Raw genomic sequence first — 111,543 nt, 5'->3', positions numbered from 1 at the left:
AAGCTCTCGACATTCGCGGATGAGATCCTGAACCAATTCGAGAGCCGGGAATTCGAAGTCGCGGTCGGCGGGGTCGACAACGACATGCGCATGGCGATGTCCCTTCAGCGTGATCTGCCCGCACTCGCGGCAAGGGACCTGTCCGAGCCTGCGAAATGGTACACGATTATCGGATCGCCCGCTTTGAGCCGGGTCTTCCAGACCGCGCTCAACCTGCCGCCGAGTGTCGGCGCTTTGGATGTCGAGCAGCAGCGCGACATCTACATGTCCAAGGCGCAACGCGTCTACGGCACCTCCGATCCGGCTGAACTCGCCGCGCCGGAGAAGCTGGCTGCCCTGACGCGGGACTATCTACTGCGCGCGCAGCTTTCGAACATGGCCAGCGTCTCTCCGCAGAATGTCGCGCTCAGCCTGTTGCGGAACACAGGGACGCAGGGCCTGTCCCTTCGACTCTAGGCTTTAGGGGAACTGCGCTGCACGGCGCAGCTCGCCCGTTTTCAGGCCGCGCCAATTGGTGATGGGCCCGGTCAATCTGCGATGCACCACGGGCGCGTTGGCATCGAGCGCACCAAGGCGGATCAGCAGCGCGATTATCGCCGCTTCCGAGGCCCGGGTTGCGCCATCAGTGATTTTCAGGGCGACGCCGCGCTTCTGATCCGGAAGCATGGCGACGTAGACGCCTTCCGCACCGGTTTTGACGGCGACACGCCCGTTCGCCTCGCGCATGATTTCGGTGCAGGCGCGCCCTTCGCCCGCGACCATTTCAGGATACTCCATCATCGCGTCGACCAGTCGGGCGGCAGCGCGCGCCCGCAGATCGCCGTCCGGTTTCGCCGACGCGAAGAATTGCATCGCACGCGCGAGGCCAGCGAGGCTGGTCGCGAAATTCGGGGCCGAGCATCCGTCGATCCCATAGCGCGGAGAGCTCTCTTCGGTGACCTCTTCAAAGGCGGATTTCACGGCGCGCTGCACCGGGTGATCGATATCGATATAGTCCGGCCCGCCGCCCAGATGCCGGTTCAGCGTCAGGAAGCCGGCATGTTTGCCCGAGCAATTGTTATGTTCTTGGCAAGGCGCACCGTCCGCGCAGATCAGATGTTTCTTCTCGGCCTTGTCGCGCGGCAGATGGGCCCCGCAGCGCAGATCATCGTCCTTCATCCCGAGCGTCGCGAGCCAGTCTTCGACTGCGGCGCGGTGCATGCGAGCGCCGGAATGGCTCGCGCAGGACAGGGCCAACTGGGAAGTGGTCAGTCCAGCCGCCTCCGCCGCCCCGCTTTCCAGCAGTGGCAAAGCCTGAATCATCTTCACGGACGATCTCGGAAAAATTACTGTTTCGGGATCGCCCCAAGCCGCTTCGATGCCCTCGGGGCCGAAGATCACTGCATGGCCATGATGGACGGATTCACACATCCCTCCGCGCCATAGCTCAATCATTGCCTCGGGTGCCGTCATCGCCTGCCTCCTATGCGCGAAATCTCGCCGTCGCGGGGTTTTCCCCCTAGGCTTTTTAGGGTTAAATGAGTGTTATCGAGAGGAAAACGCATCCGCCACCGAAAACAGGGTGACCAGCCCGGGCGATGCAGAGGCAACGTGACAGCTGGAGGCTGTAAGCATGATGATGAAGGGTCTGCGGATCGCGGCGGTCGCCGCGCTCATGATCGGGGCGGGGCACGGCGCAATTGCGCAGGAAAGCACCAACCGCGTCGCTGCGAATACCGATTGGAGCGTCTTCGTCGATAACGATCCGAAAGAATGTTGGGGCGTGTCGAAGCCGAAGAAAACGGTCAACACCAAGGGTGGGAAGGTCGTACAGGTGAACCGCGGGGATATCCTGCTCTTCGTGACCTATCGTCCGGGTAAGGCGCCCGAGATTTCCTTCATGGGCGGCTATCCTTTCGCGGATGGCTCGACCGTCGATCTGGAAGTCGGGGGGCAGAAATACACCCTCTTCACCGACGGTGGCGGCGCTTGGGCCGGATCGCCGGAAGAGGACGCGAAGATCATCGCCGCCCTCAAGGCTGGCGCAGACGTGAAACTGACCGGTCGTTCGAGCCGTGGCACCCAGACCGAGGACACGTTCTCGCTGATGGGCTTCACCGCCGCGACCGACGAGGCCGAGCAGCGCTGCAAGTAAGCGACCCTCGCGCCTGACATTCGAGCCCCGGCCATGCGCCGGGGTTTTCGCGTTCGAGCCAAAAGCGCGACGCCCCCTGTTAATGCAGGGGCGAATCCCCTATATGAGGCGCCTCATTTCAAGGAAACATGCGATGACCCAGTCTCAGGCTCCGATCACGCAAGACGTGCACACGATCCCGCGCAAGCTGCCCGAAGGCGGCAAGGTGAATCTCATCGGCCTCACCCGTGACCAGCTGCGCGCGGCGCTGATCGAGGCGGGCACGCCCGAGAAGCAGGCGAAGATGCGCGTCGGCCAGATCTGGCAGTGGATCTATTACTGGGGTGTGCGCGATTTCGCGGCGATGACCAACCTCGCCAAGGATTACCGGGCGATGCTGGCCGAGACGTTCGAGATTACCCTGCCCGAGATCGTCTCGAAGCAGGTCTCCGAGGACGGCACGCGGAAATACCTTCTGAAGATCGCGGGCGGCCACGAAGTCGAGGCGGTCTACATCCCCGAGGAAAGCCGCGGCACGCTGTGCATCTCGAGCCAGGTGGGCTGCACGCTGACCTGTTCGTTCTGCCACACCGGCACGCAGAAACTCGTGCGCAACCTGACGCCCGGCGAGATCGTCGGCCAGGTCATGCTCGCACGCGACGATCTGGGCGAATGGCCCGAGAAGAACAGCCCGAAGAACGAGACCCGTCTGGTGTCGAACGTCGTTCTGATGGGCATGGGCGAGCCGCTTTACAACTTCGAGAATGTCCGCGACGCGATGAAGGTCGTGATGGATGGCGAGGGGCTGAGCCTCAGCCGCCGCCGGATCACGCTCTCGACTTCGGGCGTGGTGCCGGAGATCGCGAAGACCGCCGAGGAGATCGGCTGTCTGTTGGCGGTGTCCTTCCACGCCACGACCGACGAAGTGCGCGACAAGCTGGTGCCGATCAACAAGCGCTGGAATATCGAGACGCTGCTGAACGCGCTGCGGGAATATCCGCGCCTGTCGAACTCCGAGCGGATCACGTTCGAATACGTGATGCTCAAGGGGGTGAACGATAGCGACGAGGACGCGCGGCGCCTGGTGAAGCTGATCCGCGGCATCCCCGCGAAGATCAACCTGATCCCGTTCAACGAATGGCCGGGCGCGCCCTACGAGCGCAGCGACTGGGAGCGGATCGAGAGCTTCGCCGACATCATCTACAAGGCGGGCTATGCCTCGCCGATCCGTACGCCGCGCGGCGAGGACATCATGGCCGCCTGCGGTCAGCTGAAATCGGCGACCGAGCGGGCGCGCAAGTCGCGGGCGCAAATTCAGGCGGAGGCGGGTCTTTAAGGAACCCGCTTCGCCGGGTCCGCATTGACGCTGGGTGTGGCTAGTTTCCGGAGACGTCATGACGCGAGAGGCCATCGCCCCGCTGCCAAAGCCCTGCAATGCCGAGGGAAAACCGCGCCGCACCGGCGTGGAGATCGAGTTCGCGGGGCTGACCGAGGCGCGCATAGCGCAGATCGCTGCGCGGGCCTTGGGGGGCGAGGCGCAGCGCAGCGACGGTCAGGACTGGGAAGTCACCGGTACGAAGCTCGGCGATCTGCAGGTCTATCTCGATATCTCGCTGCGCAAACAAGCCGGTGGGACGCTTAAAGAGCTTGGTCTACGCATCGGGCGCGAGGTCATTCCGGTCGAGATCGTGACCGATCCGCTGGACCGCGAAGGGCTCCTGCAGCTATCTGATTTCCTTGACTTGCTGCGCAGCGAGGGCGCGCAAGGAACCGGTCGGTCGCTGCTTTATGGTTTCGGGCTTCACCTAAACCCGGAGATCGCGTCCAGCAACGCAGAGGACATCGTCCGCCCTCTACTGGCCTTCGCGCTGATCGAGGAGTGGATGCGGGAGACATGGCCGATCGAGGCGACCCGCGAAGTGCTGCCCTTCACCGCCCCTTACCCCAAGAAGCTGATCGAAGATTTGGCGCGGCTCGGCCCGGATGCCGCGCTCGACGCGGTGATCCTGGCTTATCGCAAGCACACGCTGTCGCGGAACCACGGGCTCGACATGCTTCCGATCTTCTGCGAACTGCGACCCGACCTGATCGCGCCGGAAGAAGGGAAGGGTGGCACCGTTTCGCCGCGTCCCGCCTTCCATTTCCGGCTGCCCGATTGCCGCATCGACGATGAGACATGGTCGCTCGATAACGAATGGAAGCGGTGGTGGTTCGTGGAGACGCTCGCGGCAGACCCTGAACTGCTGGGTCTGATGTGTCGCGAATGGTTGACGGCGAAAACCGAATTTCATCTGCTGGGTGGGAAATGGCTCGAAACCTGCGAGAAAATTCTGAGGCTTGCCGGGCATAAATGAAGCCTCTGATCGGCATATCGACCTCGCGTCGCACCGGGTGGCGGGTCTATCCTTTCATCGCCTTCGGCGTCTGGCTTGCGGGCGGGCGTTCGGTGCGCTGGGTCGCGGGCAAACGCGCCGAGGTGCGCCATGTCGATGGCGTCATCGTGGGCGGGGGCGACGACATCTCTCCAGAGCTGTATGGCGGCGATCTGATCGCGAGCGCGGTCCTCGATCCGGCGCGCGACGAGTTGGAGAAATGTCTGGTCGAGGAGGCGATGGCGCAGGGAAAGCCGGTGCTGGGGATCTGCCGCGGCGCACAGATGATCAACGTGGCGCTCGGCGGTGATCTGCATCAGGACGCCTACGACCATTACAACGCGCGCAAACACACGACGCTCTTGCCGAAAAAGGATGTGCGGATCGAACCCGGCACCCGCCTCGGTGCGCTGGCCGGCCTGGAGCCGATGCGGGTCAACGCGCTCCACAGTCAGGCGGTGGATCGGTTGGGCGATGGCCTACGGGTCGCGGCGCGCGACGGCTCGGGCATGGTGCAGGCGGTGGAGCGGATCGAGGAACCTTTCGCCCTCGGCGTTCAGTGGCACCCGGAATACCTCACCTATGCACACCGGCAACGGGCGCTGTTTCGGGCGCTGGTGGCGGCCGCGCGCGCCGGTGTCGAACATCGCGCGCAGCTTCCCGAGGTCAGCGCCGAGGCGAAGGCCTGAGCCCACGCCTCAGCAGTTGTCGTAATCCCAGCCGTCGATGATCGCGACTGCGTCTTTTGCGGTCTCTACGAAGCTGACGAGCTCGAGATCTTCGGGCGAGATCGTCCCGGCCTCGGCCAGCCGATCCCAGTTGATGATCTCTTCCCAGAATTTTCGCCCGAACAGGATGAAGGGGATCTTCGACATCCGCCCCGTCTGGATCAGCGTCAGCGCCTCGAACATCTCGTCGAGCGTGCCGAAGCCGCCGGGGAAAACGCAGACGGCGCGGGCGCGCATCAGGAAATGCATCTTCCGGATCGCGAAATAGTGGAAGTTGAACGTCAGATCGGGCGTCACGAATTCGTTGGGCGCCTGCTCGTGCGGCAGCACGATATTGAGGCCGATGGACTGTCCGCCCGCTTCATGCGCGCCGCGGTTGCCTGCCTCCATCACGCCGGGGCCACCGCCGGTGCAGATCACGTTCTCCCGGCCATATTCCTGCATCGAACGCTCCGTCATCGCGCGGGCGAAGCTGCGGGCCTCCTCGTAGTAACCCGACAGTTCCGCGAGATATTCGGTCTTGGCGCTCGCCTTGTTTTCGGGGGCAGGGATGCGTGCGCCGCCGAACATGACGATGGTCGACTCGATCCCGCGCTCGTCCATGATCAGCTGCGGCTTGAGCAATTCGAGCTGCAGCCGAACCGGGCGCAGCTCGTCGCGCAGCATGAAATCCACGTCCGTATAGGCCAGCCGATAGGCGGGCGCGCGGGTCTGTGGCGTGTCGGGAATGTTCTTTGCGGTCTGCGCGTCTTCCCGCGAGTGGCGGAACGAATGCGTCGTGTCGTCCTTCATAGGGGCACCTGCTCATTGCGCGATTGGCTCTGACCAACTATAGGCTGAACGCTGTAAAGGCCACCTGAAAGAGGATTTGCCCATGTCGAACGCCGCGCTCGAAACTGCAATCGAAGCCGCTTGGGAAGCCCGCGACACGATCACCCCGTCAACCGGCGGTGAGACCCGCGAGGCGATCGAGGACACGCTCAACGCGCTGGATCGCGGCGAGCTGCGTGTGGCCGAAAAGCGCGAGAACGGCGATTGGCATGTGAACCAATGGGCCAAGAAGGCGGTTCTGTTGGGCTTCCGCCTGAAGGACATGGAGCAGCAGGATGGCGGCCCGCAGGGCGGTCACTGGTGGGACAAGGTCGACAGCAAGTTCAAGGGCTGGGGCGACAACGAGTGGAAAGCCGGAGGTTTCCGCGCCGTGCCGAACTGCATCGTGCGTAAATCGGCCTACATCGCACCGGGCGTGGTGCTGATGCCCTCTTTCGTGAACCTCGGCGCCTATGTCGACGAGGGCACGATGGTCGACACCTGGGCCACCGTCGGCAGCTGCGCGCAGATCGGCAAGGGCGTTCACCTCTCGGGCGGCGTCGGCATCGGCGGGGTGCTGGAGCCGATGCAGGCCGGCCCGACCATCATCGAAGACAACTGCTTCATCGGCGCGCGCTCGGAAGTCGTCGAAGGCTGCATCGTGCGCGAAGGCTCGGTTCTGGGCATGGGCGTCTATATCGGCAAGTCGACCAAGATCGTTGATCGGGAGACCGGCGACGTGATGTATGGCGAAGTGCCACCCTATTCGGTCGTCGTGTCGGGCTCGATGCCGTCCAAGAACGGCATCAACCTCTACTGCGCGGTGATCGTGAAGCGCGTCGACGCACAAACCCGGTCGAAGACCGGCATCAACGAGCTGCTGCGTGACTGACAAGCCGGAAAAGCCGAAGAAGAAACCCTCGCGCCAGCAGGTCTTCACCCTGCTGGTCGAGGTCGGTCGCTCGCCCAATGACGGTCTGCCGAAAGGCGCGTCCGGCGCGGGGCTGCTCTGCTACGCATCGGGGGTGGACGAGGCAGAGGCCGTGCGCGAGACCGTGGCGATCCTCAAGCAGGCCGAGATGGCGCCGCTTGACGTTACGGGTTACGGCACGCTCGCGGAACGCGAAAAACAGGGGCACGAGATCGACGACGCTGAACGTGAATTGATGCAACGGGCGCTCGACGAGAACTCCGTGATAATCGCCCAGATGGAGCCGTTTTTCGGCAACGACAAGAAGCCGCTGCAGTAAGCCATAGAGTGTCTTTTGACGCCCGTTGAAACCTCACGAACCGTTGATACAGTGGTTCAAAGGGCAAAACAGCGAGCAGGCAACATGGCAATTCCGGGCAAGATTATCCCACTGACATTCATGGCGTTTTCCGCGCTCTCGGCCTGTGCGGGGCCTCCCGAATCCTCGCCTCGGCCGCTGGCGCGGGGCAGCGCGCCCGTGGCGGATCCGATCCCGCCGACGGACGCCGCAACGGAAGCGCGTTTCGAGTCCTGGCTCGCAGGCTTCAAATCACGCGCGCTGGCGAACGGCATCACCGAGTACACCTGGAACCGCGCGATGGCCGACGTGCGCTACAATCCCAAGGTGATCGAACGCGACCGCTACCAATCGGAATTCACCAAGTCGATCTGGGACTACCTCGACAGCGCGGTCTCGGATGAGCGCGTCGCCACCGGCAAGCAGATGCTGCGCCAATATGGCCCGCAGCTGGATGCGATCGAACGCAAATACGGGGTCGACAAGGAAGTCGTCGTCGCGATCTGGGGCATGGAGAGCCGTTACGGCGCCTATCGTGGGAAGACGGCGATCATCCCGGCGCTCGCGACGCTGGCCTATGACGGGCGACGCGGCGAGTTCTTCGCCAAGCAGCTGATCGCCGCGCTCAAGATCATCCAGTCCGGCGACGTGGATGCGCGGCACATGACCGGCTCCTGGGCCGGGGCAATGGGCCACACGCAGTTCATCCCGACCTCCTATCTGTCCTATGCGGTTGATTTCACCGGCGATGGTCGGCGCGATATCTGGTCGGAAGATCCAACCGATGCCCTGGCCTCGACGGCGGCCTATCTGGCGCGCTCGGGCTGGTCGAAGGGGCAGCCCTGGGGCGTCGAGGTCATCCTGCCCTCTGGCTTCAACTACGGCCTCACCGGCAAGGGCACGAAGAAGAGCCCTGCCGATTGGGCGGCGCTTGGCGTGCGCTCGGCCACGGGCGGCACGGTGCCGAATTATGGCTCGGCGTCGATCCTCGTGCCCGCAGGCGCGAAGGGACCGGCCTTCATGATCTTCGGAAACTTCCGCGCCATCTCGCGCTACAACTCCGCCGACAGCTACGTGATCGGCGTCGGGCATCTGTCGGATCGTCTGAAAGGGAAGGGGCCCTTCGTGCAGGATTGGCCCCGCACGGGCAAGCCGCTCAATTCGAAGCAGAAGGTCGAGCTGCAGGAGAGGTTGACCGCGGCGGGCTTCGATACGGACGGGACCGACGGCAAAATCGGCGCGAATACGTCGAAGGCGATCGTGGCCTTCCAGAAATCGCGCGGTCTGCCGCCCGATGGCTACGCTACGCTGGAGTTGCTGCAGGTGCTGCGCGGCTCGTGAATTGCTAGGCGTAAAGTTCAGGGGCGCGGGGGGTTACCTCCGCGCCTCTTGCTTTGAGATCTGCACCGCTAGAATGCCGCCTGCGATCACCAGCACGCCAAGCGCGTCGTGCCAGTCGACATGCTCGCCCAACACCGCCCAGGCGATCGCAACGCCGAAGACCGGCGTGAGGAAGTGGAACGTCGCCGCGCGCACCGCGCCGATGCGGCCCACGAGGCGGAACCACACCCAGGTCGCCATCAGGCCTGGCACGATTACCGTATAGGTGAAGGCCAGCGCCAGTTTCGGCGTGACGGTCACGTCCAGATGCTCGGTGAAGGCGGAGACCACGGCGAGGCTCACGGAACCCACCAGCATCTGCAGCCCGACGATCATCAAGACGCCGCCGCCGCCGCCGCCGCTCGCGCCGCGCACGGTCAGCGTGGCCACTGCCAGTGCCAAGGCGCCCGCGACGCAAAGACCCAGCCCGAACGGATCGATCCCGCCTTGCAGCCGCGCCCCCATGATGATGCCAACGCCCGCGAAACCCGCGATCAGCCCGGCGATACCGAGGAGCGGAATCCGGTCGCGGAAGACGATCCATCCGAGCGCGCCGACGATCAGCGGCATGGTCGAGGCGATGATCGCGGCGACCGAGGCTTCGACCGTCGTCATCGCGACCCAGTTAAACCCCAGGTAGAGCGCGTTTTGACAAATACCGAAAATGATCGTGGCGCGCCATTGGGCCCGGCTCAGCCGCCAGCTTTGCCCGAAGGCCAGCGCAAGCGCGATGCCGATCCCGCCGGACAGGGCGAACCGCAACGCCAGCGCCGCAAGGGGCGGCGCCTCCGCCACGATGATATGCGTGGACGTGAAAGCCGAAGACCACATCAGGGCAAAGGCGAGCCCCATTCCGATCGCGCGCAGATCCATCTTTCCTCCGGGCCTGAAAAAGGGCGCCCCGATTGCTCGCGGGCGCCCTAAAAACTTGGCTGTCCCTCTCTAGAGAGAGTCCTGCGATCAGGAGTTCACGCTGTCCTTGAGCGCTTTCGCCACGGTCACTTTGACCTGCTTGTCAGCCGGCTTTTGCATCTGCTCGCCGGTGGCCGGGTTGCGGACCATGCGCTCGGGGCGCTCGCGGCAGTAGACTTTGCCAATGCCCGGCAGGGTAACGGCGCCGCCGTTCGACACTTCTTTGGTGACGACGTCGGTGATTGCGTCGAGCGCGGCCGAAGCCGTCTTCTTGTCGGCGTCCATCGCCTCGGCGAGGGCTGCCACCAGCTGGGTCTTGGTCATCGGTTTCGACATGTTCGTTCCTCTCTCCGCCCCGGTAATCCAGGGTCAATTTCGTCCGCGTTGCACGGTTGGTGGGCCATGTTCCACACGTTTTTATTGAGCATGGCAAGCCCTTTTCCCAGAATGCGCGGGTTTTTCCCACGTCACAGAAAAGCTGTTTCCTCGAAGCTACGCAATTTCCGGCTGTGAATACGATCCAGAGGCATCTCGCGAAGTTTCTCCATCGCGAGGATGCCGATCAGCAAATGGCTCGCCACCTGCGTGCGGTAGAATTCGGTCGCCATGCCGGGCAGCTTCAGCTCGCCATGCAGCGGTTTGTCCGAGACGCAGAGAAGCGTGCCGTAGGGCACCCGGAAGCGGAAGCCGTTCGCCGCGATCGTCGCGCTTTCCATATCGAGCGCAACTGCGCGCGACTGGCTCAGCCGATGGACCGGGCCTGACTGGTCTCTCAACTCCCAGTTGCGGTTGTCGATCGTCGCTACCGTACCGGTGCGCATGATCCGCTTCAGCTCGTAGCCTTCGAGTTTCGTCACCTCTGCCACCGCTTCCTGCAGCGCGATCTGGATCTCGGCCAGCGCCGGGATCGGTACCCAGACGGGCAGGTCGTCGTCGAGCACGTGGTCCTCGCGCAGATAGGCATGGGCTAGCACGAAATCGCCCAGCTGCTGCGAATTGCGAAGCCCCGCGCAGTGACCGACCATCAGCCACGCATGCGGGCGCAGCACGGCGATATGGTCCGTCGCGGTCTTCGCATTGGACGGGCCGACGCCGATATTGACCAGCGTGATCCCGCCGCCATCGGCGCGCTTGAGGTGATAGGCGGGCATCTGCGGCAGTTTGGCGAGGCCCGGGATATCGTCCTGCGGATCGGTGATCTCCTGATTGCCCGGCGCGACGAAGCTTGTGTAGCCCGAGTTCTTGTCGCCCAGCAGGCGGCGCGCAACGGCCTCGAACTCGTCGACATAGAACTGGTAGTTCGTGAACAGCACGTGGTTCTGGAAATGCTCGGCCTTGGTCGCGGTGTAATGCGACAGGCGCGCCAGCGAGTAATCCACCCGCTGCGCGGTGAAGGGCGCGAGATGGCCCGAGCCATCCGGGTTCGGCCCCGCCATGCCGTTGACGATGTCGTCGTTCATTCCCGCAAGGTCCGGCACGTCGAACACGTCGCGCAGCGAGAAGTCGAGAACGCCTTCCTGCGGCACCGTCACTTCCGGATGCGCGGCGACGGCGAAATGCACCGGGATCGGGGTTTCCGACGGGCCGACCGTGACCGGAATGTTGTGGTTCTTGATAAGCAGGCCCAGTTGCTGCGTCAGGTAGTTGCGGAACAGGTCGGGGCGCGTGATCGTCGCCATGTAGGTACCCGGCAGCGCCACATGGCCAAAACTCAGCCGGCTGTCGGCCTTGATATGCGATGGCACAGAGATGCGCACTTCCGGGTAGAAGGCGCGAAAGCGGTTCCGCGCGGTCTTGCTCTCCAGTGTCTCGTTGAATTTCTCGAGCAGGAAGGCGGTCGCCTCGTCATAGAGCGCCTCGAGCCGGGCCACGGCCTCGGCGGCATCGGTGAAGCTCTCCGCAGGGGCTGCGTCAGGGGTGATGAGGTCTAGCGTTTCATTCATTCAAAAAGATCCGTCAGTTCAAAACGCGTCACGTCGACAAGGCCAAGATCCGAAATGCGGATCTCGGGAATGACGACGAGCGCGAGCAGCGAATGCTGCATGTAAGCGTTGTTCAAAGTGCAGCCGCAGGCGCCCATCGCCTCGACCATCTTGGCGGCGCGCGCGGCGACCGTTTGTGCCGGATCGTCCGACATCAGCCCTGCGATCGGCAGCGGGACGGCGGCGATTTCTGCGCCGTCCTTCCAGACAGAGACGCCGCCGCCCATTTTTCCAAGCGCATTGGCGCAGGCGGCCATCATCTCGCGGTCGGTGCCGACCACGATCATGTGGTGGCTGTCATGGGCCACGGTCGAGCCCATGGCCATGCGCCCTTTGTAGCCGAAGCCCGAGACGAAGCCGTTGGTGACGCCGCCCGTGCCCTGATGGCGCTCCACCAGCGCGATCTGGGCGATGTCCTTGGGGGTGTCGGGCTGGGCGAGCCCGTCGGTCACGTCCAGCTCTGCGGTCAGCGCCTTGGTCGGGGCCTGGTTCTCGACCACGCCGATCACCTTGGCGGTCACTGTGTTAGCGCCCTCCGGTGCCGCGATCTCAAAATCCGCGGCGGTAAGGGTCTTGCCCAGATGCACCGTGTTGCGAGCGCTCTCGGGCCAGTCGTAATGCGGGCAGTCCGCCACCAGCTTTCCATCCTTCGCCACCGTGCGCCCACGTGCGATGACCTGCTCGACCGGCAGGGTCGCCAGATCCGAGGTCAGGATCACATCGGCCCGGCGGCCCGGCGTGATCGAGCCCAGCTCGCGCTCCAGCCCGAAATGGGTCGCGGTGTTGAGCGTGCACATCTGCAGCGCGACCAGCGGATCGGCCCCGCATTCCACCGCATGGCGGAAGACGCGGTTCATATGCCCGTCATTCACCAGCGTGCCGGAATGGCAGTCGTCGGTGCAAAGAATGAAATTGCGCGGGTCGAGACCCTTCTCGGTGACGGCAGTGATCTGCGTCTCCACGTCATACCAAGCCGAGCCCAGCCGCATCATCGAGCGCATCCCGTTGCGTACCCGCGCGATCGCGTCGGCCTCGCAGGTGCCTTCGTGATCGTCGGCGGGCCCGCCCGCGACATAGGCCCGGAACGGCGCGCCCAGATCGGGGGAGGCGTAATGTCCGCCCACGGTCTTATGCGCGTTCTGCGTCGCTGCGATCTCGGCGAGCATCTTCGGGTCGGCATTGATCACGCCGGGGAAGTTCATCATCTCGCCCAGACCGATGATGCCGGGCCATGTCATCGCCTCGGCCACATCTTCGGGGGTGATCTCGAAGCCCGTCGTTTCCAGCCCGGGCGCAGAGGGCGCGCAGGAAGGCATCTGGGTGAAGATGTTGACGGGCTGCATCAGCGCCTCGTCATGCATCATCCGCACGCCGTCGAGCCCCAGCACATTCGCGATCTCATGCGGATCGGTGAACATGCTCGTCGTGCCGTGGGGGATCACGGCGGCGGCGAATTCGGCGGGCGTGAGCATCCCGCTCTCGATATGCATATGCGCGTCGCACAGGCCCGGCACCATATAGCGCCCTCCGGCCTCGATCACTTCGGTATCGGGTCCGATGCTGTCCGAGAGATCGGGGGCCACGGCCGCAAATCTCCCCTCGGCCACGGAAATATCGTAGCCGTCGAGAACCTCTCGTGTGTGGACATTGACCCATTTGCCACCCCGGATCACGAGGTCGGCAGGTTCGCGCCCGGCAGCCACGGCAATCAATCGCGGTGCGGCTTCGGGCCAGGATTTGATCTTGTTCTTCTGTTCCATGTCCAAGCCTGTCATTGCGTGCGGGAAGGTTCAAGAGACGTTGTTATGCCTTCACACAGCCTCTACCTATGACGGATGACAGAAACGCAAAGGAGGCCGTGATGCCGACGCTTCTTTCCATCGGGCACGGCTATTCCGCCCGTGCACTCGCACCGCTTCTTCTGGCGCGTGGCTGGCGCGTGATCGGCACCACGCGCAGCGACGAGAAGGCCGAAATGCTGCGCAGCGAAGGCGTGGAGCCGCTGGTCTGGGAAGGTGGGCCTCTGCCGCTCGATCAAGCGACGCATCTGCTGTCTTCGGTGGCCCCGGGACAGGAGGGTGATCCGGCTCTCGCTGCGCAGCATTCCGAAATTGCTGCATCGCGGCATCTGGAGTGGATCGGCTATCTTTCGACCGTCGGCGTCTATGGCGATCACGCGGGCGGCTGGGTAGATGAGGCAACGCCGCTGACCCCCTCGACCAAGCGCGGGCAGGCGCGGGTGGAGGCCGAGGCGGCTTGGGGTGCGCTGGCCGCAGCCCATGACCTGCCGCTGCATATCTTCCGGCTCGCGGGCATCTACGGCCCCGGGCGCGGGCCCTTCGAGAAGGTGCGGCAGGGCAAGGCCCGGCGGATTATCAAGGAGGGGCAGGTCTTCTCGCGCATTCATGTCGAGGACATCGCGCAGGTGCTGCTCGCCTCGATCGACCGTCCCGATCCGGGCGCGGTCTATAATGTCTGCGACGACGATCCCGCGCCGCCGCAGGACGTGATCGCCTATGCTGCGGAACTGCTCGACCTGCCGCTACCGCCCGAGGTGCCGTTTGAGGAGGCCGATCTTAGCCCGATGGCGCGCAGCTTCTATGCGGAGAGCAAGCGAGTGCGAAACGACAAGATCAAACACGACCTCGGAGTCACGCTGCGCTATCCGGATTACCGCGCAGGGCTGCGCGCGCTTCTCGATCAGGCGGGCTGAAGCTCCACCCGCTTCTCGCGCACGGGCAGGTGTACGATGGCGGAGAAGGCACCCACGCCCACGCCAACCCACCAGACCAGCGTATAATCCCCGTAGATGTCGTAGAGCTTGCCGCCCAGCCAGACGCCGAGGAAGGCGCCCACCTGGTGCGAGAAGAAGACTATCCCGTAAAGCGTGCCCATGTAGCGCAGCCCGTAGATATGCGCGACCAGCCCCGAGGTCAGCGGCACGGTCGCGAGCCACAGCGCCCCCATCGCGAGCGAGAACATCAGCACCGTCGCGGGCGTCATCGGCGTCAGGATGAATGCGGCGGCGACGAATGTGCGCAGCAGGTAAACTCCCGCCAGCAGGTATTTCTTCGACCATCGCTTGCCCGCCCAACCCGCATAGATCGTGCCAGCGATATTGGCGAGGCCGATCACCGAGATCGCGGCGGCGCCGAGCGCCGAGGTGGTCTCGATCCCGATCCCGGCCAGCAACGATCCGGGCGGCACCGCGCCGCACATCTCGGTCACCATCGCGGGGAAATGCGCCGTGATGAAGCCCAGCTGATAACCACAGGAGAAGAAGCCGAGGAAGATCAGCGTGTAGGACGGATCGCGGAAGGCGCGCATCAGAACGGTGCCCATGCTCTCGGCCATCTCTTCGCGGCTGGCGCGCTCAGGCGCGCGGATCAGCGGCAGGAAGGCCAGCGAGGCGAGGATCACGGCGGCGAAGATCACGAAGACGGTCTGCCACGGGAAATGGCCTAGCAGCAGCTCCGCCATCGGCGCGCCGAAGACCTGACCGGCCGAGCCTGCCGCCGTCGCGATGCCAAGCGCAAGCGAGCGGTTCTCGTCCGAGGTCGCTCGGCCTACCACGGCGAGGATCACGCCGAAGCCGGTACCCGCGATGCCGAAACCCACGAGGATTTCCAGAAGCTGATGCTGTCCAGGCTCCACCGCGAAGGCCGAGAGCACGAGGCCGAGCGCATAGACCAGCGCACCGAGGATGATCGCCAGCCGGTCGCCCCAGCGCTCGGCAATCGCGCCGAAAATCGGCTGACCGATGCCCCAAGCGAGGTTCTGCACCGCGATGGCGAGCGAGAATTCGGCGCGTGGCCAGTTGAACTCGCTGGCGATCGGAATCTGGAAAACGCCGAAGCTCGCCCGGATGGCGAAGCTCAGCATCAGGATCACGGCCCCTCCGATCAGAACCGGCGTGAACAGTCTGCCTTGTGTCATTCTACGTCTCCCGGCGGATCTCCCTTCCGCGCGGGCGGCATATCGCCATGGATGCTGCAGCGCGTCAATCGCGAGCTTGTCTCGGTCACAATCGCGCGGGAATGCCCCAGAGCCGCTCTTGAACCTCCCCCGCAGCCATGGCCCAATGGCGTGACTTTCGAGGGGAGGTAGGATGTATACGGTTATCGGAACGGTCGGCTCGCGGACGCTGCGCGTGTTGTGGATGCTGGAGGAGCTGGGCGCGGAGTATCAGCACGTGCGGGCCGCGCCGCGCTCGGAGGATGTCGTGGCCTTCAACCCGGCAGGCAAGGTGCCGGTGCTCGTTGTCGACGGCACGCCGATCACCGATTCCACCGCGATCCTCACTTATCTTGCTGATGCGCATGGGAAGTTCACCCATGAGGCGGGTACGCTGGAGCGCGCGCGGCAGGACAGCCTGACGCAATTCCTGCTCGACGAGTTCGATGCGAATCTCTGGACCGCCGCGCGCCACAGTTTCGTCCTGCCCGAAGAACTGCGGCTGTCGGGCATCAAGAATTCCCTGCGCTGGGAGTTCGAGCGTTCGCAGCGCACGCTGATCCACCGAATGGGGGATGGGGAGTTCGTGATGGGCGAGGAAATGACCGTGCCCGATATCATCCTGACGCATTGCCTCGACTGGGCGCTGATGGCGAAATTCCCGATCGTCGAGCATCGGCTGAGCGAATATCACGACCGGATGCGGGCGCGCCCCGCCTATAAGCGCGCGGTCGCGAAGCGGGACGAGTAAGGGGCTCTTCCCCCGGTGCTACGGACCTCCCCCGGGATTTTCTATCAAGAAGAAGCGAGCCGTTGGACCGCGGCGCGTCCGGCATGGCGGCCGGAGGCGAGGCAGGCGGTCAGCAGATAGCCGCCCGTCGGGGCCTCCCAGTCGAGCATTTCGCCCGCTGCGTAGAGGCCGGGCAGGGCGGTCAGTTCCAGATCGTCGGTGAGGCTGTCCCACGCGATGCCGCCCGCGCTGGAGATCGCCTCGGCGATCGGGCGCGGCGCGCCGAGAGGCACGGGCAAGGATTTGAGCGTTGTCGCAAGTTGCGTCGGGTCCTTGGGTAGCGGGCGTCCCCATTCCAGAGCGAGCGCGAGTTTCACCGGGTCCAGCTTCGCGCCTTTGCGCAGGCGGTTCGTAAGGCTCTGTTTGGGCGGGATCTTCGCAAGCCGTGCGGCAAGGTCTTCGGCGCTTTGATCCGGGGCGAGATCGAGGCTCAGCGGCGCGCCTTCGCGCAATTCGGCGGAAAGTTCATAGATGCCGCCGCCCTCAAGGCCACGCTCCGAGATCACGAATTCCCCGCGCGTGCGCTGGGTCGGCGTGATCAGCGCGGCACCTTTCACGGGCTGGCCGAGCTGGTTTGCCATATGCGCTGACCAGTCGATCTCGAACCCCATGTTGGCGGGGGCAAAGGGGGCGATCTTTACGCCTTTCGCGCTCAGCCAAGGCGCCCATGCCGCATCCGAGCCAAGCCGCGGCCAGCTTGCGCCGCCAAGCGCGAGAATCGTGGCATCGGGGCTCAGGCTCTGGCGCCCCTCGGGCGTGTCGAAGATCAGCGCGTCGCCGTCGAAGCCCTGCCAGCGCCAGCGGGTGTGGATCGTGACGCCGAGAGATTCGAGCCGCGCGATCCAGGCGCGCAGCATCGGCGAGGCTTTCATCACTGTCGGGAAGACCCGACCGGTGGAGCCGGTGAACAGCTCGATACCCAGATCGCGGGCGAAACTCTGCGTCGCCTCGGGGCCGAACGCGCGCGTGATCGCGGCGATCTGCGGGTGGGAATAATGGGACAGGAAGACGTCGAGCGGCTCATCCTTGGTCAGGTTCAGCCCGGACTTTCCCGCCATCAGGAATTTGCGCGCGAGCGTCGGCTTGGCCTCTGCCAATGTCACGGCGACACCGGCCCGCGCCAGTTCCTCGGCTGCCATCAGTCCCGCCGGGCCGCCACCGATGACGAGCGCGGATTTCGCCGCCGCGCTCACCGCCGGGCCAGCATCGCGAGCCGCATCAGCGCGCGCTCCATCACCGCCATCTGCGGCGCGCGGCTGGCGGAGCGCAGGGTCAGGTCGGTCTCGACCAGTTCCTTCAGCGCGGTCTCCAGCTTGAACATGCCCCAGCTTTGCGCCTGCCGCTGCATCCGGTCGCGGCGCGGGCCGAAGATCGGCGGACGCATCCGGGCGATGCCTGCACCGGGGCCTTGCGGGTCGGAGGCCGCGGCATGCAGCGCGCGGAAATGGCGCATCGCGGCGATGGCGAGCTGCACGGGTTGCACCCCTTGGCTTTCCAGCCGCCGCATAACCGGACCAAGCTCGGGCGCGCGGCCCTCGGCCACGATGGAGAGCACGTCATCGACGCCTGCCTCGACCGAAGACGGCGCGCAGGCAGCCACATCGGCAGGGGCAAGCGGCGTAGTGTCACCGAATTTGTAGAGCGCGATCTTCTCGACGGTCTGGCGGAAATCGCCCGGATCGAGCGCGCGAGACAGCGCCACGAGATCGGTCATCGCGTCGTTCGAGATGTCGCGCAGCCCGGCGCGGCGCAGGATATCCTCGATTTCCTCGCGGCTCGGCGGGTCGTCGTAAATCCCTACAGAATAGGCGTTGTTGTGACCCTCGAAAGCTTTGCGCAGCTTCGATTTCGCGGCGAGCGAGCCTGCGGTGATCACGATCTGCGCATCGCCTTCGCGCCATGCGTCGAGCGCGTTTTTCACTGCATCGGCTACTGCGTCGGTCGCGTCTTCGACGAAGGCCACGCGCGGGCCAGGGAAGAAGCCGACCTCCTTGATCGCATCGAGCAGCAGCGAGGGTTGCTTGCGCAGATCGCCGCCCGCGATCCGGCTCAGGCGCATCTCCTCTTCGCCCTTTGCGCCAATCAATGCGGCGATGACTTCCTGACGGCGGAGGGCCACGCGCATCGCATCGCCCCCGAAGATCAGCAGGCCGGTGCGCTCTGGCTCGGGTTTGGCGAAATAGCGGGTCGCTGCTACGCCGGTCAGTTTCATTCCGGAAGGCTCGGTGCTTGGGACAGCAGGCGCGTCACGATCTGATCGGCAAGGATCACCATCAGACGGCGATGCGCGTCTTCCTGCGCGGCCTGTGAGGCGACCACGGTGCCGGTCGCGGACCACGAGGTGAAGGAGGTGACGCGTCCGGTCAGCAGTACGGCGTTATCGGCCGCATCGCGCAGCGTGTAATCCACAGTGCCGTTCAACTGGTAGCGCGTGGTCGCGTTGTCGGGCGAGATGCCCTGACCGACCGCCTCGGTGTCGATCTTGTAATCGAGCCGGTAGCGGGTGGCCTGCGACGGGCCGAGCCGGGCATTCAGCTGCTGAACGAGGGCGAAGGCGTCGCGCGTCGTGGGCGCAGCCGGTTCGACCCCTTCGAGCAGTTTCGCAGCCCCGCCCTGAGGCCCGTAGGCCGGGGTGAAGCCGCAGCCCGCGAGCAGGCCAGCGGCCCCCGCGAGCCCCAGAAATCCGCGTCTGTCAGATGACCACATTGACGATCCGCCCCGGCACAACGATCAGCTTCTTGGGCTGGCCACCGGCCAGCGCCTTGACCACAGCTTCGTCGGCCAGAACCAGCTTTTCAACCTCTTCCTTCGGCATGTCCTTGGGCACCGAAATCTCGGCGCGGCGCTTGCCGTTGATCTGGATCGGCAGCGTCACCGAATCCTCGACTAGCAGGGCCGGGTCCGCCTCTGGCCAAGGGGCTGCGATCACGAAACCTTCGCCGCCCAGCATCGACCAGACCTCTTCGGCGAGGTGCGGGACCATCGGCGCCATCAGCTGCGCCATCAGCTTCATCGCTTCGCGCTTGGTCTCGGCCCCGGCCTTCGATTTCGACATCGTGTTGGTCAGGCCGTAGAGCGTCGCGACCGCCTTGTTGAAGGTGAAGCCCTCGATCGATTTGGTGACCTCGTCGATCGCCTTGTGGGTGGCCTTAAGCAGCGCCGTATCCTCGGCCTCGTTCGCGGGCGCATCCGAATTGGCGATATCGTCGGCAATGCGGTGCACGCGGGCGAGGAATTTCGACGTGGCTTCGGCGCCAGCGGCGGTCCACTCTACGTCCCGCTCGGGCGGGCTGTCGGACATCACGAAGAAGCGGGCGGTATCGGCCCCGAACTCGGCGATGATGTTCATCGGATCGACGACGTTCTTCTTCGATTTCGACATCTTGGCCGAGGGGATCGTCTCGACCGCTTCGCCGGTCGCCTTCAGCTTGCCGTCCTCGACCTCTTCGGGGAGGTGGTAGACGGGGCGATTCTTGGCGTCGCGCGTGAGGTAGATCTCGTGCGTCACCATGCCTTGTGTGAAGAGCGCATCGAACGGCTCGATCGCTTTCGCTGGCAGGTGGCCGGTCTTGTGCATCGCGCGGGCATAGAAGCGCGAATAGAGCAGGTGCAGAATCGCATGCTCGATGCCGCCGATATATTGATCGACGTTCATCCAATACTCGGCCTCGGCCGGATCGGTCGGCGTGGCGGCACCGGGCGAGGTGAAGCGCGCGTAATACCAGCTCGAATCGACGAAGGTATCCATCGTATCGGTCTCGCGCTGACCCGGCCCGCCGCAATTCGGGCAGGTGCAGTCGCGCCAGCTGGGATGACGGTCGAGCGGGTTGCCAGGGATCGAGAAGTCGATCTTCTGGCCGTCCTCGTCGTAAGGCAGCTCGACGGGCAGGTTTTCCTTCTTCTCCGGCACCACGCCGCAGGTCTCGCAATGCACGACCGGAATCGGGCAGCCCCAGTAGCGCTGGCGGCTCAGGCCCCAGTCGCGCAGGCGGAACTTGGTCACGCCCTGACCGATGCCGTTTTCCTCGCAGAAGGCGATCGCGGCTGCTACGCCCTCTTCGCCGGTCTGCACTTCGTCGCCTGCGAAGCCTCGGATATAGCGGACTTTTTCCGATTTCAGCGGGACGTATTCGGCGTCGGAATAGTCGCCCTCGAGCGGCTCGAAAACGGGCGTGATCGGCAGCTTGTATTTCGTCGCGAATTCGAAGTCGCGCGCGTCATGCGCCGGGCAGCCGAAGATCGCGCCGGTGCCGTAATCCATCAGGATGAAGTTCGCGATATAGACCGGCAGTTCCCAGCTCGTGTCGAGCGGGTGGCGGACCTTGATGCCGGTATCCATCCCGAGCTTCTCGGCAGTCTCGATGGCTTCTTCCGTCGTGCCGCCTGCACGGCATTTCGCGACGAATTCCGCGACCTTGGGATCGTGGCGTTCCAGATGCTTGGCGAGCGGGTGATCGGGCGAGATCGCCGCAAAGCTAGCACCGCGCAGCGTGTCGGGGCGGGTCGTGTAGACCTCCAGCCGGTCGAAACCTTCCGGCGCATCGACGGTCGAGAAGGCGAATTGCAGGCCGCGCGATTTCCCGATCCAGTTTGCCTGCATCAGGCGCACCTTCTCGGGCCAGTCTTTCAGGTTGTCGAGCGCGTCGAGCAGTTCTTCGGCATAGTCGGAAATCTTGAAGAACCACTGCGTCAGCTCGCGGCGTTCGACCTCGGCGCCAGAGCGCCAGCCCTTGCCGTCGATCACCTGTTCATTGGCAAGCACGGTCATGTCGACCGGGTCCCAGTTCACCACCGCGTTCTTGCGATAGACGAGACCGGCCTCGAGCATGTCGATGAACATCGCCTGCTGTTGGCCGTAATAGTCCGGGTCGCAGGTCGCGAATTCGCGCGACCAGTCGATCGAGAGGCCCAGCGGCTTCATCTGGTCCTTCATTACGGCGATATTGCCGTAGGTCCAGTCCTTCGGGTGACCGCCATTGTCCATCGCGGCGTTCTCGGCGGGCATCCCGAAAGCATCCCAGCCCATCGGATGCAGCACGGAAAAGCCCTTCGCCATCTTGTAGCGCGCGACGACGTCGCCCATCGTGTAGTTGCGCACATGGCCCATATGGATGCGGCCCGACGGGTAGGGGAACATCTCGAGGACGTAATATTTCGGCTTGGCCGGATCACGGCGCGCGGCGAAGAGATCCGCCTTGTTCCAGGCCTCTTGCCATTTCGTCTCGCTCTGGCTCGGTTCGTAGCGTGCCATGTCGGGCCCCTCATCACGTCGAATTCTGCGCGAGCTTGCTACACTGGCCTTGGGGGCGAGGTCCAGCCGCCGCGCTCATTTGGACAGAAATATCCCCGCCGGAGGCTGGCTCGGGCGGGGATCTGAATGCGTCCTGCGGTCGACTTTCGGGATCAGAGTTGTGAGTCGCGGACCCGCAGCTGACGTGCGCGGGTGAGAATCGCGTTCTCCACGGCGCGCTGCGTATCGGCGGAAACTGCTCCGCCCCGGGTGCGGATCGACACTTTCAGCGAGCGCGCATCGAGCGCCGGATCGGTGACGTAAACAGTGGCTTTGTAGGCGCGACCGCCGCCCGGCGGGGTGCCGTAGCCGGTCACGATGACGCCGGAGAAGGGGTCAACCTCTTGAATCGGCAGGAAGTCGAGCACTTCGAGCGAAGCCTGCCAGAGATACTTGTTCACCTCGACGGTGATGTTCGGATCGCCCTTGCCGCTGAAGAGGTCCCAAACGGTGGATTTTTTCTGAACCCGGCGCGAGGGCCCGTCGATTACGGCCTCGTTGGAGCCGGACAGGTGGTCGAGCTGATTGGCATCGCGCTGCGCGGGGGTGCCACCGCTACCCGAGAAGATGTTGCCGCTCGAGATACCCTTGCCGCAGCCTGCGAGCGCGAGGCACAGGCCCAGAATTGCCGTGCGTTTCAAAAGGGTTCTGGAAGTCATGCGAAGCTGTCCCCGTCGGCCTGCGTCATTGGTTGCCTTTTCTCTAGCCCATGGCCCCAAGCCCGACAAGGTTTTTCCCTTTTCGCCCCGGAATTCGCCCGATCGGCCCGCTGCCATTCGCGGGTCTTGTGCCGCTATACACGCACATGAGGGCTCTCGCGAGGCGATGGCAAGGAAAGGCTGCAAGGGCGGGCTGACGTTACTGTGACATGTCTGCACCATCAAACGCCCTATTCGACCGGGGCGGGCGCTTTGAGTTGCAATAAAAGGGGTGGGGAGAGAAAACACCGTCATACCCAACTTCGGATTCCCCAGGTTGGGGGTTACCTGTAAGACAATGAGGGAAAACGATGAAAAAGGTTCTCTTCGCGACGACCGCGCTCGTGTTCTCGGCTGGCATCGCTGCCGCTGAGGTCTCGGTTGGCGGCGACGGCCGCATGGGTGTCGTGTACAACGGCTCCGACTGGAACTTCTCGAGCCGTGTCCGCGTCTCGTTCACCGCTTCGGGCACCACCGACGGTGGTCTGGAATTCGGTGGCTCGATCCGGGCTGACAACGCTGGCGGCGGCGCTGCTGGCACCGCTGGCTCCGTCTACATCTCCGGCGCATTCGGCAAGCTCTCGATGGGCGACGTTGTCGGCGCTTCGGAAGCTCTGTTCGGCGACTTCTACGAAGTTGGCTACACCGACCTGTCCTCGCAAAACACCATCCCCGGTTCGGGCACTGGTTTCTCGAACGACATCCTGTACCTGACCGGTGACAACGGCGGCAATGTTGGTTCGTCGATCACTCCGATCACCGGTACCGGCACCACGGCAACCGGGATCGCTGTTGCGAACACCGGCCCGAACCTGCTGTACACTGGTACCTTCGGTGCGTTCTCGGTCGCAGCCTCGATGTCGGACGGCAAAGCTGGCTCGGTCTCCGAGAACCAAGAGTACGCTGTCGCTGGTGCTTACACCTTCGGCAACTACACCGTTGGTCTCGGCTACGAATACCTCGACGGTACCGGTGCTACCTGGACCGCGGCGGGCTTCAGCGGCAAAGCTGACATGATCACCCTCGCTGGTGTCGCTCAGTTCGGCAACACCTCGGTCAAAGCTGGTGTTGCTCACATCGGCAAAGACCTGGACGCTGACTGGTACGGCATCGGTGCTTCGTCGGTCTTCGGCGCGACCACCGTCGGTGGCTACGTTCAGCACATCGAAGACAACAACGCCAACATGGACGTGACCTGGTACGGCCTCGGCGCTGAGTACGACCTCGGCGGCGGCGCTTCGATCAAGGGCGGCGTTGCTGACAACGACCTCTCGGGTTCGGACATGGTTGCTGACCTCGGCGTGAAGTTCTCGTTCTAATCCTTCGGGACAGAACGATGGGAAGAGCGGGCCTTGCGCCCGCTCTTTTCTTTTTGGGCCCTTCGGTGTTTCTTGGGCGCGCTGACGAGGGAGGGCCAGATGGGACTGAGCGAGATTCAGGCGCGGATTGCGAAAGCGGAAGACGAGGCAGGGCGCGACGCGGGATCGGTGAAGCTGATCGCCGTGTCGAAAGTTCAGCCCGCAGAGCGAGTCGAGGCGGTTCTGCGCGAAGGCCATCGGCTGTTCGGCGAAAACTACGTGCAGGAAGCGCAAGGCAAATGGCCCGCCTGGCGCGAGGAATTTCCCGGCTGCGAAGTCCACATGATCGGGCCGCTGCAGTCGAACAAGGCGAAGCTGGCGGTGGAGCTGTTCGAGGCGATTCACACGCTCGACCGGCCCTCGCTGGGCAAGAAGCTGGCCAATCTAGCGCAGGCGCGCGGGGCTTCTCCCGATCTTTTCATTCAGGTCAATACTGGCGAGGAGCCACAAAAAGCGGGCGTGCTGCCCGATGATGTCGACGCTTTCGTCGCGGACATGCGGGCGAAGGATCTTCCGGTCGTCGGGCTGATGTGCATCCCGCCCGAATCCGAAGACCCTGCGCCGCATTTCGCGATGCTGGCCGAGATGGCCGGGCGCAACGGGCTCGACGGTCTCTCGATGGGGATGAGCTCGGATTTCGAGAAAGCGATCGCGGCGGGCGCAACCCATGTGCGCGTGGGTTCGGCAATCTTCGGCGCGCGCGACTATTCCTAAGCTTTGTCCCGGGCGTCGAGCGCCGGGGGCTTTCCGCCCCCGGACCCCCGGAGGATATTTCCTCCAAGCCGAATTGGAATGTCGAGCGGTTCGCCCGGTGCAACATGCCGCGCGATCCAGATCAGGTGGTCCCGGCGGAAGGCGAGGCAGCCTGCGGTAGGGTAGCCCGCGCGGCGGCGCTGATGCAGGAAGATGGCCGAGCCTTTGCCCGCCTGCGCCTGCGGATAGTTCCAATCGGTGACCAGTACGATGTCGTAAAGCGGATCGGCGCGCCGCATCGCTTCATGCGAGGCGGGGTAGGGGGCGCGAACCAATTGGTTATAAGCCGAATCCCCGGAGGCGTCGCACCACAGATCGCGCGGCCCGATCGGTTCGGCCCAGTCCTGAGGCGCTAAGATTCGATCCGCGCGGTAAAACATCCGCAGGATATGCAGCCGCCCCGAGGGGGTCGCGCCGTCGCCCTCCTGCTTGCTGCCGGTGATGCCGCCGCGGCCGATCTCGACCGGGAAACGGCGGCCGCGAAACAGCAGGCCGGTGGGCGTCAGGTGCATCACAGGATATGCCCCGATTTCGCCGCCTTGGTGGCGAGGTAGTTTTCGTTATGGCGGCTCATGCCGACCTTCAGCGGCACGCGCTCGGTCACGTCGATGCCGTTGGCCTCCAGCATCGCAACCTTGGCGGGGTTGTTGGTCAGCAGCCGCACCTGCGAAAACCCGAGCTTGCGCAGCAGCGCCGCGCCGATCCGGAAATCGCGCTCGTCATCCTCGAAGCCGAGGCGGTGGTTCGCCTCCACCGTGTCGAATCCCTGATCTTGCAGCGAATAGGCGCGCATCTTGTTGGCAAGCCCGATCCCGCGCCCCTCCTGATTGAGATAGAGCAGGATGCCCGCGCCCTCATGGCCCATCAGCGTCAGCGCCGCGTCCAGCTGCGGGCCGCAATCGCATTTCAGAGAGCCCAGAACGTCGCCGGTGAAACAGGCCGAATGCAGCCGTGCGAGAACCGGTTTCGAGCGATCGGGGCGACCGATCTCGATCGCGTAATGCTCCTCGGCGCCATTGTCGGGGCGGAAGATATGCAGGCGCCCCGCTTCGGCGGCGCGCATCGGCACGCGCGCGGCAGAGACCGGGGCGAAAGCCTGCGGGATGTCGGCAGCGGCGAGCGCCTCTTCGGCGGTGATGCAGGTCAGATCCGTCGGCGTGGGGTCGGGCGCTGCGACCATCAGCGCTGCGGGCAGAAGCTGAGCGGACTTTGCCAGCCGGATAGCGGCACGGGAGAGATCCGCATCGCCGCCGCGAAGGGCCTTGAGCGGGCCTTTCATCGGCACGCGCAGATCGTCTGCCGGATCGGCGAGCGCGCGCAGCCAGAGCAGATCGGCGTCTGCAGGTACTTCGATCCGGGCGATATCGGCGTCATAGACCCGGGCTTTTAGCGTCTCGGCCCGGCGCGCGGTCAGCACCAGCGTCAACGGCCCCAGCGCGCGCAACGCCGCTAGCCGCTCGGGCGAGAGCGTTTCGACCGCCACCGCGAGGTGATCTGACAGCAAGACGGGCAGCCCCATGCGCAGATCGGCGCGGGCGCGATTCAGTCGTTCAGCCGGGCTCGGCCCGAGGGAATAGGTACCGGTCATGCGCTCTGAGATAGCCTCGACTGTAACAAATTGAAATATCTGCCGGTGATTCGACACGTCAGCGTGAGATAGGTTTCACCACCCTTGCCATCGCTGTGAAAGGGCAACAGCTATTCGTCAAACGCAAATGGAGGCTCAGGACATGGCATCATTGAAGAAGGTCCTTTTGGTTGACGATGACAACGATCTGCGCGAGGCGCTCGCCGAGCAGCTCGTCGCGACCGATGATTTCGAGGTGTTCGAGGCCAGCAATGGTCACGAAGCGGTAGATAAGGCGAAATCGACGCTTTACGACCTCGTCGTTCTGGATGTGGGCCTTCCCGACACCGATGGCCGTGAACTGTGCAAGAAGCTGCGCAAAAGCGGTGTGAAATGTCCGATCGTGATGCTCACCGGGCATGACACCGACGCCGATACGATCCTCGGCCTCGACTCCGGCGCCAACGACTACGTCACCAAGCCTTTCAAGTTCCCGGTGCTTCTGGCCCGTCTGCGCGCCCAGCTTCGCACCCATGAACAGTCCGAAGACGCCGTATTCCAGCTCGGCCCGTATACGTTCAAGCCCGCGATGAAGATGCTGGTCGACGACAAGGACCGCAAGGTGCGTCTGACCGAGAAGGAAACCAATATTCTCAAGTTCCTCTATCGCGCGACCGACGGCGTGGTGCCGCGCGACGTGCTGCTGCACGAGGTCTGGGGCTATAATGCGGGTGTCACCACCCACACGCTTGAGACGCATATCTATCGCCTGCGTCAGAAGATCGAGCCCGATCCCTCGAATGCACGCCTGCTGGTGACGGAATCGGGCGGCTACCGACTGGTGGCCTGAACTGAAGCGTTTCGCGCGGCATGGGCTGCGTGACGCGCGCCAAGGTTGGAAATGAGGAAGGCGGCTCCTGCGGGGGCCGCCTTTTCCTTGTCCGGCGCTTGGGATGCGCGGCTCAGACCGTGGGGTAGATGTCTTCCTCGGCCTCTTCGAGCGAGATACCAAGCGCATTCAGCCCGTCTTCGAGATGATCGGCCAGCATCGGATTGCCCAGCAGGTAATCTTCGGTGGGCGCGGTGGCCTCGGCCTTGGCGGTGGCGATCGCCTCATCCAGTTCCGACGCGTCATAAGTGTCGCGCCCGACCCACATCACCGCAGTCAGACCTGCTTGCTCATCCTCGTTCAGCGCGGCGATGAAGGCACGCAGCTCACGGGCTTGGCCGGAGCCGGGCACGCCCGCGTCGAACTTGCGGGCGCGGATGATGACATGGGCGATTTTGGCGGGGCTGATGGTGAGCATGTATCCCTCCTGAGGCTTGAGTTTGCGCCTCCGCCCTCTTTTGCGCAAGCGGCAATAGGTGTCAGTCTTCCTCTTGCACGAGCGCCGGGGCGGAGACCGCGCGCGGATGGCTGTCGACCAGCGCGGGCGTCTCCAGCGTGCCGCCATCGGGCACGACGCCCATCTGTTCGAAGCGGCGGGCGGAAGGCAGCACGCGGCTTTCCAGCGAGCCCACCGCCTTGTTGTAGCTCTCGACCGAGCGGGTCAGCGCCTTGCCGACGGATTCGACATGGCCGCCGAAGGTCTTGATCCGCTCGTAGAGATCCTTGGCGGTCTTCTGCACTTCAATGGCGTTGCGGGCCATCTTCTCCTGCTGCCAGCCATAGGCGATGGCTTTCACCAGCGCCATCAGCGTCGTCGGCGAGGCGATCAGCACCTTGTTCTCGAACGCGTATTCGATAAGGCCCGGATCGGCCTCGGCGGCGGCGGCCACGAAGGTCTCGCCGGGGATGAACATGACGACGAAATCGGGCGTCTCGTGCAGCTGGTCCTGATAGGATTTCGAGGACAGCAGCTTCACATGCTGACGCACCTGCTGCGCGTGGCGGGTGATGGCCGCGTTCTGCAGTTCCGGGGTCTCCGCCTCCAGCGCATCGAGATAAGCCTCGAGCGGGGTCTTGGCGTCGATCACGATGCTCTTGCCGCCGGGGATATGCACGATCGCATCGGGGCGGCGCGCGCCTGCATCGGTCTGGAAATGCTGCTCAAGGTGGAAATCCACGTTCTCGGACATCCCCGCCATCTCGAAGACCTGCCGCAGCTGCATTTCGCCCCACCGCCCCCGCGTCTTCGGCGCCCGCAGCGCCTGCACAAGCTTGCGGGTCTCCTGCCCCAGATGCGCTTGCCCTTGGGCCAGCGTCTTCACCTGCGCATGGATCGCGCCGTAAGCCTCGTTGCGGGCCTTCTCGATCGACTGAATCTGCTCGCCAAATTCGTTGAGCCGGGTGTTGAGCGGCTTCACCAGATGCTCGATCGCGTCGCGGCGGCGGTCGAGTTCCTCCTGCGCGGTCTTCTCATGGGTCTTGAACCGTTCCGAGACGAGCGACAGGAAAGCCTCGGAGTTCTTCTGCAGCACGCCGGAGGCGACCGAGGAGAACCGATCCTCGATCTCCTTCTTCATGCCGCGCAATTCTTCGAGGCGCGCCGCATGTTCGCGCTGCAGGCTCTCATAAGCCTCGGACTTGGCAACGCGCGCCCGGTATTCGTCGTTGAGCGCGTTTCGCGTACGCTCCAGCGTGGCCTCGACCTCGTGCAGACGTTCTGCCGCAGCTTCAGAGGCAGCGAGCGCCTCGCGCAGGTTCTGGGCCTCTTCGCGATAAGGTTCGGCCTCGGCCAGATCGGCATCCAGTTCCGCCGCGCGCTTGCGCGCAGACAGCCACAGCCCGGCGAAGGTCAGCGCGACGACGACTGCGCCGATCAGAGCCTGAACCACGGGATCGTTGAGGTCGAGCGTGAGGGAACCGAGCTGGATCATGTGCGGCCAAACAGTCTTTCAATATCGCTGAGCTTCAGTTCGACATATGTCGGACGTCCATGGTTGCATTGGCCGGAATGGGAGGTGGCCTCCATCTGGCGCAGCAGCGCGTTCATCTCGTCGGCGCGCATCTGGCGGCCCGAGCGGATCGAGCCGTGGCACGCCATGCGGCTGAGTACCGCTTCGATCTTGGCCTGCACCAACTGGCTGTCGCCCAGATCGGACAGCTCGTCGAGCACGTCGCGCAGCAGCCCCTCGGCATTGATTTCGCCCAGAACGGCAGGGGTCTCGCGCACCGCAATCGCGCTGCCGCCGAAGGGTTCGATGGTCAGCCCAAGGTGGGAAAGCGCGTCGGCATGTTCCAGGAGCAGCGCGGCGTCGCCTTGGGAAAGCTCCACAATCTCGGGGATCAATAGCGCCTGCGCGGGCACGCCGTTCTCGGCCATCTGGCCCTTCAGCTTCTCATAGACCAGCCGCTCATGCGCCGCGTGCTGATCGACGATGACGATGCCGCGCTCGGTCTGGGCGATGATGTAATTCTCATGCACCTGCGCGCGGGCAGCCCCCAAGGGCTTTTCGGTCAGCGCGGGCTCTGCGGGGGCCGGGGCCTCGGCCCGCGCCGAGGGCGCATAGTTGAAGCTGGGCGCAGGGACCTCCTGGAAGGATGGCTGCGGGTAGGATGGGGGCTGATAGGCCGGATCGGGCAGCGGCGCCTGCGCGGAGTAGGACGACCGCATCGCGCCAAGGCTCGGGCGATCCATCTGGTAAATGCGCGGCGGCTGATCGGCGGTCGGTTCGGGGCGCATCGCGCCGAGAGTCGCATCCGAGACGGTAGAGGACGCCCGATGCCCCGCTTGCGCCAGCGCATGGCGCAGCCCCGTCACGATCAGCCCGCGCACGGTCGCGGCCTCGCGGAAGCGGACCTCGGCCTTTGCGGGGTGGACGTTGACGTCGACGCGCTCGGGCTCGCAGGTCAGGAACAGGCAGGCGGCGGGGTGACGCTCGCGGCTGAGGAAATCCATGTAGGCCGCGCGCAGCGCCCCGGTCAGCTGCTTGTCGCGGACCGGGCGACCATTGACGAAGAGGAACTGCTCCACCGCCGCGCCGCGCGAATAGGTGGGCAGCGCGGCATAACCGGTCAGACGGATATCTTCGCGCTCGGCGTCGATCTTCACCGCGTTGTCCGAAAAGGCCCGCCCGATCACCCGGGCCAGACGCTCGGACAGCGCGTCGAACAATTCGCCCTGCTCGCCATCGGCGCGGAAAATCTCGCGCGATTTGCCGTTGGACACATCGGTGAGGGTGAAGCTGACATAGGGCTCCGCCATCGCCAGCCGTTTCATCACATCGGCGATCGCCTGCGCCTCGGCCCGGTCGGTGCGCATGAATTTCAGACGTGCGGGCGTGGCGAAGAACAGGTCGCGCAGTTCGACCACGGTGCCCCGGTTTAGCGCCGCCGGTTTCACCGGCCCGATCTGGCCGCCCGCCACGCTGATCTGGAAGGCGTCGAGACCATCGACACGCGAGGTGATCGTCAGCCGTCCGACCGCGCCGAGCGAGGGCAGCGCCTCGCCGCGAAAGCCGAAAGTGTGGATGTTCAGAAGATCCGAGCCGTCGATCTTCGAGGTGGCATGGCGCGAGAGCGCCAGCGGCAGATCCTCGGCGGTCATCCCGCAGCCGTCATCGGTCACGCGGATCAGCGTCTTGCCGCCATCGCAATATTCCACCGCGACCCGCGAGGCGCCTGCATCCAGTGCGTTCTCCACCAGCTCCTTCACCGCCGATGCCGGACGTTCGACCACTTCGCCTGCCGCGATGCGGTTTGCCGCAGCGTCATCGAGCTGCCGGATCACGGGACGCTCAGACGCGCCGATATTGCGGTTGTGCTGGTTCATTCCACTAGGGATAGCATGGCGCGGCGCTCATCTAAAGAGATTCGCGCCAGCTATCCCCAGCGAAATCAGTTCAGGCCCTGCGGGCGTCCGACGACCACGAAGGTGAGGTTGTCGGGGTTCAGGATGCGCTTGGCCACGCGCTGGATATCCTCCTTCGTGACCGCGTTCACCTTGTCGTTGCGGGTGTCGATATAGCTCGGCGCCATGTCGTTGAGCTGCATCCCCGTGAGAATGCCCGCGATCGTGCCATTGCCGTCGAAACGCAGCGGATAGGCACCGGTGAGGTAGGTCTTGGCGTCCTCCAGCTCCTTGTCGGTGACCTTGCCGGTCGCCGCTTTCTTCCACTGTTCTTTCACGACCGAGATCGCCTCTGCGACCTTCTCATTGGCGGAGGCAAAGCTGCCCTGCCAAGTCTTCGCCAGATCCTTGTCGACGATATAGGAGGCGATGCCATAGGTCAGGCCGCGTTTCTCGCGCACCTCGTCCATCAGGCGCGACGAGAACCCGCCCGCGCCGAGGATCTGGTTGAGGACATAGGCCGCGAAGAAATCGGGGTCTTTCAGCCCGATCCCCTTCTGGCCGAACATCACCACCGATTGCGGGCTGTCGAAATCGACCGTGGTCACGCCGCCCTTGAAGCTCGGATCCGCGGGGGGTGGCATGTCGGCGCCCTTGGCGGGCAGATCGCCCAGCAGCTTGTCGAGCATCGGCCCGAGTTCTTCCGGGGTGATGTCGCCCACTGCGGAGACCACCATGTGATCGCGGGTCATCACACGGTCCTTGGCCTCGAACAGGTCCTCGCGCGTCAGGCCCTTCACGCTCTCGGTGGTGCCGTTGAGCGAGCTACCATAGGGATGATCGCCATAGGTGATCTCGCGGAATTTCTCGCCCGCGATGTCGTTCGGGTCCTGTTTGCTCGACGCGATCACGGCGAGCACCTGCTGGCGCACGCGTTCGATTGCGCTTTGATCGAAACGCGGATTGACCAGCGCCTCGCGCAGAAGATCGACGGATTTGTCGCGGTTCTCGGTCAGCATCCGGGCCGAGATGTCGAGCGAGTCGTCGCCCACATCGAAGCCGAACTGTGCGGCCAGTGCTTCCTCGGCCTCGGCGAATTGCTGCGAGTTCTTCTCTCCCGCGCCTTCTTCGAGCGTGGCGGTCATCAGGTTGATCGCGCCGCGCTTGCCTTTGGCATCGAGGCTCGCCCCGCCCCGGAAGGCGATGTCGAGCGCGGTGAAGGGGATGTCGTGGTTCTCCACCAGCCACGCCTTGATGCCGCCGGGCGAGGTGACCTGCTGAATGTCGATCGCACGGGCGGGCAGCGCCAGCACGAAGGCGAAGAGCGACGCCATCACGAGGCGCGCGGTGATCGGGAAACGGGTATGGATCATTGCGTGATCTCCTGCGCGGTCACGGGCGGCGCGGCGGGGGCCGCAGTCTCGGCGGGGGCGTCATCGGGACGCTTGGCATAGCCCGTCACCGAGGACTTGTTCTGGAACAGATCGCGGGCCGCGGCCATCACGTCCTCCTCGGTCACCGACATCAGAACGTCCGGCCAGTCCTCGACATCCTTCACCGTGAAGCCCGAGGCCAGTGCTTCGCCATAGCGCCGTGCGAGGCCCTGCGTGTTGTCGCGCGAATAGATCTCGGAGGCCTTCACCTGCGTCTTGATGCGGGCAAATTGCTCCGGGTCGATGCCTTCCTTCAGAAATTGCGCCAGCGCCTTGTCGAGCGCCTTTTCGGCCTCGGGGAGGCTCACATCCTTGGCAGGCATGACCGAGAGGTTGAACGTCGTCGGGTCGATCGACATGCCGTCATAATAGCTCGACGCGTAGATCGCGGTGCCGTCGCCGTAGATCAGCTTTCGGCCAAGTACGGAGGTCGCCTGATTGCCACCGAGAATCTCCGACAGAACGGTCAGGGCGGCCGCGCGCTTCTGATCGCCCGGATTGCGCTCGGGGGCGAGATAGGTGCGGACCAGATAGGGCTGGGCGACGCGGGCGTCCTCGAAGGTCAGGTGGCGCGCGGCGCGTTGCGGCGGCTCTTGCGGGCGGGCGCGGGGCGACAGGTCCTCGGTCGGTTTCAGCTTGCCGTAATACTTCTCGGCGAGCGCCTTCACCTCGTCGGGCTTCACATCGCCCGCGACCACGAGTACCGCGTTATTGGGCGCGTAATATTCGTGATACCACTTGAGCGCGTCCTGCCGGGTCAGGCCTTCCATTTCCTTGCGCCAGCCGATGACCGGCGTGCCATAGGGCGAGTTGAGGAACTGGGCGGCGCGCTCCTGTTCGTTGAACAGCGCCTGCGGGTTGGAATCGGTACGCTGCGCACGCTCTTCCAGGATCACCTGCAGCTCGGTCTTCGCGTCGTCGGGCGAGATACGCAGATTGCGCATCCGGTCCGCTTCCATCTTCATCACCAGCGGCAGTCGGTCCGCGGCGATGCGCTGGAAATAGGCGGTGTAATCGAAGCTGGTGAAGGCGTTGTCCGAACCGCCATTGGCGGCGACCGTCTTCGACAGCTCGCCGGGGGCCATGGTGTCGGTGCCCTTGAACATCAGGTGTTCAAGGTAATGCGCGATGCCGGATTTGCCGCGCTTCTCGTCGGCCGATCCGGCTTTGTACCAGACCATATGGACCACGACGGGCGCGCGGTGATCTTCGATCACGACGCCTTTCAGGCCGTTTTCCAACTCGAAAGTAGAGACGTCACCGGCCACCGCCGGGCTCAGACCTGCCAATGTCAGCAGGGCGAACAGGAATGCACGCAATGCCCAACTCCTCACAAGACACAGTTTCGGCGAAGATAAGCACTCTCGCTTCGCGTGCAAACGCCGGTGACGTTCTCGTGATGATTTTCCGGATTACTTGACCGCTTGCTGCGCTTCACCCGAGGGCGGGGCGCCCGGGGTGACGACGCCGAGACGGCGCCAGCGCTCGAGCTCTGCCGACTGGTCGAGCTCCATCGGCTTGTAGGCTTTGTAGTAGACCGAAACCTGGAACAGACGTTCGAGCAGGCGACCGTCGTGATCCTTGCGCCACTGGTAATCTTCGGCGGCGAGGGTCTGGCGGATGCCCGCCTGGCTGCCGTAACGCGAAGCCGCGGAGACGAGCGCCCGATCCGACGTCGGCACCTGGCCGTTCCGATCGAGGCGGCGCGGATTGCCACCAAGGGCGGCGACGGCATCAGCTTCGGGCGTGGGATCGGTGATGTTCGCGCCGCCCGGCGTGGGCGGCGGCAGGGCATCCAGATTCTCCGGCATCTCCAACGGCTTCGTCGGAATTACGCCGAATTCGTCCGGGCCTTGGTGCGAAGATCGCAGATTCATCAGGCTGGGGTCGCGGGAATTGCCGCAGGCAGCCAGCGTCAGTACCGCTGTAAACGCGAGTCCGAGCGTGCCGATCTTCGCCTGCATGAACCACTCCCTTGCCAGTTCCGCCCCCGTCTTAACGCAACATTGGAGCGTCGTCACCTGCGAAAAACAGGCTAGCCTTCGTTGGGGCGATGGTCCTTGCCGGTGAACAGCACCAGACCGACAGCGCCGAGGAAAATCGCCACATCTGCCACGTTGAAAGAATAGGGGTTCTCCCAACCCGGTAGCGACATGTTGAGAAAATCCGCCACCGCGCCGTAAACGAGCCGGTCGACGACGTTTCCGAGCGCGCCACCGACCAGCAGCCCGGCCGAGATATTCACCCGGCGCGAATGCGGCTCACGCGCGATCCAGACCCAGACCCAGAGCGAAATCACCAGCGCGACGACAATCAGCACCCAGCGCATCCAGTCGGTTTCGCCGGAGAACAGGCCGAAATTGACGCCGCGATTCCATGCCATGCGAAAGTTGAGGTAGGGCGGCACCACGTCGATCGCGCCGCGCTGGTCGAGATGCATCCCCTGCACCACGATATATTTCGACACCTGGTCGAGGAGCAGGACGCCCGCTGTCACTTTCGCTGCTAGCCGCATCTGGCCCTCGTTTGTTTCTCGTCACGTCTTCATGCCAGAAGGTGCAGCCCGGCATCCACCGGGCTACGCAAAGATACGGGCGGATCAGTGGCGGAAATGGCGCATTCCGGTGAAGACCATCGCGAGACCACGCTCGTTCGCCGCGTCGATCACTTCCTGATCGCGCATCGAGCCGCCGGGCTGGATGATCGCGGTGGCGCCTGCCTCAGCCGCGGTGATCAGGCCGTCGGCGAAGGGGAAGAAGGCGTCCGAGGCCACGACTGACCCCTTGGTGGGAGTCACGCTCAGACCAGCGGCTTCCATCATGTCTTCCGCTTTGCGCGCCGCGATCCGGGTCGAGTCGACGCGGCTCATCTGGCCTGCGCCCACGCCGACGGTCGCGCCGTCCTTGACGTAGATGATCGCGTTCGACTTGACGTGTTTCGCGACTTTCCACGCGAACAGAAGGTCTTTCAGCTCCTGCTCGGAGGGCTGGCGCTCGGTCACCACTTTCAGATCGTCCAGCGAGATCACGCCGTTGTCCTTGTCCTGTACGAGGAAACCGCCCGCGACCTGACGATAGGTCGTGATCGGTGCGGTGATGTCGGGCAGGCCACCGGTTTCGAGAAGGCGCACATTCTTCTTCTTCGCGATAACCTCTTTCGCCGCCTCGTCCACCGAGGGCGCAATGATGACTTCGGAGAAAATCTTGGTGATCTCTTCGGCGGTTGCCGCGTCGAGCGTCTGGTTCAGCGCGATGATGCCGCCGAAGGCCGAGGTGCGATCGCAGTCGAAGGCTCGCTTATAGGCCTCGATCACGGTCTCGCCGGTCGCCACACCGCAGGGATTGGCATGCTTGATGATCGCGACGGCGGGCTTCTCGGTGCCGAATTCCGAGACCAGCTCGTAGGCGGCATCGGTGTCGTTGATGTTGTTGTAGCTCAGTTCCTTGCCCTGCAGCTGCTTCGCGGTCGCGACGCCGGGCCGGTTCGTACCGTCGAGGTAGAAGGCCGCCGACTGGTGCGGGTTTTCGCCATAGCGCAGCGTTTGGGCGAGCGTACCCGCGAAAGCGCGGCGGCGCGGGGTCTGCTCGCCGATGGCGCCGGCCATCCAGGTCGAGACGGCGGCATCATAGGCCGCGGTGCGCGCATAGGCGATCTGGGCGAGGCGCTGGCGGAACGGGTAGGAGGTCGCGCCATCATTCGCGTCGAGCTCTTCCAGCACGGCGGCGTAATCTTCGACATCCACGACGGTCGAGACAAACGCGTGGTTCTTCGCCGCAGCCCGGATCATCGCCGGGCCGCCGATATCAATGTTCTCGATGCAGGTGTCGTAATCGGCGCCTTTCGCCACGGTTTCCTCGAACGGGTAGAGGTTCACCACCAGCAGGTCGATCGCCTCGATCTGATGCGCTTCCATCGCGGCGAGGTGTTCTTCGTTGTCGCGCAGCGCCAGCAGGCCGCCATGCACTTTCGGGTGGAGCGTCTTAACGCGACCGTCCATCATCTCCGGGAAGCCCGTCAGATCGGCCACGTCGCGCACGCTGAGGCCAGCTTCGCGCAGGGTTTTGGCGGTGCCGCCGGTGGATAGCAGTTCCACACCGCGCGCAGCAAGCGCTTGGGCGAATTCGACCAGTCCGGTCTTGTCGGAAACGGAAATCAGCGCACGGGTCAGGGGGATCGGGCGGGTCACGGGCAGCTCCTCGCAAGGCTCAGGTCAGGGGCGCCCGGCCATCCTTGGGGGATTTGCCCCAAGGTCAGGGCGCGTCGATGGCCGAGGGGTTATCGCGTGCTTGCGAAAAGGTCCAGCCAATCTGGCAGGCCCGGTCCAGAACCTTGCTGGAAAGCACGATCTGTTGTGCAGGACGCGGGCGAATGCGCCCTTTTTCCAGGTAAACCGAGGGTTCCAATGCCAGATCGGCGACCCCGTCATGGCGGAAAATCCAGATTTCCCCGGTGCGCAGCGCGACCGAAACGGCGGTGCCACCGAGATCGAGTGCCGCGTCGCAATCGGGATGCAGGTGAAAGCGGATGTCGAAGGGAATGCCGCGCAGGCCTTCACGCTCGAAGATCTGGTCGAAGCGCTCGATATCCTGAGGCGTCATCGCGCCCAGCGTGTCGCGCCCGCGCAATTCGCGCCCGTCGACGGAGAGGTCCAGCTCGCGGATATGCGACATGCCGTGGGTCTCGGCATAGCCGTCATGGCCGAAGATCATCCCGGTCTCGGACAGGTCGTCGGGCTTGAACCAGACGTTTTTCGGCGTCTTGTCGAGAAAGGCGCGCGGTGCCCGTCCGAAGAGGCGCTCGGGGCCGAGGCGCGACGAGGAATAGCCGCGGATCGAGAGGGTCGAATGGCTGGCGGTGGCCCGGCCCGCCCGGTGCCAATCCGCGCCGAACTGCGCGCCCGAGCCGCAATTGACGATCAGCGGGCGACGACCGGAGGTCAGCTCGAAGGCCAGCGTCGACGCATGGGCATTGGCCGAGGCCTCGCCCTGCGGAGGTCGCGCCGCGTCGATGATGAGAGAGCCGCGCCCCCCCTGCATTCGCACATAGCCCATCGCGATCGGTTCGCGCCGCACGCTGCGGATGCCGGTCGCCGAAAGCGCTGCGTCGAGACGTCCTTCGGGGCCGCGTCCGCCGCCGTGAAACCGCGCCAGCGCCCCATCGGAGTGGCGCAGTGCGCGTAGGGTGGGCGCAATCCGAGCGATCGCATCGAGGAGCGGACCCGGCGGCGTGCGCCCCGCCGTTTCCAATGCCTCGGCTGCCCAGTTGAGAAGCGTCAGGATCTCGAGCAGTTCCTCGGGGTTCCGGCTGGCGATCCCGCCCTCCGCGTCGATTTCCTGCGCGCAATCGCGCGACAGCGCCTCGAGCGCGGGGGCGGCGTGCCGCTCCATCCCGGTCAGCGCAAGTCCCGCATAGACGAGACCGGTCAGCGCCTCGAACCGGGGCAGCCCCTGCACCGCGCCGGACCAGCGCTTCGAAAGGAAGATCGTCTGCTTGCCCAAGGCGTGGAAGAAGCGGTCGGCATCCACGCGCTCGCGCCCGTTCAGAAGCAGGACCGCGTGGTTGATCCAGCGGATCAGGCGGCGCCCGGTCAGATCGGGCGTCCAGCCCGGCCCTTTGCCGTCGCCGAAGCGGTCGATCCAGCCGAAGACCCAATCCTGCGCACGGATCCGGGCCTCGCGGGTGCCCAGCGCGGCGAGATCGTCCAGCCAACCGCAACCGTGAAGCGCATCCTCGAACGCGGGGTCAGGCATCGGCAGATCCCAGATGTTGACCCCCGGGCCTTCGATCAGGAAGCCGGCGAACAGGAAATTGCCCTGAACGAGTTGCCGCCCCTTGGCATAAGAGCCGATCGTGCGCGGTTCCGGCTGGCTGACGAAGCCGGTCACGGTTTGCGCACGGCCCGCGCGCGCAGCAGCGAGCCGGTTCAGCGCCATGCCGAATTTTGCCGATGATCGGGTTCTGTCCTTGCCCATTCCGTCGCCGCTTGCATGCCCTTCTGTCGGGGAATGCGGTCACGTTACTGGGAGGCAGGCGCGCTGTCACCGCCTGCGGTGCCAGTTCACGCAGAGCGTTGCAGTCGCGCCATGTAGAATCCGTCCATCCCCCCGAGATCAGGCCAGAAATCGGGCCGCAGGCGCAGCCCGCCTTCCTCGGTGATCCACGCGGGATCGACGCCGGGCAGATCGGGGCGGATCACGGTGAGGTCCGGATGCCGGGTGAGCGCCGCCTTGATCTGCGCCTCACCCTCTTCGGGCAGAAGCGAGCAGGTCGCATAGACCAGCATGCCGCCGGGTTTGAGCCATTGCAGCGCGCGGTCGAGGAGTTGTTCCTGAAGCGCGAAGAGCGGCTTGATCGAGGTGCCGTCCTTGATGAAGGGCAGGTCGGGATGGCGGCGGATCGTGCCGGTGGCCGAGCAGGGCGCATCGAGCAGGATCGCGTCGAAAGGCGCATCCGGCTCCCATTCGAGCGCGTCGGCGGCGACGATCTCGGCCTCCATCTGCGTCCGGTCGAGGTTCTCCGCGAGCCGCTCCAGCCGCGCCTCGGAAATATCGAGCGCGGTAACATCGGCCCCCATCGCGGCGAGTTGCAGCGTTTTGCCCCCGGGTGCTGCACAAAGGTCGAGGACGTGCGCACCAGATGCCGGAGCGAGCAGCTTCGCGGGCAGCGCGGCGGCGGCATCCTGCACCCACCACGCGCCGTCTTCGAAACCGGCTAGCTCGGACACTTTGCCCGGATCGGTCAGCCGCAGCGACCCAGTGGGCAGAAGCGTCGCGCCCAGTGTCTCGGCCCATCCTGCGGCATCGTCCTTCACGCTCAGGTCGAGCGGCGCACCGGCCAGATGCGCGACTTCCATCGCCTGCGCGGCCTTCTTGCCGAAGGACGACATGACGCGCCCGCGCAGCCAGCCCGGCATTTCGGGCGCAGGCGTCGTGGCCCATTTATCGCCCTCCTCGGAGACCTTGCGCAGCACGGCATTCACCAGTCCCGAGAAGCTCTGCAACTTCGGTCCGGCCGATTTCACCAGCGTCACGGCGGCATCGACGACGCCATGCGGGGCTTGCTTTTCCTCCAGCAGCTCGACCGTGGCCAGCCGCAGGATCGCCATCACGTCCGTCGGCGTGCGACGGCGCAGATGCGGTTTGAGAATCCGGTCGGCGCGGCCCAGATGGCGCAGCGTCGTCGTCGCGAGGCGCTGGGCGCGAGCGCGTTGCGCAGGCTCCAGCCCGTCGAGCGCTTCCGCGCCGATTTGCTCGGAGAGGCTTTCGCGATCCTCGAGAACGCCCACGATCAGGCCAAGGGCTGCGCGGCGCGCGGGGTCGGGTCTGGACATGGGCTGCGGCTTCCTGGCTTGTTGCGGCTTAAGCGCAGGCCTATATCATGCCCCGATCCACAGACAAGAAAGGACGCGCCATGTCCGATAAGCCCGAAGATAAGCGCGACTTGCCGCCCGCAGCCCTGCGCGCGCTCGCCGAAGCCGAGGAGCGCCGCAAGAACGCGCAGGCGGCGGAACTGCCGACCGAGCTTGGCGGTCGCGACGGACCCGAGCCCGTGCGCTACGGCGATTGGGAGAAGAAGGGCCTCGCGATCGACTTCTGATCGCGGCGCCCTTTGATGCCGGGGCAGGGGGCGTCGCCCCCTCGGCGCGTTGCGCCTCACCCCCAGGATATTTGAGCCAATCCGAAACTGCTGTGACTCAGAGCCCCAGCACGTCGAGCATGTCGTATTCGCCGGGGCGCTTGTCCTGACCCCAGAGCGCGGCCTTGAGCGCGCCGCGCGCGAAGATGGCCCGATCGGTCGCGACATGGCGCAGGATGATCCGCTCGCCCATGCCGGCAAACAGCACGTCATGCTCGCCCACGATATCGCCGCCTCGAATGGCCGAGAAGCCGATCGCGCCATGCTTGCGTGCGCCGGTGATACCGTCGCGGCCCGACTCGCGATTGTCTTCGAGCGAGACGCCACGGCCTTCCGCCGCCGCCTCGCCCAGCATCAGCGCGGTGCCAGAGGGTGCGTCGACCTTCTTGTTGTGATGGGCTTCGATCACCTCGATATCCCAGTCGGCATCGAGCGCCTGTGCGACTTTCTTCGTCAGCTGGGTGAGCAGGTTCACCCCGAGGCTCATGTTCCCCGCCCGCACGATCACGGCATGGCGCGCGCATGGCTTGAGCGCCGCGATGTCATCGTCATCCATGCCGGTCGTGCCGATCACATGGGTCAGGCGTGCCTGCGCCGCGATCTTGGCGAATTCGCGGGTGGCGGCAGGCGCGGTGAAGTCGATCACGGCCTGCGCCCCGGAAAACGCCTCCAGCGGATCGTCGGTCACGATCACGCCGTTCGGTGCGCCGCCCATCGCCTCGCCCAGATCCTGTCCGACCCAGTCGTGGCCCGTGCGTTCGACGGCGCCCACAAGGCGCGCCTTGTCGCTCTCGCTCACGGTGCGGATCAGCATCTGGCCCATCCGGCCCGACGCCCCGGTGATCACGATGCCCGGCAGGTCGCTCATGTCTTTCTCCTTCGCGGTTTCGCGCTATCTAGCTTGCGCAGGCGCGCTTGGCAAAGCCCCCGTTGCGCAAAACCCGCAGACGCCCTATGTGAGCGCCATGGCAAAGAACCGTTTCTCCTCGGGCGATGGCCCCTCGCAACGTCAGCTTCGCATGGGCGAGTTGATCCGACGCACGCTGTCGGACCTCCTGATGCGCGGCGACGTGCATGATCCCGATCTCAGCCGCTTCTCGGTGACGGTGGGCGAAGTGCGCTGCTCTCCAGACCTGAAGGTCGCGACCGCCTATGTCACGCCCTTGGGCGGGGAAGGCGGCAAAGAGCTGATCGCGGCGCTCGCGCGCAACAAGGGCGAGCTGCGGCGTCTGCTGGGCAAAGAAATGACCGCGAAATACAGCCCCGATCTGCGCTTCCGGCTGGACGAGACTTATGACCGGCTGGACGAGACGCGCCGTATGTTTTCGGACGAGACGGTGCAGCGCGATATCGCTGCGCGGGACGATGACGAAGACGATGAAGACGATCGCAACTAATGCTGCCGCGCTGATGCTGCTGGCCACGCCTGCGCTGGCCGACGCTCCTTGCGCGGATCGCAGCTTCGACGGCGTGACCTACACGGTCTGCGAAGCGCAGCTCGGGCAGGACCTGAAGCTGTTCCTCGACGATCCCGATGGCAATCTGATCGGAACGCCCGAGCGGCTTTCCGAAGTCGTCCCCAAAGGCGACCGCGTTATCTTCGCGATGAATGCGGGGATGTACCATCCCGATCGCAAGCCGGTGGGCCTGTTCATCGAGAACGGCAAGGAACTGCATTCGATCGTCACCTCCGAAGGGCCGGGCAATTTCGGCCTGCTGCCAAATGGTGTCTTCTGCATCGGCGAGACATTCTCGGTGACGGAATCGCGCGCCTTCGCCGCTGACCCGAAGGACTGCACCTATGCGACGCAATCGGGGCCGATGCTCGTGATCGACGGCGCGCTGCATCCGAAATTCCTCGCCGACGGCACCTCGAAGAACATCCGCAACGGGGTGGGTGTCTCGGCCGATGGCAAGACCGCCTATTTCGCGATCTCCGATGCGCCGGTGAGCTTTCACGAATTCGGTCGTTTCTTCCGTGACGAGATGCAGGTGCCCAACGCGCTCTATCTCGACGGAAAGATATCTCGGCTGACCATTCCCGGCCAGGGGCGCGAGGATATGGGCCTGCCGATGGGGCCGATCGTGGCGCTGATCGCACCCGCGGACCCCGCTGCTGGAGATTGACGGCTCGCGCCGCTTGGGCTAGCAGGCGGCCCCTGTTGACTACGGAGGCCTCATGGCACGCAAGAAGGGTCGCGACATTTCCGGCTGGTTGATCGTGGACAAGCCCGCGGACATCACCTCCACCTCGGTGGTGAACAAGGTGCGCTGGGCGCTGGGCGCCAAGAAGGCGGGCCACGCGGGCACGCTCGACCCGGCGGCGACCGGGGTTCTGGCGGTGGCGCTGGGCGAGGCCACGAAGACGGTGCCTTTCATCACCGATGCGCTGAAGTGCTATCGGTTTCAGGTGCGGCTGGGGGCTGCGACCAAGACCGACGATGCCGAGGGCGAGGTGATCGAGACCTCCGATCTGCGCCCCACCGATGAAGAGATCGCCGCCGCGCTGACCGCTTTCGAAGGTGATATCGAACAGGTGCCGCCGCAATTCTCCGCGGTGAAGGTCGATGGCGAGCGCGCCTATGCCCTGGCCCGGGCGGGCGAGGAAATGGAACTCGCCGCGCGGCCTCTCTATGTCGAAAGCCTCGTGATGCTGGGCCGGCCCGATGCCGATACGGTCGAGCTGGAACTGGTTTGCGGCAAGGGCGGCTATGTGCGCTCCATCGCGCGCGATCTGGGGCAGAAGCTGGGCTGTCTCGGCCACGTCCTCTGGCTGCGCCGCGAATGGTCGGGGCCTTTCGAGGCGAGCGACGGGATCACGCTGGCGGAGATCGACGAACTGGCAAAGACGCCCGAACTCGATGCGAAACTGCTGCCTGTGGAACTTGGTCTTGACGATCTGGTGCAACTGAAAGCCACGCCCGAGGGCGCGGTGCGGCTGAAGAACGGCAATCCGGGCATGGTGCTGCCGGGTGACGCCGAATGGGGCGAGGAAGTCTGGGTCAGCCATGAGGGCAAACCGCTCGCCGTCGGCATCTACAAATCCGGCGAGGTCCATCCGAGCCGCGTCTTCAATCTTTGACGCGCCCTTCCCCTTGATCCAAATATCCCCGCCGGAGGCCTCCGCCCTCTGCCACACACGCAACGGTCAGGACGAGAGATGATCACCCGCGAGCATATAAAAGGCGACGCCCCCTCCATCGCGGTCTATTCGGATTGCGAGAACTACCGCTACCTGCTGACGCGGGTCTGGGACGACAGCAAACCCCGGGCGCTTTTCATCATGCTCAACCCCTCGACCGCGACCGAAGTGCAGAACGATCCCACGGTGGAGCGCTGCGAGCGCCGCGCGCGGGCGCTGGGTTTCGGGGCGTTCCGTGTGACCAATATCTTCGCCTATCGCGCAACCGATCCGAAGGTGATGCGGGCGCAGGAAGATCCGGTCGGTCCGGAGAATGATGCGTCGATCCGCGAGAGCCTCGATTGGGCGAGCGGTCCCGAAGACCGGATCATCTGTGCCTGGGGGGCGCATGGGGCGCATCTTCAACGGGGCGCCGCAGTAGAGGACTTGCTGCGCGCCAGTGGCCGGGCGCTGCACCATCTCGGGCTGACCAAGGCAGGCGCGCCGAGGCATCCGCTCTACATCGCGTACGAACATCAGCCCGAGCTGTGGTTCGCCCCGGAAGGGTGAGCGTATCGTTAAGCATTTAACGCTTAAGTCCTAGGGATTTCTTCTCCGCGACCGTAACGTCCGCGCATCTTCACAGGGGTGCTCGAGATGTTGTTTCTGTCGGGATTTCTGGGTCTGCTGATGGCGGGTGCCACGGCGGGTCTCATGGTGGTTTCCTCCGACAATGAGGAGGATGAGCCGCCGCAGGGTGATCCGGATGGCACGTCCATGAAGAGTGACGGCAACCTTCTTACCTTGGTCAGTGCCGGAGAGGCTTCGCCGGTACCGGTCGATCCCCCAGCGCCCGGCCCGGAGGATTACATGACCTGGGGTGATGCGTCCGACGATGCGATCGCGGGGGCGGCGGGCGATGACCAGATCGATGGATATGGTGGCGATGACATCCTGCTTGGCGGCAGCGGTGATGACGAGCTTCTCGGGGCGGCCGGCAACGATACGCTGCGCGGAGAGGCGGGGGCGGACACGCTGATCGGCGGCGACGGCGCGGATGTGCTCGCAGGTGGCGCGGATCCGGATTTCCTCTCCGGTGGGTCAGGGGCGGATCGGCTCTCTGGTGAGGCGGGGGGCGACACGCTGGTCGGTGGCGTGGGAGACGATACACTCGCGGGCGGCACTGGGGACGATACGATGGTCGGAGCGGATGGCGCAGACACGCTGACCGGGGACGCCGGGCGCGACGAGTTGAATGGCAATGCAGGAAACGATCTGCTGCGCGGCGTCACGCTGCAGACGCGCGATCTGGGGGCGGCCGATGCCGATACCCTCAATGGCGGGGCAGGGGAGGATGTGCTCCTTGGCGGCTCCGGCGATTGGCTGCATGGTGGCGAAGATCCCGACAGCTTTGCGCTGAGCGACTGGATCGACCCGGCGACGCCCGCAACGATCGCCGATTACACGGCGGGCGAGGATCGGCTGGCCGTGATCTACGATCCGCGGGGCGCGGCCTCGCCGCAGATCAGTGTCGAGCCCTCGGAGGTTCATTCCGGTGCGGCGTGGATCCTGCTCGATGGGATGCGGCTGGCCGAAGTGCTCGACGCGCCGGAGTTGAGCGCGCAGGACATCGCACTCATCACGCCCGAGCAATTCGCGGCGCAACAGGCGGCAGGTGCTTTGAAATAAGGCTTTTCAACAGGCCGATTCGCGTCTATACGCGCGCATCTGTTCCGAAAGGGACAGTCTATGGACCTTGCTGGACGACATCCCGGCTTGCGCCCGAACCCTCAATGTAAGGAGATCCCGATGTCGATCACTGTGGAAGACAAGAACGCGCTTATCAAGGAATACGGCACCAAAGAAGGTGACACCGGTTCCCCCGAAGTTCAGGTCGCAGTCCTGACCAAGCGCATCGCGAACCTGACCGAGCACTTCAAAGAGCACAAGAAAGACAACCACTCGCGTCGTGGTCTTCTGATGCTCGTCGCGCAGCGCCGCAAGCTGCTCGACTACCTGAAGGCGAAAGACGTCGCACGTTACCAGTCGCTGATCGAGCGCCTCGGCCTGCGTCGCTAATCCGCCTAGGATTGGAATTCGAAACGCCCGCGCATACCGCGCGGGCGTTTTCATTTGCGTAATTCCGTGTGAATTGCCTGAAATGACATGATTGGGCTCTGTTCCCATGATTGGCGAGATTTTTGGGCGAATGGCCTTCCAATGAAAAAACTTTGGTCGGTTCGACTTCTTGTCCTCCTGTATCGTCCGCTCCAAACGGGAAAACGCGCGCATCTGCCCTAGTTTGCAGATGCGGTAACAGGGAGGATACAAAATGCAGATCGGAGTCTGGATCAGCTTGGCACTGTATTTCGTGCTGATGCTGGCCATTGGGGTCTACGCGTGGCGCAAGTCCACGTCGAGTTCCGAGGAATACATGCTGGGCGGGCGCAACCTGCCCCCCGCGGTTGCAGCTCTCTCGGCAGGCGCATCGGACATGTCGGGCTGGCTGCTTCTGGGGCTGCCGGGCGCGCTCTTCGTGTCGGGCCTGACGCAAAGCTGGATCGGGATCGGCCTTTTCGTCGGTGCGTTCGTGAACTGGATCGTCGTGGCGCCGCGCCTGCGCGAGCAGACCGAGCGTTATGACAACGCGCTGACCATCCCCGGCTTCCTCGCCAATCGCTTCCCGAGCCACGCGACCTTGCTGCGGATGGTTTCGGCGGTGATCATCGTGGTCTTCTTCGCGGTCTACACCGCGTCGGGTCTCGTCGGCGGCGGCAAGCTCTTCGCCAGCGCCTTCGGTGGCAGCTACATGACCGGGGTCATCCTCACGCTGGGTGTCGTTCTGGTCTACACGGTGATCGGCGGCTTCCTCGCCGTGTCGCTCACCGACTTCGTGCAGGGCTGCATCATGATGCTCGCGCTCGTCATCATGCCGATCGTGATCCTCACGACCGGTCAGGGCGACGGCGTGGACGCGGCTGCGAGCCGGCTGAGCGATATCGACCCGAACTTCCTGTCGATGACGAACGGGCTGACCTTCGCGGGCTGGCTCTCGGCCGTCGCCTGGGGGCTGGGCTATTTCGGCCAGCCGCACATCATCGTGCGCTTCATGGCCGTGCGCTCGGTCGCCGATGTGCCGAAAGCGCGGAATATCGGCATGGGCTGGATGGCGATCTCGCTGATCGGCGCGATCTCGGTCGGGATCTTCGGCCGCGCCTATGCGCAGCGTAACGGGCTCGACGTGCAGGATCCGGAGACGATCTTCATCATCCTGTCGAACCTGCTCTTCCATCCGCTGGTGACGGGCTTCCTGTATGCCGCGCTTCTGGCGGCGATCATGTCGACCGTATCGAGCCAGCTTCTGGTGTCGTCCTCCTCGCTGACCGAAGACTTCTACAAGATCGTCTTCAACAAGGAGGCCTCGGACCGTGCCTTGGTGAATGTCGGTCGTCTCGCGGTGCTGGCCGTGGGGATCGCGGCGATCATCATCGCCTCGAACCCGGACAGCAAAGTGCTTGGCCTCGTCTCGAATGCCTGGGCCGGGTTCGGTGCCGCCTTCGGTCCGCTGATCATCCTGTCGCTGACGTGGAAACGGATGACGGGTCTCGGCGGCGTGGCTGGCCTCGTCGTCGGCGCACTGACCGTGATCGTCTGGATTTCGCTGGGCTGGGGCTCGTTCCTCTACGAGATCATCCCGGGCTTCATCGCGGCCTTCATCGCCATCATCGTGGTGAGCCTCGCAAGCGAAGATCGGGGCGAGTTCCGCCCGATCGAATGATCCTCGCGACTTGAGATGTGAAAGACCCGTCCAATGTGGCGGGCCTTTTGCGTTACTCCTTCGCGGCGCGTCTCGCGAGCCAGCCGACGCTCAGCCCCTGCACCACGATCGAGAAGACGACGATCACGTAGGTGGCCGAGAGGATTTCATCCGTCCACTGCGAGTCCGGCAGGGACAGCGCGAGGGCGACCGAGATGCCGCCTTTCAGCCCGCCCCATGTCATCACGCGGGTCACGCCGGGGCCGAAGTTGCGGAACGGGCGCAGCGCGAGGATCGGCACCACCACCGCGACCAGCCGGCCGACCAGCGCTAGGCCGATCGAGGCGACCGACGTCGTCAGGATATCCGCGTCGAACCGGATCGCGAAAATCTCCACCCCAATCAACAGGAAAAGCACGGCGTTGAGTATCTCGTCCACCAGCATCCAGAAAGCGTCGACATACTTGCGGGTCTCCTCGGACATGCCGAACCGCGCCCCGACATCTCCGATCAGAAGCCCGGCGCAGACCGCGGCGATCGGGCCGGAGACATGCAGGAACAGCGCCAGCTCATAGCCACCGAACGCGAGGCCAAGCGTCAACAGTACTTCCAACGAGGGGTCGTCGATGAGGCGCATCACGCGAAACAGCCCCCAGCCCATCGCGAGGCCGAGCGCCGCGCCGCCCACCGCTTCGCGGAAGAACAGGGTGCCCGCCCCGGACAGGCTTGAGGCTTCGGAGTGGCCGCTGGTGAAGGCGAGGCCAGAGAGGATCAGGAAGACCGTGTAGCCGACGCCGTCGTTGAACAGGCTCTCGCCCGAGATCACGGTCTCGAGCGTGCGGCGCAGATTGGCCGAGCGCAGTACGCCGAGCACGGCGACGGGATCAGTCGGCGAAATCAGTGCCCCGAAGGTCAGCGCGACCATGATCGGCGCGCCGGTCAGCCAGTGAAAACCGAAGCCCACCACGAGGGTCGACAGCACGACGCCGATCGTCGCCATCACCAGAACCGTCGGCCAGACCGCCCGCAGGTCCGACAGCTTCACATGCAGCGCCCCCGCGAAGAGCATCAGCCCCAGCATCCCGTCGAGCAGCGCTTTCGAGAAGTCGATGCTCTTGACGTAATCTTGTACCTGCTGCGCGAGGTTCAGCCCGAAAATGCGATCGACGATCATCAGTCCGATCGAGGTCATCAGAGCGACGATCAGAATCCCGATCGTCGGCGGCAGGCGCAAAACGAAGTGATTGATGACGCCGAACAACCCAGCGAGCACGATGAGGGCGGCGGCGAATTGCAGAACGGTCATGGGGGCGGCTCTCGGCGTGATTGTCCGTTTAAGGTAGCCCGGAGCACCTCAGGGCAAGCGGCGCATGCCCTCCATAGGGGCGCCGCATTGATCCCGAGATCGCGGGGCGGGGGCTCTATTGGGCGGCGATGACAAGCTGTGCGAAGCCCTTCGCGCGGTAGCGGACGAAAGCCTCCGGGCCCTTGGGGTCGAGGTCGTAAAGATGCGGACGCCCGGCAAGATAGGGGCGCCAGCGCTTTTCCGGCGTTTCACTTATCAGCACATCGTGAGACTTCTTCATCTCGCACGCGAGGTCCTTGATCTTCATTCCCCGGCCTTCCTTGCTGTTCTGCGCGATGACCTGCCGGATCTTGTGGTCGAGTTGGCCGATTTTGCTTTCGGGCGGGGCCACCTCCTTCGGCTTGCTCTTCGGTAGGCCGATTTCGTGAAACACGGAGCAGCTTTTCCGAAACCCCGCGGGCGCCTTCTGTTCGCCGATGCCGATGACTTCAAAACCCTTCTCGCGAAGGCGGGTCGCGAGATGCGTGAAGTCTCCATCAGAACTTGCGATCACGACACGTTCGGCCAAACCTTCGAAAGCGATCTCCAGCGCGTCGAGGGCAAGCAGCAGGTCGGACGCGTTCTTGCCGGTGCCCGAATGTATGAGCCGGATCGACGGCACGTCTCCCCAGTTCTTGATCTGCATGATATCGCCATAGGCGCGCCGGATGAACGCGCCGGGTGCGAAGGATAGGATCTTCGGCGCGTGGCAGGCGGAGATGTTCTCGCCGTCGATGAAAAGGGCTGTGGGTTTGCTCATGGTCTCACAATGTTCAATCTTAATAACTACGGGCTGAGGATGGCGCGCCAATCTGGCCAGAATTGGGCGCGGGCCGTTTCCTTCGCCAAGGACTCTTTGCTTCCCAAACCCCTTCATTTCCTGTATTGGCAGGCCCATCTGAGACGTGACGCCTCGAGCCCCCGGGCGCGTGCAAGAGGATAAGGGGGCGGCGGCAATGGGGCCGCCATGCAAATCGGGAGACACGGGATACGCCTGTGAGAGCTCCCAGAAGGATACGCTGAATGTTCAACACCGTTAAAAAATCGATCCAGTGGGGCGAAGAAGAGCTCACGCTGGAGACCGGCAAGGTCGCACGTCAGGCTGACGGCTCGGTTATCGCCACGCTGGGCGAAACCTCCGTCATGGCCAACGTGACCTTCGCCAAGGAACCGAAGCCGGGTCAGGATTTCTTCCCGCTCACGGTTCACTACCAAGAGAAATACTATGCCGCCGGTAAAGTGCCGGGCGGCTTCTTCAAGCGCGAGGCCCGTCCGTCCGAAAAAGAGACGCTCACCGCGCGCCTGATCGACCGTCCGTGCCGTCCGCTCTTCGCGGAAGGCTTCAAGAACGAAGTGCTCGTGATGTGCACCGTTCTCTCGCACGACCTCGTCAACGAGCCCGACATCGTCGCGATGATCGCCGCGTCGGCCGCGCTGACGATCTCGGGCGTTCCGTTCATGGGCCCGATCGCCGCTGCGCGCGTCGGTTTCGCCGATGGCGAATACATCCTGAACCCCGAAGTCGACGACATGCAGAAGCTGCGGGAGAACCCCGAGCAGCGTCTGGACCTCGTCGTCGCGGGCACCAAGGACGCCGTGATGATGGTGGAATCGGAAGCTTACGAGCTGTCCGAAGCGGAGATGCTGGGCGCGGTCAAGTTCGGCCATGACGCGATGCAGCCGGTGATCGACCTGATCATCGACCTCGCTGAAGCCGCCGCGAAAGAGCCCTTCGACTTCCAGGCGCCCGACTACTCGGCGATGCTCGAGACCGTCAAAGCTCTGGGCGAAGAGAAGATGCGTGCTGCATATGCGATCTCCGACAAGCAGGAGCGCGTGGCCGCCGTCAACGCCGCCAAGGAAGAGATCAAGTCGCAGCTCACCGAAGAGCAGCTTGAAGATCCGACCCTCGGCACCGCGATGAAGAAGCTGGAATCGGCTGTTCTGCGTGGTGACGTCGTGAAGAACGGTCGCCGCATCGACGGTCGTGCGCTGGACGAGGTTCGCCCGATCGTGGCGGAAACCGGTCTGCTGCCGCGTACCCACGGCTCGGCGCTGTTCACCCGCGGCGAGACGCAGGCGCTGGTCGTGACCACGCTGGGCACCGGCGACGACGAGCAGATCATCGACGCGCTGCACGGCAATTCGCGCTCGAACTTCCTGCTGCACTACAACTTCCCGCCCTACTCGGTCGGCGAAGTGGGCCGCGTCGGTTCGCCCGGCCGTCGTGAGATCGGTCACGGCAAGCTCGCATGGCGCGCGCTTCAGGCGGTTCTCCCGGCTGCGACCGACTTCCCCTACACGATCCGCCTCGTCTCCGAGATCACCGAGTCGAACGGCTCGTCCTCGATGGCGTCGGTCTGCGGTGGCTCGCTGGCAATGATGGACGCGGGCGTTCCGCTGAAGTCGGCCGTGGCGGGTGTCGCGATGGGTCTGGTGCTGGAAGAGGATGGCTCCTGGGCCGTTCTGACCGACATCCTTGGCGACGAGGATCACCTCGGCGACATGGACTTCAAGGTCGCAGGTACCGAGGAAGGCATCACCTCGCTGCAGATGGACATCAAGGTCGCCGGCATCACCGCCGAGATCATGGAGAAAGCTCTGGAGCAGGCACGCGCTGGCCGCATGCACATCCTTGGCGAAATGAACAAGGCGCTCTCCGCAGGCCGTTCGGAATTCTCCGCCCATGCTCCGCGCATCGAGACGATGACCGTTCCCACCGACAAGATCCGCGAAGTGATCGGTTCGGGCGGCAAGGTCATCCGCGAGATCGTGGAAGTCTCGGGTGCCAAGGTCGACATCAACGACGACGGCGTGATCAAGATCGCTTCGGCCAATGCCGAGGCCATCAAGAAAGCGCATGACATGATCCACGCTATCGTGGCTGAGCCTGAAGAAGGCCAGATCTACACCGGCAAGGTCGTGAAGCTCGTCGATTTCGGCGCCTTCGTGAACTTCTTCGGCAAGCGTGACGGCCTCGTCCACGTCTCCCAGATCGCCAACAAGCGCCTGAACCACCCGAGCGATCTGCTCAAGGAAGGTCAGGAAGTGAAGGTAAAACTTCTGGGCTTCGACGATCGCGGCAAGGTACGCCTTGGCATGAAGATGGTCGATCAGGAAACCGGCGAAGAGATCGCGCCGGAAAAGCGTGAAGAGAAAGCCGATTGATCGGTTTGATCCGCTAGACGATTTAGAAAGGCCCCGGAGCGATCCGGGGCCTTTTGCTTTTGGTCCTTCGGGGTCGGGCGAAAATGAAAAAGCCCCGGGCGTTGCCGGGGCTTTTCCGCAATCGGACGAGACTGCTCTCAGCCCTGCGCTTTCACAGTGCGTAGGTAGGGCAGCTTGACGTCGACTTCGCCGAATTTCTCTTTCGCTTCCTCGGTCGACACTGAGAGGGCGACGATCACGTCCTGACCCGGGACCCAGTTCGCGGGGGTCGCGAAGGGTTTGCCATCGGTGGCCTGAACGGCATCGAGGGCGCGGATGATCTCGGCGAAGTTGCGGCCGACCGACATCGGGTAGGACATGGTCAGACGGACCTTCTTGTCGGGTCCGATGATGAAGACGGTGCGCACGGTCGCCGAGTCCGCCGGGGTGCGGCCGTCGGGCAGGTAGGCGTCGGCGGGCAGCATGTCATAGGCTTTCGACACGGCCAGCGAGGTGTCGTCGATGATCGGGAAATTCGCGGGCGCGCCGGCGACTTGCTCGATATCCGATTTCCACTTCACATGCTCTTCGACGCTGTCGACCGAGACGCCCATGACCTTGGTGTTGCGCTTTTCGAATTCGGGGGCGAGCTGCGCCACAGCGCCGAATTCGGTGGTGCAAACCGGGGTGAAGTCTTTCGGGTGCGAGAACAGGATGGCGTAACCGTCGCCGATCCAGTCGTGGAATTTGATCTCGCCAGCGGTCGAGTCGGCGGTGAAATCGGGAGCGGTGTCGTTGATACGCAGGCCCATGAAAAACCTCCTGTGTTTGCGTAAAATTACGTCTTTGCGGGATATAAGTCCTCGCCGGGGTCCATTCCAGCCAGTTTAGAATCTTTTCAAACTTGGGGTCTGCGACCTATCGTCAGGCCTTGCGCAGGGCCGAGAGTGGTGAAACGCTCTTTCGCAATATCTGTGTGCGGGAGGCTGAAATGATCGAGAAACGGAATTTCTACATCGACGGGGAATGGGTCGCACCCAAGGCTGCGCAGGACTACGAGGTGATTGATCCATCGACCGAAGATCCCTGTGCAGTAATCTCGCTGGGCGATCAGGCCGACACGGACGCGGCAGTCGCGGCAGCGAAGGCGGCGCTGCCCGGTTGGAAAGCAACCGACCCGGCAGAGCGGATCGCGGCGGTCGAGCGGATCGCCAAGGTCTATGCCGAGCGCGCCGAGGACATGGCGCAGGCGATTAGCCTCGAGATGGGCGCGCCGATCGATCTCGCGCGCAAGAACCAGTGGGGCGCGGGCGCCTATCACATCAAGAATTTCATCGACGCGGCGAAGGCGTTCAAGTGGGTGCATCCTTTGGGCGACGGCACGCCGGGCGCGATGATCGCCTATGAGCCGGTGGGTGTCGTCGGGCTGATCACGCCGTGGAACTGGCCGATGAATCAGGTGACGCTCAAGGTGATCCCGGCGATCCTCGCGGGCTGCACGATGGTGTTGAAGCCGTCCGAGGAAGCGCCGCTGTCTTCGCTGATCTTCGCGGAAATCCTCGATGCGGCGGGGCTGCCCAAGGGCGTGTTCAACCTCGTGAATGGCGACGGCGCGGGCGTCGGCACGCAGCTCTCGACCCATCCGGATGTCGAGATGATTTCCTTCACCGGCTCGACCCGTGCCGGGCGCGCGATCTCGAAGGCGGCGGCCGATACGCTCAAGCGCGTGACGCTGGAGCTTGGCGGCAAGGGCGCCAACCTGATCTTCGCCGATGCGGACGAAGATGCGGTGGCCCGCGGTGTGAAGCATTGCTTCCAGAACTCGGGGCAAAGCTGTAACGCGCCGACGCGGATGCTGGTCGAGCGTTCGGCCTATGACCGCGCGGTCGAGGTCGCGCGGCAGACCGCCGAAGCCACGCAGGTCGCCAGCCCTCGCGAGGAGGGCAAGCATATCGGTCCGGTCATCAACAAGGCGCAGTTCGACAAGATCCAGGGCCTGATCGAGACAGGCATCGCGGAAGGCGCGAAACTCGTCGCGGGCGGTCCCGGACGGCCCGAACATCTCAATCGCGGCTTCTATGTCCGTCCGACGGTCTTCGCCGACTGCGATCCCTCGATGACGATCATGAACGAGGAAATCTTCGGCCCAGTCCTGTCGATCATGCCCTTCGACAGCGAGGAGCAGGCGATCGAGGTGGCCAACGCCACGCCTTATGGTCTGACCAATTACCTGCAATCGGGCGACGGCGCGCGACGCAACCGGCTGGCGCGTCAGTTGCGCTCGGGCATGGTCGAGATGAACGGTCAGGACCGCGGGGCGGGGGCACCGTTCGGCGGCGTCGGTTCCTCGGGCCGGGCGCGCGAGGGTGGCCGTTGGGGCATCGAGGAATTCTGCGACGTGAAGTCGATCTCCGGCTGGGCGGAATAAGGGGCGCTGCCCCTCTTGGCCTATCGGCCATTTCACCTGCCGATATTTTTATTGAGAAGAACAGGGGCGGTTGCGCAAGCGGCCGCCCTTCGACATGATCGCGCGGCTTTTGGAACGGGAGAATGAGATGAGCTTCACGCTGGCGACCTGGAACATCAACTCGGTGCGGCTGCGCGAGGGGCTGGTGCGCAAGCTGATGGAGGAAGAGGCGCCCGACGTGCTCTGCCTTCAGGAATGCAAGAGCCCGGTCGAGAAGATCCCGGTCGAAGGTTTCAAGGAACTGGGCTACACGCACATGATCGCGCGCGGCCAGAAGGGCTATAACGGCGTCGCGATCTTCTCGAAAATTCCGATGGAAGAGAACAGCGCCCATGATTTTGCCGATCTCGGCCATGCACGCCATGTCGCGGGTACGCTCGAGAATGGCGTCACCATCCACAACTTCTATGTCCCCGCAGGCGGCGACGTGCCGGATCGCGAGGTGAACGAGAAGTTCGGCCAAAAGCTGGATTACCTCACCCAGATGCGCGATCACTTCAAAGCGGAAGGGCCGAAGAAGTCGATCCTCGTCGGCGATCTGAACATCGCCCCGCGCGAGGATGACGTCTGGAGCCACAAGCAGCTGCTGAAGATCGTCAGCCACACCCCGATCGAAGTCGAGCATCTGCATGACGCGATGGAGGCGGGCAAATGGGTGGACATCACCCGGCAGGACATTCCCGAGGGGCTTCTCTATTCGTGGTGGTCCTACCGGGCGCGCGACTGGGATGCCGCCGACAAGGGTCGCAGGCTCGATCACATCTGGGCGACGCCGGACATCTCGAACGCGGCGCATGGCAGCCGGGTGCTGCGTGCCGCGCGGGGCTGGGAGAAGCCCTCCGATCATGCGCCGGTTTTCGCGACTTTCGATCTGTAATCGCTTGCGGCAGCGCGCCGCGGTCAAACGGGTTTGCGTTCGGCCCTTCCGAGGCCATATAGGAAAGCAAATCCTCCGCAATTTCGGGAGACGGACATGCTGGAACTGGGTGGCGGCGCCAAGGCCGCAAGCAAGAGCGAATACGTCACGGACGTGACCGAAGCCAACTTCATGGCCGAGGTGGTCGAGAAATCGCAGACCGTGCCGGTCATCGTGGATTTCTGGGCGCCGTGGTGCGGCCCGTGCAAGCAGCTCGGCCCGGCACTTGAAGCCGAGGTCGAAGCCGCGAAGGGCGCGGTCGTGATGGCCAAGGTCAATGTCGACGAAAACCAGATGATCGCGGGCCAGATGCGCGTGCAGTCGATCCCCACCGTCTACGCTTTCTGGCAGGGCCAGCCAATCGACGGGTTCCAGGGCGCGCTGCCCCCCTCCGAGATCAAAAGCTTCGTGGCCAAGCTGATCGAAGCGTCCGGCGGTGAGGCGGGCAACGGTCTGGGCGATGCGGTCGCGGCGGCGGAAGCCATGCTGGCCGAAGGCGCGGCAGAAGATGCGGCGGAAACCTTCGCGGCGATCCTCGAAGAAGATGGCGAGCTGGCGGAGGCGCATGGCGGCCTGATCCGCGCACGCATCGCGCTCGATCAACTGGATGCGGCAGGTGCAGCCTTGGCCGCGGTGCCGCCGAAGCTCGCCGACAGTGCCCCGGTAGAGGCAGCGCGCGCGCAGCTCGATCTGGCGAAACAGGCGCAATCGGCCGGTCCGCTCGACGATCTGAAATCCAAGGTCGAGGCAGATCCGAACGATCATCAGGCCCGCTTCGACTATGCTCAGGCGCTCTACGCGGCCGGGAATGCCGAAGAGGCCGTGGATCAACTTCTCGAGTTGTTCCGGCGGGATCGCGAATGGGACAACGAGGCCGCGAAGACGCAGCTTTTCACCATTTTCGACGCGCTCAAGCCGAACGATCCGATCGTCGCAAAAGGTCGCCGTCGTCTGTCGTCGATGATATTTGCCTGAGGACTTGGGCGCGCTAGTTTCATCCGCATGATGAAGAAAGGCGACTTGCCCGAAATCCTTCCGCTTTTTCCGCTGCCCGGTGCGCTGCTGCTGCCCCGGGCGCGGCTTCCGCTGCACATCTTCGAGCCGCGCTATCTGCAGATGATCGAAGATTGCATGAAGACCAAGTCTCGACTGATCGGGATGATCCAGCCGATCAAGGGGCCGGAGGGGCAGAACCACCTCAACACGATTGGCTGCGCGGGCCGTCTGACCGGGTTTTCCGAGACCGAGGACGGACGCTACATGATCACGCTGTCGGGGATCTCGCGCTATCGCATCCTGCAGGAGGTCGAAGGCTTCACGCCCTATATCCGCGCCGAGGTCAGCTGGGCCGGGTTCGAGCGCGATCTGGGCCCGGCGGAGCATGACAAAGGCTTCGATCGAGACGATTTTCTCGACCTGTTGTCCAAGTTTTTCCACGCCCAAGGGCTGGATACTGATTGGCAAACGCTGAAGGATGCCGATGACGAGTTGCTGATCAACTCGCTCGGGATGCTTTTGCCGCTGGAGCCCGAGGACAAGCAGGCGCTGCTGGAGGCGCCCTGTCTGGCCACCCGGCGCGAAACCCTGGTGACCCTGATCGAATATGCGCTGCATGGCGGCGGAGAGGAGCGGTTGCAATGAGCGAAGAGACCGAGAGTGCACCGGCTGCGGAGAAACCGCTATTCGACCGGCACATGCTGGAGGCGCTCGTCTGCCCGCTGACCCATGCGGTGCTAAAATACGATGCCGAGAAGCAGGAGCTAATTTCGCAGCCCGCGAAGCTGGCCTTCCCGATCCGGGGGGGTATTCCGATCCTCTTGGAAGACGAAGCGCGCCGGATCGACGAATAAGGCGCGGTGCTTACAGTGCGCGGCCCTGCAACAGGCGGGGCAGGGGGCCCGAAAGCCCCGCCGCTTGCTGCATGAACCCGCGCCGCAGCCCCGGGATTGCCTGCACCAGACCCATTCCCAGATCGCGCCCCGCCTTCAGTAGCGGATTGTCGTTCGAGAACAGCTTGTTCACGGTATCCATGCCGAGTGCGAGCGACGTCGAGTCGAAGCGTCGCCAACCCTGATAACGCTCCAGCACGTCCTCGGCCCCGATATCCTCACCCCGGCGCATTGCTTCCACGACGATTTCTGCCAGTGCCGCCACGTCGCGCAACCCGAGATTCAGGCCCTGTCCCGCGATCGGATGCACCCCATGCGCCGCATCGCCCACCAGCGCCACGTGCGGCGCGACATAGGCTTTCGCAAGCGTCAAATTCAGCGGGTAGGAGAACCGTGGTCCGGCCAGTTTGATCTCGCCGAGGAAATCCCCGAAACGCGGGCGCAGCACAGCGAGGAAATCCTCGTCATCCAGCGCCGAAATGGTCTTTGCGTTTTCTTCGGTCTCGCTCCAGACGATGGAGGACCGATTGCCTTTCAGCGGCAGGATCGCGAGCGGTCCGGTCGGCATGAAGAACTGATGCGCGATGCCGTTATGGGGCTTCTCGTGCTCGACCGCCGCGACCAGCGCGGTCTGACCATAGCCCCAACCCTCACGGGTGATCCCGGCGCGTTCGGCCACGCCCGACCGGCGACCGTCCGCGCCGATCAGCAGTTTCGCGGTCAGGGTCTTGCCGGTGGACAGGCTCACCTCGACCCCGCCGGGCACGACCTGCTGTCCCGTGACCTGCGTCTCATGCAGCAGCGTGATCTTGTCGCTCGCCTCCATCGCATCGAGGAACGCGCGATAGAGGTAGCGATCCTCCAGCATGTACCCGACCGGTGCCTGATCCAGCTCGCGCGCGTCGAAATGCAGGAAGAAGGGCGCCGCCCCTTCGCCTGCGTGACCGTCGGCGGCTTTCACCTCCATCATCGGTTGCGCCCGATCGGCAAGCCCGTCCCAGACGCCGATCGCGCGCAGCAGTTTTTGCGACGCGATCGCCAGCGCATAGGCGCGTCCGTCGAACGTGTCGGTCGCGCGTTGGCGCGCGGGAGCGGCGTCGACGAGGGTCACGGAAAGGCCGGCGGAGGCCAATGCAAGCGCCAAGGCGGGGCCGTTGAGCCCGCCGCCTGCGATGATGACGTCTGAATCGTGTTTCATGGCGCTTACTATGGCGCTGGAAGCGGGATTGTCCATGCGCGGGACTGTCGCTAGCGTGGCGGAAAGAACGAAGGAGGTGGGGTATGGAATGGCGTCTGGCAGGGGCTGCGGAGCAAGGGCGGGCGATCGCCGCCGGGCAGCTCGATCCGGTGGAACAGACCGAGGCCTATCTCGCAGCGGCTGAAGCGTCGGAAGACATCTATGCACGCCTTACGCCGCAGCGCGCCTGCGACGAGGCGATGGCCGCGCATCAGCGCGCCAAGCAGGGCCGTCGGCGCGGGATGCTCGATGGCGTTGCGCTGTCGTGGAAGGATCTGTTCGACACCGCGGGCGTGGCGACGGAAGCGGGCACGCGGTTGCTGGCCGGGCGCGTGCCCGAGCGCGACGCCGATGTGCTGATCGAGGCCACGCTGGGCGGCTCTGTCTGTCTAGGCAAGACGCATATGACCGAACTGGCTTTCTCCGGGCTGGGCGTGAACCCGATGACGGCGACGCCGCCGAACATCCAGGATCCCGAACTCGCGCCGGGCGGGTCTTCCTCCGGAGCGGCGCTGTCGGTGGCGCGCGGCTTGGCGGCGGCGGCCGTCGGATCGGACACGGGCGGGTCGGTGCGCATTCCTGCGGCATGGAACGATCTGGTGGGGCTTAAGACCACGCATGGCCGGATCACGACCAAGGGTGTCGTGCCGCTGTGTAGGAGCTTCGACACGATCGGTCCGTTGACACGCAACGTCGAGGACGCGGCCCATGTGCTGGCGCTGCTCGAAGGGCGTGCCGCGCCGGATCTGCGCGACGCAAGCCTCAGGGGCAAACGGCTGCTGGTGCTCGAAGGGCTGCCGTTCGAGGGCACCCGCGAAAAGCCGGTGCAAGGCTTTGAGCGGGCCGTTGAGGCCTTCGCTAAGGCGGGTGCGGTGATCGAGCGGCGGGGCTTGCCGATGGTGCGCCCGGCGATGGACCTTTCCGGCGTTCTCTTCGCCCCCGAGGCCTATGGCGAATGGAAGCACGAGATCGAAGCCGCGCCCGAGAAGATGTTCGCAGCGATCCTCGAGCGGTTCCGCAGCGGGCGCGACGCTCTGGCCTCGGATTACGCCAAGGGGTGGCACGCGCTGGAGGGCTATCGCGCCGCCTATCTGGAGGCGACTGCGGAATATGACGCCGTTCTGGTGCCGACATCGCCGATCCTGCCGCCCGATGTCCGCCGCCTTCTCAGCGACAAGCGCTATTTCCAAGAGGAAAACGTGCTCGCCCTGCGCAACACCCGGATCGGCAACGTGCTGGGGCTGTGCGCGCTGAACCTTCCGACGGGAATCCCAAGCTGTGGGATTTCGCTGATGGCGCCGCCCATGACGGAGGATCGATTGCTGCGTTTGGGCATGGGCGCCGAATCGGCGCTGGCCTGAAAACCACATTTCTTGTGGTCAACCCGCTCTGGAGCTTGTCTTTTTCTGGACGAAACGGCGGAGCTTTTGTAACCTCGTCGGTAATAAGGGGCGACATAGACCCCATTCGATGAGGCACAGATGGACTTTCCCGAGCGGTTTTCGAACCTGCCCGAATACGCATTTCCGCGTTTGCGCGCGCTGCTCGATTCGCATGAACCGGGCGGCGACGTCTTGGCCATGTCCATCGGTGAGCCGCGCCATCCGATGCCCGAGTTCGTGGGTGATGTCATTGCGCAAAGCCTTGGAGAGTTTGGGAAATATCCCGCCAACGACGGCACGCCCGAATTGCTGGATGCGATCTCGGACTGGCTCAAGCGGCGCTATTCGGTCGATATCGGACCCGAGCGGATCATGGCGCTCAACGGCACCCGCGAGGGTCTTTACAACGCCGCGATGGCGCTTTCGCCCGAACAGAAACGCGGCAAGACGCCCGTGATCGCGATCCCGAACCCGTTCTATCAGGTCTACGCGGTGGCCGCGGCAGCGGTCGGCGCGGAGCCGGTTTTCGTGCCCGCAGGCGTCGAGACCGGGTTTTTGCCTAATTATTCGGCACTTCCGGCGGAGGTGCTGGACCGCGTCACCGTCGCCTATCTGTGCTCGCCCTCGAACCCGCAGGGCGCAGTCGCGAGCCGCGAATATCTGGCCGATCTGCTGCATCTGGCCGAGAAGCACGACTTCATGGTTTTCGCCGACGAGTGCTATTCCGAAATCTGGCGCGAGGCCCCGCCGCCCGGTGCGGCACAGGTCGCCGCCGAGGAAGGCATCGACCCCGAGCGCGTGGTGATCTTCCATTCGCTCTCGAAGCGGTCGAACCTGCCGGGTCTGCGCTCGGGCTTCCTCGCCGCCGGGCCGCAAAGCATTAAACATATCCGTCGCCTGCGCGCCTATGCCGGTTCACCGCTGCCGCAACCGCTGCAGCGCGTCGCAGAACGGGCTTGGGCGGACGAGGCTCATGTCACGGAAAATCGTCGCCTTTACGCCGAGAAATACGAGATCGCGGGACAGATCTTCGACGGCGTCGATGGCTTCCAGCTGCCGCAGGGCGGCTTCTTCCTCTGGCTTCCCGTCGAAGACGGGGAGGCAGCGGCGCTCAAGCTTTGGAAAGAGACCGGCATTCGCGTGCTGCCGGGCGCCTATCTCGCGCGCGAGGTGAACGGGGAAAACCCCGGCCAGAAATATATTAGGGTGGCTCTGGTCGCCCCAAAAGCAGAAACGCAGCGCGGGCTCACGCAGCTTCGCGACTGCCTATACGGTTGAGGACGGTAGGTTATGGCATCTTATCAGGTTCGACAGCGCGATCCGCTTTTCGATCAGGACACGCAAGCCGTTCTGGAACGGCGTGGCAAGGAATTGGTAGGGGGGCTGCTGGTCGTCTTCGGCCTGCTCGCCGCGATGATGCTTTTCTCCTATCATCCCGAAGATCCAAGCTGGATGGCAGCCTCGGATGAGCCGGTGCAGAACTGGCTCGGCCGGATCGGCGCCGGGATCGCCTCGCCGCTGTTCGTGATCGTGGGTCACGGCGCGTGGTTGCTGCCTGCGGCGCTGGTGGCCTGGGGCCTGCGCATGATCACCCATCGCGGCGAAGAGCGCCTCGTGTCGCGGATGATCTTCTTCCCGATCGCCGTGGCCGTCGCCTCCGTCTATGCAGCGCTTCTGGTGCCGGGCGATCAATGGGGTCAGGCCTTCGGCCTTGGTGGGCATTTCGGCGATATGATCGCGGGTGCGATGCTGGGGATCGTCCCGATTTCCGGCGTGGTCGGGCTGAAGCTTCTTTCGCTGGTCCTCGCCGCGGCGATGCTGGCGATGGCGACCTTCGTTCTCGGCTTCACCAAGCCCGAGTTGCGCGCGATCACGCGTTTCATGTGGCTGGGCACGGTCGCGGTCTATGTCGGTGTGATGAACGTTCTGGGTCGCGGGGCCTCGGCCTCGGTCATGGGGGCGCGCTCGGCGGCGGAGCGTGCGCGCCAGCGTCGCGCCGAAGCCGCCGAACGTGCCGCTGAGCAGGCGGCTTGGGAAGAGCAGCAGGCGCTCGCCGCGCAGCATTGGGCCCCGGAGGTCGAAGCCGCCCCGGCCGCGCGCCCGTCCTTCCTGTCTCGCATCCGTCGCCCGGTGGAGCCGGACTACGATCCCTATGATGCCTCGCCGGAGCTGTTCGAGACCGAGCCCTATTGGGACGACCAGCCGCCGGCCGCGCCCACCGAAGATCGGATCCGTGCGCGCATCAGCCAGGCGGTGCAGAACCGCAAGGCCGCACCGGTCGCCACCGATTACGCGCCCGAGCCTGCCGGAGCGCCGCTGCATCACGATATGCCCGAAACCTTCGCCGAGCCCGAGCCGGCGCCGCCGCGTCCTTCGGCCTCGGTGCTCGCCGCAGTCGCCAAGCGTCTCGCGCGCGGCCCGCGCCAGCCGCAGGTGGTCCATCAGGAACCGCCGCTGCGGGCCGAGCCGCAATTGCGTGCGGAGCCACCGCTTCGGGCCAAGCCGCGTTTCATGCCGGGCTTCGGCGCACCGGCCGCAACCGCCCCGGAGCGCGCGCCCGAAATGGCGACCTATGCCGAGGCCGAAGAGCCGCATATGACGGCTGCCGAGCAGGTCGCACAGGAACGCGAATACGCAGGCGAAGAGAGCCGCGACTGGACCCACCCGGATTACGAAGGCTTCGAACCCGATCTCCGCGATATGCGCACCGAGCATTTCTATGCCGGCGAGCCACATTCCTTCGACGAGACCGGCAATGCGCAATGGATCGAGGAAGACGTGGTGCCGGAAATCCCGGCCTCGGCGCGTGGCCTCGACCGTCAGGTCATCAAACAGCCCGAGCCGAAGCGCGTGGTGCAGCCCGCGGCGAAACCCGCGGCCCCGTCGCGTCGTGCGATCGAAGAGGCGCAGCCCAAGATGACTTTTGAGAAGCCGCAGACTGCGCCCTTCGAAATGCCGCCGCTGTCGCTGCTGACCAATCCCACGACGATCCAGCGTCACCAGCTCTCGGATGAGGCGCTGGAGGAGAACGCACGGATGCTCGAGACGGTGCTCGACGATTACGGCGTGAAGGGCGAGATCGTCTCGGTCCGCCCGGGCCCGGTTGTCACGATGTATGAACTCGAGCCCGCGCCGGGTCTCAAAGCCAGCCGCGTGATCGGTCTGGCCGACGATATCGCCCGCTCGATGTCGGCGCTGTCGGCACGCGTTTCGACCGTGCCGGGCCGTTCGGTGATCGGGATCGAACTGCCGAACGATCACCGTGAAAAGGTCGTGCTGCGCGAGATCCTCTCGGCGCGCGACTTCGACGACAAGAACATCAAGCTGCCGCTGGCGCTGGGTAAGACGATCGGTGGCGAGCCTATCGTGACCAACCTCGCCAAGATGCCCCACCTGCTGATCGCGGGGACGACCGGTTCGGGTAAATCCGTCGCGATCAACACGATGATCCTGTCGCTCCTCTACCGTCTGACGCCGGAAGAGTGCCGCCTGATCATGATCGACCCGAAGATGCTCGAACTCTCCGTCTATGACGGCATCCCGCATCTGCTCAGCCCCGTCGTGACCGATCCGAAGAAAGCCGTCGTCGCCCTGAAATGGGTCGTCTCCGAGATGGAAGAGCGCTATCGCAAGATGTCCAAGATGGGCGTGCGCAACATCGAGGGCTACAACGGTCGCGTGAAGGAGAGCCTTGAGAAAGGCGAGATGTTCAAGCGCACCGTGCAGACCGGCTTCGACGAGGAGACCGGCGAGCCGATCTTCGAGACGGATGAATTCCAGCCCGAACCCTTCCCCTATATCGTCGTGATCGTCGACGAGATGGCGGACCTGATGATGGTCGCAGGCAAAGAGATCGAAGCCTGCATCCAGCGTCTCGCGCAGATGGCGCGGGCCTCGGGCATCCACCTGATCATGGCGACGCAGCGCCCCTCGGTCGATGTCATCACCGGCACGATCAAGGCGAACTTCCCGACCCGGATCTCGTTCCAGGTGACGTCGAAGATCGACTCGCGCACCATTCTGGGCGAGCAGGGCGCCGAGCAGCTTCTGGGCATGGGCGACATGCTCTACATGGCGGGCGGCGGCAAGATCACCCGTTGCCACGGGCCCTTCGTGTCCGACGAGGAAGTCGAGGAAATCGTCAACCACCTCAAGAGCTTCGGTCCGCCGGCCTACATGTCGGGCGTCGTCGAGGGCCCCGATGACGAGGTGGCTTCCGACATCGATCAGGTGCTGGGCCTCAACACTGGCGGCAATACCGGCGGCGAGGATGCGCTCTATGATCAGGCGGTGGGCATCGTGATAAAGGATCGCAAATGCTCGACCTCCTACATCCAGCGCAAGCTGGGCATCGGCTACAACAAGGCCGCGCGCCTCGTGGAGCAGATGGAGGATCAGGGCGTCGTGTCCTCGGCCAACCATGTCGGCAAACGCGAAATCCTCGTGCCCGAACAGCAATAAGCCGGTCACAATCTGAAATGCAGAGCGCCCCGGGGGAGACCTCGGGGCGTTTTACATTGGGCCGCACGGGCTATCCACACCCGGTGCGCTGTCATCCGATACTGGGGGAGATGTTATTGAATGACATCCCCGGTTCGGCGCAAATGCGCTCAAGACGGACCCGCAGCGCGATTGGCGCGTTACGGCGGGACTTCCGCTTTCGCAAGGAGTGCCTAAATCTATGGTCATGAAACAGATCCGCATCCTGCTCGCCGCGATCTTCACGCTGGCGCTCGCCCTTCCGGCTTCGGCCGGGAAAGTCTCGCTGAATCAGATATCGTCCTATCTGAACTCGCTGACCTCCGCTTCGGCGGATTTCACGCAGGTCAACTCGGACGGGTCTATCTCGACCGGCAAGCTGTTCATCAAGCGGCCCGGCCGGGCGCGCTTCCAATACAATAACGACAAGACTTTGGTGCTGGCCTCGGCTAACCGCGTCGCTGTGTTCGATCCGAAATCGAACCAGCCACCGGAGCAATACCCGCTGGTGAAGACGCCGCTGAACCTGATCCTCGGGCGCAATATCGACCTGAATCGTAACGGTATGGTCGTGGGCTACACGACGGACGGGCCGAAGACGATCGTCACCGCGCAGGACCCGCAGCATCCTGAATACGGGAATATTCAGCTCATCTTCACTGACGGGCCGGTTGAGCTGCGCCAATGGGTGATCACCAACCAGTCGGGCGAGAAGACCACGACGATCCTCAACAACCTCCAAAAAGGCGGCAACTTTGCCACCTCGATGTTCTCGATCGACCAGGCGTTGGCCCAGCGGCGCTGATTGTTCAGCGCCGGCAGGCTTGAAGCTGTATCTCGTACATCTGCGCGCGGGATGCGACTCGGTCGGCCACGGCTAGAAGCCAGGATTTCGACCGGTGTGACCCGCGCGAATAGCCGCCGCGCCCTTCGTGATAGGCGAGATACTGGTTGCGCGCGTCGGCCTTGGAGATGCCGAGCTTCTTCTGCGTGCCATCCATGTACCAACCCATGAAGTCGGTGGCATCCGAGATGCGGTTGCGCCGGGCACCGAAGCGACGGGTATCTTCGCGATACTCGTCCCAGGTGCCGTCGAGGGCTTGGCTGTAGCCGTAGGCAGAGCTCTGGCGGCCCAGCGGGATGATCCCGAGCGCGAAGCGCTGCGGTGTCTTCGCGTTGCCGTCGAACTTGCTTTCCTGGTGGATCGTGGCCATCTGAACCGCGACCGGAACGCCCCATCGGGCCTCCGTCCGGCGCATGGCGTTGAAATATTGCGGACGCTCCTTGATGATCGCGCAGGCGTCATCAAGGTTGCGCGGGGGCTTGGACGGTCCGCCTCCGCAGGCGGCCACCGCAAGCAATACGCCGAGGGCGAGGTATTTCTTCATAGCTGCTCTTCTTTGCTCTGACGGCCTTGTTTTTTGTCATCCTATGCGTAATTGGCCCGTTCGAAAACCGGGAAACGCACGATGTCAGCGGACTGTCGCGACGAATCGGACAATCTGTTTCCGGCGGAAATGAGGCGAAAACGTGGACCTGAGCGGTTTCACGATTTAGGTATTAGGTATGAGGATAGACATGCATACCACGCACGCGAAATATCACATCGGCCAAGTGGTGCGACATCGCAACCACCCGTTCCGGGGGGTGGTCTTCGACGTCGATGCAATCTTCTCCAACTCGCAGGAATGGTACGACGCGATCCCCGAGGAGTCGCGCCCGTCCAAGGATCAGCCCTATTACCACCTGCTCGCGGAGAACGACGAAAGCTACTATGTGGCCTATGTGTCCGAGCAGAATCTCGTCGCGGATTTCTCCGGCGAGCCGGTGAGCCATCCCGATCTCGATGATCTGTTCGGTGAGTTCGGCAACGGCTCCTATCGGCTGCAATTCCAGATGAACTGAACGACCCTGCGGGTTCGGCGCCGGCTTATCCCTCTTGGAGTATCTCGACCGGTTCCAGCGGCATCCGGAAGGCCAGCAGATTGCGCCCGTCCTGCCGGTGATAACCAAGATCGGTCGCGAGGTCGCGGATCAGGAACCAGCCGAAGCCGCCTTCGGGCAGGCTGCTCGGGTCGGGCCGCTCCGGGTCGCGGTCCCGAAGGTCGAGGCAGGCCGGGGGCAGTGGGATCCCGTCATCGCTGACCGAACAGTTGAGCCCTTTTCGGTCGCGGACGATGGATAACGCGATCACGCCCTCCTCGCTTTCGCCGTAGCTGTGTTCGACGATATTGTTGAGGATTTCCGCGAGGATCAGTTCCAGCGTTCCGGCCTCTTCCTCGGTCATCAGACGGATGAAACGCGCCACCGCAGCCCGCAGGGCATCACGCACCGCGATCGGCGTCGCCGGAAAGCTGAGGTTGAAGACGCGCACCTCGCCCCCATCCGGGCGGGGGTCTGGGCGCGCAGTCGTGGCGGGGGCTCTTGCATTCAGACGCTCACGCATATCTCCGGTCCTTCCCCAAGGCGGTAGCGAGATCGGCATGGATCGGCAGGACCGAATTCATGCGGGTGAGGCGGAAAACTTTCACCACATTCGGTGTCAGCCCGCAAAGCTCCAGCTGTCGGTCGGGGGCGAGCGATTTCATCACCGCCACCACCGCGCCGAGGCCGGAACTGTCGAGAAACTCCACCTTCGAAAGGTCGAGCAGTACCCGCGGCGCGGGCTGCATCGTCACATCGCGCATCCGTTCCTTGAACCTGAGGGCGATCGCAGCGTCCAGCCGCGCCTCGGCCAGATGGACGACAAGCGCGCCTTCCAGCGCTTCGGCAGTAAGGTTCATGTACGCCTCCCGCGATTGATCTGACGGGAAGGCTAGACGGCAATGCTTACCATTCGGTATCCGTGGAACAGGATTTTGGAGGATATCATGGAAAACGTGGTGATCGTCGGAGCGTCGCGCACGCCGATGGGTGGGATGCAGGGCGTCTTTGCAGGTGTGTCTGCGTCCGAACTGGGCGGTGTCGCGATCAAGGCGGCGATGGACGGTGCGGGTGTCGCGCCTGCGCGCATCGAGGAAGTGCTGATGGGCTGCGTGCTGCCCGCAGGTCAGGGGCAGGCGCCCGCGCGGCAGGCGGGTTTCGCGGCGGGCCTCGGCGAAGAGGTGCCCGCGACGACGCTGAACAAGATGTGCGGCTCGGGCATGAAAGCGGCAATGGTGGCCTATGACCAGATCGCGCTTGGCCAGACCGGGGTGATGGTCGCGGGCGGCATGGAGAGCATGACCAACGCGCCTTACATGCTGCCGAAGATGCGCGCAGGGGCGCGGCTCGGCCATGCGCAGGTGCTCGATCACATGTTCCTCGACGGGCTGGAGGACGCCTATGACAAGGGTCGTCTGATGGGCACCTTTGCCGAAGATTGCGCGCAGGCGTTCCAGTTTACCCGCGAGGCGCAGGACGATTACGCGATGGCGTCGCTGAACCGTGCCGTTGCCGCGGAGAAATCCGGGGCCTTCGCGGGTGAGATCGCGCCCGTGACGGTGAAGAGCCGCAAAGGCGAGACCGTGGTCGCGATCGACGAGCAGCCGGGTAATGCGCGCCCCGACAAAATCCCCCAACTCAAGCCCGCCTTCCGCAAGGACGGCACGGTGACGGCGGCGAATTCGTCCTCGATCTCGGACGGGGCGGCGGCGCTGGTGCTGGCCTCCGAGGCCGCGGCGAAGGCCGAGGGGCTGCCGATCCGCGCACGCATTCTGGGCCATGCGAGCCATGCGCAGGCGCCGGCCGATTTCCCGACGGCTCCGGTGCCGGCGGCGGAAAAGCTGCTGAAGAAGCTGGGCTGGACGATCGAGGATGTCGATCTTTGGGAGGTCAATGAGGCCTTCGCGGTCGTGCCAATGGCCTTCATGCACAAGCTGGGCATTTCGCATGACAAGGTAAACGTGAATGGCGGCGCCTGTGCGCTTGGCCATCCGATCGGCGCGTCGGGTGCGCGGATCATCGTGACGCTGCTCAATGCGCTGGAAAAGGCCGGTCTCAAGCGCGGCGTGGCCGCGATCTGCATCGGTGGGGGCGAGGGCACGGCCATCGCGATTGAACGGGTATGAACGTGGATTACCAAGACCTGACGAAACGCATCGCGGCGCTGACCGAGGGCGAGACCGACGAGGTCGCGCTGATGGCGACGCTCGCCTGCGAAATCCACCACGCGGATGACCGCTTCGACTGGACCGGCTTCTACCGGGTCACCGAGCCGGAGCTACTGAAGATCGGCCCCTATCAGGGGGGGCATGGCTGTCTCGTGATCCCGTTCTCGCGCGGGGTCTGCGGGGCGGCGGCCCGCGAGGGGCGCACGCAACTGGTGCCGGATGTCGAGGCTTTCCCGGGCCATATCGCCTGCGCCAGCTCCACCCGTTCGGAACTGGTGATCCCGGTCTATGCGCAGCGGGGCCTCATCGCGGTGCTGGATATCGACAGCGACCAGCCCGACGCCTTCACCGAGGCGGATGCCGCGGCGCTGGAAGCGATCCTGAAAAACGTGTTCGGCCATTTGTGAGGAAGCGATGAAACATACCGGCGCGTGCCTGTGCGGGGCGGTCAGCTACGAGGTCGAGGGAGAGATGCAGCCCGTGGTGGCGTGTCATTGCTCCCAGTGCCGCAAGACCTCCGGCCATGTCTGGGCCTCGTCGCAGGTCGACGCCCATCAGCTCGTGCTGATCAACCGCGACGGGCTGCGCTGGTATCGCTCTTCGGAGACGGCGGAGCGGGGCTTTTGCGCGGTCTGCGGCAGCTCGCTGTTCTGGCGTCTGGATGGGGAGGGGCGGATCTCGATCGCGGCGGGCACGCTTGACCTGCCGACCGGGCTTTCGATGGCGGAGCATATCTTCGTGGGGAACAAGGGCGATTACTACGAAATAGAGCCGGGGCCGCCCCAATCGCCCTGAGGCTTGACCCGACAGGCGGCGCAGTGCATCTCGCAGTCCATGAGTTATGTCTATGACCCGCCACAGGAGGCCCCGCGCATCCTTCATGCCGATCACGAAATCCTCGTGGTCGACAAGCAGGCGGGGCTTCTCTCGGTGCCGGGCAAGGGGCCGGACAAGGCCGATTGCCTCATTGCGCGGCTGCGGGGGATTTACCCCGAGGTGCTGCTGGTCCATCGGCTCGATACCGATACCTCGGGTGTGATGGTCTTCGCGCTGACGCCCCATGCGCAGCGCCATCTCGGTCTGCAATTCGAGAAGCGCCAGACGAAGAAAGCCTATCAGGCGCGGCTCTGGGGGGAACTGGCCGATAAGGAAGGCCGGGTTGATCTGCCGCTTTGTGTCGACTGGCCGAACCGCCCGCGCCAGCATGTCGATCACCAGAACGGCCGTCCCGCGCAGACCGACTGGCGGGTTATCCGGCATGAGGATGGCACGACGCGGGTGCGGCTGATGCCGGTGACCGGGCGCAGCCATCAGCTGCGGGTGCATATGGCCGAACTGGGCCATCCGATCCTCGGCGATCCGCTTTATGCGGAAGGAGAGGCGCAGGAGTTCGAGCGTCTGATGCTCCACGCCGAGACGCTGCGCTTTCGCCATCCCGATGGCGGGATGCATATGACCTTCACCGCGCCGGTCCCGTTCTGAAACCGATACAATCGCAGGTCTTTTCCCCGCCTGCGCGCGCAGGCATACTCCTGCGAGACCTATTGCGGAGAGCCCGATGTCCAAACCCTTGCGCCTTGGTGTGAATATCGATCACGTCGCCACCGTGCGGAATGCCCGCGGCTCGGCCTATCCTGACCCGCTGCGCGCCGCGCGTCTGGCCGAACAGGCCGGAGCCGACGGGATCACCGCGCATCTGCGCGAAGACCGCCGCCATATCCGCGACGCCGATATCGACGCGCTGCGCGGCGGCATCGACATCCCGCTGAATTTCGAGATGGCCGCAACGCCCGAGATGCAGAAGATCGCGTTGCGCCATTTGCCCCATGCCTGCTGCATCGTGCCGGAAAAGCGCGAAGAGGTGACGACCGAAGGCGGTCTGGACGTCGCGGGCGATGTCTCGCGGCTGACCGATTACGTGGGGCCGCTCGTCGAGGCTGGCATCCGCGTGTCGATGTTCATCGGTCATGATCCGGCGCAGATCGAAGCCTCCGCCAAGATCGGCGCGCAGGTGATCGAGCTGCATACCGGCCATTTCTGCGACATGCATTACGCGGGCGATTTCGCCGCGCGTGATGCCGAACTGGAGGCGCTGAAAGCGGGCGCAGCCTATGCCGACAGTCTCGGGCTGGAGGTCCATGCGGGCCACGGTCTGACCTACGAGACGGTCGAGCCGATCGCCGAGATGAAGCAGATCCGCGAGTTGAACATCGGCCATTTCCTGATCTCCGAGGCGATCTTCGTGGGGCTCAGCCCCGCGATCGTGCATATGCGCAAGCTGATGGACGCGGCGCGGGGCTGAGGCGGCATGATCCTCGGCATCGGCACCGATCTCGCGAATATCGAGAGGATCGAGCGCACGCTCGAACGCTTCGGCGACCGTTTCCGCAGCCGCGTCTTCACCGAGATCGAGCAGCGCAAGGCCGAGCGCCGCAAGGATGTGGCGGGCACCTATGCCAAACGGTGGGCGGCGAAAGAAGCCTGTTCCAAAGCGCTTGGGACCGGGTTGCGGATGGGCATCGCGTGGAAGGATATGGCGGTCACGAATCTGCCAACGGGACAGCCGGTGATGCAGGTCACGGGCTGGGCGGCGGACCGGCTTAAGGAAATGACACCAGAGGGTTACGAGGCTGTCATCCATGTGACGCTGACGGATGACCACCCCTGGGCGCAAGCCTTTGTCGTGATAGAGGCCCGCAAGCTTTCTTGACTCGGGCGCGAGGCCGCGTATTGAGGCCAAGGAATTTTGAGGCAGGGTAAGAGATAATGGCGAAGAACAAGGCCGAGGGCGGTATCCTCGACACGATCAAGACGATTGTCTGGGCACTGGTGATCGCGGGGGTGTTCCGCACGCTGTTCTTCCAGCCCTTCTGGATTCCCTCCGGCTCGATGAAGGACACGCTGCTGATCGGCGACTTCCTCTTCGTGAACAAGATGGCCTATGGCTATTCGCGCTATTCCTGCCCGTTCTCGGCCTGTCCCTTCGACGGGCGCCTGCTGGCCCGCGACCCCAAACGCGGCGACGTGGTGGTGTTCCGCCATCCGACGAAGAACGTCGATTTCATCAAGCGTCTGATCGGCCTGCCGGGCGACAAGATCCAGATGATCAACGGCGTGCTGCAGATCAACGGCAAAGCGGTCGAGATGAAGCCCGAGCCCGATTTCGAAGAAGTCATGCAACCGCAGGGTCCGCAGGGGCTGTTGCCGCGCTGCTCGAATTCGCCGGTCGGCATGGGCGATACCTGCATCAAGAAACGCTATGCCGAGACGCTGCCCAACGGCGTCACGCATGACATTCTGCAGATCAACAATGACGGTCCCGTGGACAACACGCCCGTCTACACCGTGCCCGAGGGCATGTATTTCTTCATGGGCGACAACCGCGACAATTCCGAGGACAGCCGCTTCCCGCAATCGGTGGGCGGTCTCGGCTTCGTCCCGAAAGAGAACCTGATCGGCCGGGCCGACCGGGTGATGTTCTCCTCGGCGGGTCGCTCGCTGTTCTACTTCTGGACCTGGCGTCCGGATCGGTTCTTCAAGGCGATCAATTGAAGCTGAGCGCGGAGATCAAGGCATTCGAGAAGCGCCTCGGGCACAAGTTCAAACGGCCCGAGCTGCTCGCGCGCGCGCTGACGCATAGCTCGATCTCCACGCCGACCCGGCCCGACAACCAGCGGCTGGAATTTCTGGGCGACCGCGTTCTGGGCCTCGTGATGGCCGAGGCGCTGTTCCTGGGCGACCGTGCCGCTTCCGAGGGGCAGATGGCGCCGCGCTTCAACGCGCTCGTGCGCAAGGAAGCCTGCGCCGATATCGCCCGCAAGATCGACCTTGGCGCGGTGCTCAAGCTCGGCCGATCCGAGATGATGACCGGCGGGCGGCGCAAGCTGGCGCTGCTGGGCGACGCGATGGAGGCGGTGATCGCCGCCGTCTATCTCGATGGCGGGTTCGAAGCGGCGAAGGAGCTGATCCTGCGGCTCTGGGAAGACCGGCTCGACAGCGTCGAGGAGGACGCCCGCGACCCGAAAACCGCGCTGCAGGAATGGGCGCAGGCTCGCGGTCTGCCGCCACCGCGCTACGAGATCACCCATCGCGACGGTCCCGATCACGCCCCCAATTTTACCATCGAGGTGAGTCTGGAGAACGGCGCGCGCGAAACGGCCAAGGCCGGATCGAAGCGTCAGGGCGAGATGACGGCGGCGAAGACGCTGCTGAAACGTCTGGAAGACGACGCCGAGGGCTGAGATTTCGGTGGGACCGGGGCGACCAGCCCCGGGCCGCGCCCGACCCTCCCCATGGGAGGGCGCATTGGCGATGTCGGCGCGGGCATATCCGCCACTCAGGCTTGAAAGATAAACTGCCCGGCCACGAATGGGGCGAAGCGCCCACCCAAGGATCGGGCGCGGCCCTCGTCGCACAAGCCACATGACAAGATGACTGGCAACACGCGCCGTTATAAGCTACCCCGCGCCCCGTATCGCTTTCGCGTATCGCCAAAAAGGAATCCACATGACCACACGCGCCGGTTTCGTCGCCCTGATCGGAGAGCCCAATGCGGGCAAATCCACGCTGCTCAACGCGATGGTTGGCGCGAAGGTCTCGATCGTCACCCACAAGGTGCAGACCACCCGCGCCCGAATCCGTGGCGTCGCGATGGAAGGCCAGAGCCAGATCGTCTTCGTCGACACGCCCGGCATCTTCCGTCCGCGCCGTCGTCTGGACCGCGCAATGGTCAATGCCGCCTGGGGCGGGGCGGCCGATGCCGACATGATCGTCCTCCTGGTCGAGGCGCATCGCGGCCTCACCCCGGGTGTCGAAAGCATTCTCGAGGCGCTGCGCGGTCGCGACGGCACGCAGCCGGTGGCGCTTGCGATCAACAAGATCGACAAGGTGAAATCCGAGGAGCTTCTGGGCCTGACCGCGAAGCTCAACGAAGCGTTCGAGTTCACCAAGACCTTCATGATTTCCGCAGAGCGTGGCTACGGCGTGCAGGATCTCAAGGAATGGCTTGCGGGTGAGATGCCCGAGGGGCCGTGGCTCTATCCGGAAGACCAGATCGCCGACCTGCCGATGCGCATGATCGCAGCCGAGATCACCCGCGAGAAGCTGACCCTGCGCCTGCACGAGGAACTGCCCTACCAGCTGACGGTCGAAACCGAGAGCTGGGAGGAGCGCAAGGACGGCTCTGCGCGGATCGATCAGGTGATCTATGTCGCCCGCGACGGCCACAAGGGGATCATCCTCGGCAAGGGCGGCGAGACGATCAAGGCGATTTCCAAGGCCGCGCGCGAGGAACTGATCGAGTTTCTCGACCGGCCCGTGCATCTGTTCCTGCAGGTGAAGGTGCGTCCGAACTGGCTCGAAGAGGCCGAGCGCTATTCCGAGATGGGTCTCGATTTCAAGGACTCGAAGTGATGGCCGAGGCGCGTCTGACCACGGATTTCTGGGTCCGCGCCTATCTCAAGCGGCTGGAGCTCGCGAATATTCCGGCCTATGTCACTGCGCATGGGCAGGCATCTTCCGGTGCCGTTCTGGTGAAATGTGCCCGCCTCGACGGGACCGCGCAAAGCTACGAGCGGCGGGCGGATCTGATGACCGGAGAGAGCGCGTGGATGCTGCTGCATGACGGGCCCGAGGCCGAGGTCGATGCCAGCATCCGCAAGCAGCGCAGTTTCGACCCCGACCTCTGGGTGATCGAGATCGAGAGCCGCGACGGGCAAACGTTGTTGGAAGAGGACGGCCTCAGCGGCTGATCCCGAGCCGGTTGAGACCGCGGCCCAAGGTCACGATCACCAGCCCGCCGATCCAGAAGGCGACGAGGAACTTCACGCACCATAGTCCCAGCCCGCCCCAGCCGAGCTTGTCGAGGTTGAGGAAGAAATACGGGTAGAACCCGGTTTCCAGCCCCCGGATCACCGCATAGACCAAATAGATCAGCGGCCAGGCCAACCAGATCACTGCGTGATGGCTGGTCAGCCCACCTTTCGGCGCGAAGGCCAGCCACCAGACCGGAACGAGTATCGGGGCTGCGGTGTGATAAAGCAGGTTCGAGACGTAATCGAGCCCGTGCAACGGCGTGTCGCCAGCCAGAAGCAGGTGATAGACCACGCCGACGATCAGCATCCACAGCACCAGAGCGGCAAGGAACGGTTTGGCCAGCGCCCGCTTGCGCCATGCCATCCAGCCGAAGGCGAGCCCCGCCAGCGTATTCGTCCAGATCGTGAAATAGCGAAACATCAGCCACAGGATGCCCAGCGGCACGGCGGCCTGCGGATGTTCGGCCATGTTGTCGAGGAAGCTTGCGCCGAACGCCGTCAACTCGACGAGGGCGATCAGGGCGGCGAAAAGGGTCGAGGCGCGTGTCATGCGACAAACGCTAGTGCGGCGCGGGGCGTTTGCGCAACTCACGAAGCCGCTTGCGCCGCAACGTCACGGAAAGGATAGTCGCAGCCATGGACTGGCAAGACCTCGGCACGATCCTCTCGGCACGACCGCATGGCGAAAGCTCGATGATCGTCGAGCTGTTCACCTCGGCGCATGGGCGTCACGCGGGCGTGGTGCGCGGCGGGGCGTCGCGCAAGATGGCGGGAATTTTGCAGCCGGGAAACCGGGTGACGGCGACGTGGCGCGCGCGGCTGGAAGATCACCTTGGCAGTTATATGATCGAGCCGCTGCAAAGCCGGGCGGTGATCCTGTCGGACCGGCAGGCGCTGGCCGGGCTGAACGCGGCGACGGCGCTGCTGCGGTTCACGCTGCCCGAGCGCGAGGCGCATGACGCGCTGTTTCTGGCGTCCGAGGCGCTGTTCGACGCGATGGCCGACGGCGGCGATTGGGTGCCGACCTATCTGCGCTGGGAGTTGGGGCTACTAGAGGAGATGGGCTACGGGCTCGACCTGTCGCGCTGCGCGGTGACCGGGTCGCGCGACGATCTCGCCTATGTCAGCCCGCGCTCGGGGCGTGCGGTGAGCCGTCAGGGGGCCGGGGAATGGGCGCCGAGACTGCTGCCGCTGCCGCTCTGCCTGCTGGGGCAGGGGCCCGCGAGTCTGGGCGAGATCGTGCAGGGGCTGCGGCTGACCGGGTTCTTCCTTGGCGAGCGGATGGCGCCGGATCTGGGAGACCGGCCCTTGCCCGAGGCGCGGCAACGGTTCGTGGATTTGCTGGGGCGGAACGCGCGGTAGCTCATGGAGCGTGGCGCGGGGCGACCAGCCCCTGGCCGCGCCCGCCCCTCCCCCCGGGAGGGCGCATTGGTGATGTCATCGCGGGCACATCCGGCATGCGGGCTTGCGAGATAAAACGCCAAGCCACTGGCGGAGCACAGCGCCCACCCAAGGGTCGGGCGCGCCCCTCACCTCAAGCTCAAGGCCGCTCGCGATCGTCCAGCAACAGCGTCAGCAGCGCCAGATCCAGCCAGCGCCCGAACTTCTTGCCAACCTGCGGCATCAGGCCAACCTGAGTGAAGCCCAGCCGCTCGTGCAGCCGGATCGACCCGTCGTTTGCGGCATCGATCGCGCCGACCATGACGTGAAACCCGCCCTCTTTGGCACGCTCGATCAGTGCCGCCATCAGCTTCGCACCCTTGCCGCCCGCGCGGTGGTCGCGATGGACATATACGGAATGCTCGACGCTCAGGTGATAGCCGTCATGGGGGCGGAACGGGCCGAAGCTCGCATAGCCCACGGCGCGCCCATCTTCCTCCCAGACCAGAACGGGATAACCCGCCGCCTGCCGATCCGCGATATAGGCGCGGCGGTTCTCGGGGCCGACTTCGATCTCGTTCCAGATCGCGGTCGTGTTGCGCACCGCGTCATTGTAAATCTCGGTGATCGCCTCTGCGTCTTCGGCCTTTGCGTCGCGGATCATCTGTGCCCCTCCAGTTCGTCGCGCCAGATTTGGCCGCGAAACCGGGCGAGCGCAACGCTATTTCTGCGCGATGAAATGTCCGGTGCGGCGCACGGCCTCGGCGGCGGGCACGAATTCCACGCCCAGATCGCGCGTCGCGGCCTCGTTGCTGAGCCGCATCGTCATCCCGAGCATCGGCTTGATCAGCGCGATCTGTTCGTCGAACAGCGCGAGGATCGAGACGATCCAGTTCGGCGCCTTCCGGGTCGGGATCTTGCGGTCGGGGAATTCGGCCTTCAGTACCTTCGCCATCTCTAGGAAGGACATGAAGCTTGCCGCACAGATGTAGCGGCGACCGATGCTCTCGGGGCGGTCGAGCGCCGCGACATGGCAGGCGGCGACATCGGCCACATCGACCACCGGAATGTCGAACTCCGGCGCCATCGGGTCCTTGCCCGCCATCAGCCGCTCGATCACCGCGACCGACGAGCCGGTATGGCGATCCATCGGCGTGCCGCAGACGAGGCCCGGATTGATCACTGTCAGCTGCATCTCGTGGTGATCCTCGATGAATTCCCACGCCGCTTCCTCGGCGAATATCTTCGAGCGCGTATAGGCGCTGGAGGTCGGCGCGCGCGGGTTCGACCAGTCGGCTTCCGTAATCGGGTCGGAGGTCACGCCATGCATCACCGCCTCCATCGAGGAGGTCTGGATCACGCGGGTCACGCCGGCGGCCTGCGCTGCGCTCAGCACCCGCTTGGTGCCCTCGACCGCGGGCTGGATCACCTCGGCCTCGTTCTTGGGCTTGCTGAGCGGGAAAGGGGAGGCGGTGTGGATCACGGCATCGACCCAGGTCATCGCCGCGTCCCATCCCTCATCCGCCATCAGATCGGCCTCGACGAAGCTCAGCCGCTCCAGCGCCTCGGGGCCGAGGTCGCGCAAGGCGGCTTTCACCTCTTCGCCCCGGCTAGCCTTGCGCAGCGTGCCGCGCACCTTTTCGCCCTGCGCGAGCAAGTCATAGGCGATGCGTTTGGCGATGAAACCGGTGATGCCGGTGACCAGAATTGTGCGGGCCATTCGCGCCTCCCTGCTTTGAACTCTTTCGTTCAGCTTGCGAGGGCGGCGGGCGGGAGTCAAACGAGAACGGGGCGATGCGAGGATCGCCCGCATCGCCCCGTGTTTTTCAGTGTGCCCCCGGCGCCGCGACGCGCGGCGCGTTCGTGCGTGAGAGGCTCAACTGGAGCCTCTCCGAGACGGCACTCACCCCAAAAGCCTGCGCGCAATCACCTGCGCCTGAATCTCGGCGGCACCCTCGAAGATGTTCAGGATGCGCGCATCGCAGAGGATACGGCTGATCTGGTATTCCAGCGCGAAGCCGTTGCCGCCATGGATCTGCAGCGCGTTATCCGCGGCCGCCCACGCCACCCGCGCACCGAGCAGTTTCGCCATGCCAGCTTCCAGATCGCAGCGATGGCCGTGATCTTTTTCCCAGGCCGAGAAATAGGTCAGCTGGCGGGCGATCATCGTCTCCACCGCCATCATCGCGAGTTTCGAGGATACGCGCGGGAATTCGATCAGCGACTTGCCGAATTGCTTGCGGTCGATCGCGTATTGCATCCCGATCTCCAGCGCCGATTGCGCCACGCCCACGGCGCGGGCGGCGGTCTGGATGCGGGCGGATTCGAAGGTCTCCATGAGCTGCTTGAAGCCTTTGCCCTCTTCGCCGCCCAGAAGGTTCTCGCCCTTCACGCGGAAATTGTCGAAACCGAGCTCGTATTCCTTCATCCCGCGATAGCCGAGCACTTCGATCTCGCCGCCGGTCATTCCCTCGGTAGGGAAGGGGTTGTCGTCGGTGCCCGGCGTCTTCTCGGCCAGGAACATCGACAGGCCTTTGTAATTGTCGGTAGCCGGGTCGGTGCGCGCGAGCAGCGTCATCACATGGGTGCGCTGTGCATGGGTGATCCAGGTCTTGTTGCCGGTAATCAGCCAGTCATCGCCATCCTTGACCGCGCGGGTGCGCAACGAGCCCAGATCCGAGCCGGTATTGGGTTCGGTGAAAACGGCGGTGGACAGGATCTCGCCAGAGGACAGGCCCGGAAGCCATTTCTGCTTCTGCTCCTCGGTGCCGCCGCAGATGATCAGCTCTGCCGCGATCTCGGAACGCGTGCCGAGCGAGCCGACACCGATATAGCCGCGCGAAAGCTCCTCGGTCACGACGACCATCGAGGCTTTCGACAGGCCGAGCCCGCCATATTCCTCGGGGATGGTCAGGCCGAAGACGCCCAGTTCGGCGAGTTCCTCGATGATTTCCATCGGGATCAGCTCGTCCTTGAGGTGCCATTCATGCGCGTTCGGCTTCACGCGATCTTCGGCGTAGCGGTAGAACTGCTCGCGGATCATCTCGAGATCTTCATCGAGACCGGACTGCCCGAAGATCGAGCGGCCCTGAACGTCGCGCATCAGCTCGACCAGACGCATCCGAGCGGCGTTGGAATTGCCCGCGGCGATCAATTTCGCGGCCGCGTCCGAGGGCGTCCAGCTGACGCCCATATCGGTCAGGCGCACCATCTCGCCCTGGTTCATCTGGATGCCGCCCGCGATCTGCGCGAGATATTCGCCGAAACCGATCTGCAGGATCAGTTGCTCCATTTCGCCCAGCTTGCCGTCCTCGGTCAGGCGTGCCGCCCAGCCGTGCAGTTGTTTGAGCGCCTGCTGATAGGTCGTCAGCCATGCAAGGCCGTGGGCGCGATACTGGTTCGCTTCGAACGCGGCGCCGGAAATGCGACCGTCTCTCTCCGTCGCGTTGCGCAGGCTTGCGGTCGCGTCGGAGACCAGCGTCTCCAGCTCGGGCAGGCTCGCTTCCGCAAGGCTCAGGAGGTCATCCAGAATGATCGTCGTCGGCATATCGGCCCCGTCATGTGCCATGAGTCGGCTCCTTATTCTGCAGTTGCAGCCTGTGTAGATACTTCGCAACCGCAGCGCAATAAAAATTCGCCAGCGGATACAATTGCGACGGATAATGTCGCGGAGATTGTCGGCGCGGTCGGGTATCCGCCTGATTTCACGTCGCTTCCCGGCTGTATCCCACCGCGTAACCCGATAGAAGCGATGCGGGACACGAAGGGGAGCGCGCATGTTCGGGATGGAAGTTTGGCAGATATTCGCGGCGCTTGGCGTCACGCTTTTCGCGGGTTTCGTGAAAGGCGCGGTCGGCTTCGCGATGCCGATGATCATGCTGTCGAGCTTCGCGTCGTTCCTGCCTCCGCATCAGGCGCTGGCGCTTCTGATCCTGCCGACGCTGGTGACCAACGTGATGCAGGCTTTCCGTCAGGGGGTCGGCGCGGCGGTGGGTTCGATCAAGAATTATCGGCTGTTCATCGCGATGATCATCATCTTCATCCCGATCAGCGCGACCCTCGTCGACGTGATCCCGCAGCCGGTGATGTACGCGCTTCTGGGGGCGCCGATCCTCGGCTTCTCGATCTGGCAGATCTCGGGACGGCAAATTCCGATGCCCACGCGCCATCGCGCGGTGACCGAGACGGGCTTGGGCGTGATCGCGGGACTCTATGGTGGGATTTCCGGCATCTGGGGGCCGCCGCTGATCATCTACCTGATCTCGATCGACGCGCCGAAACAGGAAGCGGTGCGCATCCTCGGCGTCGTCTTCCTGACCGGGGCGATTATCCTGACCGGCTCGCATCTGGTCTCGGGCGTGCTGAACGCGCAGACCATACCGCTGTCGCTGTTGATGATCCTGCCCGCGCTGGCGGGGATGAAACTGGGCTTCAAGGCGCAGGACCAGCTCGATCCGGTGCGGTTCCGGTGGTGGACGCTGATCCTGTTGGGCGTGGCCGGACTGAACCTGCTGCGCCGCGCGCTGATGGGTTAAGCCACGAAGGGGCGCAGCCCCTGACGGCGGGCGGAGGCCAGCGTCTTCGCCTCATAGCCCGAGACGATCTTGCGCACCGGCTTGCGATGGAGCGGTAGCCCGCCTTCGCGGACTAGCCCCGCAAAGGCCGTGGTCGCCGCCAGAAGCGGTTGCCGGGCGAGCCGCCCGATATGCAGGCTCTCCAGCTTGCAGCCATCCGCCATCAGCAGGTGATGACCGCCCAGCAACAGCCCGTGCCACTCCAGCACGCCGGGGCAATCGGGTTGCAGCGCGGCGCAGCCATCGGCCAGCGACCGCGCCTCGATCAGCACTTCGTCCTCGCCGAAGATGAAATCCACCGACGGCCCGCTCAGCGCCACGCGGTGTTGGGGCATGACCCAGAGGTCCTGACGCGCCGAGAAGACTGGCGCACAGAGTTTCACCGGACGCAGGTGCCCGATCGCAGGCAGGCTGACCCGGCCCGACCAGAGCACCGGCTGCGGCCCGGCATCGAGGGTCTCGACCAGATCGCCCGCGCGCAGACGTGCGGCAGGCACCACGCCCTCTGGAGTCTGGATTGGGGTCGCGGGGGCGAAGCAGCCCGCCGGTCCCATCGGTTGCAGATGATCCCCAAGCGCCAGCCAATCGACGCGCGGCCCGATCCGCGCGGGCCCCGCCGGATCGAGCAGGGCCGCGGCCTCGTCACGGGTCAGCGGCAGTGGCGCCATGCCCGCCTGCTGCCGGATCGTGCGCTGGTCGAGCGCCTCCAGCGTCAGCAGGCTCTCGCGTCCCGGCCCGTCCCAGCGCCAAGTGAGCCGCATCCGCCCGCCGGTCAGCCGCTCCTGCGTGGCGTCGATGGAGATCGCATGGACCGCCGAGCCGCGCCGCTGCGCCAGCACGATCCGCCCGTCGACATCGAGATTGAGCGAGAGGAAATTCCGCCAGCCTTCGCGCTGATGCAGATGGATCAGCGGCAGGGGCGATTGCTCGCCGCGCATCAGTGTGAATTCGAGCATCAGGCTGCCCCGTGCGAGCAACTCCGGCAGTCTGCGCTCGTCGAACATGACCGCGCCGCGATGTGCGATCTGCGCACCGATCCAGCCCTGTTGCGCCCTCATATGCGACGCTCCGATTGCTGCCTTGATCCCATGCCTGTCTCCGCGCCCGGGGAAGCCGACACGGAAAACGTACGCCGCCCGAGAGGGCCGCGCGTTGGTCTGCTGCGTCTGAATCCGGGCTTTGCCCTGCTCGATACGCCCGATTCCGGGCTTTTGCTTTTGACATATCATGGCACCGTGACCTGCCATTGGGTAGTCCCTGTCTCTGCGTCACATGCTCCCGGTGGCGGGCCTGCAACAGCCATTGCCCCTAGGGCTTCGGCACTCTAAGCCTGTAGCGCTGAAAAGGAGTGCCCATGACGACCGACCCCATCCGCCTGAGCGCCGATCTGATCCGCTGCCCCTCTGTGACCCCGGAGGAGGGCGGCGCGCTGGTCTTGCTCGAAGAGCTGCTGAGCGGGGCGGGCTTTTCCTGCACGCGCGTCGATCGCAACGGCACGCCGAACCTCTACGCGCGCTGGGGCGCGAAGGGGGCGGCGAAAAGTTTTGGCTTCAACGGGCACACGGATGTCGTGCCGGTGGGCGATGCGGCTGCCTGGACGCACGATCCCTTCGGCGCCGAGATCGTTGACGGCGTGATGTGGGGGCGCGGAGCGACCGACATGAAGACCGCCGTTGCTGCCTTCGCCGCCGCAGCGGTGGATTTCGTGACCGAGACGCCGCCCGAAGGCGCGGTGATCCTCGCCATCACCGGCGACGAGGAAGGGCCGGGCCGCGACGGCACGCGGGCGCTTCTGGATTGGATGAAGGCCGAGGGCGAGGCGATGTCGGTCTGCCTCGTGGGCGAGCCGACCTGCCCCAATGAGATGGGCGAGATGATGAAGATCGGGCGGCGTGGCTCGCTCAGCTTCTATATCGAGGCCGAGGGCGTGCAGGGCCATGCCGCCTATCCGCATCGCGCGAAGAACCCGCTGCATGCGCTGGTCGATCTGCTGGGCCGGATGACCGCAGAGCCGCTCGATCATGGCACCGATCATTTCCAGCCGTCGAGCCTGCAGATCACCACGATCGATTGCGGCAACCCGGCCAATAACGTGATCCCGGCCAAGGCGCGCGCGACCGTGAATATCCGCTTCAACGACGCCCATACCGGCGAGGGGCTGATCGCCTGGGCCGAGGCGATAGCCTCCGAGATCGCCGCCGAGACCGGCATCCGTATCGCGCTCAACCCCGACATCTCGGGCGAAAGCTTCGTCACGCCGCCCGGACCTTTCGTCGACCTCGTCGCGAAATCGGTCGAGGCGGAAACGGGCCGCGCGCCGGAGCTGTCCACCTCGGGCGGCACCTCGGATGCGCGCTTCGTGAAGGATCACTGCCCGGTCGTGGAATTCGGCCTCGTCGGCGCGACGATGCATCAGGTGGATGAACGTGTCCCGCTCGATCAGATCGAAACCCTCACGCGCATCTATGCCCGCATATTGAAAGACTATTTCGCATGATCAAGATCGAGCCGGTCACCGATTACACGCCCTGCCACGCGCTGCGCCGGGCCGTGTTCATCGAAGAACAGGGCATCCCGGAGCCCGAGGAATGGGACGATCTCGACGATCAGGCGATCCATCTGCTGGCCACGGACAACGGCACGCCGCTCGGCACCGCGCGGCTGATCCGCAAGGGTGAGACCGGCAAGATCGGTCGCATCTGCGTCGCGAAATCCGCGCGTGGCACCGGTCTTGGCGCGGCGCTGGTGCGCGACGCCTGCGCGCGGTTCGAGGAGATGGGCTGTACCCGCGCCTATCTCTCGGCCCAGAGCTACGCGATCCCGTTCTATGAAAAGCTCGGCTTCGTGCCTTATGGCGAGGATTACGACGACGCGGGCATTCCGCATCGCGATATGGAAAAGCCGCTCTGAGCGTCCTCTTGGCGAAAATATCCCGAGGGCGCGTCAGCGCGGGGGCAGAGCCCCTCGACACCACTCATTCGCGCCACACTCTTTGAGTGACGCCCCTCACGCCCCATGTTAGGCAAACCCATGAGCAAACCCGCCCCCATCCCCTCGCGCCAGCAGATCCTCGACTGGCTGAACGACAACCCCGACCAAGGGGCCAAGCGCGACATCGCGCGGGCTTTCGGTGTGAAGGGGCAGGCGAAGATCGAGTTGAAGCGCATTCTCAAGGACATGGCCGACGAAGGCCTGATCGAGAAGCGCCGCCGCAACTTCCGCGACCCCAATGTGCTGCCGCCGGTGTCGGTACTGCGGGTAATGCGCGAGGATAGCCAGGGCGATCAATGGGCCGAACCTGCGGAATGGGGTGGCGAGGGGCCTGCGCCCTTGGTTCTCTTCGTTCCGAAGGACGGCGATCCTACGCTGGCCGAGGGCGACCGTATCCTTGGTCGCCTGACCCCGGTCGAGGATGAGGATTACGGCTACGAGGCGCGGCTGATCCGCAAGATCGGCCAGGCATCGCATCGCATCGTCGGCATCTTCCGCAAGAATGCCGAGGGCGGGCGGATCATGCCGATCGACAAGGGGGTCGGCAACGAATGGCAGGTGCCGGCGGCGGTCACGCAGGGCGCCAAGGATGGCGAGCTGGTCGAGGCCGAACAGACCGGGCCGCGCGGCCGCATGGGCCTGCCCAAGGCGCGCGTGATCGAGGTGCTGGGCGATCCCTCCGCTCCGAAGGCGGTCTCGCTCATCGCGATCCATCAGCATGGCATCCCCGACGATTTTCCCGATGCGGTCGTGGCCGAGGCCGATGCCGCCGAGCCTGCGCCTCTGGGCGAGCGCGAAGACCTGCGCAAGCTGTCTTTCGTCACGATCGACCCGGCGGATGCCCGCGACCGCGACGATGCGGTGCTGGTGATCCGCGATGACGATCCGAAGAACGAGGGCGGCTTCCTGATCTGGGTGGCGATTGCCGATGTGGCGCATTACGTCACGCCGGGCTCCGAGTTGGACCGCGAGGCGCGCAAGCGCGGCAACTCCACCTATTTCCCCGACCGCGTCGTGCCGATGCTGCCGGATCGTCTGTCAGGCGATCTGTGCTCGCTGCACGAGAATGTGGACCGTGCGGTATTGGCGGTGCGGATGAAGATCGACGCGCAGGGGCGGAAGGTCTCGCATCGCTTCACGCGCGGGATGATCCGTTCGGTCGGCTCGCTCGAATACGGGCAGGTGCAATCGGCGCGCGACGGCAACCCGGACGAGAAGACCGAGGATATGGTCGAGGAGATCATCGACCCGATCTACGAGGCTTACGAGGCGCTCAAGCATGCTCGTGCGATCCGTCAGCCGCTGGAACTGGACCTGCCCGAGCGGCAGATCGTGATCGGAGACGATGGCCATGTCGCCTCGATCCGGTTCAAGGAACGGCTCGATGCGCATAAGCTGATCGAGGAGTTCATGGTGCTGGCCAACGTGGCCGCCGCCGAGGAACTGGAGAAGTTGCGCCGTCCGCTGCTGTATCGTGTCCACGAAGAACCCAGCCTCGAGAAGATCGAGAGCCTGCGTGAAGTGGCGCAGGCGTCGGGCTTCACGCTGGCGAAGGGGCAGGTGCTGCAGACCGCGCATCTGAACAACCTGCTGAGCCAGTCCGAGGGCTCCGAGTTCGACGAGTTGATCAACATTTCGACGTTGCGCTCGATGACACAGGCCTATTACGCGCCGACGAATTATGGCCATTTCGGCCTCGCGCTGCGGTCCTACGCGCATTTCACCTCGCCGATCCGGCGCTATTCCGACCTGATCGTGCACCGCGCGCTGATCCTCGGCCATGGCTGGGGCAAGGACGGGCTGAGCGCGTGGGATATCGAGAACCTCGAGGACACGGCGAAGCAGATTTCCGATACCGAGCGCCGTTCGATGGTGGCCGAACGCGACACGACCGACCGCTATCTGGCCGCTTACCTGTCGGACCGCGTGGGCAGCGAGTTCACCGGCCGCATTTCGGGCGTGCAGAAATTCGGCGCTTTCGTAAAGCTCGACGAGACCGGCGCGGACGGGCTGATCCCGATCCGCGAGATCGGGCGCGAGTTCTTCCATTTCGATCGCGAGGCGCAGGAGCTGGTGGGCTCCGATACCGGCATGGTTATCACGATCGGGCAGCGCGTCCGGGTGCGGCTGTCGGAGGCCGTGCCGATCACCGGCGGGCTGATGCTGGAGCTGCTGGAAGTCGAAGGGCAGGGGATGCCCTCGGGCGACGGCAAGCGCCGCAAAGGACGTCGTCCCGGCACCCGCCCGCCGCGCAAAGGGCCCGGCAAGGGACCGCGCAAACCGGCCCGCGACGCTGCCAAGAAGAAGGCTGTCGCGCGCAAGGTGAAACGCACGCGCAAGAGCTGAGGCCTTAGAGCATCCACTCGATCGGCAGACGCTGCGCCACCCACAGGAAGATGCGATGCGAGAAGGGCACGCCCGGCTCGCGCTTGCGGACGCCGTGACCGGGCCGCGACCAGCGCAATTGCTGCGCACGGGTCAGGCGCAGCCGCCATGCGCGGGTGGGGATGAACTCCTTGAACGTCTCGGAGATCTCGCTCGCGATCTCGGGTGCAGCGATCACGATCCCCAACTCGGTATTCAACCGCATCGAGCGCGGATCGAAATTGAACGAGCCGATGAAAACCCGCGCGCGATCCACCGCGAAGACCTTGGCGTGAAGCTTGTTGCGCGAAAACGGCGAGGTCCCGCGAATGTCGGAGCCAAGCAGCCGTTCGCGCCGGTTACGCTCGTTCGGGCGGCGATCTTCGGCATCGGCGGCGTATTCGTAAAGCTCGATCCCGGCGCGCAACAACCCTTTGCGTCGATGGGCATAGCCCGAATGCACGAGCGCCACATCGGTCGCGGCATAGGAGTTCGTCAGCACCTTGATCTTCGCCCCCGATTTCGCGATCCGCTTTAGATAGCGCACGCCGGTCCGCGTCGGCACGAGATAGGGCGTGATCAGCACCAGTTCCTGCATCGGCTGGCCGAGGGCACGCACCAGATATTGCCAGAGCAGCTTGCGCCCCTGCAAAAGCCCGTGAATCTTCGACGGGTGGTCGTAGATCAGCTGCGCCTCGGCGAAGATCACCGGCGCCTTGCCCGACAGCAGCCGAGAGAGCCGGTCGGGATGCCGCAGGTCCGCGGCATAGCGCTTCGCCTCTGGCTCGGAGAGACGAACCTCCTCATCCTTGATAATGTCTTCGGCTTCCGCTGCCTTGCAGCTACCCAGCATTTTCTCCGCCGGGATCGCGGGCGGGGCGTTCCAGTAAAGGTCGAACTGCTTTCCGATCTGCGCCAGAACGGGCCCTGCGACGGCGACGTCGAGATCCATGTAGAGCCCGCTCTCGGAGAGGCTGTTGAAGTAGTCGTCGCCGATATTGCGCCCGCCGAGGATCGCCATCCTTCCATCCGCGATCATCGCCTTGTTGTGCATCCGGCGGTTCAGACGACGAAAATCGGACAGGTAGCCGAGAACCCGCGCGGTCCGGATCGGGAAGGGGTTGAAGAGGCGCACCTCGACATTGGGCAATTCGTCGAGCGCGGCCAGCGTACGGTCCATCCCGGCGGTGCCGTTGTCGTCGATTAGAAGCCGGACATGGACCCCGCGTCCGGCCGCCCTGCGCAGCGCGCCGAGCATGATCGCGCCCGCAGTATCGTTCTGCCAGATGTAATATTGCAGATCGAGAGAGACCTCCGCCGCTTCGATGAGTTCCAGTCGGGCCGCAAGCGCATCGAGCGGATCGGCGAGCAGCTGGACCGCGTTTTTCGTTTCGAGCCCCGCAAGCCGGTCCTGCAGCGCGGTGGCAAAGCGGCCGGTTTCGGGGGCGACCTGCATCTTCGACTCGGGGAAGGGCCCTTTCGGTCGCCGATGCGACAGCCTCGCGACGATCAGAGTCAGGCCGGCCAGGGCGATGAGGCCAGCGAGCAGGGCGAAGCCCAGAATATGAAGCAGTTCCAGTTTCATGGCTGGCATCATGTAGGCGGTTCAAGGGTTTAGGAAAGTGGGCTTCGCGCATGAAAAAGGCCGGCGTGATCGCCGGCCCCTTTAAATATTTCGTGTTCCCGGTTCAGCGCATCAACCGATCGCAGCGGCTTTCACATCGTCGTCGATGTAGGGCACGTATTGCGCGAAATTGTCCGAGAACATCTCGACCAGTTTCTGCGCCTGCGCGTCATAGGCGGCCTTGTCGTCCCAGGTGCGGCGCGGATCGAGGAGCACGTCCGAGACGTTCGGGACCGAGACCGGAACCTCGAAGCCGAAGTTGGGATCCTTGCGGAACTGCACGTTGTGGAGCGAGCCGTCGAGCGCGGCTTTCAGAAGCGCACGGGTCGCCCGGATCGGCATCCGCGAGCCGGTGCCGAAGGCGCCGCCGGTCCAGCCGGTATTGACCAGCCAGCAGGATGCGCCAACGTCGCGGATCTTCTCCTGCAGCAGCTTGCCGTAGACCTCGGGGCGGCGCGGCATGAACGGCGCGCCGAAGCAGGTCGAGAAGGTCGGGATCGGCTCGACCACGCCCACCTCGGTGCCCGGCGTCTTCGAGGTGAAGCCCGACAGGAAATGATACATTGCCTGCGCCGGGGTCAGTCGCGCGATCGGCGGCAGCACACCGAACGCGTCGCAGGTCAGCATGATCACGTTCTTGGGCTGGCCCGCCATCGCGGTATCCGAGGCGTTCGGAATGTAATGCAGCGGATAGGCGCAGCGCATGTTGTCGGTGATCGAGTTGTCGTTGAAGTCCAGCTCCAGCGTCTCCTCGTCGAAGACCATGTTCTCGATGACCGTGCCGAACATCGAGCACGTATCGTAGATCTCCGGCTCCGCCTCTTTCGAGAGGTTGATCGTCTTGGCGTAGCAACCGCCCTCGAAGTTGAAGATGCCGTTGTCGGACCAGCCATGTTCGTCATCGCCCACGAGGATGCGTGAGGGGTCGGCCGAGAGCGTCGTCTTGCCCGTGCCCGAGAGGCCGAAGAAGACCGCCGCGTCGTCGGGATCGTCGATCGCGTGGTTGGCCGAGCAGTGCATCGCCATGACGCCTTCGCCGGGCAGAATGTAGTTGAGAAGGGTGAAGACGCCCTTCTTGTTTTCGCCCGCGTAGGCGGTGTTGCCGATCAGGATCGTCTTCTTGTCGAAGTTCAGCGCGATCACGGTTTCCGAGCGGCAGCCGTGCTTCGCGGGGTCGGCCTTGAAGCTGGGGCAATTGATGATCGTCCACTCCGGATCGAACGCGTCGAGCTCCTCGCGCTCGGGGCGGCGCAGCATGGTGCGCAGGAACAGTCCGTGCCATGCAAGCTCGGCCACCAGGCGCACGTCGAGACGGTGCTCCGGATCGGCGCCGCCGAAGAGGTCCTCGACGAAGTAATCCTTGCCCTTCATGTGCTCCAGCATGTCGGCGTGGAGGCGATCAAAGGCGTCGGGCTCCATCGGGGCGTTGTTCTCCCACCAGATGGTGTCCTCGACGGAGGTGGTGCGCACGACGAACTTGTCTTTGGGCGACCGGCCGGTGTGCTTGCCGGTCGTGCAGTAGAAGGCGCCGCCCTTGCCGAGTATGCCTTCGTCGCGCTTGATCGCTTCTTGGATCAGCGCCGGTTCCAGCAGGTTGTAATAGACATTCCCGAGACCTTCGATGCCTTGATCTTCCAGTCGTTTCGCGGGGTTAACGCGTCCAATGTCCATCTGATGCTCCCGATGCCGTCGCGCGGCGTTCACAGGGTTATTCCCGGCGCGTCGGGGCCTCGAAGCGCCGATCCAAGCAACAATCTTACCCGGATGGATCGCCTATAGCATGACATTTTTGCAATGGAACAGAATGGTAGGGTGCAGTTAGCGCAACCATCCGGAGGTTTAGCGCAATCACGGCGAAATGTCGCGGAAAGGTGAGGCAAATTAGTCAAAGGTTGGGAAATTCTGGCTCTATTGATTCGCGAAAACTTGGTGATTCGCAGCTTTTTGTTGATTTGAAGGCAGTGAACGCGGAATATGTGCGTAAACGCGGAATAAGTGCGTAATAACTATAAAGTAGCAGTGAAGGGGTATTCCGACATGTCGAGAATCGCGCTGGTCGATGACGACCGCAATATTCTGACCTCGGTCTCGATGACGCTCGAGGCGGAAGGTTACGATGTCGAAACGTATAACGATGGACAGGCTGCATTCGACGCGTTTACCAAACGCCTCCCCGACATGGCGGTTCTGGATATAAAGATGCCGCGGATGGACGGCATGGAGCTGCTTCAGCGGCTCCGGCAGAAGACCGCGATGCCGGTGATCTTTCTGACCTCCAAGGACGATGAGATCGACGAGGTTCTTGGTCTTCGCATGGGGGCGGACGACTACGTCAAGAAGCCGTTCTCGCAGCGTCTTCTGGTCGAACGCATCCGCGCGCTGCTGCGCCGGCAGGAAGCGATCTCGACCGGCGAGGTCGCCTCGACCGAAGACACCAAGGTGATGGTGCGCGGCTCGCTCGAGATGGATCCGCTGCGCCACGCGGTGACCTGGAAGGGCAAGGATGTCACGCTGACCGTGACCGAATTCCTGCTGCTTCAGGCGTTGGCCCAACGGCCCGGTTTCGTGAAGTCGCGCGATCAGCTTATGGACGTGGCCTACGACGATCAGGTCTATGTCGACGACCGCACGATCGACAGCCACATCAAGCGCCTGCGCAAGAAGATGCGCAGCGTCGACGATGATTTCTCGGCGATCGAGACACTCTACGGCATCGGGTACCGGTATAACGAAGAGTGATCCCACGTCGATGAGTATTGCCGGGAAGATCGGATTGGCTCGAAAGCGCTCCTCAAACTTCGCCCGTCGCGCGCCGGAAACGGATGTCGTGCTCGGCGAGGATTGGGTCGGCCCAGCCGATATCGTCGATGACGATCTGCGCAAGGGGCGGGCGCGGCGGTCCATGTTCTCGCTCAACCGCTCGCCGCTGGCGCGCAAGATCATCACCTTCAACCTGTTGGCGATGATCGTGCTGGTGACAGGCGTGCTTTACCTCAATCCGTTTCGCGACAGCCTCGTGCTGCAACGCGAAAGCGGGCTCGTGAACGAGGCGCAACTGGCTGCCGACGTGTTCGAGGCGCAGCTGCCCGCGGGTGCTCCGGTCAATCTGGCGGCGGGCGACGGGCTCGATCCGCTTGCGACGATCCGCGGGATGGAGCTGCCCGAGGGCGCCGATCTCTACCTGTTCGACCCAAGTGCTGCATTGCTCGGCACTACGACCACGGGCGACCGCGCGCCGGTCGAAGAGGTCGATGGGCTCAATTTCGACAAACGCTCGACCGTGCTCAGCGATTTTCTGGGCCAGATCTGGGACTCGGTCGCCGGCCTGTTCGAGCGGGGCGGCGGCACCGCAGCCGATAGCGCGCTCGATATGGTGCGCGATCTGGTGCCCTCCGCGCTGGAAGGGCGCACGAAGATCTCGTCGCAGAAGAACGCGGCGGGCTCGACAATATTCGCCGTCGCCACGCCGATCCGGCAGGGGGATCGCGTCGTTGGCGTCGTGGGCCTGATCTCGGTCGCGGGGCAGATCGATGCGCTGGTCCGCGTCGAGCGCGAGCAGGTGCTGCAGATGTTCGTGATCGCGATCATCGTCTCGATCGGCCTGTCGCTGGTGCTGGCCTCAACCATCGCAAATCCACTCTCCGATCTCGCGGCGGCGGCCGAAATCGGGCGCGACAAGAATGCGCGCAAGATGGCGCCCGCCCGGGTGCGCATCCCCGACCTCACCGCCCGACCCGACGAGATCGGGCGGCTGTCGGGCGCGATGCGCGGCATGGTCGGCGCGCTTTACGAACGCATCGACGCGAACGAACAATTCGCCGCCGACGTCGCCCATGAAATCAAGAATCCGCTGGCCAGCCTGCGCTCTGCCGTGGCCTCGCTGCATATGGTCAAGAAGGACGAACAGCGCACGCGTCTTCTCGAAGTCATCGATCACGACGTGCGCAGACTGGATCGTCTGGTGAGTGACATCTCCAATGCGTCGCGGCTCGATTCCGAGCTGGTGAAGGAAGAGGAAGAGCAGTTCGACCTGATCAAGATGGTGTCGAACCTCAGCGAGTTCCTCGGTCAGCAGGCGCGCGAGAAGGGTGTCGACTTCATCACCGATCTGCCGTCGCAGTCCGTGATCATCTCGGGGCTGGAAGCGCGTCTGGCCCAGGTCTTCGTGAACCTGATCACCAATGCGACCTCGTTCTGCGAAGAGGGGGACGCGGTGCGGGTCTGGGCACGCCAGCGCGACAACCGCGTGCTGGTCGTGGTCGAGGATACCGGGCCGGGCATTCCCGAAGAGGCGCTCACCAAAGTGTTCAAGCGCTTCTACTCGGAGCGTCCCGAGGGGCAGTTCGGCGACCATTCCGGCCTCGGCCTTGCGATCTCCAAGCAGATCGTCGAAGCGCATGGCGGCGTGATCTGGGCCGAGAATATCCGCCCGACTGATGCCGACCGGACCTCCGATCCTCTGGGCGCGCGTTTCGTCGTGGGCCTGCCGGTAAGCTGAATGACCGGGTCGGACGACCTCTCGACCAATCTCCATGCCAGTGCCGTCGCGCTCGACCCCGAGCGCGGCGTTCTTATTCGCGGCGCGTCGGGCAGCGGCAAGTCTCTCCTCGCGCTGCGGTTGATGGCGCTGGGGGCGTCGCTCGTAGCCGACGACCGGGTTGACCTGCGGGTCGAGAACGGGGAGCTGATCGCCAGCGCGCCGGAGATGATCGCGGGCCGGATTGAGGCGCGCGGCGTCGGTATCCTGAGGGCCGATCCCCTGTCGCATGCCCGCATCATCCTGCTCGTCGACCTCGACCGGGAAGAGACCGCGCGCCTCCCAACCTGTCGAAAAGACAGTATGTTGGGGGTCAGTCTGCCCCTTGTGCTGCGCGTGCAGCATCGTCATCTTGATGTGGCAATCCTGCAATGGCTGAAAGGGGGCCGATGGGCGTGACCCGATCCGATCCGGTATGGGCACAGGCTGGCCAGCGCGTCGTGCTGGTGACCGGCCCCTCAGGTGCGGGCCGCACCACCGCAATCGGCGCCCTGGAAGATCTGGGCTACGAGCCGATCGTCAACCTGCCGCTGAATCTCGTACCGCGCCTTCTCAAGGGCCATCTGACCGGCCCGGTCGCGCTTGGCGTCGATGTGCGCGGGCGCGATTTCTCGGCTGCGACGCTGATCGAACTGGTTGATATGCTGACCAAACGTCCGGATCTGGATCTCGACTTGCTCTATCTCGACGCGCGTCCCGAGGTGCTCGAACGGCGCTATTCGGAGACCCGCCGCCGTCATCCGCTTTCGCCCGAGGAAGACCCCGGCGCCGGTATCGCGCAGGAGATGGATCTTCTCTCGCCGATCCGGATGCGCGCCGATGTCCTGATCGATACCTCCGAGATGAGCCCGCATGATCTGCGCGCCGAGGTCGGGCGTTTCTTCGACACGGGCCGCACCGAGCCGCTCTCGGTCACAGTGAATTCCTTCAGCTATAAGCGCGGGGTGCAGCGCGGGCTCGATCTGATGTTCGATTGCCGCTTCCTCGCCAATCCCCATTGGGAACCGGGGTTGCGCGCGCGCGACGGGCGCGACGCGGCGGTCGCGGAGTATGTCGCCGCCGATCCCCGCTTTGCCGAGTTCCACCAGCGCGTTCTCGATCTGCTTCTGTTCCTGCTCCCCGCCTATGTCGCGGAGGGCAAGGCCTATCTCTCGGTCGGCTTCGGGTGTACCGGGGGGCAACACCGCTCGGTCGCAATGACCGAGAGCATCGCCAAAGCGCTTGCGGAAGCAGGGTGGCGCGTGTCTAAACGTCATAGGGAATTGGAGCGTCTCGGCCATGCCGAGAACGAAGAAACGAAGGTGAGGTCGGGCGCGTGATCGGTATCGTGATCGTGGCACATGGTGGTCTGGCGCGCGAATATCTCGCCGCTATAGAGCATGTCGTGGGCCCGCAGCGCGGCATTCGTGCCATCACGATCGAGGATGATCACGACCGCGCGGGCAAGCAGGCGGAGATTCGCGCCGCCGCCGATGCGGTCGATGACGGCACGGGTGTCGTGGTTGTGACCGACATGTTCGGCGGCTCGCCCTCCAACTTGTCGCTGATGGCCTGCGAGGCGCGCGACCGCGAAATCATCTACGGCGCGAACCTGCCGCTTCTGATCAAACTGGCGAAATCGCGCAGCCTCGCCGTGCATGCCGCGGTCGAGGCCGCGCTCGATGCCGGGCGCAAATATATCAACAGTTACAACGCCCAAGCGGGAGTGGTGAAATGTCCGTGACCCGCGAATTGGAGATCGTGAACGAGAAAGGCCTGCATGCGCGCGCCTCCGCCCGTTTCGTCGAGGTTGTCGAGGATCACGACGCCCGCGCCACGGTGGCGAAGGACGGCCAGTCGGTCTCGGGCGACTCGATCATGGGGCTTTTGATGTTGGCAGCTTCGCGTGGAACCACTATTGAAGTGACGACAAGCGGGGCCGAAGCCGAAAAGCTCGCCGATGCGCTTCAGGCATTGGTGGCCGACAAATTCGGCGAAGGTATGTGACGCGCTCCGCACCCAGCGAGGGGGTTCGACCAATGAACCAAGAGAGCGACATCGCAATCGAAGCCGCGCAAGCCGTATCGAAGCCGTATGATAAGCGTCGCCTGTCCTATGCGGGAACGTTTTCCAACCCGTTCAAGGTCGGCACGATCCGCACTCTGGAATGGATGACGGCGAAGGCGCAGCTTCTGCACCTGATCCGCAAGTTCGAGAAGCGCGGCGCCCCGGTCGGGGCCGAGTTCTGGCCGCAAGCGCTCGACGTGATGGGGATCGATGTCACGACGCCACCAGAGCAAATCGCCCATATCCCGAAAGAGGGCCCGCTGGTGGTCGTCGCCAACCACCCGCATGGGCTGGTGGACGGGATGGTGCTGGCCTACCTGATCGGCCAAGTGCGCGACGATTTCCTGATCCTTACCCGCTCGCTGCTGACCGGGATTCCCGAGGTCGAGCAATACATGCTGCCCGTGCCCTTCCCGCACGAGCCCAATGCCCGCGAAGACAGTCTCAAGATGCGCGCGGCCTGCATGGCGCAGCTCAAGCGCGGTGGCGTTGTGGTGCTATTCCCTGCGGGGCAGGTGGCGCATTCCGAGACGCTGATGGGCCCGGTGATCGAGCAGGAATGGAATCCCTTCACCGCGAAGATGCTCGCCCGGTCGAACGCCTCGGTGTTGCCGATCCACTTCCCGGGGCAGAATTCGCGCGCCTATCAGATCGCCAACAAGCTGAGCGCGACGGTGCGCCAAGGGCTGCTGTTGTATGAAATCAAGCGCGCGCTGAACAAGCCGCAGAACCCCGCGATCGGCCCGGCAAAGCGGCCCGAAGAGATTGCCGAGGCCCTGAAGAACCCGCGCAAGTTCCTTGCGGATCTGCGGGCGGAAACCCTGGCGCTGTAAGACGGCTGACGGCGAGGGCTCTGTCCCCGCGGTTCCGCCGTTCCCCGGGATATTCGACCCAGTTGGAAAGAAGAACGCCCGGCTATGCCTCTTAGGTCAGGGCAAGCCGGGCGCTTCCAACTGCGCGGGAATCGGCGTCCCGCCTGTTCCGCGAGACCATTTAACTGGAGCTGGGTAAAGAAAGCCTGAGCGGCTTTCCAGCTGCCCGAAATATCCCGGGGGGAGCGACGAGTCGCGAGGGGCAGCGCCCCTCAACCCCATCGGTTCAGCGCGTCGGCACCGGCTCTTCGCCGCGATAGTCGTAGAAGCCGCGCCCGGTCTTGCGACCAAGCCAGCCGGCTTCGACATATTTCGTCAGAAGCGGGCAGGGGCGGTACTTGGTATCGGCCAGTCCGTCATGCAGCACGTTCATGATCGCGAGGCAGGTGTCGAGCCCGATGAAGTCGGCCAGTTCCAGCGGCCCCATCGGATGGTTCGCGCCGAGCTTCATCGACTCGTCGATCGAGCGCACGTTCCCCACGCCTTCATAAAGCGTATAGACCGCCTCGTTGATCATCGGCATCAGGATGCGGTTCACGATGAAGGCCGGGAAATCTTCGGCAGACGCGGCGGTCTTGCCGAGTTTTTCGACGACCTCGTGCAGCGTCTTGTAGGTCTCCTGATCGGTCGCAATGCCGCGGATCAGTTCGACCAACTGCATCACCGGCACCGGGTTCATGAAGTGGAAGCCCATGAACTTCTCGGGGCGGTCGGTGCGCGAGGCGAGCCGGGTGATCGAGATCGACGAGGTGTTCGAGGTCAGGATCGTCGTCGGCTTGAGATGCGGCAGCAGGTCTTCGAAGATCGCCTGCTTGACGGTCTCGCGCTCGGTTGCGGCCTCGATCACCAGATCGGTCGGGCCCAGTTCGCTCAGTTTCGTGGTCGTGGTGATCCGCTTCAGCGCGGTGTTCTTCTCGTCTTCCGAGATTTTCCCACGCGACACCTGCCGATCGAGGTTCTTGGTGATCGTGGCGATCGCCTTCGTCAGCGCCTCGTCGCTGATGTCGTTCAGCAGAACGTCATATCCGGCCAGCGCGAAGACATGGGCGATCCCGTTGCCCATCTGCCCTGCACCCACGATGCCCACTTTCTCGATCGCCATAATTTTCCCTCTCACGCTTTGCGCCCTGACCATAGTTCTCCGCTCGGTCCATGCAAGCGAAACGCAGGGCTGAGATCATTTTAACATTAGCCGTTTGGCAAGACTTCGGGCGCATTCTGGCCTCGGGCGAGTCGAATACAGACTGAGGTGGGAAAATGGCTTTCGAATTTACGGGCGATGGCGCTCTCGATTACTTCCCGTGCAGATATGGGAAATCCAAACTGCTGTTCCGCGGGCCGCGCCGTGCGCTGCAAGGCGATTTCATCGCGGCGATGGGCGGGACGGAGACCTATGGCAAGTTCGTGGAGCTTCCTTGGCCCGCGCTGCTCGAGGCGCGGCTGGAGATGCCGGTGGTGAATTTCGGTTATCTGAATGCCGGGATCGACGTGTTCCTGCACGAGCCGCAACTGGCCGCCGCATCGGAGGCCGCGAAGGTTACGGTCATCCAGTTGCTCGGGGCGCAGAATATGTCCAACCGCTTTTATGCCGTGCATCCGCGCCGCAACGATCGGTTCCTGCGCGCTTCGAGCCTGATGCGCTCGATCTTCCGCGGCGTGGATTTCACCGAGTTCAACTTCACGCGTCACATGCTGAGCACATTGAAAGAACGCGAGCCCGAGAAATTCACGCTGCTCGAGGCCGAATTGCAGGAGGCGTGGCTGCAGCGGATGACCGCGCTTCTGGCCAAGATCAAGGGGCGCAAGCTGCTGCTGTGGCTCGGGGCGTTCAACGACTCCGCCCGGAGCGACGATCTTGGGCCCGAGCCGTTGATGGTCACCGAACCCATGGTGGAGGCGCTGCGCTCGCTCGTGTCGGACGTGGTCCGGGTCAAGCCTTCGGCGGCGGCACGTAGCGCGGGCACGGCGGGGATGCACTTCACGCCGCTTGAGGAACCAGCCGCGGAAATGGTGCCGGGGCCGCTGGTGCATGAGGAGATCGCAGCGGCGCTCGCGTCTGCTCTGAAGCCATTGCTCTAACAGGAAAGGGCGGGGGATTTCCCCGCCCTTTCGATTTGGTTCCACTATCGCGGGGGTGCAGCGCCCCGTCCGCGGATCAGAGCTTTTCGGTCAGCGCCGGAACGGCGTCGAAGAGGTCCGCGACCAGGCCGTAATCGGCGACCTGGAAGATCGGCGCTTCTTCGTCCTTGTTGATCGCGACGATGATCTTCGAGTCCTTCATGCCGGCGAGGTGCTGGATAGCCCCCGAAATGCCGCAGGCGATGTAGAGCTCGGGTGCCACGACCTTGCCGGTCTGACCGACCTGCCAGTCGTTCGGCGCGAAGCCCGAGTCGACGGCGGCGCGCGAGGCACCCACAGCCGCGCCAAGCTTGTCGGCCAGCGCTTCGATCACCTTGAAGTCCTCTTCCGAGCCGACGCCACGGCCGCCCGAGACGACGATCTTCGCCGAGGTCAGCTCCGGACGATCGCTCTCGGCGACCTTGTCCTCGATCCAGCTCGACAGAGCGGGCGCGTCCGACATGGCGACGGTCTCGACCGAAGCCGAACCGCCTTCGCCGGCGGCGTCGAAGGTCGAGGTGCGGAAGGTGATGACCTTCTTCTCGTCCTTCGATTTCACGGTCTGGATCGCGTTGCCCGCGTAGATCGGGCGCTCGAACGTGTCGGCATCGACGACGCCGGAGACATCCGAGATCACCATCACGTCGAGAAGGGCTGCGACACGCGGCATCACGTTCTTCGCATCGGTCGTGGCAGGCGCCACGATATGCGAGTAATCGCCCGCGAGCGACACGATCAGCGCGGCGGTCGGCTCCGCCAGACGGTGGCTCAGCGACGGGTCCTCGGCCACGAGAACCTTCGCGACACCGTCGATCTTCGCGGCGGCTTCACCGGCCGCGGCAGCAGAGGCACCCGCGCAGAGCACGGTCACATCGCCGAGGCTTTTCGCGGCGGAGACGGCCTTGGCGGTCGCGTCGACCGACAGTTCGCCATCATTCACTTCACCCAGCAGCAGAACGGCCATCACACGACCCCCTTCTCTTTGAGTTTCGCAACCAGCGTGTCGACATCCGGCACCATTTCGCCAGCCTGACGCGCTTCGGGCTCGGTGACCTTCACCACTTCGAGGCGCGGCGAGACGTCGACGCCGTAGTCGTCGGCGGTTTTCTCCTCGAGCGGCTTCTTCTTCGCCTTCATGATGTTCGGCAGCGAGGCGTAGCGCGGCTCGTTCAGACGAAGGTCGGTGGTGACGATCGCGGGCAGCTTGACCTCGATGGTCTGCAGACCGCCGTCGACTTCGCGGGTGACCTTCGCGGCCTCGCCCTCGACCACGACTTCGGATGCGAAGGTCGCCTGACCCCAGCCCAGAAGTGCGGCCAGCATCTGGCCGGTCGCGTTCATGTCGTTGTCGATCGCCTGCTTGCCGAGGATCACCATGCCGGGCTGCTCTTCCTCGACGACCTTGGCGAGGATCTTGGCGACGGCCAGCGGCTCGATATCGGTTTGCACGTCATCGGCAGCGACCACAAGGATCGCACGGTCCGCACCCATCGCGAGCGCGGTGCGCAGCGTTTCCTGCGCCTGCTTCACGCCGATCGAGACCGCGACGATCTCTTCGACGGCGCCCTTCTCCTTCAGACGGATCGCCTCTTCGACAGCGATTTCGTCGAACGGGTTCATCGACATTTTGACATTGGCGAGATCGACACCGCTTCCGTCCGCTTTCACGCGAGCTTTCACGTTGTAGTCGATCACGCGTTTGACGGGTACCAGGACCTTCATGCGTGTCTCCCTTGTCTGGTCCGCCAAATTGCGGCGAACGGATTCATTCGGCAATTTTGTTACAAGAGCACGGGGCGAAGGGACAGGGGGAAAACGCCTCGTTTTGGCCCTGAAACGTCACGTCTTTTCGACTGTTTGCGCTAGCGGTCGGGGCCCATTGCCGTTGCGTCGCCCCGGTACCGTCTCGCCGATGGCAAAAAGGCCGCCCCGGGGGACGGCCTTTCCTTGATTTGGCTTTCCGGCTGCGAGCTCAGTCCTGGCGCCGCTCACCGGCGATCCGCGCGTCGTTCTGCATCTCGAGCCACATCGCGTTGGCGACGGCGACCAGAGCGGCCAGCGGAAGTCCGAGGATCCATGCGAAGTACCACATCTGTCTGTCTCCTTAATAAGCTGTATGGCTGTCGCGCTCGACATCTGCGACCGTCACCTTGCCCCACAGAACCTTATAGACCCATGCGGTATAGGCGAGGATGAGCGGCATGAAGATCAACGCGGCGATGAGCATGATGAAGAGCGTCTGGTGGGAGGACGACGCGTCCCAGACCGTCAGCGAGGCGTCGGGCATTTTCGAGCTCGGCAGGATGAAGGGGAACATCGTCAGGCCGACCGAGGAGATCACGCCGAAGATGCCCAGTTTCGACCAGAGCAGCGTCGAGACTTCGCGGCCGGCGCGCAGCCCCCGCACCGCCATGGCGATCCCCGCGAGGCCGAGAATCGGCGCAATCGCGATCCACGGGCGGTCCGCATAGGCCTGCATCCAGCTCCCGCCATGCTCGACCGTCGAGAATAGCGGGTTGGAGGGGCCATTCGCCGGCACGACCGAGGTGACGTGGTAGCCCTTGATCCCGAAGGCGAGCCAGATGCCAGCGACGATATAGGCAACGAAGGCCGCCATGCCCGCAACAGAGCCGATCTCGGTCGCGCGGACCTTCACCGCGCCTTCGGTCTTCACCGAGAGCCACGCCGCGCCATGCATCATCAGCATCGACAGCGACACCACGCCTGCAAGCAGCGCGTAGGGGTTCAGAAGGCCCAGCAGCTTCATGATGAAGTTGCCCGGATAGAGCGGCATCAGCATGTCGTTGAGCTCGAAGGGCACGCCTTGCAGAACGTTGCCCACGGCCACGCCGAAGATCAGTGCCGGAACCGCGCCGCCCACGAAGAGCGCCCAGTCCCAGCCATTGCGCCACGCAGCCGAGTCGCGCTTCGAGCGATACTTGAAGCCGACCGGGCGCAGGATCAGCGCCGCGAGCACGAGGAACATCGCGAGGTAGAACCCCGAGAAGCTTACCGCATAGAGGGGTGGCCAGGCCGCGAAGATCGCGCCCCCGCCGAGGATGAACCAAACCTGGTTCCCTTCCCAGACCGGGCCGATCGTGTTGATCGCCACGCGGCGCTCGCTATCGGTCTTGCCGACGAAGGGCAGCAGTGCGCCCACGCCCATGTCGAAGCCGTCGGTCAGCGCGAAGCCGATCAGCAGGACGCCCAGCAGCAGCCACCAGATGACGCGTAGAACGTCGAGGGGGATAAGTTCATAGAGGATCATTGGTTCTTACTCCGCAGGCATGGTGACAGGGTTGCCGCCGCGACCGGACAGGCGATCGTCATGTCGTTGCAGCCACTCCTGGGTGACCTCGACATCCTGATACGGGCCTTTCTTGATGTATTTGAGCATCAGGCCCATCTCGACGACGAAGAGCACGGTATAGAAGGCGACGAAGCCCAGCAGCGTGAACAGCAGGTCGCCCACCGAAAGGTGGCTGACCGAAAGCGCCGTAGGCAGCACGCCGTCGACGGTCCAAGGCTGGCGTCCGAACTCGGCGGTGAACCAGCCCAGTTCCGCGGCGATCCAAGGGGCGGGGATGACGATCACGGCCAGACGCAGCGCCCAGCGGGGATAGTTCATGCCCTTCCAGTTCGAGACGACGAAGAAGTAGACCATCAGCGCGATGAAGGAGAAACCTAGCGCAACCATCAGGCGGAAGGACCAGAAGATCGGCCAGACCGTTGGGACCGTGTCGTTCGCGGCCTTCTTGATCTGCGCGTCGGTCGCTTGACGCGGATCGTCCACGTAGCGTTTGAGCAGGTAGGCGTAACCGAGATCGCCGACGTTCTTGTTGAATTCCGCGGTGACGTCAGCGGGGACATCCCCCTTCGCTTCGCGAATTTTCAGCAGATCATTATAGGCGACGATGCCGTTGCGGATCCGCTCCTCCGAGCCTTTGACCAGATCGTCGATCCCGGTGATCTGCTCGGTCAGCGAGCGGGTACCGATGAGGCCCATCACCCACGGGATGTGGATCGCGTATTTGGTCTCGCGCGCTTGCTGATCGGGAATGCCGAAGAGCGTGAAGGAGGCGGGGGCCGGTTCGGTCTTCCACATGGCTTCCATCGCGGCGAGTTTCATCTTCTGGTTATGCGTCGTCTCGTAGCCCGACTCGTCGCCGAGGATCACCACCGACAGCGCCGAGGCGAGGCCGAACGCAGCGGCGACCGCGATGGAGCGGCGGGCCAGTTCGAGGTGACGCCCCTTGAGCATGTACCAGCTCGACACGCCCATCACGAAGACGGCCGCTGTGACGTAGCCAGCGGAGACCGTGTGCACGAACTTGGCCTGGGCCACCGGGTTGAACACGACATCGAAGAAGGAGGTCATTTCCATCCGCATCGTCAGCGGATTGAACGCCGCCCCGACCGGGTTCTGCATCCAGCCGTTCGCGATCAGGATCCACAAAGCAGAGAAGTTCGAGCCGATGGCGACCAGCCACGTGACGACCATGTGCTTGACCGGGCTCAGCTTCTCCCATCCGAAGAACATCAACCCGACGAAAGTCGCTTCCATGAAGAAGGCCATCAGGCCCTCGATCGCGAGCGGTGCGCCGAAAATGTCGCCGACGTAATGCGAGTAATAGCTCCAGTTCATGCCGAACTGGAATTCCATCGTGAGGCCCGTGGCCACGCCCAGCACGAAGTTGATGCCGAACAGCGTGGCCCAGAACTTGGTCATTTGCCGCCAGACGGGGCGGTTGGTCATCACATAGACCGTCTCCATGATCGCCACGATGATCGACAGACCAAGCGTCAGCGGCACGAAGAGGAAGTGATACATCGCTGTCATGGCAAATTGCAGCCGTGACAGCTCGACGATCCCGAAATCCATTCTCGTTCTCCGTTTCCCTACTTGCATCCGGCGCGATGAAAAGCCGGATTCTCCGGAAATGTTTTTCCTGGATGCAGGTTATGAGGAGGCGGTCGGCGCGCGACTTTGAGCCAAATCAAATTGACGATGTGTCGCACGCGGACGTGAACAGAGGTGAACGGGAATATGTCTCGTGATTTTAGGGGCTTATCGTCGCAGGTCGTGCGTCATTTCAGCGCGATCGTGGCCGTGGCGGCGCTCTGGTCGGGCTGGCGGTGAGAGACCAGAACGAAGCCCGCCTCGGGCAGAAGCGCCCGTAATCCGGCCAGCGTCGCGGCGGCGGTTTGGGCGTCGAGTCCCTCGGTCGGTTCGTCCAGCAGAAGGATGTCGGGCCGGCGCAGCGCCGCACGGGCCAGCGCCAATCGTTTCGCCTGCCCGCCGGACAATCCCGTGCCGCCTTCGCCAAGCCGTGCTTCGAGCCCGCCGCGCGCCACGATCACTTCATCCAGCGCCACGGCGCGCAGCGCGGCCCATGCCGCATCGTCATCGAGTTGCGTTCCGGGAGGCAGGGCGAGCGCGAGATTCTCGGCAATAGTGCCGCCGATCAACTGGCTGCGCTGCGGCACCATTGTGAGGACATCGCGCAGGTCTCCCTCCGGCCAGTCGGCCAGCGCGCGGCCCATCGCCGTGATCTCGCCACCGGACGGCTTGAGAAGGCCGGACAGCACGGCGAGTGCGGTGGATTTCCCCGCGCCCGAGGGCCCGGCAAGCATCACGGTCTGACCGCGCGCGAGGGTGAAGGTCAGATCGGAAAAGAGCGGCGCGGCGCTCTTGGCGCGGGTGAAGGCAACTTGGCGCGCCTCGAGCAGCGGGGCGTCCATATCGGTGGGGGCGTGGCCGTCGGGCTGGGCGCTTGTGGGCGTATCGGTCAGCTCCATGACCCGCGCGCCCGCCTCCTGCATGCGTCCAATCTCGGCCATGCCTCGGCGCAGCAGCATCAGCGACTCGGCCAGTGCCAGCGCCACGAACAGGCCCACCGCGGCGCGCGCGGGCGTGATCTGCCCGGCCAGCGCCATCTGTCCGGCGATCGCCAGGGCGGCCGCCCCGGCAAGCGCGGTGGTGGCGGAAATCACCGCCCCCACCCGGCGGTCGAGCGCCTCGAGATTGCGCCGCGCGAGCGCTTCGGCCTCGACCTCGGCCAGGGTCTGCGCAGTTGCGGCCTCCAGCTGTCCGGCCACGGCCAGATCGGCTCGCGCGCGCATCGTCTCCAGCGCGCGGCGGCGAATGTTCTGCAGTGCCGTTTCGGCGGCGCGGGCATCGTGGCGGGCGGCTCGGGCGACCCAGATCAGGCCGAGCCCACCGCCCAGCAGGTAGATCAGGAAGACCGCGAGCCCGATCGGCAGCCCTTCGAGCCACCCCAGCATCAGAAGCGCCGCGATCTGGACCATGCCGCCTGCAAGGAAGGGGATGACCAGCCGCAGCAATACGCCATCAAGCGCATCCACGTCCGAGGTGATCCGGTTCAGCGCCTGCGCACCGCGCAGCCGCGCCTGTTCCTCATGCGGGCGGCGCGAGACGCCATCCATCAGGTCGATGCGCAGCTTCGCCAGCGCACGCAGCGTGGCGTCATGGGTCAGCAACCGTTCGCCATAGCGCGAGACTGCGCGACCCAAAGCCAGCCCGCGCACGCCTGCCGAGGGGGTGAAGAAATTGAAGTTGAGGCCCAGCCCCGTAATCCCGGCCAAGGCCGAGGCGGTGATGAACCAGCCCGACAGGCCGAGCAGCGCCGCCCCCATCGCGAGCACGAGGAACGACAGCGCGAGGCCCCTGCTGAAGGCCCATTTCTGATCGCTGATCAGGCGAGCGGTGAGGGTCAGAAGCGTTCTCATGCTGCGCCCTCCAAGTCGATCTGACGGTCCATCGCGGCAACGAGGGCAGGGTCGTGGCTTGCGACGATCAAGGTCGTGCCCTGCGTTCGTAACGCCAGAAGAGCCGCGATGACTTTCGCGCCCGTCTCGGCATCGAGATCGGCGGTCGGTTCGTCGGCCAACACGATCGGGCGGCCCGCGTAGTGGGCCCGCGCGATCAGCAGACGCCGCGCCTCGCCGCCCGAGACGCCGCCGCCCATATCGCCCAGCCGGGCGTCGAGCCCGCCGGGAAGGCCCGCGACGACCTCGGTGGCCTGCGCGGCGTCGAGCGCTGCATCGAGGTCGCCGGGACGGTTCAGCGTGATCAGTTCGCGCAGGCTCGCATCGGCGAAGCGCGGGCTTTGAGGAATCCAGCCGAAGGCTGCGCGCCAGTCATCGGCGTTTTCCTCTGTCAGGGAGGTATCGCCCAGCGTGATCTTCCCCGCCTCGGGATGGATCAGACCGACCAGCGCGGTCAGAAGCGTCGTCTTGCCTGCGCCCGACGGTCCTGTGATCGCGACCGCCTCGCCCGGGGCGATGTCGCCATCGGGCAGGGGGAGCGGAGCGGCGGCCTCGCCGGGGCGGATTTGCAGCCCGTGCCAACGCAGCGTGCCAAGCGTCGGTGCCGTGCCTTCGCCTCCAGTGCCCATCAGCGTGTTGGCCTTGGCGATTGCAGTCTCGGTCGTCTCCAACTCGGAGGCTACGGCGAGCGCAGCGGCCCGGTCATGCCATGCCGCAGCGAGATCGCGCAGCGGCTGGAAAAACTCGGGCGCGATCATCAGCAGGAAAATCCCCTCGGCCGGAGTCATCTTGCTGCCCCATGTGCCGAAATTCATCCAGCCGATCAGCGAGAAGCCGACATAGACCGCGACCAGCGCCACGCCGATCGCGGCGAAGAGTTCCAGAAGCGTCGAGGAGAGGAAGGCAACCCGCAGAACCGCCATCGTGCGGAGGCGCAGGTCTTCGGATTTGGTTTCCAGATCGGCGCGCGAGCGGGCCTCCGCGCCCAGAAGTCGCAGATCGGTGATCGCGGCGATCCGATCGATCAGCAGCCGGTTGAGCGAACCGATTTCGACCATCTGCTTTTCCGAGGCGTCCTGCGCGGCCATGCCGACAAGCGCCATGAAGATCGGGATCAGCGGCCCGGCGATCAGCAGGATTCCCGCGACCGCCCAGCTTTGCGTGGCAGCGAGCAGGATGAAGGCGAGGGGGATGATCCGGGCGCGCAGGAAGGCGGGCTGATAGCGCGTGGCCCATGGGCCGAGCGCGCCGAGCTTCTCCGCGGACAGCGAAGCCAGTTCCGCAGGCGACAGCGCGGCGGCGCCGCTAGCCTGACGCAGCGCCTTTCGGATCAGCTTCTCGCGGCTCTCACGCAGCACCACCTCGGCGGCATCGGCCGAGAGCTTCTGCGAAATCCAGTCGAGGACGATCCGCACGAGCGCCAGCACCACGAAGCCAGCAGCCCCGGCGAGCGGCGAGAGCGACGGGCTCACCCCCGGTGCGACCAGATCGCCAAGTACCAAACCGATCAGAGCGGCCTGCGCGGGCCAGATCAGCGCCGAGGCCACACCGAGCCACCCGGCGAGCTTCAACTTGCCCGCGACGGGCTGAGCGATGCGGGTCAGAACGGCTTTCGGCTTCGGCGCTTGGGTCGTGGCGTCTGTCATGCGGGTTTTGGGGTCTTTTCCTCTTTCGCGCTTGGCTGTCGAGATAGCCGGGCAGAGGGGCTGCGACAATGGAGTGCGACAATCCGCGCTTGTCACGTCTGCGGTACGAACCTTCATGCCGACATGAAAAAAACCGTTCGGATGAGGGTCCGAACGGTTTTCGAGGTTACCTGTGGCGGGGCCTTAGCAGGGCGCGATGTACTCGCGGCCATACGAGTCACGATAGCGGCACTGACCCGGCTGGTTGGCTTTACCGATCAGGGCGCCGGCAACGGTGCCGACTGCGCCGCCGATCGCGGCGTTTTGAACGCGGTCGCCATCATCCGAAACGGCAGCGCCGATCGCGGCACCGGCAACACCGCCGGTCGCGGCAGCGCGGTCCTGTTGCGACATCTGGCAGCCTGCAACGGCAACGGTGGCGCTGAGCGGCAGGATCAGGAACATCTTCTTCATGGTACGTGTCTCCCTTCTGTGTCTTCGGACATCCAACGTCGCCCCTCTCCGGGCAGTTCCAAGTTTTTCTTAATTAGTTTTGAGCATCTATTCTGGAGCCGTGATGACCCAGCGGCTTGACATGCGCGGTCATTCGGGGGTCAAGCAAAGAAAGACATCTCGAGACATACGACAGAAAGACCCGCCTATGAGTTCGACCGCCTGGCGCGTTCCCCTGATCGGAGCGCTTTTCCTTTTCGCATTGAGCGCGGTGGTGTTGATGATCATGCGCCCGCTGATGGCGATCGACGAGACGCGCTATGTCACCGTCGCCTGGGAAATGTGGCAGGGCGGCTCCAAGCTGGTGCCGCATCTCAACGGGGCGATCTATTCCGACAAGCCGCCGCTTCTGTTCTGGCTCATCAATATCGTCTGGAGCGTGACTGGCCCCAGCGAATGGGCGGCGCGGCTCGTGGCGCCCGCCTTCGGGCTGCTGTCGGTCGGACTGGTCGCGGTGCTCGCGCGCAAGCTCTGGCCGGAGGAACCGGAGCGCGCCGGACTCGCCGCACTGATCCTTGGGACGAGCGGCGTGTTTCTGCTCTTCGGCTCGACAACGATGTTCGACACGATGCTCACGGCGGCGACGCTGACGGGAATGCTCGCAGTCTGGGCGATGCGCGACACGGAGCGCTTCGCCCCGGTGATCGGGCTTGGCATCGCGCTGGCCTTCGGCGTCTTCGCCAAGGGGCCGGTGATCCTGGTGCATGTGCTGCCGACCGCGCTTTTGATGCCGCTTTGGGCGACCGGGGCGGAGCGGCCCGCGCTCAAGCAGTGGTATGCGCGGATCGGAATCGGTTTTCTGATCGGTTTCGGCATCGTCCTGCTATGGCTCGGCCCCGCGATCATCTTCGGCGGTGCTGAATACCGCGAGCAGATTCTGTGGAAGCAGAGCGCCGGGCGGATGGTGGAAAGCTTTGCCCATGGTCGCCCCTTCTGGTTCTTCGTGGCGTTGCTGCCGTTCTTCCTCTGGCCGTGGGGCTGGAGCCGCGCGGGGCTGGCTACGTTCAGGCCGTCGCGGCTCTGGGAGGATGCGGGCACGCGCATGGTGACGGTCTGGTTCGTCACCGCCTTCCTCGCCTTCTCGCTGATCTCGGGCAAGCAGGCGCATTACCTTGTGCCGGAAATGCCCGCGCTGGCGCTGATCCTGTCGGGATTGCTGCCCACGGCGGAGCGCCGGATGCGCTGGCTGCGCCTGCTGTGGCTTCTGCCCGGCGTGGCGACAGCGATTGCTGCGGCTTCGGTGCATTTCGGGGCGTTCCCCGAACTGCCCGAGGGCACCGGATCGTGGCTCTTCGTGATCGCTGGCGTGGCGCTGCTCGTGGGCGGCGCGCTAATCGTGCTGAAAGCGCGGCAGGGCTGGTTCGCCGAAGCCTTCGTCGCGCCGCTGGTGCTGATCGCCATTCAGATCATGGTCTGGCCGATCCTCTGGAAAGTCTACGATCCGGCACCAATCGCGAGCCTGATCGCTTCGCATTCGGAAAATGGCGTGGCCACCACCGATCGCGGCTATGCGGGGCAGTTCTCCTTCGTCGCGCGGCTCGAGAACCCGGTGACGGTGCTTGGCAACAGCGCCGATCTCGGGCGCTGGATGGCGGCGCATCCCGACGGGCTGGTTCTCGCAGCGAATCCGATCGAGGGCGTCGACGGTCTGAGCCAGATCGCCGAGCGGCATTTCCGGCAGAACGACTGGCGGCTCTATCAGGTCGCGGAGGCGATTGCGCCGTCTGCTTCGGATGCTGCGGCCACGCCCACCAGTGCGAACTGACACTTCAAACTAAAGACACGCCCGAAGCGGATGCTCCGGGCGTGCCTTCAAACCGATAGACTGCAAGTATTACGACTTGGTCTTCTCGGTGGGCCGCTCATCGAGAGTGACGGAGAGCGTGAGCGGCTTGTTCGCGCGCAGCAGCGAGAGCTGCACTTCGGTTCCCGGCTCGTCGGACCCGATCGCACGGGTCAGATCGCGGGGGGCTTTCATCGGCTTGCCATCCACGCCGACGATGATGTCGCCGCGCTTCAGACCAGCTTTCTTCGCGGGCGTGTCGGGCGACACGTCGGCTACGAGCACACCTTCCGGTTGGTCGAGCCCCAGCGCCGCGGCGATGTCCTCGCTGACCGGCTGGATCTGCACGCCGAGGAAGCCGCGCTTCACCGTGCCATTGTCCTGCAGGTCGGCGACGACGCTCTTGATGGTGTCGGAGGGCACCGAGAAACCGATCCCGACGGAACCGCCAGTGGGCGACAGGATCGCGGTGTTCATGCCGATCACCTGGCCTTGGTCGTCAAAGAGCGGGCCACCCGAGTTGCCTTTGTTGATGGCTGCGTCAGTCTGGATGTAGTTATCGAAGGGGCCCGATTTCAAGTCGCGGCCTTTGGCCGAGACGATGCCGGTCGACACGGAGGTGCCGAGGCCGAACGGGTTGCCGATCGCCACGACCGGCTCGCCGACCTGCGCGGCCTGACTGTCGCCGAAGCCCACGGTGTCGAGGTCCTTGTTGGTATCGACCTTGATCAGCGCGATGTCGGTGGCCTTGTCTTCGCCGATCACTTTCGCATCCGCGGTCGAGCCGTCGGAGAAGGTAACCTTCACGCTCTCGGCGCCGTCGACGACGTGGGCGTTGGTGACGATATGGCCGTCTTTCTGGATGATGAAGCCAGTGCCGAGACCGGTGATCTCAGGACGCTGCATCGGCTGACCCTGACCGTTGGGGCCCATGTCGGGCATGCCGAAACGACGCTGGAAGAACTCGAAGGGGAAATCCTGAGGCATCCCCATCTGGGCCATTTCCTGATCGTTGGCCTGCTTCTTGATCTCGATGGTGACCACGGCGGGCATCACCTTCTTCACCAGGTCGACGGTGTTGGTGAAGGTTTCGGCCGCAGCCACGTTCGGGACCAGTGCCAGACCGCTCGTCGCCACGGCGCCGGCGCCGAGCATGGCGGTGGTGGCGAGGGTGCGCAGCAGGGGAGCTTTGCGAATGTCCTGCATGTTTCTCTCCTTTTTGACAGGTATGCACCCTATGTGAGGGCCTAGCCTGTCAGGGACTCTGCGGGAAGATTGCAGAGTTGTTATCCTTTTCACCTTTAGGGGAGGGGTGCGTGACTTGTGCGGTGTCATCGGCCACATATGTCGCGAACCGAGAAAGCGAGTGCGATGAAACTGCTGTTGATCGAAGACGACGCGACCACCGCCGATTACGTTCTGCGTGGCCTGCGCGAAGAGGGCCACACGGTCGACCATCTCGCGAATGGCCGCGACGGGCTGACCCAGGCGCTGGGCGGCAGCTACGACGTGATGATCATCGACCGGATGCTGCCGGAGCTGGACGGTCTCTCGATCACCCGCGCGATCCGGGCCGCAAAGGTCACGACGCCGATCATCTTCCTCACCGCGATTGGCGGCGTGGACGACCGGATCGAGGGGCTCAACGCGGGTGCCGACGATTATCTCGTGAAACCCTTTGCCTTCGGCGAGTTGTCGGCGCGGCTCGCGGCGCTGGCGCGTCGCCCGCAAGCGCAGTCGGAGCAGGTAATGCTGGAGGCGGGCGATCTGAAGATGGACCTGATCGCGCGCAAGGTGACGCGCGGCGGACAGGAGATCGACCTTCTGCCGCGCGAATTCTCGCTGCTGGAATTCCTTCTGCGTCGCAAGGGGCGGGTGCAAACCCGGACGATGCTGCTGGAGGGCGTGTGGGATCTGAATTTCGATCCGCAGACCAATGTGGTGGAGACGCATATTTCGCGGCTCCGGAACAAGGTCGACAAGCCGTTCGACCGTGATCTCATCCACACCGTGCGCGGCGCGGGCTACCGGATCGAGGGCTGATGAAGGCACGTCTGAATCGCGCGGAAATCCTTGCCTCGACGCCGCTGCGGCAGGCGCTCGGGCTGATGGGGATCGTCTTTGCGATCCTGCTGGTGACGCTGGGCTTCGCCTATGTCGCGCTGCGCTCCTCGACCGAGGAATCGATCCGCGCTGATCTAAAGCAGCAGACGGCAGTGTTTCAGGTTGCCGCCAACCCCGAGACGCTCTCTGTGATCGTGTCGGCGGAGGCGCGGGCGTCCGATCCGTCAGAGCGCGCCATCGCCTTCGTGATGTCGGACGGGCGGCAGGTCGGCAATGTGCGGGTCACCCATGAGGGCGACAGCTGGGTCATCTCGCGTCATCCCGAATATGCGCCGCTGTCGAAACATGGATATTTCACGCTGACCATGCCGCTTGCGGGCGGCTTGCTGGTGATCGGCGAAAGTCGCGCGCCGATTGCGGAACTGACCTCGACCTTCCTCGCGATTCTCGTCTTCTCCTTCGTACCCTCGCTTCTGGTCTCTGCCGCCTATGGTGCGTGGGTCGGGATGCGGGCGCGCAAACGGGTGAGCGCGATCGAGAACACGCTGGACGATCTTACCGAGGGGCGGCTCGAGGCGCGGGTGCCGCGCGACGAGGTGAAGGCGCGGCGCGGCGATGACCTCGCACGGATCGGGGCGCGGCTTAACGTGATGGCCGAGACGCAGGAGGCGACGGTTGCGGCGCTGCGTCAGGTCTCCGCCGATATCGCGCATGACCTGAAGACGCCGATGCAGCGGATTTCGGTGCTACTCTCGGAGCTGCAAGAGGCCTTGCCCGAGGACGCGCCGCCCCGCGCGCTGGCCGAGCAGGCAGGCACCGAGGCCGAGCGCGCGGTCGCCGTGTTCCACTCGTTGCTGCGGATCGCCCAAATCGAGGGCGGCAGCCCGAAGGCACGTTTCGCGACGGTCGATCTGGGCGCGCTCGCCGCCGATATCACCGAGCTTTACGAGGCCAGCGCCGAAGAGGCGGGCGGTTCGCTGACCCTGCAGCGGCCAGACGCGCCGCTCATCGTGCAGGGCGATCGGGGGCTTCTGGGACAGATGCTGTCGAACCTGATCGAGAACGCGATCCGCCATGGCGGGCCTGCGCCGAAGATCGCGGTGAGTCTGTCTCGCGAGCGCGGTGCAATCACGCTCAGCGTCGCCGATCGTGGCCCCGGCATTCCCGAGGCCGAGCGCGAGAAGGTTCTGCGCAGGCTCTATCGGCTGGAACGCTCTCGCACGACGCCCGGAAACGGGCTGGGCCTTGCGCTGGTTCATGCGGTGGCGGGGCTGCACGAGGCGGAGCTGGAGCTGTCCGACAACAATCCCGGTCTGATCGTGTCGCTGCGCTTCGTTGGGTCCGCTCAGTCGGCCTGATCGGGCAGATCGATCTCGGTCAGGAAGCGCAGGCTCAGCGGCAAGGTCGCGGCCCCCAGCGCGCGCGCATCGGGCCCCACCTGACCCTCGCGCACGATCGGAACACCCGCGCCCGAGAGATTGATCTTCGTCAGCTCCGCTTCGGTGGCGGCGACGAGCCGCGCGCGCAGATCGTCGGGCATCCAGCCGTCGATCACGATCGCATCGAGATCGCAAAGCGCCGCCGAGGATGCGGCGACAGTCGCAAGGCCCCGCGCCGCTTTCGCGAGCCAGTCGTTGACGATGTCTTCGGGAAGATCCCACTCATCGCGCCGCTCCCAGAGGAAACTCGCATCGAGCCCGCGCTCCGTCATCGCGGCTTCGATGACCGACAGCGATGCCACGTCGAGCAGCTGGCACTGGCCGCCGTGACCGTCGGGCACCGGCATCGAGGCAAGCGCGCCCGCATTGTTGTTGGGGCCGGTCACAAGCGAGCCGCTCATCACCAGCCCGCCACCTACGAAGAAGCCCACGAACGCATAGAGGAAATCGTCGGGCAATGTCTGATCGCCCAGCAAAAGCTCTGCCGAACAGGCGGCAGAGGCATCGTTTTCCAGCACCACGGGAAACGGATAGAGCGCCTCCAGTTCGGTGCGGATATCGCGTTCGCGCCAATCGGCCATCGCGCTTTCCTCGAGCCCGAGCGCGACGCCCCAATCCCACATCCTGAACGGCGCCCCGATGCCGAGGCCGGCGATGCGCTCGCGCTTCGAGGCGGGGAGTTCTGTCACCATCCGGGCGATCGCGTCGATGGCGAAGGCTATCGTGTCAGCCGCCGTGGGGTAGTCGTGGCGCGCGACACGGCGCGAGACCGGCGTGCCCATCATGTCGATCAGGATCACCTCGGTCCGGCGACGCCCGACCTTCAGGCCAAGAAAATAAGCCCCCTCGGGGTTCAGGCGCATCGGCACGGTGGGCTGGCCCACCTTGCCGCGCACCGGGTCGCAGCGCAGCAGGAAGCCTTCATCCTCGAGCGCGCGCATGATGACCGACACTGTCTGTGCCGAGAGCCCCGTGAGCCGTGCGATCTCGGATTTCGCCAAGGCGCCGCGACGGCGAATCAGCGACATCACGAGCCGCTCGTTGCGGTTGCGCATCGCGGAGTGATCCGAGCCGATCTTCCCCGCTCCGGTCTTGATCAATTCCATCACGCGGTGGGCCAAAATTCATTCTCCGAGGCTGCTCGCGCATAAACTACGCCTTGTATTTATCGGCTTCCAGAGGCTCTTCTGTCAATTAATAAATCCATTTGATTTATCTATTGACGAGTCGGCCCGTGTTCGCACATGATTTACCTCGAAGCCGATCGGAGGACGGCTGGACATGTTTCTGGGAGGAGACCTGACATGAAGAAGACAACCGCGATTCTGGGAGCGACGGCGCTTGGTCTGATGGCGACCGGGGCCTGGGCGGAGACGACCGCCTGCCTGATCACGAAGACTGACA

108 protein-coding genes (1 of these 108 only partly in view) are annotated in these 111,543 nt (G+C 64.4%); 58 read left to right on the top strand and 50 right to left on the bottom strand.

The annotated features are described in order from the left end of the window. On the top strand, positions 1–456 hold the 3' portion of the coding sequence (locus DEM26_RS15935; protein ID WP_109172823.1) for a DUF1217 domain-containing protein. Its footprint begins 363 nt before the window's first position; 456 of the gene's 819 nt are visible here — the last part of the coding sequence; the start codon falls outside the window, past its left edge; its stop codon occupies positions 454–456. Positions 457–459: 3 nt separating this feature from the next. On the opposite strand, the gene DEM26_RS15930 is transcribed toward DEM26_RS15935, so the two are convergent. Further along, positions 460–1,452 carry an asparaginase gene (locus DEM26_RS15930; RefSeq protein ID WP_109172822.1) on the bottom strand — a complete coding sequence of 331 codons (993 nt, stop codon included), beginning with the start codon at positions 1,450–1,452 and terminating at the stop codon, positions 460–462. 166 nt (positions 1,453–1,618) lie between these two features. Here DEM26_RS15930 and DEM26_RS15925 point away from each other — a divergent pair, with 166 nt between their 5' ends. From DEM26_RS15925 to DEM26_RS15910, 4 genes are all read left to right on the top strand, one after another. Then, positions 1,619–2,134: an invasion associated locus B family protein gene (locus DEM26_RS15925; protein WP_088723464.1), complete on the top strand. Its 516-nt coding sequence runs from the start codon at positions 1,619–1,621 to the stop codon at positions 2,132–2,134. Positions 2,135–2,267: 133 nt separating this feature from the next. After that, positions 2,268–3,449, top strand: a complete 1,182-nt coding sequence (gene rlmN, locus DEM26_RS15920; RefSeq protein WP_075776789.1) for a 23S rRNA (adenine(2503)-C(2))-methyltransferase RlmN — start codon at positions 2,268–2,270, stop codon at positions 3,447–3,449. A 58-nt stretch (positions 3,450–3,507) separates the two neighbouring features. Next, positions 3,508–4,467, top strand: a complete 960-nt coding sequence (locus DEM26_RS15915) for an amidoligase family protein (RefSeq protein ID WP_088728001.1) — start codon at positions 3,508–3,510, stop codon at positions 4,465–4,467. Next, the gene (locus tag DEM26_RS15910; RefSeq protein ID WP_075776791.1) at positions 4,464–5,174 is read left to right on the top strand and encodes a gamma-glutamyl-gamma-aminobutyrate hydrolase family protein; all 711 of its coding nucleotides are present in this window, start codon (positions 4,464–4,466) and stop codon (positions 5,172–5,174) included. The genes DEM26_RS15915 and DEM26_RS15910 overlap by 4 nt, the downstream gene beginning before the upstream one ends. A 9-nt stretch (positions 5,175–5,183) precedes the next feature. Here the strand turns inward: DEM26_RS15910 and DEM26_RS15905 are convergent, their stop codons facing one another. Then, positions 5,184–6,005 (bottom strand): LOG family protein, encoded by an 822-nt coding sequence (locus tag DEM26_RS15905; protein ID WP_075776792.1) that lies wholly within the window; start codon positions 6,003–6,005, stop codon positions 5,184–5,186. 82 nt (positions 6,006–6,087) lie between these two features. Between DEM26_RS15905 and dapD the strand changes: the two genes are divergently transcribed. The 3 genes from dapD (at position 6,088) to DEM26_RS15890 (ending at position 8,632) form a co-directional block, all read left to right on the top strand. Next, positions 6,088–6,915, top strand: coding sequence for a 2,3,4,5-tetrahydropyridine-2,6-dicarboxylate N-succinyltransferase (gene dapD, locus DEM26_RS15900; RefSeq protein WP_075776793.1), 828 nt, complete (start codon positions 6,088–6,090; stop codon positions 6,913–6,915). Next, positions 6,908–7,273: a hypothetical protein gene (locus DEM26_RS15895; protein WP_075776794.1), complete on the top strand. Its 366-nt coding sequence runs from the start codon at positions 6,908–6,910 to the stop codon at positions 7,271–7,273. The genes dapD and DEM26_RS15895 overlap by 8 nt, the downstream gene beginning before the upstream one ends. A 120-nt stretch (positions 7,274–7,393) precedes the next feature. After that, positions 7,394–8,632 carry a lytic murein transglycosylase gene (locus tag DEM26_RS15890; RefSeq protein ID WP_369907859.1) on the top strand — a complete coding sequence of 413 codons (1,239 nt, stop codon included), beginning with the start codon at positions 7,394–7,396 and terminating at the stop codon, positions 8,630–8,632. A 33-nt stretch (positions 8,633–8,665) separates the two neighbouring features. Here DEM26_RS15890 and DEM26_RS15885 read toward each other — a convergent pair whose 3' ends face one another. From DEM26_RS15885 to ade, 4 genes are all read right to left on the bottom strand, one after another. Continuing rightward, positions 8,666–9,544 carry a DMT family transporter gene (locus tag DEM26_RS15885; protein WP_109172821.1) on the bottom strand — a complete coding sequence of 293 codons (879 nt, stop codon included), beginning with the start codon at positions 9,542–9,544 and terminating at the stop codon, positions 8,666–8,668. 87 nt (positions 9,545–9,631) lie between these two features. Next, positions 9,632–9,919: an HU family DNA-binding protein gene (locus DEM26_RS15880; RefSeq protein ID WP_075776797.1), complete on the bottom strand. Its 288-nt coding sequence runs from the start codon at positions 9,917–9,919 to the stop codon at positions 9,632–9,634. Between the two features lie 131 nt (positions 9,920–10,050). Further along, on the bottom strand, positions 10,051–11,526 hold the full coding sequence (locus DEM26_RS15875; protein WP_109172820.1) for an AMP nucleosidase: 1,476 nt from the start codon (positions 11,524–11,526) through the stop codon (positions 10,051–10,053). Next, positions 11,523–13,325: an adenine deaminase gene (gene ade, locus DEM26_RS15870; RefSeq protein ID WP_109172819.1), complete on the bottom strand. Its 1,803-nt coding sequence runs from the start codon at positions 13,323–13,325 to the stop codon at positions 11,523–11,525. The genes DEM26_RS15875 and ade overlap by 4 nt, the downstream gene beginning before the upstream one ends. A gap of 101 nt (positions 13,326–13,426) precedes the next feature. On the opposite strand from ade, the gene DEM26_RS15865 reads away from it, so the two are divergent. Beyond that, entirely contained in the window at positions 13,427–14,278 is an 852-nt protein-coding gene (locus DEM26_RS15865; protein ID WP_088736107.1) for an SDR family oxidoreductase, read from the top strand. Here the strand turns inward: DEM26_RS15865 and DEM26_RS15860 are convergent. Next, positions 14,266–15,501: an MFS transporter gene (locus DEM26_RS15860; RefSeq protein ID WP_109172818.1), complete on the bottom strand. Its 1,236-nt coding sequence runs from the start codon at positions 15,499–15,501 to the stop codon at positions 14,266–14,268. The two genes, DEM26_RS15865 and DEM26_RS15860, sit on opposite strands and share 13 nt — an antisense overlap. Positions 15,502–15,673: 172 nt before the next feature. Between DEM26_RS15860 and DEM26_RS15855 the strand changes: the two genes are divergently transcribed. Beyond that, positions 15,674–16,270, top strand: a complete 597-nt coding sequence (locus DEM26_RS15855; protein WP_088720540.1) for a glutathione S-transferase family protein — start codon at positions 15,674–15,676, stop codon at positions 16,268–16,270. Positions 16,271–16,314: 44 nt separating this feature from the next. Here DEM26_RS15855 and DEM26_RS15850 read toward each other — a convergent pair whose 3' ends face one another. The 5 genes from DEM26_RS15850 to DEM26_RS15830 all read right to left on the bottom strand — a co-directional run bounded on the left by DEM26_RS15850 (position 16,315) and on the right by DEM26_RS15830 (position 22,258). Beyond that, positions 16,315–17,502, bottom strand: coding sequence for a TIGR03862 family flavoprotein (locus tag DEM26_RS15850; protein WP_255415039.1), 1,188 nt, complete (start codon positions 17,500–17,502; stop codon positions 16,315–16,317). Continuing rightward, positions 17,499–18,521, bottom strand: coding sequence for a DNA polymerase III subunit delta (gene holA, locus DEM26_RS15845; RefSeq protein WP_075776804.1), 1,023 nt, complete (start codon positions 18,519–18,521; stop codon positions 17,499–17,501). The genes DEM26_RS15850 and holA overlap by 4 nt, the downstream gene beginning before the upstream one ends. Next, positions 18,518–19,015 carry an LPS assembly lipoprotein LptE gene (lptE, locus tag DEM26_RS15840; RefSeq protein WP_088723414.1) on the bottom strand — a complete coding sequence of 166 codons (498 nt, stop codon included), beginning with the start codon at positions 19,013–19,015 and terminating at the stop codon, positions 18,518–18,520. Before lptE ends, holA begins: the two co-directional genes overlap by 4 nt. Next, complete coding sequence (leuS, locus tag DEM26_RS15835) at positions 19,002–21,560, bottom strand: leucine--tRNA ligase (protein WP_109172817.1); 2,559 nt, start codon at positions 21,558–21,560, stop codon at positions 19,002–19,004. Before leuS ends, lptE begins: the two co-directional genes overlap by 14 nt. A 152-nt stretch (positions 21,561–21,712) precedes the next feature. Further along, the gene (locus tag DEM26_RS15830) at positions 21,713–22,258 is read right to left on the bottom strand and encodes a DUF3576 domain-containing protein (RefSeq protein WP_075776807.1); all 546 of its coding nucleotides are present in this window, start codon (positions 22,256–22,258) and stop codon (positions 21,713–21,715) included. Between the two features lie 350 nt (positions 22,259–22,608). On the opposite strand from DEM26_RS15830, the gene DEM26_RS15825 reads away from it, so the two are divergent. Both DEM26_RS15825 and DEM26_RS15820 read left to right on the top strand, forming a co-directional pair. Continuing rightward, entirely contained in the window at positions 22,609–23,616 is a 1,008-nt protein-coding gene (locus tag DEM26_RS15825) for a porin (protein WP_109172816.1), read from the top strand. 99 nt (positions 23,617–23,715) lie between these two features. Then, the gene (locus tag DEM26_RS15820) at positions 23,716–24,369 is read left to right on the top strand and encodes a YggS family pyridoxal phosphate-dependent enzyme (RefSeq protein WP_109172815.1); all 654 of its coding nucleotides are present in this window, start codon (positions 23,716–23,718) and stop codon (positions 24,367–24,369) included. Here DEM26_RS15820 and DEM26_RS15815 read toward each other — a convergent pair. Next, positions 24,366–24,920 carry a L,D-transpeptidase family protein gene (locus DEM26_RS15815; protein ID WP_109172814.1) on the bottom strand — a complete coding sequence of 185 codons (555 nt, stop codon included), beginning with the start codon at positions 24,918–24,920 and terminating at the stop codon, positions 24,366–24,368. The genes DEM26_RS15820 and DEM26_RS15815 overlap by 4 nt on opposite strands. Beyond that, positions 24,920–25,996 (bottom strand): GTP cyclohydrolase II, encoded by a 1,077-nt coding sequence (gene ribA, locus DEM26_RS15810; RefSeq protein WP_088725889.1) that lies wholly within the window; start codon positions 25,994–25,996, stop codon positions 24,920–24,922. Before ribA ends, DEM26_RS15815 begins: the two co-directional genes overlap by 1 nt. 142 nt (positions 25,997–26,138) lie before the next feature. On the opposite strand from ribA, the gene DEM26_RS15805 reads away from it, so the two are divergent. Further along, positions 26,139–26,825: a response regulator transcription factor gene (locus tag DEM26_RS15805; RefSeq protein ID WP_075776812.1), complete on the top strand. Its 687-nt coding sequence runs from the start codon at positions 26,139–26,141 to the stop codon at positions 26,823–26,825. Between the two features lie 112 nt (positions 26,826–26,937). Here the strand turns inward: DEM26_RS15805 and DEM26_RS15800 are convergent, their stop codons facing one another. The 10 genes from DEM26_RS15800 to DEM26_RS15755 all read right to left on the bottom strand — a co-directional run bounded on the left by DEM26_RS15800 (position 26,938) and on the right by DEM26_RS15755 (position 39,471). Then, positions 26,938–27,282, bottom strand: a complete 345-nt coding sequence (locus DEM26_RS15800) for a DUF3775 domain-containing protein (protein ID WP_075776813.1) — start codon at positions 27,280–27,282, stop codon at positions 26,938–26,940. A gap of 61 nt (positions 27,283–27,343) precedes the next feature. Beyond that, positions 27,344–28,795 carry a DNA recombination protein RmuC gene (gene rmuC, locus DEM26_RS15795; protein WP_109172813.1) on the bottom strand — a complete coding sequence of 484 codons (1,452 nt, stop codon included), beginning with the start codon at positions 28,793–28,795 and terminating at the stop codon, positions 27,344–27,346. Further along, positions 28,792–30,690 carry a DNA mismatch repair endonuclease MutL gene (gene mutL, locus DEM26_RS15790; RefSeq protein WP_109172812.1) on the bottom strand — a complete coding sequence of 633 codons (1,899 nt, stop codon included), beginning with the start codon at positions 30,688–30,690 and terminating at the stop codon, positions 28,792–28,794. Before mutL ends, rmuC begins: the two co-directional genes overlap by 4 nt. A 65-nt stretch (positions 30,691–30,755) precedes the next feature. Continuing rightward, complete coding sequence (locus tag DEM26_RS15785) at positions 30,756–32,081, bottom strand: M16 family metallopeptidase (RefSeq protein ID WP_075776815.1); 1,326 nt, start codon at positions 32,079–32,081, stop codon at positions 30,756–30,758. Further along, complete coding sequence (locus DEM26_RS15780) at positions 32,078–33,460, bottom strand: M16 family metallopeptidase (protein WP_077701340.1); 1,383 nt, start codon at positions 33,458–33,460, stop codon at positions 32,078–32,080. The genes DEM26_RS15785 and DEM26_RS15780 overlap by 4 nt, the downstream gene beginning before the upstream one ends. A 93-nt stretch (positions 33,461–33,553) precedes the next feature. Continuing rightward, a complete protein-coding gene (locus DEM26_RS15775) occupies positions 33,554–34,105 on the bottom strand; it encodes a DUF3035 domain-containing protein (RefSeq protein ID WP_075776816.1) in 552 nt (183 codons plus the stop codon). Positions 34,106–34,176: 71 nt separating this feature from the next. Next, positions 34,177–34,656, bottom strand: a complete 480-nt coding sequence (gene lspA / locus DEM26_RS15770) for a signal peptidase II (protein WP_088736098.1) — start codon at positions 34,654–34,656, stop codon at positions 34,177–34,179. Between the two features lie 84 nt (positions 34,657–34,740). Continuing rightward, complete coding sequence (purH, locus tag DEM26_RS15765; RefSeq protein ID WP_109172811.1) at positions 34,741–36,327, bottom strand: bifunctional phosphoribosylaminoimidazolecarboxamide formyltransferase/IMP cyclohydrolase; 1,587 nt, start codon at positions 36,325–36,327, stop codon at positions 34,741–34,743. Between the two features lie 64 nt (positions 36,328–36,391). Next, a complete protein-coding gene (locus DEM26_RS15760; protein WP_075776819.1) occupies positions 36,392–38,113 on the bottom strand; it encodes a heparinase II/III family protein in 1,722 nt (573 codons plus the stop codon). Positions 38,114–38,199: 86 nt separating this feature from the next. Beyond that, positions 38,200–39,471: an RsmB/NOP family class I SAM-dependent RNA methyltransferase gene (locus DEM26_RS15755; protein ID WP_088720528.1), complete on the bottom strand. Its 1,272-nt coding sequence runs from the start codon at positions 39,469–39,471 to the stop codon at positions 38,200–38,202. A gap of 80 nt (positions 39,472–39,551) precedes the next feature. Here DEM26_RS15755 and DEM26_RS15750 point away from each other — a divergent pair, with 80 nt between their 5' ends. Continuing rightward, positions 39,552–39,737 (top strand): DUF1674 domain-containing protein, encoded by a 186-nt coding sequence (locus tag DEM26_RS15750; protein WP_088720527.1) that lies wholly within the window; start codon positions 39,552–39,554, stop codon positions 39,735–39,737. Between the two features lie 97 nt (positions 39,738–39,834). Here DEM26_RS15750 and dapB read toward each other — a convergent pair whose 3' ends face one another. Next, on the bottom strand, positions 39,835–40,644 hold the full coding sequence (gene dapB / locus DEM26_RS15745; RefSeq protein ID WP_109172810.1) for a 4-hydroxy-tetrahydrodipicolinate reductase: 810 nt from the start codon (positions 40,642–40,644) through the stop codon (positions 39,835–39,837). A 97-nt stretch (positions 40,645–40,741) separates the two neighbouring features. Between dapB and rbfA the strand changes: the two genes are divergently transcribed. The 7 genes from rbfA (at position 40,742) to putP (ending at position 46,675) form a co-directional block, all read left to right on the top strand. Further along, positions 40,742–41,173, top strand: coding sequence for a 30S ribosome-binding factor RbfA (rbfA, locus tag DEM26_RS15740; RefSeq protein ID WP_075776888.1), 432 nt, complete (start codon positions 40,742–40,744; stop codon positions 41,171–41,173). Next, positions 41,163–41,903 (top strand): phosphodiester glycosidase family protein, encoded by a 741-nt coding sequence (locus DEM26_RS15735; RefSeq protein ID WP_369907858.1) that lies wholly within the window; start codon positions 41,163–41,165, stop codon positions 41,901–41,903. Before rbfA ends, DEM26_RS15735 begins: the two co-directional genes overlap by 11 nt. A gap of 52 nt (positions 41,904–41,955) precedes the next feature. Next, positions 41,956–42,858, top strand: coding sequence for a tRNA pseudouridine(55) synthase TruB (gene truB / locus DEM26_RS15730; protein WP_075776823.1), 903 nt, complete (start codon positions 41,956–41,958; stop codon positions 42,856–42,858). A 78-nt stretch (positions 42,859–42,936) separates the two neighbouring features. Continuing rightward, complete coding sequence (locus tag DEM26_RS15725; RefSeq protein ID WP_109172809.1) at positions 42,937–43,467, top strand: DUF1643 domain-containing protein; 531 nt, start codon at positions 42,937–42,939, stop codon at positions 43,465–43,467. A gap of 87 nt (positions 43,468–43,554) precedes the next feature. Further along, positions 43,555–44,586, top strand: coding sequence for a calcium-binding protein (locus tag DEM26_RS15720; protein WP_146194472.1), 1,032 nt, complete (start codon positions 43,555–43,557; stop codon positions 44,584–44,586). Between the two features lie 120 nt (positions 44,587–44,706). Then, positions 44,707–44,976, top strand: a complete 270-nt coding sequence (gene rpsO / locus DEM26_RS15715; protein ID WP_075776826.1) for a 30S ribosomal protein S15 — start codon at positions 44,707–44,709, stop codon at positions 44,974–44,976. A gap of 253 nt (positions 44,977–45,229) precedes the next feature. After that, positions 45,230–46,675 carry a sodium/proline symporter PutP gene (putP, locus tag DEM26_RS15710; RefSeq protein WP_075776827.1) on the top strand — a complete coding sequence of 482 codons (1,446 nt, stop codon included), beginning with the start codon at positions 45,230–45,232 and terminating at the stop codon, positions 46,673–46,675. Between the two features lie 52 nt (positions 46,676–46,727). On the opposite strand, the gene DEM26_RS15705 is transcribed toward putP, so the two are convergent. Next, a complete protein-coding gene (locus tag DEM26_RS15705; RefSeq protein ID WP_088720523.1) occupies positions 46,728–47,960 on the bottom strand; it encodes a cation:proton antiporter in 1,233 nt (410 codons plus the stop codon). A gap of 115 nt (positions 47,961–48,075) precedes the next feature. Then, positions 48,076–48,897, bottom strand: a complete 822-nt coding sequence (locus DEM26_RS15700) for an NYN domain-containing protein (RefSeq protein ID WP_233243142.1) — start codon at positions 48,895–48,897, stop codon at positions 48,076–48,078. Between the two features lie 125 nt (positions 48,898–49,022). Here DEM26_RS15700 and pnp point away from each other — a divergent pair, with 125 nt between their 5' ends. Further along, complete coding sequence (pnp, locus tag DEM26_RS15695) at positions 49,023–51,167, top strand: polyribonucleotide nucleotidyltransferase (RefSeq protein ID WP_075776830.1); 2,145 nt, start codon at positions 49,023–49,025, stop codon at positions 51,165–51,167. Positions 51,168–51,304: 137 nt separating this feature from the next. Here the strand turns inward: pnp and DEM26_RS15690 are convergent, their stop codons facing one another. Further along, positions 51,305–51,958 (bottom strand): peroxiredoxin, encoded by a 654-nt coding sequence (locus DEM26_RS15690; RefSeq protein ID WP_088723429.1) that lies wholly within the window; start codon positions 51,956–51,958, stop codon positions 51,305–51,307. Between the two features lie 179 nt (positions 51,959–52,137). On the opposite strand from DEM26_RS15690, the gene DEM26_RS15685 reads away from it, so the two are divergent. The 5 genes from DEM26_RS15685 (at position 52,138) to DEM26_RS15665 (ending at position 56,379) form a co-directional block, all read left to right on the top strand. Beyond that, entirely contained in the window at positions 52,138–53,574 is a 1,437-nt protein-coding gene (locus tag DEM26_RS15685) for an aldehyde dehydrogenase family protein (protein ID WP_109172806.1), read from the top strand. A gap of 127 nt (positions 53,575–53,701) precedes the next feature. Then, the gene (locus DEM26_RS15680) at positions 53,702–54,490 is read left to right on the top strand and encodes an exodeoxyribonuclease III (RefSeq protein ID WP_075776890.1); all 789 of its coding nucleotides are present in this window, start codon (positions 53,702–53,704) and stop codon (positions 54,488–54,490) included. Positions 54,491–54,586: 96 nt separating this feature from the next. Then, the gene (locus DEM26_RS15675) at positions 54,587–55,504 is read left to right on the top strand and encodes a thioredoxin family protein (RefSeq protein WP_088720521.1); all 918 of its coding nucleotides are present in this window, start codon (positions 54,587–54,589) and stop codon (positions 55,502–55,504) included. Positions 55,505–55,531: 27 nt separating this feature from the next. Continuing rightward, positions 55,532–56,170: an LON peptidase substrate-binding domain-containing protein gene (locus DEM26_RS15670; RefSeq protein WP_109172805.1), complete on the top strand. Its 639-nt coding sequence runs from the start codon at positions 55,532–55,534 to the stop codon at positions 56,168–56,170. After that, complete coding sequence (locus DEM26_RS15665; RefSeq protein ID WP_075776835.1) at positions 56,167–56,379, top strand: Trm112 family protein; 213 nt, start codon at positions 56,167–56,169, stop codon at positions 56,377–56,379. The genes DEM26_RS15670 and DEM26_RS15665 overlap by 4 nt, the downstream gene beginning before the upstream one ends. Positions 56,380–56,389: 10 nt before the next feature. On the opposite strand, the gene DEM26_RS15660 is transcribed toward DEM26_RS15665, so the two are convergent. Beyond that, complete coding sequence (locus DEM26_RS15660; RefSeq protein WP_109172804.1) at positions 56,390–57,652, bottom strand: FAD-dependent monooxygenase; 1,263 nt, start codon at positions 57,650–57,652, stop codon at positions 56,390–56,392. A gap of 47 nt (positions 57,653–57,699) precedes the next feature. On the opposite strand from DEM26_RS15660, the gene DEM26_RS15655 reads away from it, so the two are divergent. The 4 genes from DEM26_RS15655 (at position 57,700) to DEM26_RS15640 (ending at position 64,321) form a co-directional block, all read left to right on the top strand. Then, entirely contained in the window at positions 57,700–59,016 is a 1,317-nt protein-coding gene (locus DEM26_RS15655) for an amidase (protein ID WP_109172803.1), read from the top strand. A gap of 120 nt (positions 59,017–59,136) precedes the next feature. Further along, positions 59,137–60,315, top strand: coding sequence for an aminotransferase class I/II-fold pyridoxal phosphate-dependent enzyme (locus DEM26_RS15650; RefSeq protein ID WP_109172802.1), 1,179 nt, complete (start codon positions 59,137–59,139; stop codon positions 60,313–60,315). Positions 60,316–60,327: 12 nt separating this feature from the next. Continuing rightward, positions 60,328–63,498 (top strand): DNA translocase FtsK, encoded by a 3,171-nt coding sequence (locus tag DEM26_RS15645; RefSeq protein ID WP_109172801.1) that lies wholly within the window; start codon positions 60,328–60,330, stop codon positions 63,496–63,498. Positions 63,499–63,724: 226 nt separating this feature from the next. Further along, positions 63,725–64,321: a LolA family protein gene (locus tag DEM26_RS15640; protein WP_075776891.1), complete on the top strand. Its 597-nt coding sequence runs from the start codon at positions 63,725–63,727 to the stop codon at positions 64,319–64,321. 4 nt (positions 64,322–64,325) lie between these two features. Here the strand turns inward: DEM26_RS15640 and DEM26_RS15635 are convergent, their stop codons facing one another. Continuing rightward, positions 64,326–64,904 carry a transglycosylase SLT domain-containing protein gene (locus DEM26_RS15635; RefSeq protein WP_075776840.1) on the bottom strand — a complete coding sequence of 193 codons (579 nt, stop codon included), beginning with the start codon at positions 64,902–64,904 and terminating at the stop codon, positions 64,326–64,328. 190 nt (positions 64,905–65,094) lie between these two features. Here DEM26_RS15635 and hspQ point away from each other — a divergent pair, with 190 nt between their 5' ends. Beyond that, on the top strand, positions 65,095–65,421 hold the full coding sequence (gene hspQ / locus DEM26_RS15630) for a heat shock protein HspQ (protein ID WP_075776841.1): 327 nt from the start codon (positions 65,095–65,097) through the stop codon (positions 65,419–65,421). Between the two features lie 25 nt (positions 65,422–65,446). Here hspQ and DEM26_RS15625 read toward each other — a convergent pair whose 3' ends face one another. Beyond that, positions 65,447–65,962, bottom strand: a complete 516-nt coding sequence (locus DEM26_RS15625) for an ATP-binding protein (protein ID WP_158275138.1) — start codon at positions 65,960–65,962, stop codon at positions 65,447–65,449. Then, positions 65,955–66,299 carry an STAS domain-containing protein gene (locus tag DEM26_RS15620; protein ID WP_088736086.1) on the bottom strand — a complete coding sequence of 115 codons (345 nt, stop codon included), beginning with the start codon at positions 66,297–66,299 and terminating at the stop codon, positions 65,955–65,957. Before DEM26_RS15620 ends, DEM26_RS15625 begins: the two co-directional genes overlap by 8 nt. Before the next feature lie 87 nt (positions 66,300–66,386). Here DEM26_RS15620 and DEM26_RS15615 point away from each other — a divergent pair, with 87 nt between their 5' ends. From DEM26_RS15615 to DEM26_RS15570, 10 genes are all read left to right on the top strand, one after another. Beyond that, positions 66,387–67,565: a thiolase family protein gene (locus DEM26_RS15615; RefSeq protein WP_109172799.1), complete on the top strand. Its 1,179-nt coding sequence runs from the start codon at positions 66,387–66,389 to the stop codon at positions 67,563–67,565. Then, positions 67,562–68,014, top strand: a complete 453-nt coding sequence (locus DEM26_RS15610; protein ID WP_075776844.1) for a GAF domain-containing protein — start codon at positions 67,562–67,564, stop codon at positions 68,012–68,014. Before DEM26_RS15615 ends, DEM26_RS15610 begins: the two co-directional genes overlap by 4 nt. A gap of 7 nt (positions 68,015–68,021) precedes the next feature. Continuing rightward, the gene (locus DEM26_RS15605) at positions 68,022–68,402 is read left to right on the top strand and encodes a GFA family protein (RefSeq protein WP_088727978.1); all 381 of its coding nucleotides are present in this window, start codon (positions 68,022–68,024) and stop codon (positions 68,400–68,402) included. A 39-nt stretch (positions 68,403–68,441) separates the two neighbouring features. Then, positions 68,442–69,089 (top strand): RluA family pseudouridine synthase, encoded by a 648-nt coding sequence (locus tag DEM26_RS15600; RefSeq protein WP_088720513.1) that lies wholly within the window; start codon positions 68,442–68,444, stop codon positions 69,087–69,089. A gap of 76 nt (positions 69,090–69,165) precedes the next feature. Next, positions 69,166–69,909, top strand: coding sequence for a pyridoxine 5'-phosphate synthase (locus DEM26_RS15595; RefSeq protein WP_109172798.1), 744 nt, complete (start codon positions 69,166–69,168; stop codon positions 69,907–69,909). Positions 69,910–69,915: 6 nt separating this feature from the next. Further along, the gene (gene acpS / locus DEM26_RS15590) at positions 69,916–70,317 is read left to right on the top strand and encodes a holo-ACP synthase (RefSeq protein WP_109172797.1); all 402 of its coding nucleotides are present in this window, start codon (positions 69,916–69,918) and stop codon (positions 70,315–70,317) included. A 56-nt stretch (positions 70,318–70,373) separates the two neighbouring features. After that, positions 70,374–71,159, top strand: coding sequence for a signal peptidase I (lepB, locus tag DEM26_RS15585; RefSeq protein WP_088720511.1), 786 nt, complete (start codon positions 70,374–70,376; stop codon positions 71,157–71,159). Further along, complete coding sequence (gene rnc / locus DEM26_RS15580; RefSeq protein WP_075776850.1) at positions 71,156–71,848, top strand: ribonuclease III; 693 nt, start codon at positions 71,156–71,158, stop codon at positions 71,846–71,848. Before lepB ends, rnc begins: the two co-directional genes overlap by 4 nt. A 265-nt stretch (positions 71,849–72,113) precedes the next feature. Further along, positions 72,114–73,019, top strand: a complete 906-nt coding sequence (era, locus tag DEM26_RS15575; RefSeq protein WP_109172796.1) for a GTPase Era — start codon at positions 72,114–72,116, stop codon at positions 73,017–73,019. Beyond that, complete coding sequence (locus DEM26_RS15570; protein WP_075776852.1) at positions 73,019–73,357, top strand: DUF1491 family protein; 339 nt, start codon at positions 73,019–73,021, stop codon at positions 73,355–73,357. The genes era and DEM26_RS15570 overlap by 1 nt, the downstream gene beginning before the upstream one ends. Here the strand turns inward: DEM26_RS15570 and DEM26_RS15565 are convergent. Beyond that, positions 73,347–73,970 (bottom strand): Pr6Pr family membrane protein, encoded by a 624-nt coding sequence (locus DEM26_RS15565; protein WP_075776853.1) that lies wholly within the window; start codon positions 73,968–73,970, stop codon positions 73,347–73,349. The genes DEM26_RS15570 and DEM26_RS15565 overlap by 11 nt on opposite strands. 86 nt (positions 73,971–74,056) lie before the next feature. Between DEM26_RS15565 and recO the strand changes: the two genes are divergently transcribed. Continuing rightward, positions 74,057–74,782 carry a DNA repair protein RecO gene (gene recO, locus DEM26_RS15560; protein WP_109172795.1) on the top strand — a complete coding sequence of 242 codons (726 nt, stop codon included), beginning with the start codon at positions 74,057–74,059 and terminating at the stop codon, positions 74,780–74,782. A 178-nt stretch (positions 74,783–74,960) separates the two neighbouring features. Here recO and DEM26_RS15555 read toward each other — a convergent pair whose 3' ends face one another. From DEM26_RS15555 to DEM26_RS15545, 3 genes are all read right to left on the bottom strand, one after another. Then, the gene (locus tag DEM26_RS15555) at positions 74,961–75,464 is read right to left on the bottom strand and encodes a GNAT family N-acetyltransferase (protein ID WP_075776855.1); all 504 of its coding nucleotides are present in this window, start codon (positions 75,462–75,464) and stop codon (positions 74,961–74,963) included. 57 nt (positions 75,465–75,521) lie between these two features. Next, entirely contained in the window at positions 75,522–76,520 is a 999-nt protein-coding gene (locus DEM26_RS15550; RefSeq protein WP_158275137.1) for an SDR family oxidoreductase, read from the bottom strand. Between the two features lie 183 nt (positions 76,521–76,703). After that, positions 76,704–78,368 carry an acyl-CoA dehydrogenase family protein gene (locus DEM26_RS15545; protein WP_109172793.1) on the bottom strand — a complete coding sequence of 555 codons (1,665 nt, stop codon included), beginning with the start codon at positions 78,366–78,368 and terminating at the stop codon, positions 76,704–76,706. Positions 78,369–78,576: 208 nt separating this feature from the next. On the opposite strand from DEM26_RS15545, the gene DEM26_RS15540 reads away from it, so the two are divergent. Next, entirely contained in the window at positions 78,577–79,335 is a 759-nt protein-coding gene (locus DEM26_RS15540; protein ID WP_088725928.1) for a sulfite exporter TauE/SafE family protein, read from the top strand. Here DEM26_RS15540 and DEM26_RS15535 read toward each other — a convergent pair. Beyond that, entirely contained in the window at positions 79,332–80,432 is a 1,101-nt protein-coding gene (locus DEM26_RS15535) for a Hint domain-containing protein (RefSeq protein ID WP_158275136.1), read from the bottom strand. The genes DEM26_RS15540 and DEM26_RS15535 overlap by 4 nt on opposite strands. Positions 80,433–80,728: 296 nt before the next feature. On the opposite strand from DEM26_RS15535, the gene dapE reads away from it, so the two are divergent. The 3 genes from dapE to rnr all read left to right on the top strand — a co-directional run bounded on the left by dapE (position 80,729) and on the right by rnr (position 84,711). Further along, positions 80,729–81,871 (top strand): succinyl-diaminopimelate desuccinylase, encoded by a 1,143-nt coding sequence (dapE, locus tag DEM26_RS15530; RefSeq protein ID WP_109172791.1) that lies wholly within the window; start codon positions 80,729–80,731, stop codon positions 81,869–81,871. Then, positions 81,871–82,284, top strand: a complete 414-nt coding sequence (locus tag DEM26_RS15525) for a GNAT family N-acetyltransferase (protein WP_369907857.1) — start codon at positions 81,871–81,873, stop codon at positions 82,282–82,284. The genes dapE and DEM26_RS15525 overlap by 1 nt, the downstream gene beginning before the upstream one ends. A gap of 120 nt (positions 82,285–82,404) precedes the next feature. After that, entirely contained in the window at positions 82,405–84,711 is a 2,307-nt protein-coding gene (gene rnr / locus DEM26_RS15520) for a ribonuclease R (RefSeq protein ID WP_109172790.1), read from the top strand. 4 nt (positions 84,712–84,715) lie between these two features. Here rnr and DEM26_RS15515 read toward each other — a convergent pair whose 3' ends face one another. Together DEM26_RS15515 and DEM26_RS15510 are read right to left on the bottom strand one after the other, a co-directional pair. Next, positions 84,716–86,314 (bottom strand): phospholipase D-like domain-containing protein, encoded by a 1,599-nt coding sequence (locus DEM26_RS15515; RefSeq protein WP_158275135.1) that lies wholly within the window; start codon positions 86,312–86,314, stop codon positions 84,716–84,718. 111 nt (positions 86,315–86,425) lie between these two features. Continuing rightward, positions 86,426–88,024, bottom strand: a complete 1,599-nt coding sequence (locus DEM26_RS15510; protein WP_088725934.1) for a phosphoenolpyruvate carboxykinase — start codon at positions 88,022–88,024, stop codon at positions 86,426–86,428. Positions 88,025–88,390: 366 nt separating this feature from the next. Between DEM26_RS15510 and DEM26_RS15505 the strand changes: the two genes are divergently transcribed. Genes DEM26_RS15505 through DEM26_RS15475 form a run of 7 tightly spaced genes read left to right on the top strand, consistent with a single transcriptional unit; the run spans position 88,391 to position 93,769 of the window. Further along, a complete protein-coding gene (locus DEM26_RS15505) occupies positions 88,391–89,092 on the top strand; it encodes a response regulator transcription factor (RefSeq protein ID WP_075776864.1) in 702 nt (233 codons plus the stop codon). Between the two features lie 10 nt (positions 89,093–89,102). Beyond that, positions 89,103–90,851 (top strand): sensor histidine kinase, encoded by a 1,749-nt coding sequence (locus DEM26_RS15500; RefSeq protein WP_088720498.1) that lies wholly within the window; start codon positions 89,103–89,105, stop codon positions 90,849–90,851. Continuing rightward, positions 90,852–91,289 (top strand): HPr kinase/phosphorylase, encoded by a 438-nt coding sequence (locus DEM26_RS15495; RefSeq protein WP_088736073.1) that lies wholly within the window; start codon positions 90,852–90,854, stop codon positions 91,287–91,289. It abuts the gene before it with no gap. Beyond that, on the top strand, positions 91,280–92,209 hold the full coding sequence (rapZ, locus tag DEM26_RS15490) for an RNase adapter RapZ (RefSeq protein ID WP_109172788.1): 930 nt from the start codon (positions 91,280–91,282) through the stop codon (positions 92,207–92,209). The genes DEM26_RS15495 and rapZ overlap by 10 nt, the downstream gene beginning before the upstream one ends. After that, positions 92,206–92,613 carry a PTS sugar transporter subunit IIA gene (locus tag DEM26_RS15485; RefSeq protein WP_075776867.1) on the top strand — a complete coding sequence of 136 codons (408 nt, stop codon included), beginning with the start codon at positions 92,206–92,208 and terminating at the stop codon, positions 92,611–92,613. Before rapZ ends, DEM26_RS15485 begins: the two co-directional genes overlap by 4 nt. Then, positions 92,604–92,876 (top strand): HPr family phosphocarrier protein, encoded by a 273-nt coding sequence (locus tag DEM26_RS15480; protein WP_075776868.1) that lies wholly within the window; start codon positions 92,604–92,606, stop codon positions 92,874–92,876. Before DEM26_RS15485 ends, DEM26_RS15480 begins: the two co-directional genes overlap by 10 nt. A gap of 32 nt (positions 92,877–92,908) precedes the next feature. Continuing rightward, positions 92,909–93,769, top strand: a complete 861-nt coding sequence (locus DEM26_RS15475; protein ID WP_109172787.1) for a lysophospholipid acyltransferase family protein — start codon at positions 92,909–92,911, stop codon at positions 93,767–93,769. Positions 93,770–94,034: 265 nt separating this feature from the next. On the opposite strand, the gene DEM26_RS15470 is transcribed toward DEM26_RS15475, so the two are convergent. Continuing rightward, positions 94,035–94,910, bottom strand: a complete 876-nt coding sequence (locus tag DEM26_RS15470; RefSeq protein ID WP_075776870.1) for a 3-hydroxybutyryl-CoA dehydrogenase — start codon at positions 94,908–94,910, stop codon at positions 94,035–94,037. 155 nt (positions 94,911–95,065) lie between these two features. Here DEM26_RS15470 and DEM26_RS15465 point away from each other — a divergent pair, with 155 nt between their 5' ends. Continuing rightward, positions 95,066–95,887: a DUF6473 family protein gene (locus DEM26_RS15465; RefSeq protein WP_109172786.1), complete on the top strand. Its 822-nt coding sequence runs from the start codon at positions 95,066–95,068 to the stop codon at positions 95,885–95,887. 76 nt (positions 95,888–95,963) lie between these two features. Here DEM26_RS15465 and DEM26_RS15460 read toward each other — a convergent pair whose 3' ends face one another. From DEM26_RS15460 to DEM26_RS15425, 8 genes are all read right to left on the bottom strand, one after another. Further along, positions 95,964–96,890, bottom strand: a complete 927-nt coding sequence (locus DEM26_RS15460) for an electron transfer flavoprotein subunit alpha/FixB family protein (protein WP_078542565.1) — start codon at positions 96,888–96,890, stop codon at positions 95,964–95,966. Then, positions 96,890–97,648 (bottom strand): electron transfer flavoprotein subunit beta/FixA family protein, encoded by a 759-nt coding sequence (locus DEM26_RS15455; protein ID WP_109172785.1) that lies wholly within the window; start codon positions 97,646–97,648, stop codon positions 96,890–96,892. Before DEM26_RS15455 ends, DEM26_RS15460 begins: the two co-directional genes overlap by 1 nt. Before the next feature lie 250 nt (positions 97,649–97,898). Beyond that, entirely contained in the window at positions 97,899–98,018 is a 120-nt protein-coding gene (gene cydX / locus DEM26_RS15450) for a cytochrome bd-I oxidase subunit CydX (protein ID WP_075776874.1), read from the bottom strand. A gap of 12 nt (positions 98,019–98,030) precedes the next feature. Next, on the bottom strand, positions 98,031–99,194 hold the full coding sequence (gene cydB, locus DEM26_RS15445) for a cytochrome d ubiquinol oxidase subunit II (protein ID WP_109172784.1): 1,164 nt from the start codon (positions 99,192–99,194) through the stop codon (positions 98,031–98,033). 6 nt (positions 99,195–99,200) lie between these two features. Further along, the gene (locus DEM26_RS15440) at positions 99,201–100,808 is read right to left on the bottom strand and encodes a cytochrome ubiquinol oxidase subunit I (protein WP_088725941.1); all 1,608 of its coding nucleotides are present in this window, start codon (positions 100,806–100,808) and stop codon (positions 99,201–99,203) included. A gap of 206 nt (positions 100,809–101,014) precedes the next feature. Then, positions 101,015–102,676: a thiol reductant ABC exporter subunit CydC gene (gene cydC / locus DEM26_RS15435; protein WP_109172783.1), complete on the bottom strand. Its 1,662-nt coding sequence runs from the start codon at positions 102,674–102,676 to the stop codon at positions 101,015–101,017. Continuing rightward, positions 102,673–104,361, bottom strand: coding sequence for a thiol reductant ABC exporter subunit CydD (gene cydD, locus DEM26_RS15430; protein WP_109172782.1), 1,689 nt, complete (start codon positions 104,359–104,361; stop codon positions 102,673–102,675). Before cydD ends, cydC begins: the two co-directional genes overlap by 4 nt. Before the next feature lie 183 nt (positions 104,362–104,544). Continuing rightward, positions 104,545–104,814, bottom strand: coding sequence for a YMGG-like glycine zipper-containing protein (locus tag DEM26_RS15425; protein WP_075776878.1), 270 nt, complete (start codon positions 104,812–104,814; stop codon positions 104,545–104,547). Between the two features lie 187 nt (positions 104,815–105,001). Here DEM26_RS15425 and DEM26_RS15420 point away from each other — a divergent pair, with 187 nt between their 5' ends. Then, positions 105,002–106,618: an ArnT family glycosyltransferase gene (locus tag DEM26_RS15420; protein ID WP_158275134.1), complete on the top strand. Its 1,617-nt coding sequence runs from the start codon at positions 105,002–105,004 to the stop codon at positions 106,616–106,618. 69 nt (positions 106,619–106,687) lie between these two features. Here the strand turns inward: DEM26_RS15420 and DEM26_RS15415 are convergent, their stop codons facing one another. Next, positions 106,688–107,842, bottom strand: coding sequence for a S1C family serine protease (locus DEM26_RS15415; RefSeq protein ID WP_075776880.1), 1,155 nt, complete (start codon positions 107,840–107,842; stop codon positions 106,688–106,690). 165 nt (positions 107,843–108,007) lie between these two features. Between DEM26_RS15415 and DEM26_RS15410 the strand changes: the two genes are divergently transcribed. Together DEM26_RS15410 and DEM26_RS15405 are read left to right on the top strand one after the other, a co-directional pair. Then, positions 108,008–108,679 carry a winged helix-turn-helix domain-containing protein gene (locus tag DEM26_RS15410; RefSeq protein WP_075776881.1) on the top strand — a complete coding sequence of 224 codons (672 nt, stop codon included), beginning with the start codon at positions 108,008–108,010 and terminating at the stop codon, positions 108,677–108,679. Beyond that, positions 108,679–110,058 carry a sensor histidine kinase gene (locus DEM26_RS15405; RefSeq protein WP_109172780.1) on the top strand — a complete coding sequence of 460 codons (1,380 nt, stop codon included), beginning with the start codon at positions 108,679–108,681 and terminating at the stop codon, positions 110,056–110,058. Before DEM26_RS15410 ends, DEM26_RS15405 begins: the two co-directional genes overlap by 1 nt. Here DEM26_RS15405 and DEM26_RS15400 read toward each other — a convergent pair. Next, on the bottom strand, positions 110,046–111,260 hold the full coding sequence (locus DEM26_RS15400) for an ROK family transcriptional regulator (protein ID WP_369907853.1): 1,215 nt from the start codon (positions 111,258–111,260) through the stop codon (positions 110,046–110,048). The genes DEM26_RS15405 and DEM26_RS15400 overlap by 13 nt on opposite strands. Positions 111,261–111,543: the final 283 nt, after the last annotated feature.

Origin of the sequence: Thioclava sp. NG1 (assembly GCF_003122275.1) — a bacterium.
Lineage (GTDB): Bacteria > Pseudomonadota > Alphaproteobacteria > Rhodobacterales > Rhodobacteraceae > Thioclava > Thioclava nitratireducens.
Note: the sequence above shows the minus strand (reverse complement) of the source record. Positions and strands in the feature narration are given on the sequence as shown.

Excerpts from the sequence above, each read along its gene's own strand:
- DEM26_RS15610 (WP_075776844.1), top strand. The coding sequence starts at position 67,562 with ATGAACGTGGATTACCAAGACCTGACGAAACGCATCGCGGCGCTGACC.
- DEM26_RS15540 (WP_088725928.1), top strand. The coding sequence starts at position 78,577 with ATGTTCGGGATGGAAGTTTGGCAGATATTCGCGGCGCTTGGCGTCACG.
- leuS (WP_109172817.1), bottom strand. The coding sequence starts at position 21,560 with ATGGCACGCTACGAACCGAGCCAGAGCGAGACGAAATGGCAAGAGGCC.
- DEM26_RS15825 (WP_109172816.1), top strand. The coding sequence starts at position 22,609 with ATGAAAAAGGTTCTCTTCGCGACGACCGCGCTCGTGTTCTCGGCTGGC.
- DEM26_RS15595 (WP_109172798.1), top strand. The coding sequence starts at position 69,166 with ATGTCCAAACCCTTGCGCCTTGGTGTGAATATCGATCACGTCGCCACC.
- rmuC (WP_109172813.1), bottom strand. The coding sequence starts at position 28,795 with ATGATCCAGCTCGGTTCCCTCACGCTCGACCTCAACGATCCCGTGGTT.
- DEM26_RS15645 (WP_109172801.1), top strand. The coding sequence starts at position 60,328 with ATGGCATCTTATCAGGTTCGACAGCGCGATCCGCTTTTCGATCAGGAC.
- rapZ (WP_109172788.1), top strand. The coding sequence starts at position 91,280 with ATGGGCGTGACCCGATCCGATCCGGTATGGGCACAGGCTGGCCAGCGC.
- DEM26_RS15930 (WP_109172822.1), bottom strand. The coding sequence starts at position 1,452 with ATGACGGCACCCGAGGCAATGATTGAGCTATGGCGCGGAGGGATGTGT.
- DEM26_RS15565 (WP_075776853.1), bottom strand. The coding sequence starts at position 73,970 with ATGACACGCGCCTCGACCCTTTTCGCCGCCCTGATCGCCCTCGTCGAG.
- DEM26_RS15700 (WP_233243142.1), bottom strand. The coding sequence starts at position 48,897 with ATGGGCCTGCCAATACAGGAAATGAAGGGGTTTGGGAAGCAAAGAGTC.
- DEM26_RS15615 (WP_109172799.1), top strand. The coding sequence starts at position 66,387 with ATGGAAAACGTGGTGATCGTCGGAGCGTCGCGCACGCCGATGGGTGGG.
- DEM26_RS15555 (WP_075776855.1), bottom strand. The coding sequence starts at position 75,464 with ATGATCCGCGACGCAAAGGCCGAAGACGCAGAGGCGATCACCGAGATT.
- rnr (WP_109172790.1), top strand. The coding sequence starts at position 82,405 with ATGAGCAAACCCGCCCCCATCCCCTCGCGCCAGCAGATCCTCGACTGG.
- DEM26_RS15470 (WP_075776870.1), bottom strand. The coding sequence starts at position 94,910 with ATGGCGATCGAGAAAGTGGGCATCGTGGGTGCAGGGCAGATGGGCAAC.
- DEM26_RS15750 (WP_088720527.1), top strand. The coding sequence starts at position 39,552 with ATGTCCGATAAGCCCGAAGATAAGCGCGACTTGCCGCCCGCAGCCCTG.
- DEM26_RS15905 (WP_075776792.1), bottom strand. The coding sequence starts at position 6,005 with ATGAAGGACGACACGACGCATTCGTTCCGCCACTCGCGGGAAGACGCG.
- DEM26_RS15605 (WP_088727978.1), top strand. The coding sequence starts at position 68,022 with ATGAAACATACCGGCGCGTGCCTGTGCGGGGCGGTCAGCTACGAGGTC.
- rlmN (WP_075776789.1), top strand. The coding sequence starts at position 2,268 with ATGACCCAGTCTCAGGCTCCGATCACGCAAGACGTGCACACGATCCCG.
- DEM26_RS15405 (WP_109172780.1), top strand. The coding sequence starts at position 108,679 with ATGAAGGCACGTCTGAATCGCGCGGAAATCCTTGCCTCGACGCCGCTG.
- DEM26_RS15685 (WP_109172806.1), top strand. The coding sequence starts at position 52,138 with ATGATCGAGAAACGGAATTTCTACATCGACGGGGAATGGGTCGCACCC.
- era (WP_109172796.1), top strand. The coding sequence starts at position 72,114 with ATGACCACACGCGCCGGTTTCGTCGCCCTGATCGGAGAGCCCAATGCG.
- DEM26_RS15675 (WP_088720521.1), top strand. The coding sequence starts at position 54,587 with ATGCTGGAACTGGGTGGCGGCGCCAAGGCCGCAAGCAAGAGCGAATAC.
- cydC (WP_109172783.1), bottom strand. The coding sequence starts at position 102,676 with ATGAGAACGCTTCTGACCCTCACCGCTCGCCTGATCAGCGATCAGAAA.
- DEM26_RS15420 (WP_158275134.1), top strand. The coding sequence starts at position 105,002 with ATGAGTTCGACCGCCTGGCGCGTTCCCCTGATCGGAGCGCTTTTCCTT.
- DEM26_RS15465 (WP_109172786.1), top strand. The coding sequence starts at position 95,066 with ATGGCTTTCGAATTTACGGGCGATGGCGCTCTCGATTACTTCCCGTGC.
- DEM26_RS15885 (WP_109172821.1), bottom strand. The coding sequence starts at position 9,544 with ATGGATCTGCGCGCGATCGGAATGGGGCTCGCCTTTGCCCTGATGTGG.
- DEM26_RS15600 (WP_088720513.1), top strand. The coding sequence starts at position 68,442 with ATGAGTTATGTCTATGACCCGCCACAGGAGGCCCCGCGCATCCTTCAT.
- mutL (WP_109172812.1), bottom strand. The coding sequence starts at position 30,690 with ATGAACCAGCACAACCGCAATATCGGCGCGTCTGAGCGTCCCGTGATC.
- dapE (WP_109172791.1), top strand. The coding sequence starts at position 80,729 with ATGACGACCGACCCCATCCGCCTGAGCGCCGATCTGATCCGCTGCCCC.
- putP (WP_075776827.1), top strand. The coding sequence starts at position 45,230 with ATGCAGATCGGAGTCTGGATCAGCTTGGCACTGTATTTCGTGCTGATG.
- DEM26_RS15505 (WP_075776864.1), top strand. The coding sequence starts at position 88,391 with ATGTCGAGAATCGCGCTGGTCGATGACGACCGCAATATTCTGACCTCG.
- lepB (WP_088720511.1), top strand. The coding sequence starts at position 70,374 with ATGGCGAAGAACAAGGCCGAGGGCGGTATCCTCGACACGATCAAGACG.
- lptE (WP_088723414.1), bottom strand. The coding sequence starts at position 19,015 with ATGTGGTCATCTGACAGACGCGGATTTCTGGGGCTCGCGGGGGCCGCT.
- DEM26_RS15925 (WP_088723464.1), top strand. The coding sequence starts at position 1,619 with ATGAAGGGTCTGCGGATCGCGGCGGTCGCCGCGCTCATGATCGGGGCG.
- DEM26_RS15425 (WP_075776878.1), bottom strand. The coding sequence starts at position 104,814 with ATGAAGAAGATGTTCCTGATCCTGCCGCTCAGCGCCACCGTTGCCGTT.
- DEM26_RS15755 (WP_088720528.1), bottom strand. The coding sequence starts at position 39,471 with ATGTCCAGACCCGACCCCGCGCGCCGCGCAGCCCTTGGCCTGATCGTG.
- DEM26_RS15855 (WP_088720540.1), top strand. The coding sequence starts at position 15,674 with ATGTATACGGTTATCGGAACGGTCGGCTCGCGGACGCTGCGCGTGTTG.
- DEM26_RS15670 (WP_109172805.1), top strand. The coding sequence starts at position 55,532 with ATGATGAAGAAAGGCGACTTGCCCGAAATCCTTCCGCTTTTTCCGCTG.
- DEM26_RS15415 (WP_075776880.1), bottom strand. The coding sequence starts at position 107,842 with ATGCAGGACATTCGCAAAGCTCCCCTGCTGCGCACCCTCGCCACCACC.
- DEM26_RS15510 (WP_088725934.1), bottom strand. The coding sequence starts at position 88,024 with ATGGACATTGGACGCGTTAACCCCGCGAAACGACTGGAAGATCAAGGC.
- DEM26_RS15915 (WP_088728001.1), top strand. The coding sequence starts at position 3,508 with ATGACGCGAGAGGCCATCGCCCCGCTGCCAAAGCCCTGCAATGCCGAG.
- DEM26_RS15480 (WP_075776868.1), top strand. The coding sequence starts at position 92,604 with ATGTCCGTGACCCGCGAATTGGAGATCGTGAACGAGAAAGGCCTGCAT.
- DEM26_RS15875 (WP_109172820.1), bottom strand. The coding sequence starts at position 11,526 with ATGAATGAAACGCTAGACCTCATCACCCCTGACGCAGCCCCTGCGGAG.
- DEM26_RS15570 (WP_075776852.1), top strand. The coding sequence starts at position 73,019 with ATGGCCGAGGCGCGTCTGACCACGGATTTCTGGGTCCGCGCCTATCTC.
- DEM26_RS15655 (WP_109172803.1), top strand. The coding sequence starts at position 57,700 with ATGGAATGGCGTCTGGCAGGGGCTGCGGAGCAAGGGCGGGCGATCGCC.
- cydD (WP_109172782.1), bottom strand. The coding sequence starts at position 104,361 with ATGACAGACGCCACGACCCAAGCGCCGAAGCCGAAAGCCGTTCTGACC.
- DEM26_RS15680 (WP_075776890.1), top strand. The coding sequence starts at position 53,702 with ATGAGCTTCACGCTGGCGACCTGGAACATCAACTCGGTGCGGCTGCGC.
- DEM26_RS15550 (WP_158275137.1), bottom strand. The coding sequence starts at position 76,520 with ATGGCCCGCACAATTCTGGTCACCGGCATCACCGGTTTCATCGCCAAA.
- DEM26_RS15475 (WP_109172787.1), top strand. The coding sequence starts at position 92,909 with ATGAACCAAGAGAGCGACATCGCAATCGAAGCCGCGCAAGCCGTATCG.
- DEM26_RS15820 (WP_109172815.1), top strand. The coding sequence starts at position 23,716 with ATGGGACTGAGCGAGATTCAGGCGCGGATTGCGAAAGCGGAAGACGAG.
- DEM26_RS15665 (WP_075776835.1), top strand. The coding sequence starts at position 56,167 with ATGAGCGAAGAGACCGAGAGTGCACCGGCTGCGGAGAAACCGCTATTC.
- ade (WP_109172819.1), bottom strand. The coding sequence starts at position 13,325 with ATGGAACAGAAGAACAAGATCAAATCCTGGCCCGAAGCCGCACCGCGA.
- DEM26_RS15625 (WP_158275138.1), bottom strand. The coding sequence starts at position 65,962 with ATGCGTGAGCGTCTGAATGCAAGAGCCCCCGCCACGACTGCGCGCCCA.
- dapB (WP_109172810.1), bottom strand. The coding sequence starts at position 40,644 with ATGAGCGACCTGCCGGGCATCGTGATCACCGGGGCGTCGGGCCGGATG.
- DEM26_RS15620 (WP_088736086.1), bottom strand. The coding sequence starts at position 66,299 with ATGAACCTTACTGCCGAAGCGCTGGAAGGCGCGCTTGTCGTCCATCTG.
- holA (WP_075776804.1), bottom strand. The coding sequence starts at position 18,521 with ATGAAACTGACCGGCGTAGCAGCGACCCGCTATTTCGCCAAACCCGAG.
- DEM26_RS15720 (WP_146194472.1), top strand. The coding sequence starts at position 43,555 with ATGTTGTTTCTGTCGGGATTTCTGGGTCTGCTGATGGCGGGTGCCACG.
- DEM26_RS15460 (WP_078542565.1), bottom strand. The coding sequence starts at position 96,890 with ATGGCCGTTCTGCTGCTGGGTGAAGTGAATGATGGCGAACTGTCGGTC.
- dapD (WP_075776793.1), top strand. The coding sequence starts at position 6,088 with ATGTCGAACGCCGCGCTCGAAACTGCAATCGAAGCCGCTTGGGAAGCC.
- DEM26_RS15865 (WP_088736107.1), top strand. The coding sequence starts at position 13,427 with ATGCCGACGCTTCTTTCCATCGGGCACGGCTATTCCGCCCGTGCACTC.
- DEM26_RS15515 (WP_158275135.1), bottom strand. The coding sequence starts at position 86,314 with ATGAAACTGGAACTGCTTCATATTCTGGGCTTCGCCCTGCTCGCTGGC.
- DEM26_RS15785 (WP_075776815.1), bottom strand. The coding sequence starts at position 32,081 with ATGATCCATACCCGTTTCCCGATCACCGCGCGCCTCGTGATGGCGTCG.
- lspA (WP_088736098.1), bottom strand. The coding sequence starts at position 34,656 with ATGCGGCTAGCAGCGAAAGTGACAGCGGGCGTCCTGCTCCTCGACCAG.
- DEM26_RS15535 (WP_158275136.1), bottom strand. The coding sequence starts at position 80,432 with ATGAGGGCGCAACAGGGCTGGATCGGTGCGCAGATCGCACATCGCGGC.
- cydX (WP_075776874.1), bottom strand. The coding sequence starts at position 98,018 with ATGTGGTACTTCGCATGGATCCTCGGACTTCCGCTGGCCGCTCTGGTC.
- acpS (WP_109172797.1), top strand. The coding sequence starts at position 69,916 with ATGATCCTCGGCATCGGCACCGATCTCGCGAATATCGAGAGGATCGAG.
- hspQ (WP_075776841.1), top strand. The coding sequence starts at position 65,095 with ATGCATACCACGCACGCGAAATATCACATCGGCCAAGTGGTGCGACAT.
- DEM26_RS15660 (WP_109172804.1), bottom strand. The coding sequence starts at position 57,652 with ATGGACAATCCCGCTTCCAGCGCCATAGTAAGCGCCATGAAACACGAT.
- pnp (WP_075776830.1), top strand. The coding sequence starts at position 49,023 with ATGTTCAACACCGTTAAAAAATCGATCCAGTGGGGCGAAGAAGAGCTC.
- rbfA (WP_075776888.1), top strand. The coding sequence starts at position 40,742 with ATGGCAAAGAACCGTTTCTCCTCGGGCGATGGCCCCTCGCAACGTCAG.
- DEM26_RS15410 (WP_075776881.1), top strand. The coding sequence starts at position 108,008 with ATGAAACTGCTGTTGATCGAAGACGACGCGACCACCGCCGATTACGTT.
- DEM26_RS15815 (WP_109172814.1), bottom strand. The coding sequence starts at position 24,920 with ATGCACCTGACGCCCACCGGCCTGCTGTTTCGCGGCCGCCGTTTCCCG.
- DEM26_RS15860 (WP_109172818.1), bottom strand. The coding sequence starts at position 15,501 with ATGACACAAGGCAGACTGTTCACGCCGGTTCTGATCGGAGGGGCCGTG.
- DEM26_RS15805 (WP_075776812.1), top strand. The coding sequence starts at position 26,139 with ATGGCATCATTGAAGAAGGTCCTTTTGGTTGACGATGACAACGATCTG.
- ribA (WP_088725889.1), bottom strand. The coding sequence starts at position 25,996 with ATGACCGGTACCTATTCCCTCGGGCCGAGCCCGGCTGAACGACTGAAT.
- DEM26_RS15455 (WP_109172785.1), bottom strand. The coding sequence starts at position 97,648 with ATGAAGGTCCTGGTACCCGTCAAACGCGTGATCGACTACAACGTGAAA.
- DEM26_RS15910 (WP_075776791.1), top strand. The coding sequence starts at position 4,464 with ATGAAGCCTCTGATCGGCATATCGACCTCGCGTCGCACCGGGTGGCGG.
- DEM26_RS15650 (WP_109172802.1), top strand. The coding sequence starts at position 59,137 with ATGGACTTTCCCGAGCGGTTTTCGAACCTGCCCGAATACGCATTTCCG.
- truB (WP_075776823.1), top strand. The coding sequence starts at position 41,956 with ATGGCACGCAAGAAGGGTCGCGACATTTCCGGCTGGTTGATCGTGGAC.
- DEM26_RS15705 (WP_088720523.1), bottom strand. The coding sequence starts at position 47,960 with ATGACCGTTCTGCAATTCGCCGCCGCCCTCATCGTGCTCGCTGGGTTG.
- DEM26_RS15800 (WP_075776813.1), bottom strand. The coding sequence starts at position 27,282 with ATGCTCACCATCAGCCCCGCCAAAATCGCCCATGTCATCATCCGCGCC.
- DEM26_RS15500 (WP_088720498.1), top strand. The coding sequence starts at position 89,103 with ATGAGTATTGCCGGGAAGATCGGATTGGCTCGAAAGCGCTCCTCAAAC.
- DEM26_RS15725 (WP_109172809.1), top strand. The coding sequence starts at position 42,937 with ATGATCACCCGCGAGCATATAAAAGGCGACGCCCCCTCCATCGCGGTC.
- DEM26_RS15760 (WP_075776819.1), bottom strand. The coding sequence starts at position 38,113 with ATGGGCAAGGACAGAACCCGATCATCGGCAAAATTCGGCATGGCGCTG.
- cydB (WP_109172784.1), bottom strand. The coding sequence starts at position 99,194 with ATGATCCTCTATGAACTTATCCCCCTCGACGTTCTACGCGTCATCTGG.
- DEM26_RS15545 (WP_109172793.1), bottom strand. The coding sequence starts at position 78,368 with ATGGCACATGACGGGGCCGATATGCCGACGACGATCATTCTGGATGAC.
- recO (WP_109172795.1), top strand. The coding sequence starts at position 74,057 with ATGGACTGGCAAGACCTCGGCACGATCCTCTCGGCACGACCGCATGGC.
- DEM26_RS15440 (WP_088725941.1), bottom strand. The coding sequence starts at position 100,808 with ATGGATTTCGGGATCGTCGAGCTGTCACGGCTGCAATTTGCCATGACA.
- DEM26_RS15775 (WP_075776816.1), bottom strand. The coding sequence starts at position 34,105 with ATGCAGGCGAAGATCGGCACGCTCGGACTCGCGTTTACAGCGGTACTG.
- DEM26_RS15635 (WP_075776840.1), bottom strand. The coding sequence starts at position 64,904 with ATGAAGAAATACCTCGCCCTCGGCGTATTGCTTGCGGTGGCCGCCTGC.
- DEM26_RS15880 (WP_075776797.1), bottom strand. The coding sequence starts at position 9,919 with ATGTCGAAACCGATGACCAAGACCCAGCTGGTGGCAGCCCTCGCCGAG.
- DEM26_RS15640 (WP_075776891.1), top strand. The coding sequence starts at position 63,725 with ATGAAACAGATCCGCATCCTGCTCGCCGCGATCTTCACGCTGGCGCTC.
- DEM26_RS15495 (WP_088736073.1), top strand. The coding sequence starts at position 90,852 with ATGACCGGGTCGGACGACCTCTCGACCAATCTCCATGCCAGTGCCGTC.
- DEM26_RS15690 (WP_088723429.1), bottom strand. The coding sequence starts at position 51,958 with ATGGGCCTGCGTATCAACGACACCGCTCCCGATTTCACCGCCGACTCG.
- rpsO (WP_075776826.1), top strand. The coding sequence starts at position 44,707 with ATGTCGATCACTGTGGAAGACAAGAACGCGCTTATCAAGGAATACGGC.
- DEM26_RS15890 (WP_369907859.1), top strand. The coding sequence starts at position 7,394 with ATGGCGTTTTCCGCGCTCTCGGCCTGTGCGGGGCCTCCCGAATCCTCG.
- DEM26_RS15830 (WP_075776807.1), bottom strand. The coding sequence starts at position 22,258 with ATGACTTCCAGAACCCTTTTGAAACGCACGGCAATTCTGGGCCTGTGC.